Genomic DNA, 113,279 nt, shown 5'->3' on the forward strand with positions numbered 1-113,279 from the left:
GGCGCCGGCAATTTGCTGAGCGTGCGCCGCGCATTCGAAAAGGTAGGCGCCACCGTCGCGCTGGCCTCGCGATTTGGCGATATTATGGATGCCGACTATCTGGTTCTGCCCGGCGTTGGAGCGTTCCGTGACGGCATGGCCGGCCTACGACAAAACGGCCTCGACGAAGCAGTCCTGCGTTTCGCGGATGCCGGCAAACCGCTGCTCGGCATCTGCCTCGGCATGCAGATGCTGGCAAGCGAGAGCGAGGAATTCGGCAGCCACAATGGCCTCGACCTGATCCCCGGCAAGGTCCGCGCTATCCCCGCGGCCGGACGAGATGGACCGCTGCACAAGATACCCTTCATCGGCTGGGCTCGCCTCAATGCGTCGTATCCCGGTGCGTTCGAAGGCTCGCCGCTTGCTGGCCTTGGCGAGGATAGTTTCGTATATCTTGTCCACAGTTTCCATGTCGAACCCGAAGATGCAAGAAACGCAAGCGCAACCTATGATTATGACGGGATTAAGGTGACGGCCGCCATCCAGAAAGCCAATATCTTTGGGTGTCAGTTTCACCCGGAAAAGAGCGGGCCGGTGGGGCTGCACATCCTCCGGTCTTTCCTGGAAAGCTGACAACGATGCCCCGCATCGACCGCCGGGTTGCCGTATGGGATTAAACAAATTCCTCGGTCAGGGCACCATCTATCTTTTCGGGTCCATGCTGAGCGCCGCGGTGCCATTTCTGCTGCTGCCCTTTCTCGCGCGCTGGTTGGGGCCCGCCGATTTCGGTGTCGTCGGCAATTTTGTCTCGCTCGTTGGGGTGTTGGGCGCCGCGATCGGCCTCAGTACGCACGGCTACATCCCCGTCGCCTATTATCGCGACGGGCCACAGAGTCTGGGGCAGGTCGTTGGCGGCGTCACTGGCATAAGCTTGATGGGGCTTGGGGGCGCGCTGTTCCTCGTCACGCTGTTCGGCGGGCCGATCGAGGCATTCAGCCTCATTCCCGCCGAATGGCTGTGGCTCGTTGCACTCGCGGCGGCCGGGCAGTTCCTGATCGCGGCCGCGCTTGCGGTATTCCAGACGCTGCAAAGGCCTTGGGCCTATATCACGCTGCAAATCAGCTATGCCGCGCTGCTCAGCGCGTTATCGGTGGCCCTGATCCTGTTCACCAAGTTCGGCTGGGAAGGGCGCGCGATGGGACAGGTTATCGCGGTTTCGCTCGTCGTCGCTGTCGCCTTTCTTTACCTCAGCGTCCGTATTCCGATCGATTGGCGCCCGTCCTACTGGCCGCTGCGTAAGCTGCTGCGTTTCGGCGCCCCGCTGCTGCCGCACGCAATGGCCGCGATCGCGATGGCGAGCATGGACCGCTTCATACTGACCTCAGTCGAGGGGGCGCGGCAACTCGGTTTCTATGTCGCGGCGGCTCAGATCGCATCCCTGGTCATTATGGCCGCGACCGCGGGCAACCAGGCATGGCTGCCTTGGCTCTATGGCAGACTGGCGGCGAACAGCGACACAGCCGACCGCGAGTTGGTGCGCATGACCTATCTCGTATTTGCCTGTCTGCTCGCTACCGCGCTGGGGCTGATCCTGATCACGCCCTGGCTGATGCCGTTCGTCGCGGGGTCGCAGTTTGTCGGCGCAGTGCCGCTGCTACGCTTACTCGCGCTCGCGACTGCAATGAACGCAGCCTATCTCTTCGTCGCGGCGCACCTTTTCTACCATGAGCGGACTGGTCTGCTGTCGGTTGTATCGCTGACGGCGGCAGTCTTTCAATTCGCCGTCACCTATGTGCTAGGCAAATGCCTCGGGGTAGAAGGCGTCGCTGGGGGAACAGCAATCGGAGCACTCTTTTATTGGTTGCTGACTTGGACGGTTGCGGCAAGGCAGCGTCCTTTACCGTGGTTCCGGGCGCTCCGCTCTTTTCGACATTAACCTTTGTAGACAGGCCATATGGGCAACATCCCATCCGAAAAACAGGAGCTTCAATGCCTTTACGCCAAATCTCATCGCCGAGCCAATGATGCCTAAAGCGGAAAAATCTACGGTCCAGGCTCGTTCAGAGCCAGAATGCGACGGCGGCGGCGAGGCTTACGGCTGATAGGAAGTTTCTGGCGAGTTTGTCGTATCGTGTTGCGACACGGCGGAAGTCCTTGAGGCGGCAGAACATGGTCTCCACGCGCCAGCGGTCCTTGTAGCGGCGTTCGTCATACTGAACCGGGCGCTTGCGGTCGTTCGGCCCCCGGCGAGCTCCTAATGGCATTGGCCCGCGCCCACCTTTCGCGCCACCGGCAAAACGGGGGGCCTCGACGTAGCTGCTGTCGATCTGCCCGGTTTCGGCAAGCCAGCCTTCCTCGGTCAGAGCCACAAGGATACCAGTCCAGATGCCCCGTCGGCTCCAACGGTTCCAGCCATTATAGACCGTCTTCGAAGGACCGTATTCCGAGGGGCAATCGGCCCAGCGGCCACCGCACTTGAGCATGTGAATGATGCCAGAGATCACCCGCTGGTCATCAACCCGTCGCGCTCCAGGCTGGTTCTTCGGCAAGTGCGGCTCGATCGCAGCCGGCGCAAGCGATTTAAGGGCTCCTGAGCCTAGCGGTGCCGTATCAATACTCTCATGAAAAAATGCTGAGCCGCTGAGCGAGCGGCTGAGCAGCACTTCGCAAGGACCAATGGGCAATGAATGCTTCCGATCGACCGCTGTCGTCTGATCTTATGAGCGCACTCGCCGCTATCGAGTCCGAGTTTCCAGTCCTCGAATGGTCCTGCGAGGGGATCGCGATATGGCCGTTACTGCGAGTACGGTGGGCGTTTTCAGAATGGGCAAGGCATTACACGGCACCGCTGGGCGCAACCAATATGAACCCAGCGCTAAAACTGCTCCGAACTGTCGTGCTCGGACCAATTGAAGCGGCGAGGGCAAACAGCAAAGACCTAAAATGGACTGGGTCCGCCTCGGATAGGCGGGATATATTATTCCTTTCAAGTGGCGTTTCATTTACGAAAATCGATACAAGTTGGGTGGAGCGCTTTTGCGACCCCATGATCTCGAACGCAAGAGATTTGGGTTTAACAAGCGCTATGCTTACTCCCGGTAACTTGTATCATCGACCACGCTATTCACCATCTTATTTCATCCAGCCTGCACTCGACCGCGCCAATTTATTTGGCGGAGTACGGTCAATATTTCGCTCTGTTCGTGCCCATTTACCTCAGCATTCGGAGGTCCTTAGGTGCTTGGAGGAACGAGGCTTAGGCACCGCTAGTATGAGCATAAGGAAGATACATTCTGATACCCAACGCTTGAAATCTTTGTGTGTGTATTACGAGCGGCACGTGCATCGGATCAGGCCTCGCATCGCAGTTATGGTCAGTTATTATGGGTTGGAAGGGATGGCTTTCGTTCTTGCTTGTCGAAAAAACGCTGTGCCGGTTATTGAAGTCCAGCACGGCGTTCAAGGCGAGATGCACCCTGCATATGCTGCCTGGCCCAGCCCACAAGACGGAAACGCTCATATGCTGTTGCCCGATTTTTTTTGGGTTTGGTCCGAATGGGAAGCCTCTGTCATTGGACGATGGGCAAGTGGAACATCTCACCACACAATCATTGGCGGCAATCCATGGAATGAAATTTGGAGCGATGGATCACGTTGGGGCGGTGTTGGCGAGGCGCTTTTGTCGGCTCGCACACTAAAGGACCGCTCCAAGGGTAAGCCGATCGTGCTTGTGACGCTGCAGTATGGGTTCGCACCTGAGCAACAGCTGCTACCCTTGGCCCAACTCATGCGGCTCGCTTCTAGTGAGATGGCATTTTGGGTTCGATTGCATCCCAGCATGCATATGCGGCGAGCAGAGATCCGCGAATTGCTGGCATCGTCAGGCGAGTTCGAATTAGACTACGCAACAGACATCCCGCTACCTGCGCTACTACAATACGCAGATGTACATCTGACACACAGTTCAAGCTCAGTAATAGAAGCTGCGCAAGCTGGTGTTCCATCGGTCCTGACAGCAACTTACGGAGCAGAAATATTTTATCCACTCCTCGAGTCCGGTGTGGCACGGCTGGAGACTGGGAATGCACAAGCCGTTGCTTCAGCACTGATAAATATGGCTGCTCAAAGGCATTCTCGGCGAAGTAACGTGTATGGTTCAAACGAACAATTAAAAAAATGTTTTCAATTTATTTATAGTACAAATCAATCAAATAATTGAAAGATTTTTATAAAAATCCGATAGCATTGCCATATTTTCTATGATGTGTAGGCGCGTGCGAGGTTGTGATCTGATTGGCTTCGCACGACTGTGTCTCACGGCCGCCGTGTCGAGTGACGGTGATGATGGCGTGTCAGCGCAGCTTTTCCGATTTATCGTGTCGTTATGGGGCGCTAATTGCAGCGGGCGATCCGTTGGAGTGGCTTGTTGGCTGTGGCGGTTTCCGAGGCGGTCTGCGGCCTGATGGTGTCAGTGTCGCGGCGAAGCGATAGCGGCAAGAGGAATCGGCCACCATTCGCCTCAGTGATGATTTTCAGGTTCAGGGGCTGCGGCCACGGTGTGGCTGTTCCGACAGGAACTCCTAAAGGCCGAGACAATCGGCAAGCTCTTCGCCCGCTTCGATACAGCATTGACGGACCGCCTTTTTGTGGTGATGGGCCGCCATCTCATCAATAAGACTGAGATGTCTGGTGCAAAGCGGCACATTATCGAGGACGAGAATGCCGAACTCAAACAGGGCAATGTCCGTGAACGCTGGAAGGAGATGTATGCCAAGGTCCGCCAGAAGGACCGCGAGGCGCGGAGGACGGTCAAATGCGCCGAAGGCAAGGTGAAGGAGGGGGCCGATTTCAAAGCGTTCAAGCCAGCGGATCTTTCCTTCGAGATGATTGGCTGCAAAACCACATCGACAGCGATGCCTTCGTGAGTTAATTCACATGCGGGACGCCCATGCTGCCAATGCATTATGACGAGGCGCGGCTCCTTGGTCTCATCAGCAATCGGGGCGCCGAGGAGCGTGTTGGCCGACACTGCATACCAATCAAAGAAGAACGAGGCCTTCATCGGGCGCGGCATGTTCGAGAGCCATATCCATCATACGCTAATGAGCCGCTTACAACTGCTGAAGCGTACCGCCCGAGGCACTGCAAAACATTCCGCGGCGCGCTTGGCGGCCGGGCAGAAAGCACCGCGCGGGCCCTTTCATCAGCACCATCGGTATCGCCTACTAGCTATTGACATCAAGGCGGTCAGCATGGCCTATAACTTTCAACCTCACGCATGAGGCGATGGCGAGGCGTGCGCGAGCATAAGCCGAAAACGGCGTGCAGGCCGGCGCTACTACGAAGAAACTCAAGGCAAGCGGGCCCAAAAGGCCAATTCCACACTCAAAGACTGTTATCCGATCCCTCGCGACGCCTTCATGTCGAGAATAGCCGGATCTTTGAGGTATCGAACTAATGCTCTGCCGCCAGCCAAATTTCATCAACCCTTTCCTTGATACTGGCAACGATCGAACTACCGATCCCATGTGCAGAAGCCTTCGAGAAATTTTGGAAGGGGATCAATATTTGACAAAGCGGAATTCCAGATTCAAAATATTAGGCTGAACAGGATTATAAAATGGGACAAAAATTCATTCAGCGTGATCTAAAAACCAATCAATTCATCATGCCAATTGTATTGGGCGCCATTCTTTTCTTTATGGGATCCATTTTTTTAAAAACAGTCGGATATGATGCAATTTTTAATAATAGTTTCTTTCAATTTTTTGCAGATTCAAATACCTATCACGAACTATATGAAACAAAGTCATATGACGTCGCATCTCTTATAGGCGTGCAAAATAACCTTGTCGGGCCCTTATTAATTTTATCAATAGCGCAAGGAAATTTATACGCGGTTCTTTTTCAAAATATAATTATTTTTATTGCATCTATTATTCTTATTTGTAAATCATATTCCATCAACACTTCAAAAACTGCAATATTGATATTATTGCTTTCTCCAATGATGGTTTCATCATTATTGTCTGTAAACAAAGAAATTATTTCTTTTCTTGTGATATCAATAATAATTTACTCATTGAGGTTCCAAAAAGTACAATATTTTGCCATAGCCTTAATTATTTCATTGATGGTACGGTGGCAAATGAGTGCTTTTTGTATATTACTGGCCATTGCAGTATTGTTAAAAAATTATAGACGCGTTTATTTCACATTACTTATGTTAATTTTGTTATCATTAATATTTTATTATTCCCAGAGTTTTTTGTCTCCGGTGCTGGATAGAGTCGATTTTTACAATCTCCAATACACCGATGGTAGTGGGGTTTTTGAGGCGCTCGGAGAATTACAGAAGAATGGATTTTATTTTATTGTTTCAGCACTAAAGGCCGCCCACCTATTATTTTCAATGGGTACAAAGTTATCACAAATTATTAATCCATATAACTTTTACAACGACACAATTCAAGGACTCCACAGCCTCTCGAACATATTTTTATTTTTTTTACTCTTGGTAAGACGTAAAATAGATATAAATAACGATCTCATTTTTATATCTATTATATACTGTGCAGTGTTCTGTCTTACTCCAGTGTATGCTCCAAGGTATTTATTTCCGGTAACAATTTTGTGGATCCTTGCGCTTATTGTCGACAAGTCCAAGGCTGACATCCTATTCAATGGGCAGAGTGTGGTCACAGGACGCTGTCGCCTTCCTGCGTCCGCTCAGTAGTTTGCGCCGCTTGGCCCCGTCAGAAAAAGATTTGGTGATGCTCCGACCCTGTGCCCCTATCCCTGAGTGCCAACCAAACTTGCGTGTTCTAATCATAGATGGTGTCGGTCTGTTCGGCGGTGCCTCGCGAAGCTTGTTCGAATCGATGCGCGGCTTTCGCGAGCCGGTTGAGCGCCTCTTCTTCGTTCAGAAGGGGACTGCGAACGCCTATTACCGTCCCTATGGCCGTGACATGATCGCGGTGCGCGGCATCACCCGTTTCGACAATTCGCGCGCGTCGCACTATCGCGGTGTGCGATGGCTCGTTCTCGGACGAGAGCTCGCATATCTGCCCTCGACGATCCTAGGCCTTCTGAAGGCGAAGCTCCGCTGGCGATCGGTCGACCTAATCCACGTCAATGAAGTGACGGAGATTTTTCCGGGCCTACTAGCGAAATTCTTATTTCGCGCGCCGATGATCGTCCATGTCCGCTCGCTCATCTGGAACGACCGATCGAAGCTGCGGGTCAGGATTCTCGACCGGCTGCTGCACCGCTATGCCGATGCGGTCGTTGCGATCGACGAGGACAATCGCGTCCGGTTCGATCCGGCGTTGAATGTTGAGGTCATTCACAACAGTCTCGATTACAAGAATATGCCGCCGGGCAGCGACGTTCCTACCGATGCACTTGCGCAAATTCCTGCTAAGGCTTTCGTCGTCGGCTTCATTGGCAATCTGCACGCGGGCAAGGGCGTGTTCGAGCTGCTCGAAGCAGCCGATCTTGTCCGCAAGGCGGGGGCGAATATCCATTTCTTGATCGTCGGCAGCTCAGAACGTTCGGACAGGGGGCTGGTTTGGTCGGTGTTGAACCTGCTTGGGCTAGCTCAGGAGCAGCAATCGGCCTTCGTCGCGAAGCTCGAGGAAAAGAATTTGACCTCCTGTTTCCATTTCGCCGGCCACACCGCCAATATCGCCCCTTGGATCGAGGCAATGGATGTCGTGGCCTTTCCGTCGCATTTCGATGCGTGCGGGCGCCCAGTGTTTGAGGCAGCCTTCTTCGGCCGGCCCAGCATCGTCGCGCTATCTTCGCCGAAGGACGATACGCTGCAAGACGGGGTCACGGGGATTGCGATCGAACGCCCCGATCCGCGGCTACTTGCCGATGCCATCCTCACGATGGCGGCAGATCCCGAGCGGACCCGTAAGCTGGGTGAGGCGGCGCGCAAACTTGCCCATGCAAACTTCACGCCGGAGGTCAATTCGCAGAAACTGCTCGATCTCTACAAGCGCGTCGCCGCCGGGCAAACCCAGCCAGATCGCGAACCATCCGATCGTTCGTCATTGTGACCTCACTAAGCCCCAGCTAAGGGCAGTGTTTGCAAGTTTTGGAGTTGATTTGTGCCTTTAATACCTTACCAAATTTGCCAGAATTGTATAATGGACACGAGTGACTCCCTGATCGCGTTCGACGAGCGGGGGTGGTGCGATTATTGCAATAATTATCACGAAAACATAGTGCCTTACTGGCATACCGACGAACGCGGCGAACGCGAGGTCATGGCCCAAATCGACAAGATCAAGGCCGACGGCAGAGGGCGTGATTTCGATTGTCTGATCGGCCTGTCAGGCGGTATCGACAGTAGCTATCTGACCTACATCGCAAAGGAGAAGTTCGGCCTACGCCCTCTACTTTATCACGTCGACGCCGGCTGGAATTCCCAAGAGGCAGTCAATAATATCGAAAAGTTGGTCGATGGACTGGAGCTTGACCTTTACACTGAAGTCGTGAACTGGCCAGAAATGCGAGACCTGCAGCTTGCATTCTTTAAGGCAGGAGTGCCACACCTCGACACACCTCAGGATCATGCCTTCTTTGCTGGGCTATATAATTTTGCTGCAAAAAATAAGGTGAAGTATATCCTCACGGGGGCAAACTACTCGACAGAGTGCGTGCGTGAGCCGCTCGAATGGCATTATCACGCTTCCGATCTGAGGCAATTGCACGACATCCACCGCCGTTTTGGAACGCGTCCCTTGAAATCGTTCCCGCTAGCCGGGATCCTAAAATTTAAAGTCTTCTATCGGTTCGCAAAAGGCGTGCGGGTGATTAAGCCTCTCAACTACATTCCTTATTACAAGGAAGCGGCAATGCAGGAACTCGTGCAACGTTTTGGATGGCAGCGTTATCCGCACAAGCACTATGAGTCCCGCTTCACTCGATTCTACGAAGGGTTCTGGTTGCGGAAGAAATTCGGTTACGACAAGCGTCGCGCCCATTTTTCCAGCCTGATCCTGACCGGACAACTAAGTCGGGCAGAAGCGCTCGAGCGGATCGCTCAGGACCCTTATTCTCCTGAGCAGGTAAAGCAGGACTTCGAGTACATTGCGGCCAAGCTTGGCATAACCGAAGCTGAACTGCAGGCCATGTTCGATGCACCAAACAAAACCTATCGCGACTATGCGAACATGATGCCGGTGATGGACCTCGGCGCCAAGGTGTTCCGTGTTCTTGGTCTCCAGCGAGCGGTGATGCGTTGATCCACGTCGTCGATTATGGGCTCGGGAATGTTGGCGCATTCCTCACGCTCTACAAAAGATTGGAGATACCCGCGATCGCGGCGACCACATCGACGGAGTTGGTAGGCGCTGATCACATCCTTTTACCGGGGGTAGGATCCTTCGATCATGCGATGCGGTCGTTGAATGCGTCTGGCATGCGTGAAACGCTAGATCGTCTCGTGGTCGAACAGAAGGTTCCAGTCTTGGGCGTTTGCGTGGGGATGCAGATTCTCGGTGATAGCAGCGATGAGGGGCGCGACGCCGGTCTTGGTTGGATTTCTGGAAGCATTCGGGATCTGGCCGGGCGAGGGGCGGCTCATAATGGACTCCCGCTCCCACATATGGGGTGGAACGATGTTCAACCTCAAGGGAATGTGCCATTGCTCGCGGGGATCCCCGACCCACGTTTCTATTTTCTGCACAGCTTCTACTTCGAAAATCGTGATGCGGCGGACGCAACCGCGACTGTGGAGTATGGTGCTCAGTTCACCTGTATGGTGAACCGAGGCAATGTATGGGGGGTGCAGTTCCATCCAGAAAAGAGCCACCGGTATGGAATGGCACTCCTGAAAAACTTCGCGGAGCTCTGAGCATGCTTCGTCCGCGCATCGTACCCTGCTTGCTGGTTCACGAGGGAGGGCTTGTGAAAACCGTGCGCTTCAATGATCCCACCTACGTCGGTGATCCCATCAACGCAGTGCGGATATTTAACGAGAAAGAAGTCGATGAACTGGTCGTTCTTGATATTGATGCGACAGCAAAGAGCGTTGAACCCGACTTCAATCTGATCGGAAACCTCGCTGCAGAATGCCGGATGCCTCTTTGTTATGGTGGCGGCATCACATCTGTTGCTCAAGCCAAAAGAATTATCAGCTTAGGTGTCGAAAAAGTGGCGCTCAGCGCATCCGCTGTCGCAAATCCGGCGTTGGTATCTGAAATTTCTGCTGAGATCGGACGTCAATCGACGGTTGTGGTTCTTGACGTCCGCAAGCGGACGTTTGGAGGCCGATATGATGTTTATACGCACAATGGTACCATCAAGACCGGCTTATCGGCCTTGGATTTCGCTAAAGAATTGGAAGTGCGCGGCGCCGGCGAGATTGTTTTCAATTCGATCGATCGGGACGGAACGACCAAAGGATACGATCTGGATCTAGCGCGCCAGCTGCGCGCGGCGGTTAATGTGCCCATTAGCATGGTTGGCGGCGCGGGCAGCCTCGAAGACATTGAAGAATTAATTTGTGAAGTTGGCGTGCTCGGCGCTATTGCTGGCAGTCTCTTTGTTTTCAAAGGAAAGTACCGGGCGGTGCTTATCAACTACCCTCAGCCAGATCTAAAAGAACAATTGGTTCTTCGTTCACTTAAGAAGTAGGCGCTTAGGCGTTTTCTGCCTGTCGTTATGGATAAAATATGACTGACAAAATTTTCTCCGACCGCACTCTGCTGATCACCGGCGGAACGGGATCATTCGGCAATGCGGTTCTGCGGCGGCTTCTGGACTCCAGCCTGAAGGAGATCAGAATCTTCAGCCGGGATGAAAAAAAACAGGATGACATGCGCAAGCACTTCAACAATCCAAAGCTGAAGTTTTATATCGGCGATGTGCGAGATTACGCATCTGTCGTGAATGTCGTGCGTGGGGTTGACTTTATTTTTCACGCTGCGGCACTCAAGCAGGTCCCTTCATGTGAGTTTTATCCACTAGAAGCCGTAAAGACAAACGTTCTGGGCACCGAAAACGTGCTTGAGGCTGCGATTAATTGTGGAGTTAAGCGCGTTATCTGCCTCAGTACGGACAAAGCCGTCTACCCCATCAATGCCATGGGTATCTCTAAGGCTATGATGGAGAAAGTGGCCGTCGCTAAATCCCGCAGCAGCGAAAACACCGTCATCTGTGCTACCAGATATGGCAATGTCATGGCCTCGCGCGGCTCGGTCATTCCTCTCTTTGCCAACCAGCTGCGAGCCGATAAGCCGATCACCATCACAGATCCAGAAATGACCCGGTTTATGATGACCTTGGACGATGCGGTCGAATTGGTTCTTTATGCTTTCAGGCATGGCAAGCCCGGTGAAATATTCGTTCAAAAGGCTCCTGCAGCGACCATCTCGACCTTGGCCAAGGCAATGTGCCAGATGTTGGGTAAAACAGCCCATCCGATCAATGAAATCGGCACAAGGCATGGCGAAAAATTGTTCGAAGTTTTGCTAAGCCGCGAGGAAATGGCAGCGGCCGAAGACCTCGGTGAATATTTTTGCGTCTCCCCGGATCTGCGAGATTTGAACTACGAAAAATTCGTGGATCAAGGGGAGCGAAGCATCTCGCTGGCGGAGGATTACAATTCGCATAATACGACTCGACTCGATCTGAAGGGCATGGAGTCGTTGCTGCTGAAGCTACCGTTCATGCGTGCCATGGTGGCAGGCCAATACATCTCACCGGAGGACTGAGTTGAAGGTCCTGATCACTGGCGCCGACGGCTTCATAGGAAAAACTTTGCGTGTCCGCCTCGAGGAGGACCCCGGGTTTGAGGTGAGCACGTTCGTACGCGGCGGATCGATTGCCCTGCTCCACGAACGAGTTCGTGCCTCCGACGCGGTCGTCCATTTGGCGGGCGAAAATCGGCCCGTCGATCCAACTCAGTTCATGGCTGTAAACGGAGGGCTCACCGAGGAGCTATGCTCCGCGATCAAGGCGGCAGGGCGGCCGATCCCGCTTATCTACGCATCCTCCATCCAGGTGGAACAAAGCAACCTCTATGGCGCCAGCAAACGTGCGGGAGAGGAGGCGGCTATTGCTTTGTCTGCGATGCCTGGTCAGGCCTGCGCCATCTTCCGCCTGCCCAATGTGTTCGGGAAATGGTGTAGGCCCAACTATAACTCGGCGGTGGCAACTTTCTGCCATAACATTGCCAGGGGTTTGCCGATCCAGATCAACGAGCACGGGGCGCCGCTCACTCTGGCGTACGTCGATGATGTAGTTGATGCGATGATCCGCGCAATTCAATTGCCCCAGAGCGGTATTAGTTGGCCTGATATCGATCCAACCCATGAGACGACGGTCGGCGCTGTGGCGGATTTGATCCGTTCATTTCGGGACAGTAGGGATACCTTGATAACTGAGCAGGTAGGGACGGGACTAACCCGCGCACTTTATTCGACCTATGTGAGCTATCTTCCTCCAGAAGAGTTTAGCTACGGCGTTCCAGTTCATAGTGACGCGCGCGGAATTTTCGTGGAAATGCTCAAAACGAAGGACAGCGGCCAGATTTCTTTCTTCACAGCGCATCCTGGCGTCACGCGAGGCGGACATTATCATCACAGCAAGACGGAGAAATTTCTCGTCCTCCGAGGGAAGGCGCGCTTCGGTTTTAGGAACATCATCACCGACGAGTTTCACATGCTGGAAACGAGCGGAGACGCCCCGAGGATCGTTGAGACTATCCCTGGTTGGAGCCACGACATCACGAATGTCGGCGATGAGGAAATGTTAGTGATGCTCTGGGCCAATGAGATTTTTGACCGCGAGCGCCCTGATACCATTGCGAGGAGCGTCTGACTTATGACTGAGCTCAGGGTTATGACAGTGGTTGGCACAAGGCCCGAAATCATCAGACTGGCGCGCGTCCTTTCGAAACTTGATCATTATTGTGACCACATTTTGGTCCATACAGGTCAAAATTACGACTATGAGCTGAACGGAATATTTTTTGATCAACTCGGCCTTAGGAAGCCGGACCATTTTTTAGAGGCAGCAAGCGCGAGCGGTGCTCAAACCATTGGGCAGGTCATTATTGGTGTGGACCGGTTGCTCGAGGAATTGAAGCCCGATGCCCTGTTGGTACTTGGTGACACGAACAGCTGCACTGCAGTGATCCCTGCAAAGCGACGCAAAATCCCTACGTTTCACATGGAAGCTGGGAATCGCTGTTTTGATCAACGCGTACCTGAAGAGATTAACCGGCGCATCGTCGACCACACTGCCGATATCAACCTCACCTACAGCGATATAGCTCGTGAATACCTGTTGCGCGAAGGACTTCCGCCCGATCTCGTTATCAAGACCGGTAGCCCGATGTTTGAAGTTCTCTCGCACTACCGGTCCGGCATCGAGGAATCGGCTGTGCTCAACCGCTTGGGACTGGCGGAGGGGGAGTATTTCCTGGTAAGCGCTCATCGCGAAGAAAACATTGAACCGGAAGGTAGCTTCCGGAAGCTTGTCGATATGCTCAATGCGCTTGTCACGGCGTTCGACATCCCGGTCATTGTCTCAACTCATCCGAGGACGCAAAAGCGAATTGATGCTGCGGGCATCAAATTTTCCCGACAGGTAAGCCTTCTCAAGCCGCTAGGCTTTCTCGATTACAACCGCCTCCAGATGTCGGCGAGAGCGGTGCTTTCGGATAGCGGGACGATCAATGAGGAAGCCTCAATCCTCAATTTCCCCGCTCTTAACATCCGTGAGGCGCACGAACGGCCCGAGGGGATGGAGGAGGCGGCGGTCATGATGGTTGGGCTGTCGACAGAGAGAATTTTGCAGAGCTTGGCGCTGCTCGCGGACCAGCCCCGCGCCTCTGACAGGCTTGTGCGCCTCGTTGCGGATTACTCTATGCCGAACGTATCGGACAAAGTCGTGCGTATTATTCACAGTTACGTTGATTATGTGAACCGCGTCGTTTGGAAGAAATATTAGGATAACGTCGTGAGGCTAGTTCTAGTCGCCGATACCTTCCCGCCCCTGCGGACATCGGGTGCTGTCCAGTTGCGTGATCTGGCGCGTGAATTCGCGCATCAGGGGCACGAACTGACGGTGTTGCTCCCCTCCTACGATACGCTGAATTACTGGGAACTTGAGGATCGCGATGGCGTACGGATCCTCCGGTTAAGCGCGCCGAAGACCAAGGACGTTGGTTATGTCCGCCGTACTATCGGCGAGTGGTTGATGCCATATTGGATGGCGCGTAATCTGAGGAAGAGTCCATTGGCCCAGTCGAAATGGGACGGTGTCATATGGTACTCACCCTCGATTTTCCACGGGCCTCTTGTGAGGCGACTCAAGCGTGAGAGCGGTTGCAAGAGTTATCTGATCATTAGGGATATTTTTCCCGAATGGGCGCTCGATTTGGGCCTAATGCGGAAAGGTCCGGCCTATCATTTCTTCAAGGTTATCGCGCGCGGACAATACGATGCCGCGGACGTTATCGGTGTCCAGTCTGAAGGGAATTTGAGTTATTTCGAATACTGGACAAGAGGTGCCATGGGGCGTCAACTTGAAATATTACAAAATTGGCTATCGCCCCCCGCGAACGCTAAATGCTCGCTTGATATCTCGTCCACATCCTTAGCCGGACGCAAAATACTCGTTTACGCTGGCAACATGGGGGTGGCCCAAGGATTGGACGTCATTGTCGCGCTTGCGGATCGCATGCGCAATAGGCGGGATGTCGGCTTCCTCTTTGTCGGGCGTGGTAGCGAAACCGCGCGCTTAGAACAAATGAGCCGAGATCTGGCATTGGACAACATCCTCTTCCAACCCGAAATTGATCCGGATGAGATCCCGTCTCTTTACGAGCAGTGCGCCATAGGCATCGTCGCTCTCGATGCGCGCCACAAGTCTCACAATATACCCGGGAAGTTCCTCACCTATATGCAAAATGGTTTGCCCGCCCTTGCAGTAGTAAATGCGGGCAACGATTTGGCTTCGCTTATTAGTAAGGAAGGGGTTGGAAGGGCTTGCGAGACCAGAGATCTTGATCAGCTAGAATGTCTTTGCTCAGATTTGATCGCTGAGATGAATGGAGATCTGGCAATGAGAGGGCGATGCAAATCGCTTTTTTTAAACCGGTTCTCCGCGGAACATGCTGTCCGCCAAATCACATCCGCGCTTGCCACATAAAAGATGCGAAACTTCAATCTGGAAGAGGCCGCGCGAACCGCAGTGCGAGAGGGGCGCCCAGTTTGCATACTGGACGAACTCATACCGACTGGCGTGATATCGATAAAGATGGTGCCGCCAGAAGTCGTGCAAGATGTTCCTGAGCGCGTCGACGAAATAGCCAATAAAAACTGGGAAAAAATATGGGCAGATGGGCTATTTAACGGGATCATCTGTGCCGCCAAATCGATACATACATCAGGTGAATATATAGAGATTGATCTTGTCGAGATCGATTACAAAACCTTCCGTGCGACCGATCTCATAATCGAAGGCGTCGAAGGATATTTTCCACCATTGGCGGTTGGCGTTCATGCCCTGCTTTTGGGGAGCCAATCCATTCTGGCGCTAAGGCTCGCAGACGGGACGCTTGGTACGCCTGGTGGGGCTGTTGACGTTGATGATTTTGCAGCGGGAGAAGTCCCTTTCGTCAACGCACTTCTGAGAGAAATCGCTGAAGAAGCCGGGATCCAAACTGAACAGGACGCGGTTAAAATCTGCGGGGCTTATATTGTCCACAACCCACTTCACTTAGTATTTGTCTACGTCGCCATTCTTGAAGACAAAATTATAGCGAGCGTTGATGTCGATAGGACCTTAGAGGAAGAAAAAATTGTCGGCATTCAACCCGTCAAAATAAACGAGATATCTTCGCTTCCTAATTCGATTCACGACGCTCTCGGGCTGTGTATTTCGTCAGCAAGTCGCCTAGGATATCTTTAAGCCGGTTCATCCCAAACATTCTGCTCAGCATTCTCCAGGTACCGCGCGAGCACATTCACCGACTTCCAGCCGCCAGCGCGCATGATTGCCGCGGTATCAAACCCCCGCTTCAACAAATCATGTGCAGCACCCACGCGCATCGAGTGGCCGCTGAACGAGGCCACTTCGTCAGGTCTTAATTCGCAGCGCTTTGCTGCTTCCTTCACAACCCGCTTTACAGTCGTTGTCTCGAGGCAGCGGTCGATGACCTTGCCCTGGTAGATCGGGCAGAACAGCCACTCGATGTCTGGCCCACGGCAGTCGAGCCACTGCTTAAGAAGCTTGGCCGTCCGTGCGGATGTAAATGCCACCCGCCCAGCGCCAAAGGGGTCGGCTTTGCTCCTGCGGATAAGCACGCGCAATGTGCCATCGTCGCGTAGGGTAATATCTGAGTTGCGCAGCGCGATGAGCTCGGATCGGCGCGTCAGTAATTCGTAGCCAAGCGATAGCATGGCGCGATTGCGCAGGCCCCAAGGGCTGTCGGGCTCACTCTCCAAAAATTGGTCAAGATATTGACGCGTGAGGCCCTTGGCCTGGCGCGGCCTCACTGCGTTTGCGCGCCGCACGCGGCGGAAGGTCAGATTGATGTCCTCATCATAAGTCGGGTCTGGCAGGCGCAAAAGCCGGTGCACCTTGCGAATGGCGTAAAGGCGACGCTGGACAGTTGAGGGTGCCTTGCATGCGCCCTCGTCTTCGAGAAAGCGGCACACGGTTTCAACGCTGGCGGGGAAGGGCCGATCGATGCCTTGCGCAACACACCAATTCTCAAAAGCCTCGACATCTGCGCGGTAACTGCGCATTGTTGCAGGAGCATAGGCGCCCTCAAGGCGCTTGAATTCGGAGCGCCAGTCCAAGTGCCAAAAATGCCTTTTTCGGATCATAAAGGGCCTTATAAGGGCCATATTGGGTCAAGTCAATGATTGACGGACGCCAAATCCGAATGGCGCGCGCCGCATTGCGCTGGACAATTGGTGATCTCGCCAAGCGTGCAGGTGTCGGCGAGCGCACAATAAAGAGACTCGAGTCAGTGGATCAGGTTCAAGCTGCGAACCTAGCGACGATACAAAAACTGAGGTCGTGCATTGCAGCCGCGGGCATCGAGTTTATCGGCACGCCAGACGACGCGCCTGGCATCCGCATCCATCAGCCTGCGCCAGAACGCGCGCGAGATCTCTGACGCAGCCTGCGTATCGCGTTATCGCGCTCGGCTCTGAACCTGGCCCCGTAGTATGAGAGCTTTGCCGCTTGCCTGGTGATCGCCAATCGTTCCTTATCGTCGGCTCGATAGACTGACGCCGACATCTCCATGTCCAGGGAAGCCTGCGCCAGGCTCGCGCGCCAAGCGGCAATAAGCGCCTTCCTGAGCAGATGGCCGTCCGTCGGGTCACTCTCATCAGCCATTGTGCGCAGCTGATCTGCAAGGGCGAAGAGCCAATCGGGCAAATCAAGGCCCTTATCAAAGCGGCGCTCAATATCCTTGGACATAAGGCCATGCTTTCGCGAATTTCGAGACGAAATTCTCTTACCCGCCTCGGTCTTGGGCCCGCCCGTCAGTCTGGACGCCTCGACCTCCTCGATAAAGATCACGGCCTCAGCGAGAAGCTCCTCCTCGCTCGGATTGTCATTCTTCGGCATTGTCGTCGCCACATTGTGCGTCGATGATTGTCACTGCAGCGCGCATTTCTTCTTGGCGCTTCCTGCCGATCTGGGCGATGATCCTGTCACGCTCGCGCAGGGCCGCGAACTCGAGGCCCATAAAGTCCTCCTCCTTGCTAAGCGAGTTCAGTGAACTTGCCCCTAGCAGCCTGACGATCGGCAAATTCTCCTCACTGTCATAGACGCCTGGCTTTTTCTTGAGGTCATATGTGTCTGTAAGAATTTCGATGGCCGCAGGCTCTGTTTCCTCGCTGCTGATATCCCTCGTAAAATGCGCGTTTGAGCGCACTGCGCGCCTTAAAGACACTAATGTCGCTGCCCTGTGGCACTTGCGAAGAAACTCTATCTTGGCCGTGACCACGGCCACATCATTGACCCACATCGCCTCGATGGGGTCGCGCGGCTCGAAGTGGCGGCACAGCTCTGCATAGAGCTGCTCGCAGCGATTGGGGTCCTCTCCAGGCATGGCCAGCCTTTGCTTGCGCGTAAATAGGCGCGCGGGGCTTGGCTCTTCTTTGCCTTGTGCTTCATCAAAATTCTTACTCATCGTCACGGCTTTCTGTGTGCGTTAATCCAGATTGCGCCGCCTGTGAGTGCCCACCGGCCTGCCGATTGGGGCAAAGCCAGGCTCCCGCAAGGCGCGGCGCTCTGGGCTAGGTCGTGACGATTTTTTGCGCGCCAAGGTAAGGCGTGCGCCCTATCCACACCTATCGAAGAGTTTTCCCCGGCGACGCTTTGATGGGGAGGGGGTTGGGCAAGGCCGCGGCATTTTGCAAAACGAACTGCTGGGCTTTTTGCATCGGCATTGGGGCTGCCTGAAGGGGCGACATGCCAAGAGTATTTGACGCGCGTGCGCTAAACTCAGTGCGCCATACCCTTACCGTAACCTTCCCGTTTTCAAACGCCTGATAATGCGCATGATCGACCTTGGAATTCCAGCCGAGGCAATCCTTTCACATATGAAAATTTTTAGCTGGTAATTCTCGGCGGCTTGCAGATGACAGACACTAGAATGCCAAAAATTGGCTCAATGAGATCCTCTAAATCAGCCGTTCAACGATTTGCGGGATAGCGCCCTGCCGGAGGAAGTTCATCGCCTTGCGCCCCAGACGTAGAGGACTGAGGGCTTGGCGCTTCGTTTGCAACCGCCGCATTCTGGATCCGCCTAAAAGCAAATTCATACATTTGCCTGTCATTGACGATCAGTTCGGCTGTTGAAGAGCCAAAAGCACCTCTGCGAATAACCTGAACAATTTTAATCCCTAGCTCGCTACCATCTCTTCTGGGCACCACTAAAGCATAAAATTTTAGGTCTTTATCGGTGGTCGATCCTTTGTCACCGCTGGATCCTCGCCTACCACTAATTTGCCCTGTTGCTCTGTCAATTACGTCAAGTTTATAGCCCGCGTCTCTGAAGACAGAAACCGCTTGTTCGAATGTGGTTTCAATGGGCAGATCGTAAAACTGGCGCTGATAGTTGTTATCGAGACTGAATATTGAGCGGTCTGGCTGAAGGGCTGATCCGCTCGCGCAGGCAGCAAGTGTAAGGGATAAACAGGCACCCAGCAGTAAGTTTTTGCACTTGCTCATGGTCAGGAATCCTACAGTATCTCTCTACAGTCTGAGATTGGAGCACTCAATACATCAGGCCCAACATTCCACTGCTCAGCTAGAGAAAAATCTAGTCTAACGCAATATCAGGCGCATCTTCCTGCTTCATGCCGACGACATGATAGCCGGCATCGACATGATGCGTCTCGCCGGTCACACCGGAGGACAGGTTAGACAGGAAGTAAAGCCCTGCCCCACCCACATCATCGATCGTGACATTGCGCCTTAGCGGCGAATTCAGCTCGTTCCATTTGAGGATATAGCGGAAGTCGCCGATCCCGCTGGCAGCCAGAGTCTTGATTGGCCCCGCGCTGATCGCGTTGACGCGGATGTTCTTTGGCCCAAGATCATTGGCTAGATATTTGACGCTGGTTTCCAGTGCTGCCTTCGCAACGCCCATAACATTATAATGCGGCATGACCTTTTCGGCCCCGTAATAGGTCAGCGTTACAATCGATCCGCCTCCATTGCCCTCTTCATCGACCGGCGGCATCATTTCGGATGCACGCTGGGCAACTGCAACCAGCGAATAGGCCGAGATATTCATCGTCAAAAGGAAGTTGTCGAGCGAAGTGTCGAGATATTTCCCGCGCAGCTCGTTCTTGTCGGAATATCCGATGGCATGAACGACAAAGTCGATCGTATCCCAGCGGCTTTTCAGCGTATCAAACGCCGCATCCAGCGCCGCCATATCGGACACATCGCAATCGATCAGAAAATCGCTGCCAAGCTCATCAGCCAGTGGCGCCACGCGCTTCTTCAGCGCGTCGCCTTGGTAGGAGAACGCCAGTTCCGCGCCATGTTCGTGCAGCTTCTTGGCGATGCCCCATGCAAGCGATTTATTGTTCGCAAGCCCCATGATGAGACCGCGTTTACCCTGCATCAATCCGTCCATGACTGGTCCCTTCCGTCAGTCTTCCTGCGCTTCGTCTGCCGCCTCTTCCTCTTCAGGTGTCACGGCGAGCGCAGCATTCAACTCTGCGCCGATAACCATTCCCAGCCCGATGAGCCAGAAAAAGAACAGGGCAACCATGATCTTGGCAAGACTGCCATAAGTCAGGTTATAAGTGAAAACGCTGCTCAGGACGTGCAGCAAAACTCTCGTTATAATTAGCCACCGCCCCGTAACAAAGGCAACGTCCGGCCATTTGGGATAGCGGCGGCTGCGATGGACCATCGGTATAAGAGTTTAGAACAGCAGATAGAGCGAACTGAACAGGCCTAGCGTGGTGACCGTGCGTGACAGACGCAATTCGGCCATTGATCAGGCCAGTTCGGGAAAGCGAACTTCAATGATGTGCTCTGCTGTACCGATGTCCACTTGCGCAAACAACTATAGGACCAGCAACACGACCGCACCAAGCGTAAATCCGGCAGAGATCAGGCGGTATTTCCAGAAGGTGCGCGTAGCTTGTGTCCCAGCCGCTCCATCACTGGTCCTCTCAGGGTCTGTGCTTCGCGTCGTCGGGTCTCCGGCGAAAACGAGTGGATTTCGCGCTCTTTGGGATCGGGTAGATGACCCAGGCTCACCTGTTAAATACCTAGTTTGGTGCGTGGATTGCTATCGTCTTTCCAGCCTTCGAGCCTCTTGGAAAGTTCGTCTGCATCGTCTGGCATTTGAATCTCCAGTGTGACCAGCTGATCTCCGCGCCCGCCGCTCTTGGTTGACCAGCCCTTGCCTTTCAGGCGCATTACCGTGCCGCCATTGGTGCGCGGTTTGATCGTCAGCATCACAGGGCCGTCTGCCGTAGGGCATTTGATCTTTGCGCCGTTCAGCGCCTCATCAAGCGTGATCGGTAAATCCATCCGGATGTGGTCGCCATCGCGGTGATAGAATGGATGCGAGCCGATTTCGACAATAACCAGCCCGTCTCCATTGCCGCCCGGACCGGGCTTGCCTTTGCCTTTCAGGCGCATCTGCGTGCCATCATCGACACCCGCTGGCAATTTCACACTAATTGTCTTGCCGTCTGCCAGAGTGATCCGTTGATCTTCAAGCGACGCGGCGCTGACGAACGGCACAGTCAGGCGATAATGCGCGTCCGGGCCCTTTTGCGGAGGCGGTCGCTGCTGGCTGCCGAATCCGCCGCCCAGTCCCGAACTGCGGCGCTGGCCCCCACCACCGAACAGTCCGTCAAACAGATCGCTCAGATCCACTCCTTCGGTGCCGAACCCTTCGAAATCCTTAGGCCGGAAGCCCTGTGCGCCACCGCCACCGCCACCGGGCCGTCCGCCGAATCCGCCTGCAAAAGGGTTTGTGGGATTGCCTTCTGCATCGATCTCACCGCGATCGAACCGCGCCCGCTTTTCCTTGTCGGACAACAGATCGTAAGCCTTTGTAACGTCCGAGAAGCGCTCGGATGCATCGGGCTTGCCCTTGTTGCGATCAGGGTGCAGTTCCTTGGCGAGCTTGCGGTACGCGCTCTTGATATCTGCTTCAGAGGCAGAGCGCGCCACGCCGAGGGTGGAGTAAGGATCAGACATAGCCATGGCGTGTTAGCTAGGTGCAACAGTGCTTGCGTGCAAGCGCGAAGCTTTCCTACCCAATCGCAATTTCCCAAACGGGCCAGGCCATGACTTCCGACAATCCATTGCGCGCCTTTCTTGATATGATGCGATCTCAAGGGGTGAACAGCCCGATTTTTCGGCTATAGGACTGCGTTCCAAGTGTTCCATGCTGTAGGAAATCATCGTGCCACAACCGACTGAAGAACAAATAGCGCGGCTTGCCTTGAGCGAGATCGCTGACAAGGATCCGATGGGTCTGTTCCAGGCCTGGTTCGAGGACGCGAAGGGGTCGGAACCTAACGATCCCAATGCGATGGCGCTGGCTACCGCCACGCCTGACGGTGCGCCTTCGGTGCGTATGGTGCTGTTGAAAGGACATGGCCCGGATGGTTTTACCTTCTACACTAATGCACACAGCCGCAAGGGCGGCGAAATCCGCTCCAACATGCAGGCCTCCCTGCTGTTTCACTGGAAAAGCCTGCGTCGCCAAATTCGCATCGAAGGCCCGTTGACCGAGGTCTCGCCCGAAATGGCGGACGCCTATTTCCACTCGCGCCCTTTCGTGAGCCAGGTTGGCTCTGCCGCCAGTGATCAATCGCGTCCGCTTGAAAGCCGAGCCACATATATCCGCCGGATCGAACAGCTCGAAGAGGCATGCAAGGAGGCCGACGAAGTTCCGCGCCCACCGCATTGGACCGGCTTTACGCTCGCGCCGCAGCGGATCGAATTCTGGCGCGATCGGGCGAATCGCTTGCATGATCGCCGCCAATTTGACCGTACAGTCGATGGCGGCTGGACCAACACGTTGCTGTATCCATGAGCCGTTCCTCGCTGACCCGCAGTGCGGCTTTCGCTTCGATCGGGACAGCTCTGTTTCTGGTCGGGTTGAAGCTTTGGGCGGCATGGAAAACCGATTCCACGGCAATGCTGGGCAGCCTCGCTGATACGGCGCTGGATCTTATTGCCAGCATTGCGACGCTTGTCGGTGTGTGGATTGCTTCCCAGCCCGCTGACCGGAACCACCGTTTTGGGCATGGCAAGGCAGAGGCGCTGGCTGCTGTCTTCCAAGTGATGCTGATCACTCTGTCTGCTGGCGGGATCGCCTTGCGTGCGATCACACGCTTGATCGAGGGCGGAGAGACCGCTGCGGCGGAGGAAGGGATTGCGGTATCTGTTATCGCAATCCTTGCGACCTTTGCCCTGCTGGCTTGGCAGCGGCATGTAATCCGCAAGACAGAATCGATCGCGATCCGGACGGACCATCTGCATTATCAGAGTGATCTGTTCCTCAACATGGCGGTTATCGTGGCGCTGGTGCTTGACCAATACCTCGGCCTAAGTCTGGCGGATCCGTTATTCGGGCTGGCTATAGCTGCATGGCTTGCTTGGGGGGCTTTTCGCGCAGGTGGCGAAGCAATTGACCATTTGATGGACCATGAATGGCCTGAAGAACGGCGCGACGAGTTTCTCGCGGTGCTTGCGCGGCATCCTGACATCCGCGGCGTGCATGACTTGCGCACGCGGACCAGCGGCGCAGATGACTTTGTCCAGTTTCACATGGCCGTGGATCCGCATCTCTCGATCGTTGAAGTGCATGACATGATGGATGAGGTCGAAGCGCGGATCGAAAAGGAATTTCCCGGTGTTGAAGTGTTGATTCACCCCGATCCGAACGGGCTGGTCAACGAACAGGGGCCCGCCGCAGAAGAGCTATTGCCCGAACGCAACTGACCATGCACCAAACGATTGTTTTCATCGATGCCTTCGCAGGCGAGGATGCGCGCGGAAATCTCGCCGCTGTCATAGAGCTGGACAGTTATCCCGACGACGCGGTGTTACAGGCCCAGGCGACTGAGATCGGCGCCCCTGCAACCGTATTTCTGCGCCCGCGGGATTCGCAAGACGCATTTGATGTGCGCTGGTTCAGTCCGGAACAGGAGATCGTTCTGTGCGGCCATGGTGCATTGGCCGCAGGGCATGCGGCGCTTTCGCAAACGCAGACCCACAGCGTGAACCTGCATACGGCAACCGGCAAAGTGCTGGGCATTACGAGCAATGGGCCTGACGCGTCTTATGAGCTGTCATTGCCTGCTCTGCCGACAATGCCGCACGAATGGCACCAACTGGTTGCGGCGTTGGGGGCAGAGCCGCGCGAGCTGCGCTGGAATCCCGCTGGCTATGCATTGGCGATTTACGACCGGCCTGAACAGGTTGCGGGGTTGAAGCCGGGCATGAGCGGCCTGGAAACACGCGGCAAAGTGCAGATTACGGCCAGCGCCGCGGGATCTCTTCCGGGCAGGAAATCCGACATTACCAGTCGCGTTTTTTCAAATGCCGGGCGCGAGGACGCGGCAACCGGGTCTGCCCATGCGGTGTTGACCCCATATTGGACTGAAAGATTTGGCAAGTCGCAACTGCATGCCTTTCAGGCGAGCGCGCGTGGCGGTGTGTTTGTTTGCCGGATGGATGCCGACCATGTGGTGCTGAGCGGCCGATGTATAGAGGTGCCTGACGCTATCTGACGGGGTAGAGCTTCATCACGTCAGCCACTTCCTGCAGCATGGCGATGCGTTCTTCGCGATTGGAGTGGCCCAATCTCACGACTGTCAGGTGCTGCTCGGGTGAGACAATCACATATTGGCCCATGTGGCCAATCAGTGAGAACATGGAGTGCGGAGCACGATCTGGGAATAGCGGGTGCTCCGCCTCCGGATCATCGAGAGGATGATTGAGCCAGGTCTGAAAGCCATAATGCGGGCTGCGCGGGCTTGATGTGATCATGGCATGCACCCAGCGGCTTGGGACCAATTGCTCTCCGCCGGGTGACGAGCCCTTGCGCCGCAGGAATTCGCCCAGCTTCGCCCAATCACGCGCATTGCCATGGATCAGCGATCCACCAATCAATGTGCCTGAGGCGTCAAATTCCGGCACCATGCTATCCATGCCCAGCGGGCCAAACAGCCGGGCTTCCAGGAAATCCGCAACAGCCTGCCGCCGCGCATCGGGATGCTCACTGGTCGTAAGTGCACGGGCAGCAATATCGGCCAGGATGACGCTGGTGTTGGACGAATATTCAAACTTTGCTCCGGGCTCTTCTTCAAGCGGTTGCTCCTTGGCCCAACGCGCCATGTCGTCCCGGCCATCCAGAAACAACATGCGCACCTCGCTCGACTGGTACGGGGGATCGCCCGCCTCGGTGTGGCGCAAGCCGCTGCGCATTTGCAGCAGCTGACGCAATGTGATCTCTCCGCGCGGATCGCCGGGTCGCTGCCACATCGCCACCCGCGCGCTTTCATCCAAGCTCAGACGGCCGTCTGCCACCAGCATGCCGATCATGATTGCAGAGACAGTCTTGGCCATCGACCAGCTGATCATGCGGGTGTCTGGGCCGTACCCCTCACCATATCGCTCAGCCGCGATCTCACCGTTTTGCATGACAATAAGAGCGCGGGTTTCGCCAAGCCCATCTCGAGAGAACAGATCGTCGACTTCGCGCGCAAGCTCTTGAGTGGGCGCGCCAGCGTTTTGCGTAACCGCTGCAAGCGCGGCTTCGTCGAGCGGGGCGGGTTTTTGTGGCACATCCGCGCACGAAGTGAGGGCTGGCAGCAAAGCGAGAGTGGCGATAGGGAGAAGCGACCGCTTGATATTCATCGCGCCTAATTCGCGCACCGCAATAGGATTGGCAATGGCAAAATCTTCCGCACGAACTGCCTCACGATCATCTGGCCGTGGTTGGATCGTATTGCTTCTGCTTGCGGCGGTATTAGCAGCCGCCGGATGGTATTTCCGCGAACCAGCGCAGGGTTATGCGCAAACAGCGACCGCCTATTCCGCGCGTGTGGCATGCTCGTGCAGATTTGTGGCCGGGCGCGATCTGGAAGATTGCGAGAAAGACAAGCTGGCCGGTATGGAGCTTGTTACGCTGACCGAAGATGTCGCTGCGCAATCGGTTACCGCGCGTTTCCCGCTGATTTCCCATGACACAGCCTCGTTCCGCGAAGGATATGGCTGTGTGCTGGAGAAATGGGAGAGCTAAGCGCGCCTACGCCGCGCTAGTTGTGCTTTCGATCCAGCCGCCGCCGACCACGCGCTCTCCGGCGTAGATCACCGCAGCTTGACCAGGCGCAACACCAAATTCGGGATTGGCAAAGCGGATCGTCGTGGTGGCGCCGTCTCCCAGTGGCCCGTCCAGAGTAATCGGCACAGGTTTGGCCAGACTGCGCACTTTAGCCGTCAGCGGCGCATCTGGCAGCGGCCCGATGCGATTTGTCTCGATCACTGTCGCCGAAGATACCGCCAGCATGATCTTAGGGCCGACTTTGACGGCACGATTGGCCGCATCAAGCCCTACCACATAAAGCGGTTCGGGCTGTCCGCCAATGTCCAGACCGCGGCGCTGGCCAACTGTGTAATGAACAATGCCCTTGTGTTCGCCCAGCGTCTCGCCGGTTTGCGCGTGGACGATCGGACCGGAAGCGCCGCCCTCTGGCCGCATCTTCTTCACGATCTTGGCATAGTCACCGTCCGGCACAAAACAGATGTCCTGGCTGTCTGGCTTGTTGGCATTGCGCAGCCCAGCCTGTTCAGCCAGTTCGCGGACCTGCGATTTAGGCAAGCCGCCCAATGGGAAGCGCAGATAGTCGAGCTGGTCTTCGGTCGTTGCGAACAAGAAGTATGACTGATCGCGCGCCGGATCGAGTGCGCGATGCAATTCCGGCCCTGCTGCACCGATATGTCGCCGCACGTAGTGGCCGGTGGCGAGGCAATCGGCCCCCAGCTCACGTGCCATCTTGAAAAGATCGGTGAACTTGGGCCCCATATTACAGCGTATGCACGGCACAGGGGTGCGCCCGGCAAGATATTCATCGGCAAACTGTTCGACCACGTCTTCGCGAAATGCGCTTTCGTGATCGAATACATAATGCGCAATGCCCAGACGATCAGCGACATTGCGCGCGTCGGAAATGTCATCGCCAGCACAGCAAGCGCCCTTGCGCCCGGTTGCCGCGCCATAATCATACAACTGCAATGTGATGCCGATGACTTCTGCACCGCTCGCAGCGCCAAGCGCGGCCACAACAGACGAATCAACACCGCCCGACATAGCAACAACTATGCGGCTTTCGCTCGCCGGTTTTGGCAAGTCGAACAAAGCTTCGGGCGTCAACCCTGCTGAAAGATCCATAGTGATGGTCATGATTGGCAGCGCCCCTACACGTGTTGGTGGCTCAATTCCAGTGATCTGACATTACACTGCCGGGCGCGGCCTAATCCTAAACACAGGGTAAACCGCGGCTTTACCTAATCTTGAGAAGCTTGGGTTTAAAGCGCTGATCATGATGTTCGATTCTCGAATCACACCCATTGCCACCAAAGGCGCATCGCAGAGCACAGCCCTGCGCGCATTCGGCTGGCACGAGCTGACTGCTCGGATCAATGCCGCGCGTGATCTGCGCCATGAACTGTCTGGCGAAGCAACCTTGATGACTTCCAGCTTTGCAGATGCCGCCGCCGGCTATTTTGCTTTCGGCAAGCAAGGCAAACGGGACGTTAGCGCTAATGCTTTAGAGGCGGGAAAAGCTTGTCATGGCAAAGACATCGTTGACGGTTGTGATGCGAGAACAAGCGAAGCAAGAGAGATAAATGATTGAGAACCAAGAAATTCGCCCGGTTCAGGTGATTGGCCCCCTCGGGGAGCCGCTGACCACAGATGATCTGCCGTCGCCGGAGACCAAGCGATGGGTCGCTCGCCGCAAGGCGGAAGTGGTCGCGGCCGTCAACGGTGGCCTTCTGACAATCGATGAAGTTCTTGATCGCTATGATCTGACGCTGGAAGAGTTTGCTTCATGGCAACGTGCCGTAGACCGCTCTGGCATGCAGGGCCTCCGGGTGACTCGTGTCCAGCACTACCGCGCTCTGTACGAGCGTCAGCTCAAATACTGACTACGCAAATCACTGGAAATACGCACACGGCCTAATAGGCACAGCCTTCTCGCGCTGTTTGTGATTCTGTCGCTGATCAGCGAACCCGCATAGCTCGCCTTGCTTGGACGAGCCTCTCCGGTCCATTGCTCGACATCTCCGAGAGCGTGCTGGAATTCTCGATTACTGGCCTTGTTGCGGCCCTAGCAGGCGCCGTCGTGCCAATGGGCATCATGAATCTGATTCAGTGTGCACGCCTGCGCTAAGCCGCATTCTAGCACTAAATTGTTGATTTTAATGAACGTGGCCGTTCAATTAGCCTAGCATTTTTCGTGTGCGCGGGAACGAATCTAGAAGCCCCTCGTCGTAACACTATGTCGCTTGTCGAGTGGCACATTGCGACACAGGATAGACACGTTTATTGGAAATTGCGCAGGGTGAGTTATACGTATAATACACTTTGCGCAAGGGAAGTGCCATGAATTATGAATCCAATTTCAAGTCTGAGACGATCGATTCTATCCAGTCAGACTATGATCTCTCTGGTCAAACCGAGCATCCCTCGCGTTTGAAGTGGATCATTGCGGCTACCGTATTGATCGTTGCGCTCTTGGCCGCGCTGTATGTTTTCCTGACAAGCGGAGATGCGGCTCGCGAAGGGGCGGGCGATGACAGATCGCAGGCCCCTAGTGTGACTGTAATCGCGCCGGGCCGCACAGAAATGACCGGCTCGCTTGTGGCAACGGGAACTCTGGCTGCACGCCGGGAAATGCCGGTTGGTGTGGTTGGCGAAGGCGGTCGCGTTGTCTCAGTTCCTGTCGAACAGGGCCAGTGGGTGAAGGCCGGTCAGGTGCTTGCTTCGATTGACCGTTCGGTTCAGTCTCAACAAGCGCGCAGCGCGGAGGCGCAAATCGAAGTTGCCACAGCTGATGCCGATCTGGCGCAGGCAAATCTCGATCGTTCGCTACAACTGGTCGAGCGCGGGTTTGTTTCGAAAGCTCAGGTAGACCAGCTGACCGCGACACGTGATGCAGCGCGGGCCCGCGTTGCGGTGACGCGCGCGCAGTACAATGAATTGCTTGCCCGAAATGCGCGGCTGAACATCATTGCGCCAGCCGCGGGCCTCTTGCTTGAGCGTAATGTCGAGCCTGGCCAGACTGTTAGTGCCGGTTCGGGCACACTGTTTCGTATCGCCAAGGGCGGCGAGCTGGAACTCAATGCCCAGGTTGGCGACAGCGAACTTGTGCGTCTCTCGGTTGGGCGCCCGGCTAAGGTTCAGCCCGTCGGTTCGGACGATGTATTCGAGGGCCAGATCTGGCAGATTGAGCCATTCATCGATGAACGCACGCGCCAGGGGACCGTTCGTATCGCGCTGCCCTATTCGCCAGAATTGCGTCCGGGTGGTTTCGCGACAGCTGAAATCAGCAGCGGTGTCGTAAATGCGCCGATGCTGCCGGAATCCGCAATACTCTCCGATCAGGAAGGCAGCTTTGTCTATATAGTGGACAAAGACAACAAGGCGCGTCGCCGCCGTGTCGAAACCGGTCTTGTAACAGACATTGGTATTGCGATAGCATCCGGGCTCGACGGCACCGAGCAGGTCGTTTTGCGGGCTGGCGGTTTCTTATCCGATGGTGAATCGGTCTCACCGCAATTGCAACAAAAATAAAGCGAAAGGCTCCTCGTGAATTTTCGCAACATCTCAGCATGGTCAATCCGTAACCCGACCATTCCTCTCGTCCTGTTTGCATCATTGCTACTGGCAGGAATGCTTAGCTTCTACCGCCTGGATATTGTGAACAATCCTGACGTCGAATTTCCCGGCGTCCGTGTAAACATCTCGCAGCCTGGTGCTGCGCCCACCGAAATTGAGAACCAGATTACCCAGCAGGTCGAATCAGCAGTTCGTTCGCTCAACGGCGTCCGCAATATCAGTTCGACGGCCAGCGAAGGAAACTCGAGCACATTTGTCGAGTTCGAAATCGGCGTAGACCCAAATGTCGCTGTGGCGGATGTGAAGAACGCGCTCGACACAATACGCGGCAGTTTGCCAGACGGCATTCTTGAACCGCGCGTCAGCCGCGTTGATATCGCTGGCGGCTTCTTGGGCATTTTTGCTGTTGAAGCCAATGACATGACGATCGAGCAGCTAAGCTGGTTTATCGATGATACTGTCGCCAAGCGTTTGCTCGCCATACCGGGCATGGCAGAGGTGGGCCGGTTTGGCGGCGTGAACCGCGAAATTGAAGTCACGCTCGACCTCCAAAAGATGCAATCCCTGGGCGTCACCGCAAGCCAGATCAACCAGGTACTTCGCGTTGACAATATCGACGCAGCGGGCGGCATGGCAGAGGTTGGCGGAACGCGGCAATCGGTTCGCGTCTTAGGCAATGACGCAACCGCATTCGAACTTTCGCAACGCCAGATCCGCCTAACAAGCGGTGTCACAGTCAAGCTATCTGAGGTAGCGCGTGTGCGCGACGGCTTCTCCGAGCGCACTTCGATCAGCAAGGTGCGCGGTAAGGAAGTGGTGAATTTTTTCATGTCCCGCGCAAAGGGTGCTTCAGACGTCACCGTTTTCGATCAGGCCAAAGTTGTGATCGAGGAGGTTCAGGCCGAAAATCCGAATGTGAAGTTCATTCCGCTTTTCAACACGGTCAAATACACTGAAAGCCAATACGAGAGCTCGATTGCAGCGATGGTCGAAGGCGCGATCCTGGCCGTAATCGTAGTGTTCTTCTTCCTGCGCGATTGGCGCGCGACGATGATTTCCGCGGTTGCTATCCCGCTTTCGGCCATCCCGACATTCTGGTTCATGGATTTGATTGGGTTCAACCTCAATTTCCTCTCGCTGTTGGCGCTCGGCCTGGTCGCCGGCGTGCTGGTTGATGATGCGATTGTGGAGATTGAGAATATCGTGCGGCATATGCGGATGGGCAAGTCTGCTTATCAGGCTTCGATTGATGCGGCGGATGAAATCGGGCTGCCGGTTGTGGCCACCAGTTTCTGTATCGTGGCGGTGTTCCTGCCGGTTGGCCTTATGCCGGGCGTGACCGGACAGTTCTTCAAAAACTTCGGCCTGACGGTTGTGATCGCGGTGCTGATGAGCCTGGCCGTTGCGCGTATGATCACGCCGATGCTGGCGGCCTATTTCCTGGAGGCAAAGGGCCATGCCGCGCATGGTGAAGGCAAGTGGATGGACCGCTATATGCAGGTCCTGCGCTGGTCGCTGAACCGTGGTACGATGCATGCGCGGCGTGAGGGATTGCCAGGACCAAAGCGTCGTTGGCTCTATGTAATCGCGTTTCTTTTGCTGATTCCAGTTCTCTTGGTGACGTCGGGCATAGCGGTCTTTGCCTCGTTTGGTGCGATGGATGGTTTGCAAGTCGCCTCGACAATTGCCGGTGGACTTACCGGAGGCGAACATTCATTCTTCTACGGCTGGATCCAGCGACCAATTCTCATCCTACAACTTGCTATCGCGACCGCCGTTGGCTTCGTTGCGTTGCTCCTTATATTTGGTTTGCTTGGTGTTGCGACGCGCCTGTTCGGAACTCGCTTAGCTAAGACATGGCAATATCTTTACGCCCGCTTCTTCGATCACCGCGTCTGGATGTTGGGCCTCGGCTACTTCTCTTTCTTGCTTACCGTTTTGCTGTTTGGGCAGACACCTTTCCAACTTGAACCGGAAATTGATGACGAGAATGCGCAGATCGAAATCGAAATGGTGCCAGGCACCACTCTAGAGACCACCGAGCAAGTAGCCGAGCAAGTTGCTGATCTGCTTTACGAACAACAGGAAGTGCTTCGCGCTTTGGAGCGTGTGCAACAAGGCCAGGCGACGATCTACATCACTTTGAAGGATGACCGTGAGCGCAGCTCGATCGAGTTTGAGCGCGAAATGTCACCTATTTTAGCGCGCATTCCCGATGCGCGCGTTCGCTTCCAGAACCAGAATGGCCCCGGCCGCGGCAACGACAGCGGCCGTGCCTTGACCATCATGCTGGCCGGTTCGGATCCGGTCTTGCTGAGCGAAACAGCTGCACGCTTGGTCGAGGAGATGAAGGGCCTTGACGAGATTGTTGCACCCCGGATCAGCGCGGATATTCCGCGCCCTGAAATAATCATTCGGCCACGAACCGAATTGCTATCCGAGCTCGGCATTTCGACAGTTGCTTTGAGCCAGACGATCCGGATCGCGACAATGGGAGAAATCGAGCAAAATTCTGCCAAATTTTCGCTATCTGATCGCCAGATTCCGATTCGCGTGCGTTTGCCCGAGGGGGACCGCCGTGACCTTACCACGCTGCAGAACATGCCAGTGCCCACCAATGCAGGTACGTCTGTACCGCTTGGGACAGTGGCCGACATCACTTTCGGCGCAGGACCAACCCGTATTCAACGTTACAACCAGAATCGCCGTGTTTTCGTTGGCGCCGATTTGGCGAGCGGCGTCCTGCGGGGCGATGCGATGCAACTGGTCAACGCGCTGCCAACATTGCAGGATTTGCCGCAAGGGGTGATCCGCGATGCTGTTGGCCAGGATGAGCTTCAAGCTGAGCTGCTCGAAAATTTCGCAGCTGCGCTTGTCGCAGGGATATTGCTGGTCTTCGGCGTCTTGGTGCTGCTTTATAAACGTTTGATGAGCCCGCTCGTCAACATGACCTCGCTGGCGCTGGCGCCGTTGGGCGGCATCTTCCTGGTGTGGCTGGTGGGACAACCGCTCTCCATGCCGGTGTTGATCGGCACCTTGCTGTTGCTCGGCATCGTCTCGAAGAACTCGATCCTGCTGATCGATTTCGCGATCGAAGAGATGGCGAATGGTACGCGTAAACTCGATGCAATCATGGAGGCCGGGCACAAGCGTGCGCAGCCGATTGTGATGACGACCGTCGCCATGACCGCTGGTATGGTGCCGACTGCCATCTCGCTTACAGGTGACGGCGCGTGGCGCGCACCGATGGGCACCGTGGTGATCGGCGGCCTGATCCTGTCGACGCTGCTGACCCTGCTGATTGTGCCTGCGGGTTTCAGTCTGGCGGATGGTTTGGAAAAACGGATCGGCCCGTGGATGCGCCAGCGGTTCCTGACCTATCGTCCGGACGAGCATGGCGAGGGTACCGGCGGCGACGCTGTTCCAGGGGTGCAACCTGCAGAGTAATTTGCGAATAGTTGTGCTAGGCGGCTGATCATGGCGACCAGCGCTCTACCTCACGCATACAAGTTCGGCGGCGAACCGCTGACGGCGGATCGCGCACGGCGCATGCGCTGGACGGCCACAGGCCTGCTCGGCGTTATGGCGGTGCTGTTCTTCACCACGCATGGTCTGGTGGGCGATCACTGGGCCTGGGGCTATGTCAATGCCTTTGCGGAAGCGGCCATGGTCGGCGGACTGGCAGACTGGTTCGCGGTGACCGCACTGTTCCGCCATCCGCTGGGCATTTCTATTCCGCACACTGCGATTATTCCGGAAAACAAAGACCGGATCGCGGACACCATGGCACAATTCCTGCGCGAGAACTTCCTCACGCCCGCCGTTGTTGCGCGGCGCATGGCGGGCATGAATATGGCCAAGGCGGTTGGCGAATACCTCACCAATCCCCGGTCAAGTCTTGAAGAGGGCGATGGCCCCTCACGACTGACGGGCGGCGTGTCTGAACTTCTCGCCGAAGTACTTGAATCGCTCGATCCGGATCGCTTGGGCAATCAGGTTCGCGCGGGGCTTGGCAATCAATTTGCCAAGATCGATGTATCACCGCTCGTCGGGCGCATGCTCGAGGGCGCGATTGCCGATGGGCGCCATATGCCGCTGATGGATGGTTTTATCCGCTGGGCAGGGCTGACGCTTGAAGACAATGAAGGCACGGTCCGTGATATCATCGAATTGCGCGCGAATGCCGTGATGCGCTGGACTGGGCTGGATGAGCGGATTTCCATCTCTGTTCTCGATGGGCTTTACAAACTGCTGGCCGAAGTTCTGGTCGATCCCGAGCATCCAATTCGCAGCAAGATTGAAGAGGGCTTGGAAAAACTCGCAAACGATCTTCAGCATGATCCCAAAACGCGCGAGCGGGTGGAATCGATGAAGCGTGACCTGATCGAGAATCCCGCGCTGGCCGATTGGTGGATGGGTGTTTGGGAGCGTATCCGGCAATCGCTGATCCGCGGCGCGCGTGATCCAAAAAATGTTTTGGGCGAGGAGATGCGCAAGCTGCTCGGCGAGATGGGCAGCGCGATGCAGCAGGACCTTCGTTTGCAGCTTCAGATCAACAGGCTTGCGCGCCGTACAATGGTCGGCGTTGCTACCCGATATGGCGGGCAAATCGTGCAGCTGGTGTCAGAAACGGTCAAGCGTTGGGACGCTGTTACCATTACCGGCCGTATCGAAAGCGCGGTCGGTCGCGATCTGCAGTTCATCCGCATAAACGGCACGATCGTGGGTGGCCTCGTGGGGATGACGCTGCACTTTATTATTGGGTGGATGTGAGCGGAGCTGCGCTTTAGCTAACGCGATAGATGATATTGGTCTGATAGAAAGATCGCATCGGATTGCCCCCCTTGTCCAAAGCTGGTTCAAACTCGGCGCGTCGCATTTCTCTACAAGCAGGGGGGTCAAGCGATTCCGCGATAGTTGCCTTGTCCAAGATACAATCCGAGATGGAGCCGTCTTCTTCCACTGTCACCCGGAGACGGATGATGCCGCTCTCACCGCGCCGTAGCGCTTGCAACGGGTAGGTTGCTTTAATGCGCCGCACAACGGCCTGCTCATTCGTCCATCTGGGCAATCGACTCATGGTTTCATGCGCCGCACGGTCAAGACCCCAAGCTTCGACGAAATTGAGTGCACATTCGTTCATAACCGTGACTGCTTCACCGAGGTCGCCGGTATTGAATACGACATTTCGCTTGCCATAGCTCACCGAAATCGAGTCGATCTGATTGGCTGCTTCGACATCAAGTCGGGGCAAGGGTGCCTTGCGCCGTTCTTCTTCCGCGTCGCCTTCGGTTTCGGGCCTGACCCTAAAGTTCATGTTGGAAAAGATCAGAGATGCACCCACACCCTCAGTGTTCCCAAGCATCGGCATTTGATCGGTCATTGGTTCGAATCCACCAAACTGGATTTCTATGCGATCCGGCCGCCTGAATCGTTCGAATGCCGGTCCAATCGCCATGAATCCAAAGCTCGATTTTGGGCCACCCTGTTCAATGAAAAGCAGATGTCTGTCTTCACCTTCGCCAAATGCCCTTGCCAGGCGACACTTCTCTTCGCCGAAATCCACACTCCAATAGCTGCTTGGTTCAAGGATCACCGTGTCGTCATCAGCCGTCGCAGGCGCGGCGATGCCGATTGATCCTGCTACCAAGACAAGTCCCAAAGCGCGCATAAAACAAAACCTCCGACGTGCTTCCTAGCCCGCCGAAGGTTCCATTCAACCCTAAGGTTTTCTGTAGTTCTAAAGTTTTTCAGTCAGTTCCGGCACAGCCTTGAACAGGTCAGCGACAAGGCCGATGTCCGCCACCTGAAAGATCGGGGCGTCTTCATCTTTGTTGATGGCGATGATGGTCTTTGAATCCTTCATGCCAGCGAGGTGCTGAATCGCGCCGGAGATACCGATCGCGACGTAGACCTCCGGTGCCACGATCTTGCCGGTCTGGCCGACCTGGTAATCATTCGGGACATAACCTGCGTCCACCGCAGCGCGCGACGCGCCGATGCCAGCGCCCAGCTTGTCAGCAAGCGGCGTGATCGTTGCTTCGAAGGTTTCCGAGTCCTTGAGTGCGCGGCCGCCCGATACGATCACCTTTGCGCTGGTCAGTTCAGGACGCTCGCTCTTGGCGATCTCGGAGCTGACGAAGCTGGATGTGCCTGCATCGCCTGTGCTTCCAACCGCTTCGACATTGGCTGAGCCGCCTTCAGGCGCGGCCTTGTCAAACGCTGTGCCGCGAACCGTGATGACGAGCTTTGGATCGCTCGATTCCACAGTGGCAATCGCATTACCTGCGTAGATCGGACGGGTGAATGTCTTCTCGCCCTCGACTGACAGAATGTCCGAGATTTGCATCACGTCGAGCAATGCGGCGACCCGCGGCGCGATGTTCTTACCCGTCGTAGTTGCGGGCGCGAGGAACGCGTCATGGCTATCCATCAGGCCAGCGACCAATGGCGCAACATTCTCTGCCAGCGCGTGCTCGTAAGCTGCGTCGTCTGCCAGATGCACCGTGCCAACGCCTGCGATCTTGGCGGCTTCGTCTGCCACGCTTGCGCAGCCTGAACCCGCGACCAGCAGATGCACGTCGCCCAGCTTTGCCGCAGCGGTGACCACCGCCAGCGTTGCGTCCTTAACGCTTGAATTGTCGTGTTCGACCCAAACGAGAGTTTTCATGGTTCTTTCTACCTTTCCTGTCCGGGTTTCTTACGCGATGCCGAGCGCTTTGATTTTGGCGACCAGAGCATCAACATCTTCGACCTTTTCACCGGCCTGGCGAACCGGCGGCTCGGAGACATTGGTGGTGGTGAGGCGCGGGGTGATGTCCACGCCGTAGTCAGCCGGGCTCTTCGTATCGAGCGGCTTCTTCTTCGCCTTCATGATGTTCGGCAGCGAAGCATAGCGCGGCTCGTTGAGGCGCAAGTCAGTGGTAACAATCGCTGGCAGCGAGAGCTTTACGGTTTCCAGACCGCCGTCGATCTCGCGCTTCACAATCACGCTGTCGCCATCCACCTCAACGGTATTGGCGAAGGTGCCTTGCGGGCGGCCCATCAGGGCGGCGAGCATCTGACCGGTCTGGTTGCTGTCGTCAGAGATTGACTGCTTGCCGAGCATCACGATGCCTGGGCCTACTTCCTCAGCAATGGCTTTGAGGATTTTCGCAACCGCGAGCGGCTCTACATCAACGCCGTCTTCCACCTCGACCAGAATCGCGCGGTCTGCACCCATGGCGAGCGCGGTACGCAGCGTTTCCTGCGCCTTGGCCGGGCCGACAGAGACTGCAATGATCTCTTCTGCCTTGCCAGCTTCCTTGATACGAATCGCCTCTTCAACGGCGATTTCATCGAAGGGGTTCATGCTCATCTTGACGTTGGCCAGGTCTACGCCTGAACCATCCGCCTTGACGCGCGGCTTCACGTTGTAGTCGATCACCCGCTTGACGGGGACGAGGATTTTCATGGGATTTCCTTCCTCTTGAATAGCGCGGTGCTCACCTAGCTTGCGTTTACGTAAACGTCAAGTCAGGCAAGGCCTCGAGAATCTCTAAAAATGCGCGACTGTCACTCGCCGTCTCAGCGCTTCAGGTCAAGGATTCGTTCCGCCGAGCTGGACTAGCCATTTGGTCAGGGATAGCCTGCGGAATGATCGGGAGAAGGCGATGAAACTGAGCAAGCGTATGATGCTGGTTATGGCTGCGGCGCTTTCGGCCGCACCTGTAGCGAGCGAAGAACCGCAGATGGAAACGCGAATAGGCGAGAAGGATTTCGTTTCACCGCCTGCCACAATCGGCCAGCTGGACTGGCTCGTGGGTCAATGGGCAGGCGAAGGCATTCAAGGCGCGCCCGCTATGGAAAGCTGGCTATCGCCGATTGGCGGCACGATGGTGGGCGCCTTTGTGCAGGAGACAACCGAAGGCGCGATCATGTTCTCTGAGCACATGTACATTCTGCCTCAGGACGGCAGCCTTGCGCTCAAGCTAAAGCACTTCAATGCCGACTTGACGGGCTGGGAAGAGAAGGATGATATGCTCACCTTTCGCCTCGTCGCTATCGAGCCTTGTGCAGCCTATTTCAACGCGCTGACACTGCGCTGTGCCGATCCGGATAATCCGGGCGAAGGGCTGGTGGCTGCTGTACGGATGCAATCCGGTGGGGAGCTGAGTTTTCGGTTTGACCGAATGGCGGGGCCGGGTGCGTCGTCCATTGAGCGCTGTCTCGATGCTGTTTCCACCGTAGAAATAAACGAATGCCTTGCGGCGACTCTAACGCGTGCAGACGGCCATCTCGCTCGTTACCTCGCCGCGGCGATTGAGCGGGCAAAAGACGAATCGGTTCTCGTGGCTAAGATCAAGGCAGGCGACGACACCTTTGTCGCGTATCGTGAAAGTGAATGCGATGCAGTTTATGAGAATTGGAAAGGTGGAACAATAAGGGGCGCGATGGCTCTTGATTGTAAGATCGCTATGACCGACCGGCGCACGTACACAATCTGGCAAAACTGGCTGACATACATGGACGGAGCTCCACCAATTTTGCCTGAACCCGGGCCGACGCGGTAGCGCCGCCCAAAAGAAAGGCCCCGCCAGCGAATGCCGGCAGGGCCTTTCAAATACTTCGCGAATTTGACGCTTAAGCCGCTTGCTTCACCTCAGCCACGATCTTCTTCGCGGCATCGCCCAGATCATCGGCCGGAACGATCGGCAGGCCGGAATTGGCGAGGATCTCCTTGCCTTGCTCGACATTGGTGCCCTCGAGGCGAACAACCAGAGGTACACTTAGGTCGACTTCCTTGGCCGCAATCACGATACCTTCCGCAATCGTGTCGCAGCGCATGATCCCGCCGAAGATATTGACCAGGATGCCTTCGACTGCCGGGTCTTTCAGGATGATCTTGAACGCCGCAGTGACCTTTTCGGTTGTCGCACCGCCGCCCACGTCAAGGAAGTTCGCCGGGAAGGCGCCGTTCAACTTGATGATGTCCATCGTCGCCATGGCAAGTCCTGCGCCATTGACCATGCAGCCGATGTTGCCGTCCAGCTTGATGTAAGCGAGGTCATACTCGCTCGCTTCGACTTCAGCGGGATCTTCCTCGGTTACGTCGCGCAGTTCTTCGACATCCTTGTGACGGAACAGCGCATTGCCATCGAAGCTCATCTTGGTGTCGAGCACCAGCAGCTGGCCATCCTCGGTCTCGACCAGCGGGTTGATCTCCAGCATTTCCATGTCGAGATCCATAAAGGCTGTGTAGAGCTGCTTGGTCAGCTTCTGGCACTGCTTGTTGAGATCGCCGGTCAGTTTGAGTGCGAAGGCAGCCGCGCGGCCATGATGCGGCATGAAGCCTTGGGCCGGGTCGATAGTGATCGTGGTGATCTTTTCCGGCGTATTGTGCGCTACATCTTCAATGTCCATCCCGCCTTCGGTCGAGACAATCATCGCAACGCGACCCGATGCTCGGTCGACCAGCATCGACAGGTAGTATTCCTTAGCAATATCAACACCATCGGTAACGTACAGGCGGTTGACCTGCTTGCCGGCGTCGCCCGTCTGGATGGTCACCAGCGTGTTGCCGAGCATTTCCTTGGCATGCGATTCGACTTCTTCAATGCTTTTTGCCAGACGAACACCGCCGCCTGCGTCCGGGCCCAACTCCGAAAACTTGCCCTTGCCGCGGCCACCCGCGTGGATTTGCGCCTTCACGACATAAAGCGGTCCGGGCAGTTTCTTTGCGCCTTCAACAGCTTCTTCAACTGTGAGCGCAGCGTGGCCGGCAGGGATGCCAATGCCATATTTCGCGAGAAGTTCTTTTGCCTGGTATTCGTGGATATTCATAGGGAGGCCGTTTCCTTTGCTTGAGGCTTTCCGCTGGAATGTTTCGCAAAGCGCCTAAGCATGGTTTCGCCGCCTTGAAAAGCAGACTTTGGACGTGCAGTGCCAAGACTGACAATTTAAGGGGTAATTCATAGTCTTGATCGATAGCGACCGCCTCGAAACCATTGTCCGTGAAGCTGGCCGGATCGCTTGTGATCTGTGGCCGGGTAATGGACATGCGCTGGACAGTTGGGAGAAGGAACCCGGATCGCCCGTTTGCGAGGCGGATCTGGCGGTTGATGCATTCCTGAAGCGCGAACTGGGCGCGTTGCTGCCTTCCGCCGGTTGGCTGTCGGAGGAGACCGGAGATGCGCCCGAGCGCCTGAATCGTGGCTTGATCTGGTTGGTTGATCCGATCGACGGCACGCGTGATTTTGTGCGCGGGCGCACCGGCTGGTGTGTGTCGGTAGCGTTGGTCAGCTCAGGCAAACCGCTTATCGGCATGTTGTGCGCACCTGCCCGCAAAGAAGAGTGGCTAAGCGTCGCAGGCAAAGGCGCGTGGTGCAACGGAGCGGCACTGCGCGCATCGCGGCGCGCCATTTTTTCGGGTGCGCGCGTTCCAATTGACCAATTGCCGCAAGCAGACAGCGATCTTGTTATGGTCGACAAGCCAAACTCGATTGCCTTGCGGATTGCGATGGTTGCGGCGGACGAGGCGGATCTGGTCGCAACGCTGCGCTGGGGCTATGAGTGGGACATTGCCGCGGCAACCTTGATCGCGCGTGAGGCCGGTGCAGAAGTCACAGACGCTTTCGGCGGGCCGCTCGCCTACAACAAACGCGATCCGCGCGCCTTTGGCGTTCTGGTTTGTGCCCCTGAGATTCATGGCGATGCAGTCGCGCGACTAGCGGATCGCGCAGCGGAACTGGCCCCAACAACAAAGGGCCAGCGCTAAGGCCGGCCCTTCGCTTGTTTCAAAAGCTGTAGGCTTAGTAACTCTGCTGGGGTTGCGCCTCCCGCACATCCTGTTCGTCGAACGGAATGATCTTGATCTCGACCCGGCGATTGCGCGCGCGGCCTTCTGCAGTGTCATTCGATGCGACCGGCAAAGTCTCGCCAAAGCCCTGCCAGCGGATTCGCGCTTGCGAGACGCCGCGCGACTGAAGGTAGTTGGCAACGGTTTGCGCGCGGCGCTCTGACAATGTCTGGTTGAATGCATCCGAACCGGTCGAGTCGGTGTGGCCATACACATCGATCAGACTGTTGGGATACTGCACCAGATTTTCCGCTACGCCGTCTAGCGTGCTACGGAAGCCGGGGTTCAGCGTCGCGCTGCCAACATCGAATGTCACATTGTCAGGCAGGTTGAGCAAGATCGCCTCGCCATTGTCGACTTCAGTGACTTCAACGCCAGAGCCTTCGGTCTCTTCTTTCAGCTCCTTGATCTGCTGATCCATTGTGTAGCCGGCGTAACCGCCCGCTGCGCCGCCAGCCACCGCGCCGACAATACGTCCGGTCTTGCCGCCAATTGCGCCGCCAAGCAGCCCGCCCAGAACTGCACCCCCGACACCGCCAATGGCTGTGCGTGAGACTTTGCGCTCGCCGGTGTTGGGGTCCGTGACACAGGCACTGGTGCCCAACAGCGATGCCGCCGCCAGGCTCGAAAGCATAATTCGTGATGTTTTCATCAAGATTCTCCTCTGCATCAAATCGGCGGATTGCCGAATCGGCCCCCAGCGACCGAACTTCCCCCAAAGCAGAGATCGCTAATGCCACAGTTTCTAGGCGCTTAAGGCTTGCTGCGCAATGAAGCTGGCAAGCGCGCTGATTTGTGCTAGCGGTTTATGCGTGACACCGTTTCCTTGGCCTGAAGCCCTCATTATTGCTTGCCTGATCGTGCTCAATGGCGTGTTTGCCATGTCCGAGCTGGCGATTGTATCGGCTAAGCCTGCGCGCCTGAAGGGCAAGCGAGACAAAGGCTCGGCCGGTGCGAAGGTTGCGCTGCAGTTGGCGGCTGATCCCGGCAAGTTTCTCTCGACCGTGCAGATCGGGATCACACTGGTGGGCATTATCGCCGGTGCCTATTCTGGGGCGAGTCTGGGCGGGCCAGTGGGCGAGCGGATGTTGGCCTTGGGCGTCCCGCCTGAATGGGCCGGTGATGCCGGGTTTGCGCTTGTGATCGCGCTGACGACATATTTCAGCCTCGTGGTAGGCGAGCTTGTGCCCAAGCAGCTGGCCTTGCGGCATGCCGTACCGATCGCGGTAGCAATGTCGCGCCCTATGGCGCTTGTGGCCAGAATTGCCGCGCCGCTCGTCTGGGTGTTGGATACATCGTCTGGTTTGCTGATTCGTTTGCTGGGCGTGCGTCCGGGTGGGCAGTCGTCTGTGACCGCTGAAGAACTGCATATGATCTTCGCTGATGCAACGCGTTCAGGCACGATCGAGGAAGATCAGCATCAGATCCTGACCGGTGTTGTGCGTTTGGCAGAACGGCCAGTACGCGAATTGATGACGCCGCGTACTGAGCTCGACTGGATCGATGTCAGCGCGGACGAAGCAGCGATCCGCCAGGCAATCGAAGACAGCCCGCATTCTTTGCTGCCAATCGCGGACGGATCGCCCGACAATGTTCTGGGCGTTGTGAAAGTGCGCGAAGTTCTTGGCGCGCTGGTGGCGGGAGAGAAGGTGTCCTTGAAGCGGCTGATGCGCAAAGCGGAAGTCGTCCCCGATCAGCTTGATGCCATGGACGCGCTGCGCGTGCTCCAACAATCTGAAGTCGCAATGGCGATGGTTCATGATGAATATGGCCATCTGGATGGTATCATCACACCGGTCGATCTGCTCACCGCAATGGCCGGCGAATTTGCCAGCGATCAGGATGAAGGTGATACGCCGCTGCTGGTCGAGCGCGAGGATGGATCGCTATTGGTGTCGGGATCGCTATCGGCCGATGCGCTCGCGGACCGTTTGGGCATCGAATATGACGTGAACCGGGAGTTCGGCACTGCGGCCGGTTACGTATTGTCAGTCCTGAAACAGCTACCTGTCGCAGGAGATCATTTCCACGATCAGGGCTGGCGCTTTGAGGTTGTCGATATGGACGGTCGCCGGATCGACAAACTCTTGATTAGCCAGGAATAACGGCAGTCGCTGATGCGCCTGCACCTGAAGGTGCAGCGATGATGTCGCGCGTAACAGAGCCCTTGGCGACCGTATTGGTCTGCGGGTCACCCACTGAAGAGCGGATGCCGGGCGCCGCTGTGCCCGCGCGGTCCAGCGCGCTGGTTTCTACCTGACTGCGCGGGGCAGGGCCACCAAACAGGGCTTCCAACGCCTGTTCTTGCGTCGAGCCATCGCCAGGGCGCGGTGCACCCGGAGCTGGCGGAACAAGATTGAAGTCTGGCGGAACCACCAAAGGTGCCTGACGTTGCACAGCAAACTCGTCTGGTCGTTCGCGGTTCAAAAAGCCGCCACCGCCGCATCCGGCCAGCATGGCGCTGGTCGCGATCAGGAGAATTGGTGTCTTTAGGCTAGGCATTGTGTTCACTCCACGGGCCGCGCACGCGGCCCTTCTTCAGCAATTTGTTCAGCTTGACGTTCCTTGTCGCTTACGAAGAAGCTTCGCACAAGGATTATCACTACGCCGATGGTGATAGCGGCATCAGCGACATTGAAAATGAGGAATGGGCGGAAATCCCCGATATGAAAATCGGCATAGTCGAGCACATAGCCGAACCGCGTGCGGTCCACGATATTGCCCAGCGCGCCGCCCAGGATCATGCCTAGGCCGATAATGTCACCCAGCAATCGTTCGCGGAACATCCATACAGCAACGACGATGGCGATCAGCGCAGTCACGCCCACAAGGATCCAGCGCATTTCTTCGCTGGTTGCTTCGAACAGGCCCAGCGAAACGCCGCGGTTATGAACCCGTGTGAGGTCAAAGAACGGCAGCAAATCCATCTTGTCGAGTTCGCGCGATAGGCCAAGCGGGCCATCTACCAGCCATTTGATGAACTGGTCGCTGACAAAGATCAGCGCGGCAATGCCAAGCCCGATCATGCGGTTGCGGGTGAGGAATTCGTTCATTCCGCTGCGTCCATTTGGCTGACAGCATCGTCGCACCGCCCGCATAGCTCGCCATCTTCCGAAACTTCGGGAAGCAAGCGCCAGCAACGGCCGCATTTGTGATGATTGGTCTTGGTGACAGTCACACTGTCGCTATCGCTGCACGTGACTGACGCTGTGATGAACAATTCGGCCAAATCTGCATCGCTGAAGCCTTCTGGCACCGCATTGGCAGGCACCCTCACTTCGGCCTCCAGACTGGAACGGATCACTTTCTCGCGGCGCAGTGGCTCGATCGCTTCGTTCACGCGCTCACGCAGATCGCGAAGCTTCTCCCAACGCTCACCATCAGCGGTCACGCCCGGCACCGCTGGCCATTCGAGCAAATGCACGCTGCCGCCATCGGGATAGCGCGTGCTCCAGACTTCCTCTGTGGTGTAAACCAGCACCGGCGCTGCATAGCGCACCAGCGCATGGAACAGCAGGTCCAGCACGGTGCGATAGGCATTGCGCGTCGTCGAGTCAGGCCCGTCGCAATAGAGCGTGTCTTTGCGGATATCGAAGAAGAACGCGCTCAAGTCTTCATTGCAGAAATCGACCAGCAGCCGCGTGTAGGCGTTGAAGTCGTAATCATCGACCGCCTTGCGCAGCTTGCCGTCGAGATCCGCCAGCAGCGCCAGCACATAGAGCTCCAGCTCCGGCACTTCTCCGGCATCGCACATATCGCCAACAAAGCCGTCAAGCGCGCCGAGCAGATAGCGGAACGTATTGCGCAGCTTGCGGTACTGGTCGCCCACACCTTTCAGGATTTCATCGCCGATGCGGTGATCCTCGGTGAAATCGACCGACAGCGCCCACAGGCGAATGATATCCGCGCCATATTGCTCCATCACCTTTAGCGGGTCGATGGTGTTGCCGAGCGACTTCGACATCTTCTTGCCCTTGGCATCCATGGTGAAGCCGTGGGTAAGGATTTGGTCGTAAGGTGCACGGCCGCGGGTCGCGCAGCTTTCGAGTAGCGAAGACTGGAACCAGCCGCGGTGTTGGTCACTGCCTTCGAGATAGAGATTGGCGGGCCACTGCAGGTCGGGCCATTTGCCACTTTCCAGCACAAAGCTGTGCGTGCAGCCCGAGTCAAACCACACGTCCAAGATGTCGGTGACCATCTCGAAGTCGTCGGCGTTGTAATCGGCTCCGAGGAATTCCTGCGCGCGCGCCTCTTCCCACGCGTCGACGCCTTCCTTGTGCACGGCGGCGACGATGCGTGCATTCACGGCTTCATCGCGCAGGTAATCGCCGCTCTCGCGATTGACGAACAGCGTGATCGGGACACCCCAGGCACGCTGGCGAGACAGCACCCAGTCAGGGCGGCCCTCCACCATGCTGCCGATGCGGTTGCGGCCTTTCTCTGGAACGAAGCGGACGCGGGCGATTTCCTCCATCGCGCGTTCGCGCAATGTGGGGGCAGCACAGATTGTCTCTTCAGACGGATCGATGGCGCCGCCTTCGCCTTCCCAGCTCTTGTCTTCGGCGCTCTTGGGCTCGAGCCAAGGCAAGTCCTTGTCCATCGGCACGAACCACTGAGGCGTGCAGCGATAGATGACCTTGGCCTTGGAGCGCCAGGAATGCGGATAGCTGTGCGCGTAATCGGCGGAGGCGGAAAGCAGCGCGCCCACTTCGCGCAAATCGCTGCAGATCGGGCCTTCGGGCGAATTGAACGGCTTGTTGATCACGCTGCGGCGGCGATCATCATTGCCGCCCAGCCACAGCCAGTCATCGCGATAACGCCCGTCATTCATCACCGCGAACACGGGCTCGATGCCGTGCGCTTTGCACAGCGCGAAATCGTCCTCGCCATGGTCGGGCGACATATGGACAAGGCCTGTGCCGCTATCGGTGGTGACGAAATCTCCGGGCAGGAACGGGCGCGGCGTCGCGTAAAATCCGCCGAGTTTGTGCATCGGGTGGCGGGCTTTGGTTCCGGCTAGTTCTGAGCCTTTGATCCCGATTTCCTGATCAATATCGTAGCAGGATGTCGCGCCTGTATCATTCTGGAGACGACGAATTTCTTCGAGCTTTCGGTCCAAGAACTGCTGCTTTAGCGCACGAGCAACAAGGTAGAAGCGATAGCCGGAATCTTCATCATCTCGAGCCTGCTCTTCTGGCATAAAGCAGGCATTCAAGAGAACATACTCAACATCCGGCCCATAGGCCAAAGCCTGGTTGACCGGGATCGTCCAGGGCGTGGTCGTCCAGATCACCGCATGCGCGCCGATCAGTTCCTTGATCGGGCTCTCGATAATCTCGAACGCCACATCGATCTGCGGGCTGTCGGTCAGATCTTCATATTCAACTTCGGCTTCGGCCAACGCGGTCTCTTCCACCGGGCTCCACATCACCGGCTTTGACCCGCGATAGAGATTGCCGCTCTCCGCAAATTTCAGCAGCTCGGACACAATCGTGCCTTCGGCCGCGAAATCCATGGTGAGGTAGGGATTGTCCCAATCGCCCATGATACCCAGCCGCTTCAGCTGCTCACGCTGCGTATCGACCCAATGCTGCGCATAGGCGCGGCATTCCGCGCGGAATTCCTTGGGATCGACCGCGTTCTTGTCGAGCTTCTTCTTGCGGTATTGCTCTTCGATCTTCCATTCGATCGGCAAGCCGTGGCAATCCCAGCCCGGCACATAGGGCGCATCCTTGCCCGCCAAGTTCTGCGTGCGGCAGACCATGTCTTTGAGGATATGATTGAGCGCGTGGCCGATATGCATATCGCCGTTCGCGTAAGGCGGGCCATCGTGCAGGATGAACTTCTCACGACCCGCGCGGCTCTCGCGCATCTGATTGTACAGATCCTCTGAATGCCAGCGCGCCTGAATGCCCGGCTCCTTTTGAGGTAAGCCGGCTTTCATCGGGAAATCAGTCTTCGGCAGGAAGACAGTGTCTTTATAGTCGCGCTTTTCAGTCATCGTTGCGCGCGCTTAGAAGCCTCTTCGCCTCGGCGCAATCCTTCTCCATCTGCGCGGTCAATTCATCAAGGCTGTCGAACTTGGCCTCACCGCGCAGGAAGTGGTGAAATGCCACTTCGATCTCTTGCCCGTAGAGGTCTCCCGAGAAGTCAAAGAAATAGGGCTCGAGCAGCTCCTTGGGCGGCTCAAACTGCGGGCGAATGCCCACGCTTGCCGCGCCTTCGAGCATCTCCCCGGTGCTCAAAATACGACCGGTCACCGCATAGATGCCGTATTTTGGGCGCAGGTAATTGTCGATCACCAGATTGGCGGTCGGATAGCCCAGTTCGCGCCCGCGCTTGTCCCCGTGTTCCACGATGCCCCTGATTGCGAACGGGCGGGTGAGCAATTTGGCCGCCAGTTGCGGGTCACCATCGCGCAAAGCTTCGCGGATGCGGCTGGAAGAAACAGTTTCGCTGTCGTCCTCAACCACATCGACGACGCGGCTTTGCAGGCCGTTGGCGCCGCCAAAGCTGCGCAATAGCTCTACATTGCCCTTCGCACCCTGACCGAAAGTGAAATCACCCCCGGTCACTACGCCATGCGCGCCGAACCGATCTATCAGGATCTCTGTTATGAAGTCTTCCGCGCTGGTGCCAGCCAGCTCGCTATCGAAATGGAACACCAGCATCGCGGTTGCGCCTGCGGCCAGATACAGTTCCTGCCTTTGTTCCAGCGTGGTTAGCCGGAAGGGCGGAACATCGGGCTTGAAGAAACGCACCGGGTGCGGGTCAAAGGTCGCGATGATCGAAGGACGGCCCTCTGCATGCGCCCAGCTGATCGCCTCTCCGGCAACAGCTTGGTGCCCCTTGTGAAAACCATCGAAATTGCCCAGCGCGATGATAGCGCCGCGCAGCGCATCCGGCACAGTCTCGCGGTGATCGAGCCAGCGCATCAACCCTCCTCCTCGCGGCGGTGGTAGGTCACGAATGAATAGGCTGGCAAATCGCCGTCAGCTGGAAAGTCTTCGCGTGCGACGACTTCCCATTCTGAGCCGATTGGTTTCATGAAGGTATCGCCTTGGAATTCGGCGTGAATCTGCGTCAGTTCGATCCGTTCGGCGATCGGACGGAACACGTCGTAGATCGCTGCGCCACCGACGACAGCAATCTCCCCGGTTTCGTTGTTCTCGCGCGCCATCGCCAACGCCTGCTCGACATTGCGCGCCACCTCAGCACTTTCGCTGCCCCACCGTTCGCGACGAGTCAGCACAATATGCCGGCGACCGGGAAGCAAGCCCGGCAAGCTTTCGAAGGTCTTGCGCCCCATGATCATCGGCTTGTTCATCGTGCGCGCTTTGAACCGTTTGAGGTCAGCTGGCAGGTGCCATGGCAGTGTATTGTCCTTGCCAATCGTGCCGTTTGCGGCGCGCGCATAGATCAGGAACAGCCCTTCTTCCACGGATCAGCCTCGCGAACCGCTCACGCGAGTCACATGGCCCATCTTGCGCCCTTCGCGTGCTTCGGCCTTGCCATAGAGATGCAGATGCGCCTCGGTATCCTCGCCAAGGATGTCGTAGGCGGTGAGCGCATCCTCGCCTACGATATTGCGCATCTCGATATTCGCGAAGCGTGTTTCGGTTGATCCCAAGGGCAAACCGCAAACCGCGCGGATATGGTTTTCAAACTGGCTGGTGGCCGCACCTTCGATCGTCCAATGGCCGGAATTGTGCACACGCGGGGCCATCTCGTTGAACACAGGGCCTGATTTCGTGGCGAAGAATTCCAGCGTCAATACGCCGACATAGTTCAACGCTTCGGCGGTCTGCCGGGCGATCTCGCGGGCTTGCTGGACCTGTGCTTCGACAGCTTCCCCTGCTGGCAGTGTCGAAGTTTCCAGCATGCCGCCAGAATGCACATTCGCGGTCGAATCCCAAAAGCGCACTTCGCCGTCAGCATCACGCACGAGAATCACGGAAAATTCCGCGTCGAACTCGACCATGCCTTCGTAAACGTATGGCTTGCCGGGAAAGCGGAAACTTTCCGCATCGCGCGCGGAGGCGATGCGCCACTGCCCTTTGCCATCATAGCCGTCACGTGCTGTCTTAAGGATCCCGGGCGCACCAATCCGCTCCACTGCCGCCGCCAGATCGCTTTCGGAATCGACCGGCGCATATGGTGCAGGCTTGCCGCCCAGCCCTTCGACAAAGCGTTTTTCCTTCAAGCGGTCTTGCGCGGTCTCTAGCGCGCGCGGATGCGGGACAAGCAGGTTATCCGGGATCGCGGCCACCGCGCTCAACGGCACATTCTCGAACTCCCAGGTCACGACATCGCATTTGGACGCAAATGCCGCGAGTGCTGCCTTGTCGCCCCACCCGTTCTCGAAGAAGTCATGGCACACCTCAGCGGCGACATTGTCCCCTGGTGGGGAATAGCCGATTACACGGCAGCCCAATTGTGCGGCTGACATGGCCATCATGCGGCCCAGCTGTCCGCCGCCCAAGATACCGATAGTGCCGCCGGGCCTGATCATTGTCGCACTTGGCATCAGTTCGTCGGACGTTCCGCCACCGCCGCGCCGCGCGCCGCGCGCCAATCCTGCAGGCGTTCGGACAAATCTTCATCCTGTAGTGCGAGGATCGCCGCCGCCATCAGCCCGGCATTGGTTGCGCCCGCTTCGCCAATCGCGAGCGTGCCGACGGGTATGCCGGCCGGCATTTGTACGATCGAAAGCAAGCTGTCTTGCCCGCTCAAAGCTTTGGATTGCACCGGCACACCCAACACCGGCAGATGCGTCATCGCCGCTACCATGCCAGGCAGATGTGCAGCGCCGCCTGCGCCCGCGATGATGACATCGAACCCTTCGCCCTCTGCGCCCTTGGCAAAGGCGCTCATCCGGTCGGGCGTGCGGTGTGCGGAAACAATGCGCGCCTCGTGCTCGACTTCAAGCTCTTCCAGTACCTCTGCAGCACGCTTCATCGTCGGCCAGTCTGACTGGCTGCCCATAATGATTGCGACCTTGCCCCCCATCATATGTCTCGCTTTTCTCAGCTGTCTTTCAGATAGTACCGCTCGCTCGGCACCATGTTGTCGTCAAAGTCATAGATGATCGGCTGGCCGGTGGGAATCTCCAGCCCGGTGATGTCCTCATCCGAGATTTGCGAGAGATGCTTTACCAATGCGCGCAAGCTGTTGCCATGTGCGGAAATGATCACAGTTTCACCACTCGCCAGCACCGGCAGAATATCGCTTTCCCAATAAGGCAATACACGTTCGATGGTGTGCTTCAGGCTTTCGGTGTAAGGTACATCGATGCCTTCGTAGCGCGGATCGGCACCGGGATCATACTTGCTGCCCGGCTCCATTGGCGGTGGCGGCACATCAAAGCTGCGGCGCCAGATATGCACTTGCTCATCGCCATGCTTCTCGCGCGTTTCCTGCTTGTTGAGACCTGTCAGCCCGCCATAGTGGCGCTCGTTCAGGCGCCAGTCCTTGGTCTCAGGGATCCATAACCGGTTGCACACGCCCAGCGCCAGATGCAGCGTCTTGATCGCGCGGGTCTGTAACGAGGTGAAGGCGCGTGTGGGCAATACGCCCTTGTCCTGCATCAACGCACCTGCCGCCATCGCCTCTTCAACGCCTTTGTCGGTCAGGTCGACGTCCCACCAACCGGTGAAACGATTTTCGAGGTTCCACTGGCTTTGGCCATGGCGAACAAGGATCAATTTTAGCATGATTGCTCCGCAAGGTCTCAGGAGCACGCCTCGTTAGCTTCCCTGTTCGCCTTTGGGAAGCGTTTCCCCGCGTGATTCGGTCATTTTGCGGGCCTGAGATTTCCTGCGGCGCAGGTTCTCGCGCAATTTTTCCGCCAATCGCTCCTCACGCGACATATTCTTGTCTGCATCTTCACTCATACGAAACGCATTGCATCTAAGTGATGCCCACATCAAGCATGGCTTGACAATGGGCGCGCACGAGACAATAGGCGCGCGTCTTGAACAGGCGCCGCGGTAGCTCAGTGGTAGAGCGCACCCTTGGTAAGGGTGAGGTCGAGAGTTCAATTCTCTCTCGTGGCACCATTCACCCCCCAATCACAGACATCGACCTAGGAAGCGAGTGCTATATGCCGCTTCATGTGATGGTCGATATTCCCGAATTCGGAATCGAAAATCGTAAGGCGCTTGAAATAGTGACCTATGGCGTATTCATCGGTCATACCATTACCACCGTGAATCTGGATCGCTTCCTGCCCGATATGATGCGCGGCCTGTCCGACGCGCACCTTGGCGGCGGATACAGTCCGTTTGCGTTCTTTTTCGGGCGCGTCGAGTTTGAGTGTTGCCAGATAGCTCATCGAAACTGACTGCTCATACTCCGTAAACATGTCCGCCATGCGGTGCTGAAGCACCTGGAACTTGCCGATGGGCACGCCGAATTGCTTGCGCTGCTTCGAATATTCCAGCGTCATGGCATTTGCGACTTTCATTGCGCCGCATGCCTCCGCGCATTGCGCGGCGATGGCTTCATCCGTGATCCGTTCAATCAGTGGCAAAGCGCCGCCCTCTTCGCCAATCAGCGCGTCAGCGGGCACGCTTGCATTTTCGAAATATACTTCCGACGCGCGGCGACCGTCGACAGTTTCGTAATCGCGAGTGACCACGCCATCGGTTGACTTGTCGAGCACGAATACAGAGATGCCGTCCTTGTCGCGGCGTTCCCCGCTGGTGCGCGCAGTGACAATCAGATGGCTCGCCCAAGGTGCCGCTATCACGACTGCTTTGTGCCCATTGAGGACATAGCCGTCGCTGTCTTTCTTCGCAGTCGTCTGCAGATCCGCCAGATCATAGCGCCCGCGCGGTTCAGCATAGGCGAAGGCGTAAATCCGTTCGCCAGAGACGATGGCACCGATATGTTCTTCCTTCTGCGCCGCTGTACCCGCATGTTTGAAGAATCCGCCAGCACACACAACAGTGGGCACGAATGGCTCGACCACCAGGCCTTTGCCGAACTCTTCCATCACGATCATCGAATCGATCGCGCCGCCGCCGAAGCCGCCATCTTCCTCTGAAAACGGCATGCCTAGGATACCCAACTCAGCAAGCTGCGCCCAGATTTCGGGGCGCCAGCCGGTTTCGCTTGCGATCACTTCGCGGCGCGTCTCTGCGCCATATTGTTCGCGCATCAGTCGCGACAATCCGTCGCGCACCATTTCCTGTTCTTCGGTGAAATTGAAATCCACGTGTTTCTCTCCGCGTATCGCTATGGTATTAAAGGCCGAGGATCATTTTCGTGATGATGTTGCGCTGAATCTCGTTTGATCCGCCGTAGATCGATGTCTTGCGCATGTTGAAATAGGTCGCGGCTGAATGCTGCGCATAGTCGGGCCCGATCGGATATTCATTCGATCCGGTATCGGCAATGCTGCCATACATCGGCGTGCCATAGCTGCCGACGGCTTCCAATGTCAGCTCGGTCAGGCGCTGCTGGATTTCTGTCCCCTTGATCTTGAGGATCGAGCTTTCCGGGCCAGGGCCCTTGCCCGCTTGTTCGCCGGCCAGCGTGCGCAGCTCTGTGATTTCCAGTGCGGCCAGATCGATCTCCAACTGGCTTACCTTGCGTGCAAAATTGAAATCGCTGATCAGCGGTTCGCCATCGATTGTTTCATTCGCTGCGATTTCGCGCAGCTTCTCAACCCCGCGCTTCGAACGCGCAACACCGGCGATACCGCTGCGTTCGTGCGCAAGCAGGAATTTGGCATAGGTCCAGCCCTTGTTCTCTACACCGACCAGATTCTCGACCGGCACACGCACATCGGTCAGCCAGGTTTCATTGACCTCATAGCCGCCATCGATCAGTTTGATCGGCTTCACTTCAACGCCCGGTGTTTTCATGTCGATCAGGATGAAGCTGATGCCTTCCTGCGGCTTGGCGGCATCCGGATCAGTGCGGCAAAGGAAAAAGCCCCAATCGGCATATTGCGCCAGCGTGGTCCACGTCTTCTGCCCGTTGATCACATAGTGATCGCCATCGCGCACCGCGGTTGTCTTGAGTGAAGCCAAGTCCGAACCAGCACCTGGCTCTGAATAGCCCTGGCACCACCATACATCGCCGCTGCGAATGCCGGGCAGATGACGCGCCTTCTGCTCTTCATTGCCAAAGGTGTAGATCACCGGACCGACCATTGAGACACCGAATGGCAGCGGCATCAAGGCGTTGACGCGCGCGTTCTCTTCTGACCAGATGTAGCGCTGCGTCGGGGTCCAGCCGGTGCCGCCATATTCCACCGGCCACGCTGGGACGGACCAGCCCTTTTCACCCAGAACCTTGTGCCAGGCGACGAAGTCTTCCGGCGCGAGATCTTCGCGCAATCCGGTATCACCCAGATGCTTGGGATAGTTCTCCGCGATAAAGCTACGCACTTCTTCGCGGAATGCGATTTCTTCTGCTGTGAATTCCAGATTCATCAGAACCCTCTCTCAAAACGAGTCGTTGTTGCACCTCAATTGTGGCACGTGAATGTGCATGCTTAAAGGCCAAATGGCAGTTATTTGATCCTGAGCACGCGCGATCTAGGATGCCCTAGCGGCAATTGTTGCGACATTGCGGCCCCGCCCCCAACACTTTTGACGATTACTGCGCTTGGCGGCCTTCGCTATCGCATTCTCAACAATCAATCAGTTGGGAGAATTAAGCGATGGATCTCGGACTAAAGGGCAAGAAAGTCATCATGAATGGCGGTGCACATGGGCTGGGCCTCGCATCGCTCAAATTGTTTGCTGCTGAAGGCGCGGACGTTGCTTTCATGAGCCGCAAGGAAGACAAGATTGAAGCTGCGACGAAAGAGATTGATGCGGCTGGCTCCGGCAAAGTGCATGGTTCAGTTGTCGATATGGCTGACGGCGCGGACAATTATAAGAAATGGGTTGCCGACGCGGCAGAGGCGCTGGGCGGCTGCGATATCTTCGTGCACATGGCCAGTTCTTCCGGAACAGGCGGCACCGGAGATTGGCAGAACGGCCTTGATATGGACATTCTGGGCGCGGTCCACGCCATCGAAGTGCTGACCCCACATCTGGCTGAATCAGACAGCGGCTCGATTGTTCTGATGTCATCGACCGCCGCGCTAGAGACTTTTGTCGCGCCGCAAGCGTTCAACGCGCTGAAGGCCGCGCTGATCACACATGGATCTCAACTGTCACAAGCTCTCGCGCCGCAGGGCATCAGAGTAAACTGCGTCAGCCCGGGTGCGATATATTACCCCGGCGGCAATTGGGAAGTGATCGAAGGCGTGATGCCAGAGCTGTTCAATGCGACACTCGCCAAAATGCCAATGGGTCGGTTCGGCAATGACGAAGAAGTGGCCAAAGCGGTCGTCTTCGTTGCCAGCCCGGCGGTGCCGTACATGACCGGGGCAAACATCGTCGTCGATGGCGGCTTTACGCAGCGCGTCCAGTTTTAATCCAATCACCGCACAGGAAGGGCCAAATTATGGCTGAGATAGACCGCGACAAGCTGCTCGATGTTTACACCCGCACCATGAAGGTGAACCGCACGGATGAAAAATTCCGCCAGCTGCTGATGCAAGGCAAGGTTGCCGTGATGTATTACTGTGTGCGCGGGCAGGAACTTGTGTCCGCCGCCGCCATGGCTGCGCTGGAGAAAGACGATTACGTCGTCTGCACCTATCGCGGACAGGGCGAGCAGACCGCCAAAGGCATCCCGATCGAGAAATGGTGGGGAGAATGCCTTGGCAAGGCAACGGGCACTTGCAAAGGCAAGGGCGGCACCATGCATATCACCGATCCCGACACCGGGATCATGGTGACGACCGGTGTTGTCGGCTCCGGCCTGCCGATTGCCAATGGCCTTGCAATGGCGAGCCAGAATAATGGTGACGGGCGTGTAACTCTGGTCAGCTTCGGTGATGGCGCCGCCAATATCGGCGGCTTTCACGAGGCTATGAACATGGCGCAGCTCTACAAGCTGCCTGTCATCTTCCTGTGCCAGAACAACCGGTATGGCGAGCATACTGCCTATGCCGATCACACCGACAGCCCCGACATTTCCAGCCGCGCCGCCGGCTATGGCATGAAAGGGATCAAGGTTGACGGCAATGATGTGAACCAGATCTACCCTGCGATGGAAGAGGCGGTTGCGCATGCCCGCTCGGGCAAGGGGCCAGTGCTGGTGGAGGCCATGTGTTACCGCATGATGGGTCACTTCTTCGGCTCGGATTTTTCTTACATGCCGCCAGAGCATATCGAGGAAATGAAGCGCGAAGATCCGTTGCCCAAACTGCGTGCAGTCATGCTTGAGCGGCAGTTCACCGAGGAAGAGCTCGACAAGATCGTGGCTGATATCGATGCGGAAATTGACGCAGCGGTCCAGCACGCGCTTGATGCGCCGCTGCCGGACACTGATGAAATCTACAAAGACGTGCTTGAGGAGACGGCGTAATGGCTGAGATTACCATGACGCAGGCTCTGAACCTCGCGATTGACGAGGCGATGGCCGAAGATGACGGCGTGTTCTGCCTGGGTGAAGATGTGGCCGCCAAGCAAGGAGGCGGTGTGTTCAAGATCACCTCTGGCCTGACCGAAAAATACGGCGAGCACCGCATCCGTGCGACGCCGATTTCCGAAACCGCGATTATTGGCGCCGCGGTGGGTGCCGCTCTCGCCGGGCAACGCCCGATCGCAGAGATCATGCTGATGAACTTTGTCGGCGTGTGCATGGACCAGATCGTCAATCACGCCGCGAAATTGCGCTTCATGTCAGGCGGCCAGACGCCATGTCCGATTGTGATTCGCACTACCACTGGCGTGGGTGTGGGCTTTGGCGGACAGCACTCGGACATGCTTGAGGCATGGTTCGCCCATGTCGCCGGTATGCATGTGGTCACCCCGTCGAACGCAGCCGATGCACGCGGTCTGATGCGTTCGGCCATCGACGCCAATGACCCTGTGGTCTTTATCGAGAATATCCTTTGCTATGGCCTGACTTCGGAAGACCCTGGCCCCGGCTACCGTGTGCCTTTGGGCAAGGCGGCTGTGGCTAAGGAAGGCAGCGATATCAGCCTCATCACCTATGGCCGTACCGTGTTGGATGCGCTGGAAGTGGCTGGCGAGCTCGACAAAGAAGGCATCAGCGTAGAGGTCATCGATCTGCGCACTATCGCGCCCTATGATGAGGCCACGGTGCTTGCATCGGTTAACAAAACCGGCCGCGCGCTGATCCTGCACGAAGCGGTTCGCCCCTTCGGAACCGGCGCGGAAATCGCTGCGAACATCCAGGAAAAATGCTGGGACAAGCTAAAAGGTCCGGTGCGCCGGATCGGCGGGACGTTCTCTGCCGTGCCATTCGCATCGCATCTGGAGCAGGCCTGGATCCCGCAAAAGAGCGATATCGTGAACCAGATCAAAGCGAGCGTAGGGAAGGCGTAAATGGCTGAAGAAATTCGCATTCCCAAGCTAGGCATGAGCGCGACAGAAGTAATTCTGGCCGAATGGATGTTCGGTGATGGCGAAGCTGTGACCAAGGGGGACATCATCTACACTGCTGAAACCGACAAGACGACGGTCGAGATTGAAGCGCAAGCTACTGGCATTATCAGGCCAACCGGCGAAGAGGGTGTCAAATACAAGGTCGGCGAAGTTATTGGCACCATTGAGTAGCGCTGATGGCTAGTCCTCGCGAGATACAGGCCGCTGTTTACGCCGCTGCTGGCGCGCGTGACTGGGACAAGGTGGAGTCGCTGCTGCATCCCGACTTCGTGCTTTACGAGGCTGATTGCCTGCCCTTTGCCGGCGAATGGCGGGGGAAAGACGCGCTGCAACGCTGCGCGGCGGCCATGTATGGCACATGGGCAGAGGCCAAGGTCGACATTCACGACATCACCGGCGGCGATACTCATGCGGTAACGGTGCTGACCCTGACCATGACGCCCAAGGGCGGCGGCGAAACGTTTAGCCAGACCGTGTGCGAAATGGGTGAGTTTGAAGACGGGCTGATGAAGTCGCTACGCATCCATTATTTCGACGCAGACGAAGTCGCGCGGAAAGCTGCAAGCTGATGACAATTACAAGAGTGTGCGTGCTCGGCGCGCCGGCCGATCAGGGGCAGCCACTTGTCGCGGAACTGCTGGGCGCTGGGTTCGAAGTGACGGCGGGCGTTCGGCGTGCGGATGCGATGAAAGACACGCCATGGCCTGACTTGCCGACGGTACACGCCGACATCACTGATGCGGATGCGATGGCTAAGGCATTTGAAGGCCAGGATGCCGCCGCGTTCCACCTACCTTTCGAGTTTGACCGGGCCAAAGCTGCGCATTTCGGGAAATGCATTGCCGAAGGGGCAAAGCGCGCAGGGCTGAAGAAGATCGTCTTCAACACCGCCTGCTATGTTGCGGATCACGATCTTGACCTGTCGGCGCATGATGGCAGGCGCGATATAGAGCGCGCGCTGGAAGAAACCGGCATCACGTGTGTGTTCATTGAGCCGACCGTGTTCATGGACAATCAGTACCGCATCTGGACGCGGCCCTTGATCATGCGCGACGGGATCTTTGCCTATCCTGCCAAGCCTGACTTGCTGATCAACTGGGTGTGCCTGGAGGACGTGGCGCAGGCGATGCGCCGTGCGCTGCAAACCGATGCGGCGGACGGCCTGCATGTGCCGCTGGGCGGGCCGGAGGCGCTGACGGGCGACCAGGTTGCGGCCAATTTGACCGAGGCGATCGGGCGACCGGTGCGGTTTCAGAGCCTCGCGCCGGAAGAATTCGCCGCCCGTATGAGCGAGCTTGTCACCGGCTCGCGCGAAGTGCAGCCGCTATCGATCTATGACGGGATGGCGAAGTTCTATTCATTCTATAACACGCAGCCCACGTCGCCTCTGCTGGTCGATCCGCAAGGTGCGCGCGACTTGCTGGGAATGGAGCACACCTCGCATCTGGACTGGGCGAAGTCGAAGGACTGGACGGCCGGGCTGGGTTAGAACCCGTCTATCACCACCACTCAGTCTTTTTCTTTGAGCGTTTCGAGATAGGCGAGCAAATTGGCGATATCGCCGTCTTCGAATACGAAGGCTGGCATTTCCATCGAATGCCCGATTTGAACTCCACGCTCGAACGATGCCTCTATTGCCCAATCCGGCAATCTTTTGGCCGCTCGGCGAAGGCTGGGCGCATTCGGGTTTGGCGAAACTCCGTCTTCCAGCGCATGGCAGCTGGCGCAATTCGCCTGAGCAAAAGCCCGGCCATCAGCCGCACTTTCCGAAAGAGCGTTCGCATCGCGATCGGTCACGCACGACGCGATGAGCAGCATATGGCCCCCTTACCCGCAGGTTATCGCAGTGTTGCAACCAAACACAAGCGTCTCCTACCTTGGGCTTTATGACGATCGCGGGATTCCCAAGGCCTGAAGCCCTTTAGAGCGTTTGTCCGTCGTCAAGCACAAAATCTGTGCCGGTGATGTATTCGGCGGCGTCAGAGCACAGCATCAACAGAGCCGCGTCGAGCCCCTCTTCGCCCATCAAACGCTTGCGCGGGAAACGTGCCATCTGGCGTTTGCCCGGCTCAGTATCAAACCAATCAGCATTGATATCAGTCCGGATATAGCCCGGCGAAATCGTGTTTACAGAAATGCCTGTGCGCGCCCATTCGCGCGCCATGCTGCGCGCCGCCTGTATCACCCCGGCCTTGCTGGCGGAGTAAGCGACCAGGCCGGGCGAGGGCTCAAAAGCTGTGATCGAGGCGATCATCACAATCCGTCCGTTCGGCACCTTGTTTGCGATCATCCGCTTCGCGCCTTCGCGCGCAGTCAGGATCGCACCCTTCAGGTTCACGCTGAGAGTGCGCTCGATCTCTTCCTCAGGCATTGATGTTGCCATGCCCGCACCGTCAATCCCGGCGTTGGCGACCACGGTATCGACCACGCCGCCGAAGGCTTCTTCTGCGGCATCGAAACCAGCTATAATGTCGGCCTCGCGCATGACATCCATCTGCACCGCGCGCGCGCGATCCCCGATTTCGTCGGCCAGTGATTGCAAACGATCTGCGCGCCTTGCTCCCAAAGCGACCTGCGCACCGGCCTCAGCGAGCAAGCGCCCGAAGCGCGCACCAAGGCCGGATGATGCGCCGGTGATCAGCGCGTTGCGCCGGCTCAGATCGAACGAGAAACCGCCCACTTAAGCAGGCAGTTCGCCGTTGATATACTTCATCAGCGTGGTCTGGAAATGGCGCACGCGGCTGTCCTGATAATGGCCCAACTCCATCATGCCGTCCTTCATCGCCTTCATCCCGGTCTGGACATGTGGCAGGTTCGCCATGTCCTGATCGAACACGCCGGCTAATGCTTCACCCATCGTGTCTTTCGCCCAGGCAAAGGGTTCGTCATCAGGGATGTAAAGACGCTCGACCGATTTAGGCCGTTTCTCGCCTTTGGGTGTCGGGAACAACAGCCGGATCTCCATGATGCACCAATCGGGTGTGTCGCCTGGCAGCCAGCGATAGCACAGCGTCGGCAAATAACCGATCCAGGGGCTGAAATTGGGGAAGATATTATACGTGAAATTGTCCAGAATCTCCGCGTCAGAAGCATCGGAATAGTCATAACCATACTGCTCGGCAAAGCCCTTACGCCCCGCATCGGCGAGCACTTTGCGCGCCATCAACGGATCGTTCTCGTCAAAATCACCGCCTTCCTCACTGGCTGCGAAACGGCGATTGGTATCGGCATCCGATCCGCCGGAGAACTGGTTCATCTTGTCGAGCACATAGCGCTGATCCTTGCCCGCGAGGTGCGGTGACAGAACCCCCGATGGCGTGATCGCGCGGTTGAAGTGATCGCCGATGTGGTCATAGCGGCTGTTCGCATCGCCGAGGAACGGCAGCAGCTGCGGGTGCGTGGTGACCGAATGCCAGGCTTCCATGAAAGCCTCGGCAGTCGCTTTCCAATTGGCGGGGATCTTCTTCGCCACCCACATTCCGGTGTAGCGGTTTTCCATGTCATAGCGATCATAATGCGCTGCCGCCGGGCCGAGCCAGGTCTTGAAGTCTGGCAGATCGTAATTCTCTGTGATCATCACAAAGCCTTGCCACAGTTCAACCCGGGCTTCAGGCAGGCTCATGTCCTTGTTCTTGAGGTGCTCGAAATCCCATTCACACGGGATTTCCTTCAAGCTGCCGTCGGTCTTCCATGTAAAGCCGTGGAACGGGCAGCGGAATTGTGTTGTTGTTCCGCTTTCGGTGCGCAGCTTGCGGCCGCGGTGCAGGCAAACGTTATACAGCGCTTTTACGCTGCCATCGCGTTGACGCGTGATCAGGAAGCTCTTCTGATTGATCTCGAAAACAACTGTATCGCCGGGTTCGGGCAATTCGTCTTCCCGCGCCGCAAACAGCCAGACGTTGGGCCATAGTTTCTCACGCTCAAGCCTGGCGAACTCCTCGCTGATATAGGGATCGACCGAAATCGGATCGTCCCCCATATCTGCCACGGTTTCCTCGAACAGATAGTCTGGCGGAGTGCGGGTATCCGCTTCGAGCATATTGGTATAGCTCATGCCCGGGCAGCGCGGTTCGTTAGCGATGTTCTTGATCTCGTTCATGGCGTTTTGACCCTCCTGCAGGCCATCTCCCTCGCAATTTACGCAGTGTTAGTTGGCATTTTTATCGCACAACCTGTGCTCAACGCATCCTATCGGATTGAAGAGGAGTACCAAGCCATGGCGCGCAGCGAAACGATTTCAGCCTTGGGCGATGTGATGCAGCTGGCCTTTGTGCCGGATGATTTCGACGCAGCGATAAAGCATTGGACCGAAACCATGGGGGTGGGGCCGTTCTACCTTATAGAAAACATCCATCTTGACGGGATGAAGTACAAGGGCGAGCCAACCGATGCGGTATTCACTTTGGCGCTTGCTTATTGGGGCGACATCCAGATCGAGTTGATCAAGCCGGAGAATGACGCGCCTTCAATCTATTCGGGTGAATATGCCGCAACCGAAGGGCTGCACCACGTTTGCATGCTGGTTGATGACATTGCCGAAGCGCGCCGCGTTTGCGCCCGGCAAGGCGCCGAAGTCGTGATCGAAGGCAAGTTTGGCACAAGCGAAGTGATCTATGTCGATCCCGGCAAAGGCACCGGCCATCTGGTCGAGATATTGCAGCAGGCGACCGACGGGCCCGATCTCTTTGGCATCATCAAGGCCGCCAGCGTCGACTGGGATGGCGGCGAGCCGGTGCGACGGTTCGGGTAACGTAGGCTATTCCGGCTTGCAACCAACCGGCGCGTAGCGCCGCAAGAGCGGAAGCGAAGTCGAAGACGCAGCTGACCGAAAGTCACCTGCAAGCCCGCCCGCAGCGACGGGGCCTCTAGGCCGTGTGAGCGAGGATGCCGCACGCCGGATGGCGTGCGGAATTCAAGATGAAGCGCCGAGATACCCCAGTTGGCCCGCCTTGAATATGGTCTGCGCGCGATTGACGCTGTCCAGTTTCTCGCCGGCGCGGTGGATGTGATAGCGGATCGTTGCGTGAGACCGCTCAAGGATCATGCTGATTTCCTTGTCAGTCTTGCCAATCGCTGCCCAGCGCAGGCATTCCACCTCGCGTTTCGACAGAACGCAGTCCGACGGGATCCGGCGTTTAGTTCGATGAGCTTGAACATAGCCGGCGATAAAGCGGCGCGTGATCTGTGAAAATAAAGAGCCGTGCAGCGCAAACTCTTCCGACAAATCGGTTTTCTCGCGATCAAGACTGATGAAGCTGTTCGCGGAGATTTGCCCAAAGGGGAGGTGGACCGGAATAACGATCGCAGCCTTGCACATGGAGCGCTTCTCAAAGTCCGAAAGGTCGATCTCTTCGAGGTAGGAATTCTTCCAGCGTGTGTGGAATCCTTGCTCGTTGACCCAGAAAGGCTCGCTTTCGTAGCGGCAGGCGCGGGGTAGCGGCGAGCTCAAAGCCAGACGGTGATCTTCCCACCATCGTTCCCCATTATCGACCCATCCGAACACGTCCGCATTCAGGATGGTGCCATCGGTATCAAGCATCGTCTCTTTCGATGAAATGTCATCGCACATGGAAACCTGCATGCCGTATTCTTCGGCAATCCTCGCAATGGCCAGCGCAGCGTCATGAATGTCTTCATCACAACGGATCGTAACCAGTTCGAGCAATTGATTGAGGCTTTCACGCCCTTGGGGCGTGCGCAATTCGACGATTTCTGCAGCCATGAGACTTGAGTCCTTTCATCTCCACGTCAGCCAACGCACCTTGGTGGTGCAGGTTGGCTTTATCCTCTTTTTGGGCAGGCACTCTTTGCGGTGCCACTTGTTAGGTAGGGGACGCTATCAAAGAGTCGGAGTAATGGCGAGTCATGGTTTGGCAGGGTGATAATTTTGGCATTGCTTTGAAAGCGTTAGCCCGGGCCATTGAACCGGATCGGCCAGCTTTGGTGCAGGGGGGGCGGATCGTTGGCTGGTCGCAGCTCGATTCGCTGACTGACCGGATCGCGGCTGGGCTAACTGCGCGCGGCTTGAAGCCGGGCGATGTGGCCGGGCAAATGCTGCGCAATACGCCCGATTACATCCTGGCCTATTTCGGATGCATCAAAGCCGGTGTCACTCCGGTCAATGTGAATTACCATTACAAGGACCGCGAACTGGCGGATATTTTCAGTCGTTTTGGATTGAAAGCCCTGTTTGTAGAGAGCGATTTTGCGAACAGCGCGGGCGCGGCCATGCCTGATGGTGCTTTGACTATTGATGTCGGAAGCACGGGTTGGGCGGACTTGCAGTCCAGCGTCGCTCCCCCCGATTTCGCGCTACACGATCACAAGCAAGCGCTGTTCTTCACCGCAACTGGCGGCACAACCGGCATGCCCAAAGCCGTGATGTGGCCATTCGAAGCGGCGTGGCAGGCCTTCGGCATTTCAGTGTGGCAGCGCGGAATGGGGGAGCCGCCTCTCGTGGCGACATCACTGGAAGAACAAGCCGCCGAAGCAGCAAAGATCGGCCCCGATCATCCCGCATCCACCTCGCCGCTCTTGCTGCTTAGCCCGCTAATGCACGGGGCGGGGCAGTTCTCGGCTGTGATCCATTTGCTGAAAGGTGGAACGCTGGCGATGCTGCCATCGGAGAAATTCGATGCCGATCTGACGATTGACGAGGTTAAACGTTTGGGCGCGCGAAACCTGTTCATGGTTGGCGATGCCTTCGCTCTGCCGCTGGCCGATGCGCTTGACGCGCGCGACGATGCTGTCGATGCGATGAAGAGCCTGCGTATGGTAACCTCGTCTGGCGCGGTGTTCTCCGAGAGCAATAAGATGCGGCTGATCAAACACAATCCGCAGCTGATGGTGTTTGATGCCTTGGGCTCTTCCGAAAGTTCGGGAACGGCGATTGTCATTACCACTGCCGCTGGTTCGAGCGGGGGCGGCAAGTTTCAGGCGCTGCCTGGCCGCTCAACCAAGCTTTTCGATGCGGATCTCAATGAAATCAAACCGGGCGAAGATGGCATTGGCATTGTCGCGCGCTCTGGCCCCTTGCCGCTCGGCTATCTCGGCGAAGACGAGAAAAACGCGAAGACTTTCCCGGAAATCGATGGCCAGCGCTATTTGATGACGGGCGATCAGGCGCGCTGGGGCGCGGACGGCACGATGGAATTCATCGGGCGGGACAATATGTGCATCAACACCGGCGGGGAGAAGGTCTTTCCGGAGGAAGTCGAGGCAGTGCTGCAAGAGCACGCCGGTGTGAAGGATGTGCGCATCGTGAGCCTGCCAGACCCGCGCTTTGGCCGGAAAGTTGTGGCGGTGGTGCAGCCAGACGGCGATGCGGATGGGCTGCAAGAGGCACTGGACACTGCCGCGCGTGAAGGGCTCGCCGGCTACAAAATACCGCGCACCTATTTCTTCACGGACACATCGCTGCGATTGAACAATGGCAAGCCTGATTACAAGGCCGCACAAGCCATCGCGAATGAGGGGTAAAACTTACCCCGTCGCCCGATCCGCTTTGTCCGCCGCGTTGGTGCCTTTGATCATCGCGCGCAGCTGTTCCCACTCGGCATCACCAAGCCCTTGCAGCGTGGACCAGAACGTGCCGCCGGTCGCCTGATAACCAGCCCCATCGATCGCGATGGTCTGCCCGTTCACATATTCCGCGCCCGGTCCCATCAGGAACACCGCGAGATTGGCCAGCTCGTGCATTTCGCCGTGGCGGCCCATCGGGTTGATCTCATTATTTGAATTGCCGCCGCGCCCGCCGGGGGAGAGCCGCGCGCTCATCCCCTTGGTCGGGAAGAGGCCCGGCGCGATGGCGTTAAAGCGCATGTTGTGACGGCCCCATTCGACTGCCAGACTTTGCGTCATGGTGTTGATCGCGCTTTTCGACATGGCAGACGGCACGACAAAGGCCGATCCGTTCCATACCCAAGTGGTCAGGATCGAAAGGACATTGCAGCGCCCCTTCTCGGCAATGATCCGCTTGCCGACATTGTGCGTGACATAGAACGTGCCGCGGAAAACGATGTCGGCAATAGCGTTGAAGCCATTGACTGACAGGTCTTCGGTGCGGCTGATGAAATTGCCTGCTGCATTGTTGACGAGGCCGGTCAGCGGCCCGTCCGCCCAGATCTGGTCGATCATCGCGTTGATCGCATCGGCATCGCGGATATCGCAAGCAATGCCCACGACTTTGCCGCCGTGTTCGGCCATCAATTCCTGCGCAGTCTCATCAAGCTTGTTCTGCCGCCGCCCGCAAATATAGACGGTCGCGCCCAACTTCAGGAACGCCTCGGTCATCTCGCGGCCCAATCCAGTACCGCCTCCGGTCACGAGAATTCGCTCGCTCTCCATCAGGCCGGGGCGAAACATCAACTGCGATACATCCATGAATGGGTCTTTCTATTGAGAAGGGGGCTCAGAGACCGAGAACGGTCTTTGCGATGATGTTCTTCTGCACTTCGTCCGATCCGCCAAAAATCGTAGATGCACGATTGTTCAGATACTTGCCCATCGCAATCTGCGCGACTTGGCTGCCAACCGGCTCCGGCACTTCATTGCCATAGAGCGGCCGATCAACCGGCAGTTGCAGCGCATCATAACCGAGCAGTTCCAGACGCATTGTGTCCACGGCCTGGCCGATGTTGGAGCCAAGTAATTTGACGAGCGAGGTTTGCGGCCCTGGCGCGCGGCCCTTGGCAAGGTCTGCCAGAATACGCAGCTCGGTGACTTCAAGCGCTTCGGCATCCAGCCTTGTCCGCGCGAGCTTGTCACGGAAGCGCGGATCATGCGCAACTGCGCCATTGACACCCGACGGCTGCGTCTTCGCCAATTCTTGCAAGCGATCAATGCTTTGCAGTAAGCGCGGGGCGTAGCACGATCCGCCGCGCTCGTTCTCCAGCAGGAATTTGGCAATTGTCCAGCCTGCGCCTTCTTCGCCGATGCGGTTCTCGACTGAAGTCACGGCATCGGTGAAAAAGACCTGATTGACTTCATGATCACCCGACATCGAATGGATCGGCGTCACTTCAACGCCCGGCTGATCCATCGGGATTAGCAAGAAAGTGATACCTTGCTGCTTCTTGCCGCTGTTGTCTGTCCTAACCAGCGCGAAAATCCAGTCCGCGTGATGGGCATGCGTCGTCCAGATTTTTGATCCGTTGACGACATATTGGTCACCCTCCAGCCGTGCTGCGGTTTTGAGCGAAGCCAGATCCGAGCCGGAGCCCGGTTCCGAGTACCCCTGGCACCAGTAATGCTCGCCTTTAAGCAGAGGCGGCAGGAACCGGTCCTTCTGTTCCTGTGTGCCGAATTCGCAAATCACCGGACCTACCAGGCGCAGACCCAGAATCGAGATCGCAGGTGCGCCGGCCAGCGCGCATTCCTTTTCAAAGATGAAGCGCTGCGTCGGGGTCCAACCGGTGCCGCCATCTGCCTCAGGCCAGTGATAGGCAAGCCACCCTTTCTCATTCAGGATGCGGTGCCATTCCATCCCGATGTCCGGCTCCACAAACACGCCTGGTGTGCGGCGCGCACCATCTTTGAGATGTTCGGGCAGGCTTTCCTTCAGGAACGCGCGCACTTCGTCGCGAAATGCCAGGTCTTCGGGTGAGAAATCCATGTCCATGGCTTATTCCCCTTCTCTCATGGCCCATGCGATTCCCCGTCGCAGCAGGTCATAATAAACGTCGTAGTTCCAGGCGCACATTTCCTTGTGCGGGTAAAAATCCGCCATTCCGGGCAGGTCATAATGCCCGCGGCAATGGCCCAGCGCATTGTAGACGATGCGTCCCTTGCCGATGTCGCGCGTGTACAGGATCGGAACGGTCGTCTTGTCCCAATGTTCCTTGGTGAAGCCGGTCGCTTCGCCTTCGAACGTGGTCTGCATCAGCGTGTCGATCGGCGCGGTGGTTTCTGACAGGTAAAGTTCGTCGACAATCTCGAAATCGTCGATCCCGCGGGTCAATTCATGGTCCTTGTTGACCACCTCCACGGGGAATGGGCCAATCGGCGGGTGCGCCTTGAACTGCGTGCCGAGCATTTCCATCAAGCCGGTTGTATCGTCGGGCGCATCGACCAGCCCGCTCTCGGTAAAGACCAGAATCGAATTGGTCCCATGCAGCGCCAGCCATTTGCCGCCCGCCTCCAACCAGCTACGCAATTGCTGCGCCTGTTCCTTGGTCGGGAGCAGGTCGCAAGTATAGGTGACGAGGAAACGGCATTGGTCGAGCCGCTCGAGTCCGGAATAGTCCGCCGCCACGGTGGTGCGGATATGCGGGTGCTCCATTAGCAGTTTGAGCACCTCCAGCCGCGCATAATCGATATCGTGATACTTGCCCGCGGCAATGAAATGCGCGTCGATCCGGGTTGCTGGTTTTTCTGCCATACTAGCTCCTGATGCTGCCTCCGCCATCGACCGTAATGTCGCAGCCGGTGGTGAAGCTGGCTTCGTCGCTGGCGAGCCAGACAACCGCGCGTGCGACTTCCTCGGGCTCGCCGATACGGTTCATGGGATGGGTCGCGGCGAAATCGCGTTCGATGTTTTCCGGCTCATCTGCGCCTGAATATTTGTAGCGATTGTACATCGGCGTGCGGATTGCACCGGGGTGTACCATGTTTGCACGGATCGGCACCCCGCGTTCAGCGCAATCAAGCGCGACCGAACGGGTCAGGCCAAGCAGGCCTGCTTTGGATGCGCTGTAGGCGGCGACAAAGGCGGCGGCACGAATTGCGATCATCGATCCGATATTCACGATAGCGCCCGGCTCGCCGCTTGCTTCCATCGCGGGCAGTGCCGCGCGCATGCCGTAATATGGTCCGTTGAGATTGATGTCGATTGTGCGTTCCCACGTGTCGAGCGTGCCGTCGACCACGTTCCCGGGTTCGGAGATTCCGGCGATATTGCACAGCACCGTCAGCTTGCCGAAGCGTTCTTGCGTCGCCTTTACTGCTTCATGCCACTGATCGAGATTTCGTACATCGAGTTCGAAGGCCTCGGTATTCTCGCCCAGTTCCTCGGCCAGCTCGCGCGCCTTGTCGATCTGGACATCGCACAGCATCACGCTGCCGCCTTCTTCCACGATCATCCGGCCAACCGTGGCGCCGATCCCTTCCGCGCCGCCGGTGACCAGCGCAACCTTTCCGCTCATGCGTCCCAAATGCGTGTCTCCCCTCAGCTTTGCAGAATTGCCACGGCGCTAAGCCCCGGCGCGCCATAAACATGGCTGTATCCGGTCTTCGCGCCTTCAACCTGTCGCTCGCCTGCGCGCCCACGCAATTGCTGGACGTTTTCATAGACTTGACGAAGGCCAGACGCGCCGATCGGCTCGCCGCAGGCCAGGCATCCACCATCGGTGTTCACCGGCAGCTTGCCGCCAATCTCGGACCAGCCATTGGCAAGCCATTCTTCCTGCTCGCCATCCTTGCAAAATCCGTTTTCGGCCATGTGCATGATTTCCGCGCCGCTTTCGGTGTCTTGCAATTGAGCAACGTCGATGTCTTCCGGGCCGATCCCTGCGCCTTCAAACGCAGCCTGACTGGCAAGCACTGTGGGCTTGCCGCCTTCCTTGATGCTGACGCCGGCCTGGAACACTTCGAAACTGTCCGGCGGGCGGGTCTTCACCGCGACCTTGGCTATTTTCACCCCGTGTGCGCCCAGTTCCTTCATCTTCTTTTCAGATGCCAGGATCAGCGCGACACCGCCTTCTGCCGGGGCGCAGAACATGTATTTGGTCAGCGGATCATTGATCATCGGCGCGTTCATGATCGTGTCGAGATCGATCGGGCTGCGCCGCCACGCATGCGGCGTGATGGTGCCGTTCTTGAACGCCTTTTCCGCCACCCGGCCCAGTGTCGTGCGGCTGATCCCGTGCAACTGCATATAACGCTGGATCTTCAATGCGAAGAATTGCGTGGTCAGCATCATGCCCGTTTGGCCGTACCATTCGGGCAGGCCATAATCGGATGGCTTAGCATTGAACGCACCGCGCGGGTGCTTATCGAAACCGACCGCCAGCGCGAGATCGTAAAACCCGCTGGCGATTGCCATTTGCGCTGAAACCAGCGCGCTGCCGCCGGTCGCGCAACCATTCGCGACATTGGTGAAGGGCAGGCTGGTCAGCCCCAGCTCGTTGACCATGATATCGGCGCTGCCTGCGGCGGCTGATCCGCCATAGGCGCATTCGATATCGGTCCACTCAAGGCCGGCATCTGCCATTGCTTCACGTACTGCAAAGACACCCTGTTCGCGGCCTGATCGACCGTCTGTGCGCCCGAAGGGATGGATGCCTGCGCCGATGATATATACGTCTTCACTCACGAGCTTTTCTCCGGCCGATAGGCAAAGGTGCAATGCGTGTCGCTGAACGGCGCGAGGCAGAATTCCATCGGCATGCCCAGCTCCAGCTTTTCAAGCGTGGCATCGACAATGCGGCTTTCGACGATCACTTCGCCCGGCAGTTCGATATAACCCAGGAGGAACGGCTTGAAGTCCGGCGGCCCCTCATTCTCACCGCTACCCCAGCCTTCGTATGGTTCCTTGGGCAGGAAGCCCTGACTGGTCCAGCTCCACAGCTTGCCATGGCGCGATAGCTTGACCGGTTCGACATCTTTCGCAGCGTCGCCTTGCGGCATGGGAAACACAATCTCGCCAGATGGCAAGCGGCCACCCATCAGGTGGGGTTCGCCATCATTGCTCCACAGATCGGGATCAACCGGTGCGAGCGCGCCCATCACGCGGCCTCCGCGTAGTGAACAAGATTGGTGTCCACATCGCCAAACAGTTTGGACAACAGCAGCACGCGTTTCATCGCGTGGCCGATCGCCAGTTCATCGGTAATGCCCATGCCGCCGTGCATCTGCACCGCTTCGCGCGCGATGTGATCGACGTTCTCTGTGATGTAAGCTTTTGCGCCCGCAGCCTGATGTTGCCAGGCTGCACTGTCGGACGTGTCCGTCAGCGCCGCGCGGTATAGCATTGATCGAGCTTGCTCGATCCGCGCATAGCAATCCACCAGGCGGTGCTGCAGCGCCTGGAAACTGCCGATTGGTACGCCGAATTGCTCGCGCTCCTTGACGTAAACGAGCGTATCCTCAAGCAATCTCTGGCCCAGACCGACCATTTCGGCGGCGGCCAGCAACCGTACTTCGGCGATCGCCTGATCAAGCAAGCCCGGGGCCAGATCAAGCTTCTCTCCCGTCACACGTGTAAAGCGTAATTCGCCAGCCATGCTGCCATCAGCCATGCGATATGCGCGGGTTTCGAGTCCCGGCGCATTGGCAGCCACGATAAAGAACTCAGTCGCGCCACCGTCTTGCGCAGACACGATAAACTGGTCTGCCAATGCAGCGCCTAAAACAAAGGTTTTCTCACCGGTAATTGTGCCGCTATCACTCTTGGTCTGTTTCGCTTCCAGACTGTAACGCTGATTGCGTTCAGCCCATGCAAGAGCGGTGAAGCTTTCGCCGGACAGCACGCCATCCAGGGCTGTCTCCGCACTTGCCGCTGCGAGCAGTTTTGCCGGAAGAACCCCGTTCTCCAGCCATGGGTCAGGGGAATTGGCCCTCCCGATCGCTTCACCGACCAGAGCCAGGTCAAGGATCGAACCTCCCATACCGCCCGCCTCTTCGCTTGCAGCCAGCGCTATCAGTCCCAACTCTGCCAACTCCTGCCAACGCGCAGGATCATACCCGCCATCATTCATGCGCAGCTTGCGCCGCGCCTCGACATCGATGGGGGCGGTGAAGCGCTCTACAGTCGCGCGAAACAGCTCCTGCTCTTCGGACAGATCGAAGTTCATTTGGCCACCTCATATGTGATCGGCAGCTTGGTTACCCCGCGCAGCATGATGTTGGGCAGGACTGTGATCCCGCCTTCATCTGCTAGCTGGAAATTGTCGAGCCGCTCCAGAAGCTCGTCAAAGGCGACGAACATTTCCTTGCGGCTCAGCATATTGCCCACACACATATGTGGGCCTTTCCCAAATGCCAGATGCGCGCGCGCGTTCTTGCGATCAATCAGGAATGCGTCCGGGTCTTCGAACTTGGCAGGATCGCGGTTTGCAGCGGCGTAGCGCACTTGCAGCATCGACCCGGCTGCGATCTTCTCGCCGCCCAGTTCAACGTCTTTCTTGACCACGCGCCAGATGCCCGCGCTGGGCGATTCATATCGCAGCATTTCTTCGACCATATTCTGGATCAGTTTGGGATCGCGCCCCCCGGCCGCAGCTTTTGCTTTGGCCATCTGGTCTGGATTGCGGATCAGCTGAAGCAATCCGCCCGCGATGGTAGATGTGGTGGTCTCGTTTCCGGCGACCATGAATTGCTGCATGATCGACATGATTTCCTCGTCGGTCAGCGGGGTCTCGCCTTCGACCCGTGCTTCAACGAGGTCGGTCAAAAGGTCATCACCGCCATTGGCACGGCGATCATCGATCAGCCCTTTCATGTAACGCTGGTAATCGACGAAGCTGCGCGCGCATTCCAACTCGCGCTCGCGGCTGATCAGTTGGCTGAAGCGGTCGACCGCTGCATCGGACCAGTCCTTCACTTGCTTGGGGTCGTTATCCAGCCCGATTTGCTGTGCGATCATGGCGACGGGCAAGGGAATCGCGAAGTCCTCCACAAAGTCACCGCTGCCCTTTTCCGCCATCTTGGCGATCAGTTCGATCGACTTCTTGCGCATGTCGGCTTCGATCGCGTTCACGCGCGGGGCAGAGAATGCGAGGTTCACCAGCTTGCGGTTGCGGGTATGGATCGGGTGATCGGCGGTCAGCAGCGTAGGCGGGTTGTCCCACCCTTCCGCAAGAATTGCATCAATCTCATCATCGGCGGCGCCCATCAACGACGCAAAATCATTGGAGTAGATTTCCGGTTTGGCGGTTACTTCCGACACCAGTTCATAGGAATAGACCACCCAGGCATTGGCTTCAGCCACAAACTCGAGCTTGACCCCGGCTTCGTGTGCCTCACGATAATAGTCGAACGGATCGACCAGTGTTTCCGGTGCGAACAGATTGCCGGCAGGCTTGTTCATTGTTGCTGCTCCATTGGTCCCAAACTCAGCTAAGCAAACTAGCCCTGCAGGCCGTATGGGCGCACTGCGTGAAAGTGTTAGGAACGGCGCGCTTCCAGGGTCGGGACCCTATCCAAATGAGCAGCTTTTCGGGTGTTTAACCGCCGCCAAACTCGCGCTGAAATGTTGCCATGTCGAAATAGTCGCGCCACTCGGCTATCTTGCCATCGCCATTGATCTCGAACGTGCCCATCACAGGCAGCGCGGCACGGCGTCCATCGCTCAGGATAAATGCGTCGGTACGCTCGGTAAGGACCGAGTTGCCGTTTGTGGCGATCGTATGGATTTCCCACTCGCAGCGATCAACCGGCCCCATAAAGCCGCTCACGGCATCGCGCACTGCGGAAACACCGGTTACCGGTTCCATCGGCATGTTGTGCCAGGTGATGTCATCTGCGCACATGTCATACATTGCTTCCATGTCACCGCTGTTCCAATGGTCGACAAAGGTTTGAACGGTCTCGCTTGGGGTCATAGTGTATCTCCTCCAGTAAAACGCAGCGCATTCACCAAGATACGCTGAACATGCGGATCGGCGTAAGTCTCAGGCCCGTCACCGAATTGGCAATAAACCAGCGGGGCATTGCCGATTTGCCGCCACCACGCGACAAGATCACTGCCATTGGGATGTTCCCAACCTTCATTGCTGAACATCTCGCCTTTGACCGCCAGCGCCGCGGAATAGAAGTTCTCGCGGGTGAAATCATGACGCGCGCGGATCAAGGGATGCACCGCGCTTTCGTCGATTTGGCAAAGATATAGTTCGTCGGTGAAAGGGAATGTGTCAGGCAGTGCGGCGGTCACCGCATGCTGGGCCACTACCTGGGCATCGTAAGCGACATCGTGGCGATAGCCAGAGTCGGGCACTGACTGCCCCTGCCATTGCCCCGGCTGGTACAGGAAACGCCCACCCAGCATTTCCGCCCATTCCGGCCAGTCAGCCCAGCCTGCCAGTGCATGGTGCATCGCGACTGCGCCTTTGCCGGATGCAAATCGGCGGGCGATTGCTTGCCTGAAGCCTTCGGACGGTGGGCGGCTCGTTACAACTCCGTCGCCAAATGTGTATCCGCCCATGTCGTAGAAAAGCAGCGCATCGGCCTCGTCCGCCGCGCCTTCAGCGACAGCTTGCTCCGCGTCCGGATGAACGAGGTGGGATACATCCCATTCGCCCAGTTCGCGGCCCAGTAGCTGGATCAGCGCGTCAAACGGCGCTTCCTCGTAAGGGTGCCCGCCAGACAGGACGAGCAACTTTCCCATCAGGCGATCTTCAGGATCATCTTGCCCTGGTTCGTCCCCGCGAACAGGCGCATGAAACTGTCGAATGTGTTTTCCAGCCCTTCGTCGATGTGCTCTTCAATGGCCAGCTTTCCCTCGGCCGCCCATTGACCCATTTGCGCTGCACCCTCGCCAAAGCGTTCGACATAGTCCGCCACCAGCAGGCCGCGGATTTGTGCACGCTTGACGATGAGCTGCCACAGATTGCGAATGCCACGGGGCTCGGTGTTGTATTCGCTGATGAGGCCGCACAGACCCACGCGAGCATAGAGGTTGAGGTTCATGAGCCCGGCATCAAGGATAATCCCGCCGACATTCTCGAAGATCACATCGACGCCATCGGGCGCGGCTTCGGCGATCGCTTTCGTCAGCGCAGCTTCGTCTTTGCCCTTGTAATCGATTGCAGCATCGAAGCCGTATTTTTCTGTCAGCTTGGCGCATTTCTCAGGCCCGCCCGCGATACCAATCGCTCGGCAGCCTTTGATCTTGGCAAGTTGTCCGACAAGCGAGCCGACGGCGCCAGCTGCGCCTGTTATCAGAACCGTTTCGCCTTCCTTCGGCTCGCAAACCTCCAGAAAACCGAAATAGGCGGTCATGCCCACTGCGCCGAAGATCGAGAGATAGTTCGTGACGCTAGGTACGAGTGTCGGGTCAATCGGCTGGGTAAAACCACCGACTTCGCCGACTGAATAATCTTCCAGCGCATTCAATCCCATCACCCATTGGCCGGGTGCAAACCCTTCCGCGCGGCTTTCCTCGACCACACCGATTGTGCTGGCGCGCATGGCCGTGCCCAGCGGAACCGGCGGCATGTAATTGCCGCCAGCGTCCATCCAGCCGCGCATGGCCGGATCGAGCGAGGCATAGTGATTGCGGATCAGGAACTGGCCTTCTGCCAATTCCGGCGTGGGCTCGGTGACAAGCTCGAAGTCTTCGCGCACCGGCTCGCCATCTGGCCGCCGCTGGAGGAGAAAGCGCCGGTTTTCAGGCATAGGTTTCCTTTTTCGTTTGCTCGGTCAGGCGGCTGCGATCCGCACGGGGATCGCGCTTTGCAGCGCTTGTCCGGTGATCGGATCATAGTCGACTTCATCACTGGTCAAGCGGTTGGTTGATCCGCCCATTTCGCGCACATTGTGCTTGCCCGCTTCGCTGTCGCCAAAAGCATGCGCCATCGAAATTAGCCCGCGCCGCACCCGATCACTGCTTTTAACAATGCCATGGATCGAAGCGTGCGGTGAACTGATTTCGATGACATCGCCATCTTTCAATCCGCGCTCTGCCAGATCATCCGGGTGTATATAGGCCGGGTTCGTGGTGATCTTGCGGCCAAGATTCTTAAGCGGCTGCCCAATCGAATTGAATCGCGCTTTCGAACGGCGTGAAATCAAGCGGAAATCGAAGCCCGCGGCGCGCGCATCCTCTGCGCCATATTTCTCCAGTTGTTTGGGCATATCGCCCGCCGCTAATTGGAAGCGGTGATGCTGGTCAGGATCAGCTGGTTCGATAACCGGATGGAGATCATCATATATCACCGCCGCACCGCCAGCCTTGCGCGCATCTTCGCGCACCTTGCTCGGCGGAACCAGGCATCCCGCCGCCATCAAATCCAGAAATTCCTGTTTGGTCGGGCATTCATCCATCGGCACATCGCCGCCTGGAAGCTTCATTTGCACGCCAAGGTTCTTTCCGATGGTCCAGAGCATTTCATACTCGTCAATCGTGTCTCCCGGCGCGTCAGCCAGCGCTTCGGTGTAGCGCGCATAGGCATTCTCGTGCCACCATTCAGACAGATTGGTTATGTCCTCGCGCTCAAGACATTGCTTGGGTGCAAGCACGACATCCGCACGCTTGGCGCTGGCGCTCATCCATGGGTCAATCTGAACGAACAGTTCCAGATCATCCAGTGCGCGGCGCATCTTGAGCTGGTTGGGGAAACCGACTTCGGGGTTGCCACCAACCGATACAAGCGCCCGGATCTGGCCTTCGCCCGGTGTCAGGATTTCATCCGCCATCACATTGCACGGCATTTCGAACAGCAATTGGCCAAGCCCGCGGAAGCGCGATTTGGCCATCCCTTCGACGCCGAACATCGGGGCTGGCGGCGCGACTTGAGCGCGCTTCTCACCCATCTGGATGGTAAAGACGCCGGGAACGCTGCACTTTTCGCCTTCTTGCTTGAAGCGCGCGCAAACGGTGTTGAGGCATGTCACCAGATACTCTGTCAGCGTGCCATTGCCCGCCATCTCAGGGCCGGTGCCAGTGACAGCGCAGCCTTTGGAGCCGTTTGCAAACATGCGAGCTGCGGCGACCAATTGATCGGTCTCAACCCCGGCCCGCTCTGCCGCCACTTCCGGCGTGAAGGCGGCAACTGCGTCTTTTAGTTCATCCAGTCCGTCGACATGCGCGGAGACGAAGTTGCGATCGTAAAGCTCTTCAGTGAAAATCACATTCAGCATGCCTGCCAGCAGTGCCGGGTCTTCGCCCGGCTTTACCGGCAGATAGATATCTGCCAGCTGGCCGACCTCGGCCAGACGCGGGTCCGCCACGATCAGCTTCATACCTTCTTTCTGGCGATCACGAATGCGTTTGGAAGGGCTGAACGGCGGCACCCCGCCAACAGGCGAGTAATGCGACACAATCGGATTATTTCCGATGAAGAACGCAACGTCAGCTTGAGAGAAGTTGTTCGCGCCGCCCATCCATTTGCCATAGCGTTCGGTCGTGAAGACCTTGGCTGGCTGGTCCAGAGTGACCGACGTAAAGAAGTGTTTAGTGCCGATGGCCTGCGCCAGGCTCATCGTAGCCATCATCGCAGAGCTGTTCTGGTAGCCGCCCGAACCCATGAAGAGTGCGATCGAGTGGGGGCCGTATTTGTCGATTATCCGGCGGAATTCATCGCTGACATGGGCCAGCGCATCCTGCATCGGGGTTTCCTGAAACTCGCCATTTTCATCGCGCACCAGCGAATGGTGCAGACGATCTTCCGAATTGTGCGAATCCGGCAGTTCGCGGCCTTTCTTGCAGGTATAGCCGCCATATTCGGGATCATCCGGATCGCCGCGGACGGCCTTAACTTTTCCATCTTCCACATCGACCAACATCGCGCAATTTGCGTGGCAAAAGCGGCAGAATGTCTTGTGCGTTTGAACGCCCATCACTCTCTCCTTTGACACGCAACATAACAGATGCCGTAGGGGCAGCGACTGACACTTTTGCGCGTGGTGAGTTGCGGCGTGGGCCACCATTAGGCTGAATCGACAGAAACAGCAGGAGAAACATCATGCCCACCACCGCTCGCCAATGGCTTTTGAACGGACATCCGCGTGGACGGGGGATCGAGGATGGTGATTTCAAGCTGTCCGAAACACAGCTGCCTGATCCAGCCGAAGGTGAGATGCTGCTCGCAACGCGCTATCTTGGCTTCGATCCGGCGCAAAAAGGCTGGATGGAGAATATTGCGGACTATGTCGCGCCCATGGCGATCGGCGATGTCATGCGCGGCAGCGGCATTTGCGAAGTGATCGAAAGCAATGGCGGGCGCTTCCAGAAGGGCGACTGGGTGTTCGGCACAATCGGCTGGACCGATCACCTTGTCACCGACGGCAAGGATCTGACCAAAGTAGAGACAGGGCTTTCACCAACCGCTGTTCTGTCAGTGCTCGGCACGACCGGGGTTACTGCCTATTGCGGGCTGTTCAAAGTGGGCAAGCCTGTGGCTGGCGACACGGTGCTGGTGTCGGGTGCAGCAGGCGCAACCGGATCTGTCGTTGGGCAATTAGCGAAGATTGCCGGATGCCGCGCAGTTGGAATTGCTGGCGGTCCGGAGAAATGCAAATGGCTGGTCGAAGAAGCCGGCTACGATGCGGCGATTGATTACAAGGCGGGCGATGTAAAGCGCCAGATCAGGGAACTTTGCCCTGGCGGTGTCGATGTGATCTTTGACAATGTCGGCGGCGCAATCCTTGATGACATGCTTGCCAATATCGCCACCGGAGCGCGTGTGGTGGTTTGTGGAGGTATCAGCCGGTATGAGTCTGGCGGAACACCCACTGGCCCGGGCAATTATTTCAATCTGATTTTCCGCCGCGCCAGTATGGCGGGCTTCATCGTGCTGGATTGGGCAGCGGAATTCCCCGGCATCCGCAAGCGTTTGGAAGGCTTCGTCAATGATGGCAGATTGCGCTATCAGGAAGACATCCAGGAAGGGTTTGAAAACGCGCCTGAAACGCTGAAGCGGCTGTTTGTGGGCAAGAACCGCGGCAAGCAGATGCTCAAGCTCTAGCTTTCAAGATCGCTTGGCCGGTTCACATTCATCAGCGGCGGATCGATAGCAATCTGCCGCGCGTTGACGCTCTCGGTAAAGCCATAAAGTGCGCGCCCCCCGTCGCGTATGAAGATATCAAGTCGCGGCGCTAGCGATGCAGGCCACAGCCCCACTATTGGCTGGTCTTGCACGATCGCGGGGCCTTCGCCGGCAAGCGCCTGAGCAAGATTGTCGGGCAGGTTGGGAGTGTCACAGCCGGAACTGAGAACCCGGTCAAAGCCATTGATTCGAGCAAAATGCAGAGCCGCGTTCAGCCCCCCGAGCGGACCAAGCCCGTCTTCCGGCAGGTCCGCAATGCAATCGAAGCCTTCCTCCGCCCGCCCGCATACAACCAACCCGCTGCATTGCGCGGCCAGCGCCGCCCCGACATGATCGATAAGGCGCCTTCCCTTGTGACGCGCATAGGCCTTGTCGCTGCCAAATCGCGTGGCTTTTCCACCCGCGACAATGGCGCCGAGCAGCTTCAGCCGAACTTCTCTGTCGGTACGCCTTCCTCGTTGTAAACCGGGCCTTCGGCGTCGACGCGGTACTTCCGGCTCACGGCGTTCTCGATCCCGAATGAACCCAGATGGCCCAGCATTCCGGCATAGTGTTTGTTCGCGAAATGGCTCGCGAGGGCTTCTTCGCTGGTCCATTCTTCGAAGACATTGATGCGGGTCGGATTATTCAGGTCCGCGCTCCAGTCATAATGCAGGCACCCCTCTTGAGAGAGTGCGCCATCGATAAACGGCTGTGCGGTTTTCAATGCTTCTTCGCGTTTGTCTGCCGGCAGGTCGATCTGTGCCGAGATAACGATTTTCGCCATGTCTTATCCTTCTTGCGGATTGTATTCTGCAACGATGCCGAACTTGCGATGGGTAAAGACCCATGCGCCGTCGATCTTCGCCAATTCGTCTTCGTAGAGCCCACCAACAACGCGGGTCTTGCCATCTTTCATATGCAGGATTTCTTGCGTCTGGACCCGGCTGGTGGCCGTATCTCTGGTGACATCGACCATGCAGGGGACACAGTGGAAGCTGACCGCTTCGATCCCGCTAATCGCCTGGCTCCAGAATCCGACGATGGCCTCTTTGCCTTCGAACAGATTGCCGAAGAAATCCCACGTGGCATTCTCGGCCCAAACGCTACCCCAAGTCGCGGGATCTTTGCGCACGACTCCATCGGCATAGGTGCCATTGAGTTCGGCAATCATCTGGCGATCTTCTGCGGGTCCTCGGAACACGGCGCTCTCCTTATCTCTCGGTGTGGCTATCGGCGTGCGCAGCCGATCCTTCAATGAGCACTTTTGGGAAGGGCGCTCAGCCGCTGGACCGCTTAGAGACGCGGGTGAGAACACATTTGGTTGGGAGCGAGACATGGGCCTTTTGGAAGGAAAGAAAGCCGTCATTCTGGGTGCGGCGAGCAAGGACAATATGGGCCAGGTGACTGCCCGGCTGTGCGCTGCCGAAGGGGCAGAGGTTCTGGTGGCTGGCCGCAAGGAAGGCCCGTTGTCGGAGCTCGCAAGCGAAATCGGCGGGCACTATGCCTTGTGCGACATTACAGACCACGCGCAAGTGCACGGCTTGGCCGCGACCGCGGCTGAAAAGATGGGCCGGGTCGACGCGGCAATTAATTGCACAGGCTGGGGGCTGCTCGCAAATATCCTAGAGACGACCGAGGAACAGCTCGACCAGATTTGCGCGCTGCAATTCAAGGGTGTGCATCATTTCCTGCAGGCCTTTGTTCAGCAGATGAAGGATCAGGACCCGCAAGGCGGATCGCTGATTTCTCTATCTTCTGCGACCACGAAGGCCCTGATCAACAATCACGCGGCCTACATCGGTACGAAGACTGCAGGTGAAGCGATGATCCGCTGCGTCGCCAATGACTTCGGGCAATACGGGATCAAGGCCAACACGGTCTCACCCGCGTTCACGGAAAGCCCGATGACTTCAGACAGTTTTCAAGTGCCGGGACTGGTGGATGCATTCATGCCCAAATATCCGCTGGGCCGCTTGAACACGAGCGAGGATGTGGCCGAGGCGTGCGCTTGGCTGTGCAGTGATCGTGCCTTTGTGACCGGCCAGAATATCCAGCCCAACGGCGGGCTGACCTTGCGCGGCAATCCGCAGGCGGTCGATATCGAAGCGGCTGTTGGCGCGGCGATGGCGAAGATGCAGCAGGACGGTTAGCCTGGCGCCGCGCTAGTATTGCGCGGTCCCGCCATCGACGCTGATCGCTGCGCCTGTAATCCCGCCGCCTTCCTTGCTGGCGAGCAGCAGGGCGACCGCTGCAATTTCCTCGACTGTGTTGGGGCGTTTGATCGCGGCTTCGCTGGCGAACATGTTGATCATCTCGTCAAATTCCATGCCCATCGCTTTCGCAGTCGCGGGGCCATTGTTCTTGATGATGTCGGTCACAACCAGGCCGGGGCAGATGCAATTCGCGGTAATGCCCAGCTCGCCCACTTCGCGCGCAAGGCTCTTGGTCATGCCGGTTACCGCGTGCTTGGCCGCAGTGTAGGCGGTAAACACCGGCTTGCCGTGCTTGCCCTCCATTGAAGACATATTGATGATGCGCCCGGTCTTGTTCGGGATCATGGTCTTCAGCGCGCGGCGGCTGGCCCAAAAGGTGGAATAGACGTTCCATTTCATCGCCTCGTCAAAGGCTTCATCTGACAGATCAACCATCGGCTGCAGATCGCCCGCGCCGCCGGCATTGTTGACCAGAATGTCGATCGTGCCGAAGTTGGCGGCTGTGTGGTCGATGAAGCCTTCAACGTCGGACTGCTTCATTACATCGCCAGCGACAAAGATCGCCCTGTCACCGACGTTGAGTTCTTCCAGCACCTTCGCGCCCTTTTCCGGATTGCGCGCGAACAGCGCGACCTTCGCGCCCTCGGCCAGAAACGCTTCGGCAATCCCGCGCCCCAAACCCGCGGTTCCGCCTGTGATTGCTGCGACTTTGCCTTCCAGTTTCATGCGTTTCTCCTTGTCCCAAGCCATGCGACATTTGTGAGGGTTCCAACATTGGCATTTTCGCTGGGGTTTCCGCGCCGCCCGCACCCTCCACCCTACCACCCGGATAGTTTCCGGTAGGCTCCGGGTGGTAGGGTGGAGGGTGCGGGCTGGCTTGGCTCACAGATGCCTAAACCCACACCTTGCTAAAATGAGGAATTGCCGCGCGTGGCCCGAACGCGTCTTGTCGAGCCATGGAAAAAACAGATGTGATCATCCTGGGGTGCGGCGCGGCCGGAATGGCTGCGGCGCTGGCTGCCTACGAAGCGGGCGCGAAAGTTGCCCTGATTGAGCGGTTTGACCGGATCGGCGGGACAGCGGCGATTTCGGGCGGCGTCATCTGGGTGGCGGACAATCCGCGCCAGCGCGCCGCAGGTATGAGCGACAGCCGCGAAGAAGCGCTCGCCTATTTCAAGGCGCTCGACCACGGCGACCTGGTGGATGACACGCTTGAAGCGTTTGTGGATCGCGGGCCGGAAGCGCTGGAGTTCTTGGAAAACATTGGCGCGCTCAGCGTGTCGCTGCTTGATGGCTATCCGGACTATTATCTTGATCGTCCGGGAGCGAAGCCTGAAGGCGGCCGTGCACTGGATCATGATTTGTTTGCACTGGGTGAACTGGGCGAATGGGCAAGCCGTATCACTGCGATTGAAGAGATGAAGCCGATGATGCTGCGCGAAACGCCCTTGGGCGGCGGCACAGGAGTGGTCGAGCCTGAAGAAATGCAGCGCCGCGTCGGCAATAATGAGCGCGGCTTTGGACAGGCCATGGTCGGGCGGTTGCTCAAGGCGTGTTTGGAGCGCGGGATCGAGCCAATGCTGGGCGTGGAGACGCGCGAGCTTATCCGCGACGGCGATCGCATCACCGGAATCAAGGCGACGCGGGACGGAGCTGATTTCGAATTGCACACGAACCAAGGCGTAATCATCGCCACCGGCGGATTTGAGTGGGATGAAGACAAGCGTCAGGCCTTTCTGCGCGGTCCAATGGATGCGCCCGCCAGCCCTCCAACGGCACGCGGCGATGGCCTAAGTCTGGCGATGGCAAATGGTGCAAAGCTCGGCAATATGACGCAGGCGTGGTGGGCGCCAACGTTGGTCACGCCCGATATACCGTGGCCGGGCGGTGAGCAGCGCGCGCAGCCTGTGCTGATCGAACGGACTGTTCCGCATTCGATCATGGTCAATCGCAAGGGTGAACGTTTCTGCAATGAAGCGGCGAATTATTCCGCGCTGGCGGGCGCGTTCCACGCCTTCGACCCGCAGAGCTATGACTATCTCAACCTACCGGCCTGGCTGATCTTTGATGAGGATTATGTCGAGCGTTACCCGATTGGCCCGCGCTTGCCGGGGCAGCCGGTGCCCGAGTGGGTGATCCGTGCAGAATCACTGGAAGAACTGGCCTGCAAGATCGGGATCGAAGGGTCTGTGCTCGACGCCACGGTTGCTCGGTTCAACGGCTTTGCACGCGCCGGACACGATCCCGATTTTCAGCGCGGCACCTCTGCCTATGACCACTTCTATGGCGACCGCAGCCGCGAAGGAACCGCGGTGACGCTGGGCCCGATTGCCCGTGCACCCTTTTATGCGGTCGAGATTCGCATGGGCCTGCTCGGAACCAATGGCGGGCCGCGAACCGATGGTGCGGCGCGGATGTTGGGCCATGATGGTACGCCAATCGCCGGGCTGTATGGTGCTGGCAATGCCATCGCTTGCCCCACCGGCGGGATATATGCTGGTGCGGGCGGAACGCTCGGTCCGGCGCTGACCTTTGGCTATATTGCAGGGCGGAGTGCGGCCCAAGCCAACACTTAAGGCCGGACGCCTAGGCTTTCTTCGGTTCGAACTCGATGTGTAGCTCTTTCAAGCTGCGCAGCAGGAAGTGCGGGTGATAGGCGAAGTCGTTCTTGCCTTCTGCAAACCACATGTCTTCAAACCGGTCGACCACTGCTGTGAAACCCCACGTCAGCTCACGCCGGGCCAATGGCGCGCCAAGGCAATGATGCGTCCCTGAGCCAAAGCCCATGTGGCTGCCCGCCTTGGGCCGCTCCAAGTCAAGCTTTTCAGGGCATTCGAACGCCCGCTCGTCGCGATTGGCCGCGGCGAAGCGCACGTTGATCATTGCGCCGCCGGGAATGGTAACGCCTTCCAGCTCGGTATCATCGGCGACAAAGCGCATCAGGCTTTGCACCGGGCTTTCCAGCCGCACCACTTCCTCGACAAAGGTGCGCATGTATTTGTCGGGATCAGACTTCAGCTGATGCCATACATCCTTGTTTTCGATCAGCAGCTTCATACCGGCTGCCAGCGCATTGGTGGTGGTTTCGCTGCCGCCCACAAATGTATCCGCCATCATCTCGGCATGCAGCTCATTGTCGGTCAGGGTCCGACCCCAGTCTTCGATCACAGTGTTGACGAGCACGCTGATCAAGCTGTCATCAGGGTTTTCGCGCAGCCGTTCGAAAATCGGCTGGAAATAGTGCTGCGCTTCGATTTCCTTGTCGACCATCTCCATGTGGCGATCTTCAGGCAGCATGAAGGAAATGCGATGGAAGAATGCCTCGGTCCAGCTCTTGATGCGCCAGATGTCTTTCTTCTTCGCGCCCATCTGCTCGCCGATGATGTAGAGTGGCAACGGCACACAGAACTGACTGACCCACTCGCATTTGCCCTCTTCCAGAAAGCCGTCGATCAGCTCGTAGGCCAGCGTTTCGACCTTGCCATCGATTTCCTTGATACGGCTGGGCTTGAACGCTTCGTTGAACATCGCGCGCATCTGCTTGTGATTGGGATCATCGCGCCCGTTAAGTGTTGCGGCCGGAACCCAGCCCTTTTCCTCAAACCGTTTGGCGACCATTGCGCCACGTTCCATATCGGCCGCCGATGCGCGAAAGCGGCCTTGCGGTGCAGAGCTGGGAAAACGTTGCGGGTCCATCAGCACTTCGCGAACAGTGTCGTACCGTGTCACGACCCACATATCGGTGCCTGCAATATTGTAGACGGGCGCTTCGTCACGAAGCTGCTTATAGGCCGGATAGGGACACTTCTGTGTCTCCAGATCGAACAGATTGACTTGTGGTTCGCTTCCCAATGCGGCCTCCCGAAAATGCGGATGGAATTTTCGCCACAGTGAGCGGATAGTGCGGGCGCGGCAACTCGCGGAAATGGGGAGAGTGGCAATGGATCGCGCGCTACAGGAACTGATCGACAGGCAGGCGATTTGCGATGTGATCCAGCGATATTCTCGCACCCTCGACTGGCTTGATGATGCGGGGCAAGCGAGCTGTTACTGGCCCGATGCCGAGATCGACTATGGCTTCTTCAAGGGCTGCGCCGAAGAGTTCCTACCGATCGTTATGGATATCGAGCGTGGCTCTGACCGGCGCTGGCACATGCTGTCACAGCCTCTGATTGATTTCCACTCATCTTCCAATGCCAGCAGCGAGTGCTACGGCGTTTTCGCCGGTGCAAGCCGCCAGGATGACGGAACGCTGGCAGGCAATCTCTATGGCGGACGCTATCTTGATGAGTGGGAGAAACGAGAGGCAGGATCAGGGCAGGAATGGCGCATCTCCCAACGTCTCTACATTGTCGATTGGCAGAGCGACCTCGTGAACCAGCCAAGGTTTACGCCCAACCCTGACTTTCCGCTTCCTACGGCTCGGATCGATAAGAGCAATCACCCGCTTTATCGGGAACTGTAATCACCCCTCGGCCGGCGGGTCCATATAGTCGCGGTAATAGGTCAACTGCCCATTGGCGACTTTGTATATGCCCACGCCGCCGCGGGATCCCTCTGGTGAATGCATGGTCCAACGTGCCCAGACCGCGTGATCATCGCCGCAGATTTCATCCACTGTGAAGTTGATTTGGCGTGTCCCCATTTCCTTCACCATAGTGGTCATGAAACCAAGGATCGCGTCGCGTCCCTTGTGCGTGCCCCAAACCGGATCTTCCAGCAGAGCATCTTCCGAAAACAGCGGTGCAAGCTTGGTGTAGTCACCTTCATCCTGGATGCGCCAGAACTCCTCGATTAGGCGTTGGGCTTCGCCGGGCATTGCCATTTCTCCTCAGTTCAATTTGCGGATCGGATCGCTGCCGTCCCAATCTTTGGCGGCATTGCGCACCATGTCGTAGAATCCGGTCAGCTGTTCGCTGGGCTCGTAGAGCTCAAGCATATGGCCGAGCGAAGCGGTCGCATCGACGAAGGCATAGCGCGTGCCGCTGGTTACCTCGGACAGCTGCGCGAGCGGCATGTCTTGCGCGCCGAAATCAGCAATCGCTGTGTCCAGATCGTCAACCCAGATTGCCATATGGTGCAGCCCTTGCGCGCTGCTGCCCGCAGGAAACATGTCATGAAACGCACTGGGGTTATCACCGTGCTGGGCGACGAATTCCACCATCACATCGCCCCATTGGCCATAAACGCTGGAATGATCGTGGGTCACGCGCTGGCCGCGGTGCTCGCTCCAATTGAGCGGCACGTGATGAAAGGTGAAGAAAGGGCCAGACCCAAAACTTGCACTATGCGCGCGCGCCGAGCTTTCAATGTCAGGCACGAACCAGGCGATCTGCCGAACGGGAAGGTCGCCAAAGCGCCTAGTTGACGGCACGATCCTTGCCTTCCCAATAGGGCGCGCGCAGATCCTTGCGCAGGATCTTGCCAGAGGGATTGCGTGGCAAGGCGTCGATGAAGTCGACCGACTTGGGGCATTTGTAGCCAGCGATATGTTCGCGGGCATGCGCGATGACTTCGGCTTCGGACAATTCCTCGCCATCCTTCACCACGACACAGGCTTTCACCGCTTCGCCCCACTTAGTGTCAGGCACGCCGATCACTGCCACGTCCGCAACTTTGGAGTGTGCGTAGATCGCATTTTCAACTTCCGCCGGATAGACATTCTCGCCGCCGGAAATAATCATGTCTTTCACCCGGTCCTGAATATAGAGATAGCCATCCTCATCGAGGTATCCGGCGTCACCTGTGCGCAGCCAGCCATCGGCATCAATCGTCTCTGCGGTGGCTTCGGGCCGGTTCCAGTAACCTTTCATGTTCTTCGGGCTGCGCGTTGCGATCTCGCCGATTGTATCGGCTGGCACCTCTGCTCCGTCATTGTCGATAATCTTGATTTCGACATCTTGTAGCGGTGTTCCGACGCTGCGCATGCGCGGGCTGCCTTCGGGCACATGATCTTCGGGGTTGAGCGTCACTATAGTGCCTGACGTTTCCGTCATGCCGTACATCTGCACAAAGCCGCACCCCATCACATCCATCGCCTGTTTCATCAATTCGAGCGGAATGGGCGAAGCGCCATAGGTGATGTACTTGAGATTGGAGAAGTCCACCTCGCTGATACGCGGATGGTTCAGCAGGATCTGGATCGCGGCGGGCACCATGAACATCTTGGAGATGTTGTAATTCTCGATCAGGTCGAGCGCCTGCGTCGGGTCATATTCAGGCAGCACGATCGCTTTGGAACCGTTGAACATTGTGCCAAGCCCGGTGCCGGTTCCGCTGATGTGGAAGCATGGCATGGCGAGCAGCGTGATCTCGCCCGGGACGGTTTTCTGCCAGTCCATTTTTTCGCTCTCGTCGACATCGTTCATGCGCGAGGAAAAGATCGAGCCGTGCGTCAAAATCGCACCCTTGGGATGACCGGTTGTGCCCGAAGTGTACAGCTGGATCGCGTCATCTTCTACGGTGCATTCGGTCATCGGGTCGATTTGGGGGAATGTCCCGCGCCATTCGGGATATCCGGGGTAAGGGCCTTCTGTGCCTTCGGAGCCGTAGATGCGCGTGACGTGTTCGAGCTGGCCTTCGATGTCGCGGACGAAGTCTGCAAATCCGGGCCCGACAAACAGGACCTTGGCCTGACAATCATTGACCACATAGGTGACTTCAGGGCGGGCCAACCGCCAATTGACCGGAGTCATCACCGCGCCCAGCTTGGCCGCGCCTGCCAATATCTCGAAATAGATATGCGAATTCTTGCCAAGGTAAGCGATGCGGTCACCCTTACCGACACCCAGCGAGGCCAGCGCATTGGCACAGCGATTACTGCGCCGGTCGAGCCGGCCGAATGTCATCTGATCGCCTGCGAATTCAAAAGCGACATCCTGTTCGTGCTCGCGGCCGTGATGCCGGATGATGTCACCAATCACTTGCGGGTTGTCGATGCTCGACATGATTTTCCCTTTCGCTCTCCGTGGTCCGGTCTAGTCGGAGCGCGCGCGCGGGCCATTGGCACAATTCATAGCGGCGCTGGCGCACGCATAGGCTAGGGTCGACAGAATGAATGATGCCAACCCGCCCGACGGCTTTGAACCTGCCAATTTCTCGCCCGGATTTCTTGATCATGGCGGGCCTTACTTCCTGCGCGCCAATGCGGACGGCCCCCGCATAGTCGGCCTGCGGATCATGCCGCATCACATCAATTATCAGGACGCTGCGCATGGCGGTGTGCTGACGACCCTAGCCGATGTGGCGCTGAGCCACGCGGTCTACGACAGCGAGCGACCGCATCCAGGCGTTGCGACGGTCTCGTTGACGACAAACTTTCTTAGCGGTGCAAAGCTGGGAGATTGGCTGGAGTGCGCTGTCAACATAGATCGGATGGGCGGCCGCACAGCCTATACCAGCGGTTATATCATGCGCGATGGACAGCCGATTGTATCGATGAGCGGTGTGTTCTCGGTAAAGCGTGCGCGCTAACCGCGCCAGCGCGCAACCGCCGGTGTCGACGGGTCACGGTCATCGTGAAAGCCAGCCATGCCTTCTGGCAGCTCGGAAAGGCCCACGCCTTCGACTTCGCGAAATTCGCGCCAGTCATAAAGGCCGGTGCGCTGTGCAATGCGCCATTGCCCCGAACGCTGCTCGAAACGATCGACATAGCGCCCTGCAATCACCGCTGAATACACTTTGCCCTTATCCGGAAATACATCCGGCACCGGATAGCCCGCTGGGATAGTGTGCATCGCGGTGAAGTAGGTTTCGGTGTGGCAGGTGTCGTCTTCAAAGCCGAATTGTATCTGGCCTAACTGGTGCTGAGTGGCGAGGCAGGGATCGATGATGGCTTGGGCTTGCCCGACAAATTCTTCCCAATTGCCTTGCACCGGGCCGAAACCGAATGTCGCATCTGCATGGAACAGTTGCGGCATCATGTCCCAGCGCCGTCGGTCAATCGCATGGGCATAGGCCCCGATCACATCGCGAATGGCTTCGCGGTCTTCCAGCCTGATACTCATGCATCCAACTCCACAATGACCTTGCCGATGTTGCCGCCTGTAAAGAGCTTCTGGTAGGCGGTTAGGGTATTCTCAAGTCCCTTTGTGACATCATAGGGCATTGTCAGTTCGCCCGTATCGACCCATTGTTTGAGCCGCGCCGTCAGACGTTCGCCCTGGTCCATGAAGTCAGGTGAAAAGAAGCCTTCGATTCGCAATCGCCGCATCAGGACTTGATCGAATTCCTGCGGGCTTGTGCGGGTGCCGGAAGAATAATCGGACACCAGCCCGCACACTGCGATCCGGCCATAATGGTTCATACGCGTCAGAACATGATCCAGTATAGGCCCGCCGACATTGTCAAAATAGACATCTACTCCGCCAATCGCGTCAAGCTGCGTGCCCAGGCCATCAGCCTTATAGTCTACCGCACCGTCGATCCCGATCGCGTCAGTCAGGAAGCGACATTTGTCAGCTCCCCCGGCGATACCCCAGGCTGTGCAGCCCAGCAGCTTGGCCATCTGGACAGCCAGAATGCCCGTCGCACCTGCTGCTGCTGATACCAGCACCTTCTCGCCAGCCTTCGCGGCGCCAGTCTGCTCAATCCCCCACAGTGCAGTCCACCCGTTCATGCCCAGCGGGCCGAACCATGCGCGCTTGTCTTTGACCGCTGGATCAAGCTTCACCGCGCCAGCCATGATGGGATCGACTACGCTGTAATCTGCCCATTGACCGAACGCGCGCACTAGTGTCCCTTCAGGGAACTCCGGCTGGCGCGAAGCGGTGATTTCACCGATCACCAGACCCGTCATCGGCGTGCCAGTTTCCAGCGGCGGTTGATATCCATCCGTGCGATCGGTCAGCCACATCCGCGTGCCCGCATCCATCGACAGCACGGCATTACGGATAACGATCTCGCCTTCGCTGGGTTCAGGCTCGGGCGCCTCCATCAGCCGCAAGGATTCGCTAAAATCCGTGCCCTGAGGCCGTACGTCGATGCGCCAAAAACGGTTTGTCATACCTGCCTTGTCCGCGCAGTCCAAAGCTACGGCAACGGATGCTTTTGCTAGTCAATTTAGGAGGGCTATCAAATTGGCGCGGTGCGCCGGTGCGGCGCAAATCCTAGTCTGCCTACATCAGATTGGGAGAGTGGAAATGGCATTGATCACGGTTATCGGCGCGTCAGGCCGGCAGGGAATGGCACAGGTCAAACAGGCATTGGCCGCTGGCTATGACGTCCGCGCAATTTCGCGCCAGCCAGAACCCTTTGCAGGCGCAAAGATCGAAGGGATCGAACATATCGAGGTCCGCCCGATGGACTTGTATGATACTGCAACTTTCAAGCCTGCGCTCGAAGGCTCGGACTACATCTTTTACACCCACCCGCTTCAAGCGCGCGCAGACCGTGCTGTTTTGATCGGGGATCTGGGCAAGGTGGCGGCTGAGCTTGATGTAAAGCGGGTGGTCTGGAACACCTCCAGCTGGATACCGGACAAGCCGGGCGATCCATTTACTTATGGTGAGAACACAAAGGGTATCAATGCGTTGTGGCGCTCTGGCGCACCGGGCACTGTATTCGGCTCGGTATTGTTCATGGACAATCTGCTGACCAATTGGGCGCGGCCATTTATCGTCAATGAAGGACGCTATGTGTATCCGCACGCGCCGCATCTGGAGGCGAATTGGATCAGCTTGGACGATGTGGCGAAGTTCATGCTCGCTAGCCTTGAGCGGCCTGACATGGAAGGCGCTTGGCTCAATATCGGCGGGCCCAAGAGAATGCGCGGACCCGAAGTCGCTGAAGTGCTTACCGACACTCTAGGCAAGCCGATAACATATGATCCATGTACCCCGCAGGAATTTGGCGATTATCTCGTACGTGCCGCCGGTGACAGCATGCCGGAGGAAATGCGCACCGAATTCGCCGCCGGTATCGCGGCATTCTATGAATACAACAACACCGCGCCTACAACGCCGTTTGCTGTCGATATGGACCATGTTTACGAGCGCTTCCCGGAGCTGGACGGAAAGCTGGAAGATATGGCAGAGTGGGCGCCGAAACAGGATTGGGGCGATTCCAATTTCCGGCCTGCGTTTGGCTGATATGTCTGAAAGACGCGTTGCAAACATTGCGCTGGCCGAAACATATTATCGTGCGCTCGAAGCTGGAGATTTCGAGGCGCTGGCTGATCTTCACGCGGACGATGTGATATTCAATCTGGTCGGTTCGACTCCGGTATCGGGGCGGTGGATCGGCAAAGCAGAGTGCTTCGGCCCCCTTGTTGAAGAGGGGGTGGTAGGACAGCTGGTTCCGGAAACAGTTCAGTTCTCACGCAAGTGGCGTATTATGTGTGCCGATGACGACCGTGTTGTTGGGCTAATGTACGGCGGAGGGGATACGAAGAACGGCGAGCAGTATCTTCAAACCTACTGCCAGATAATGACCATTCGCGATGGCAAGATCAGCGAACTGCACGAATTCTTCGACACTGCCCTTGTGGAATTAGCTCTCAATGACAATCCGACCCGCAAGGGCCCGACTGACATCGCGCGGCCTTTCGAGTTTTAGCCTACTCTGCTGCTTCGCGTTGCTCAGCGGCAAATATCTCCAGCAGCTCCGCATCGCTCGCATTAGTGAGCTTCTCCACCCATTGGTGGAAGACTTGTCCGCCGCGCTCGTTCTTGCCGAATAGCACTTCTTTCAAGAGCCCTGATTGCAGTGCTTCGTGCTGGCGCTTGCCAGTCTTGTAGTCTTCATCGCGCACCACGACCTCAAGGAAATCGAACTGCTCATGCGCTGACTTCACGTCGGCATCCGTCTCCGGCTTGTTCTCCATCACGTAGAACTGCGTTGTGTAGCTTTCACCTACGCCATTACCGGGGAATAGCTGGCTGATCATCGCGCCGCGCTGCCCGCCTCCATAAAAGCTGGCGATCGAGATATGTGGGAAGATCGTCCACACGCCTTGGACCAGCACTTCCTGCGGGATTTCGTCATCTGAGAGATGTTCCAGATCCAGTTTCTGATCGTCGTCACCTGACACTTTGATCGCGAATTTCGAGGGGGTCGACAGCCGCTGGTGTGGGCCGAAGGCGAAGTAGTTCGCGCGGTTGTAGAAATCTGCGCCGAACGTGTCTTTGTGCAGTACAGGCAAGTGGTAGAAATCGAGATAGCCGTCATAGGCCGTCTTCCAGTTAGGCCCCGGCAAGGTGCGCTGCGCGAACAAGGTCCAGCCATCGAATTCAAACGCCTTCAGCAGATCATCATAGCCGTTCAGATAATCTGCAATATCGAGCTTCGAAGCGGGGTCTAGCGTTGCCCAGATCAAACCGGCGTTTTCGTAGACCGGGAAGCGTGTGAGGCAGAATTCCGACTTGTCGATGGCGCCGAAATCCTGCGGACTGGCCACGCCCACCAAATCACCGTCGTTCTTGTATGTCCAGCCATGATAGCCGCACACCAAGCGCGTCGCGTTCCCGGTACCTTCCGCCAGGGGATTGCCGCGGTGTTTGCACATGTTGAGGAATGCACCAACGGTGCCGTCCTTCTTGCGCGTCAGCAACAGAGGTACACCGCAAATGTCCATTGCTTTGTAATCACCCGCATTCGGGATCTCACAGCTAGGCGCGACCATTAGTGGAAGACGGCGGAAGATGTGCCGCTTCTCGCGATCGAACAACGCTTCATCGGTATAGGCCGATGCGGGCACACGCACGACATCGTCGGCGTATTCCATAGTGTCTGCCGCGCCATGCGCGATGAGATTGCGGGTCATTTCTATCAATTGCTCGCGCGACACTGCGTAATCCCTCCAGCTATATATGCATTTGATTGGCATTGTGTCGGGCGTAGCGCATTCAGGCAATTCGCGTTTTTGGATAGGGGTGGCACCTTGCGGTACTTGCAAATGGAAAGGGCGGACCAATCGGCCCGCCCCTCAATTTAAGACTATGGTACTTATTTAGAAGCGAATGCTGCCTTCGACAAAGATCTGGCGACCGCGGTTTTGCGTGAGAACAAGATCGTCACCAACACCCGGCTCCAGGAATGGGCGCCCGCCGGATGTATTGACCCAGATCTCGTCGGCTAGGTTTGTGCCGATTAGCGACAGTTTCCATTTGCCATCCGCATCGCCGATCGAAATTTGCGCGTCGAAAGTGACATAGCTATCCTGACGCAAATCGGTCAGCGTGTCTTCATTGGTAAAATAGCTACCTGAATATATGGCATTACCCGACACGTTAAGCTCAAGCGAATTGCTAACCGGCGTTGACCAATCTACGGCAAAATTCCCTGACACTTCGGGCGCTCGAGCAACTTCACGGCCATCCAGATCTTGGCCTAAGCCAGCCACGAATGTGTCTGAGAATGCAGCGTCGAGATACGCAAGGTTAGAAGATATCGAAAGGCCCTCTACTGGTGTATTCCAGCGCAATTCGAGATCGAGACCTTTAGATGTCACTTCGCCCGCATTCAGAGTTTGGAACTGGATGTTAACGGCGTCGAAGTTTTGGACCTGAAGGTCATCGAAGACATAATAAAATGCGGTGGCGTTAAGTGTGACGCTACGATCGTTGAATTGCGATTTTACGCCAATTTCGCCGCCGATTGCTGTTTCTGAGTCATAGATTAAGGCGCTGAAATCTCCGCTCAGCGCTGCTTGGCTCAAACTAGCCGAAGGCAGAGCTGAGTTGTCGATTCCGCCAGACTTGAAGCCAGTCTTGAACGAGGCAAAAACATTTACATCCTCAGACGCTCTATATTTAATCGTTGCCTCGGGAGACCAGTTGCTGTCCGAAAATTCGATGGGTCCCGAATTAAAGCCAGGACTTACAAAACCCGGCCCTTGCAAAAATGTGTGCAGGTAGGGAACGGTAATTGTCTGAGTTTTGCTTTCGTCCGTGTAACGGATACCGCCAGCAAGCTCTAAGTCATCGGTAAGATCAAAGATGGCGCTACCAAAGAATGACCAGGCTTCTGTCTTCGTTACGTGCCTTTTGTCCCAGTCGTAAGTAAACCCGGTAACTGGATCTGGTGCAACGAATGAGATGTTGACGGCTTGTTGAGCAGTGTCGAATACGAAAGTTCGGTCTTCATAGAAGGCGCCGAACATGAAATTCGCTCCACCATCAAAATCGGTTGTGACCCGAAGCTCTTGTGTGAACTGCTCCAGCTCATTGATCGGATCTGAAGCACCTGCACCGCCGGGGACCCCTGGTCCGAGAAGACCGACGTACGAATAGCTGTCAAAGTCGACAGAGGACATATCCACATAGCCGGTTGTGGAGGTCAGGGTTAGAGTATCGGACAATCGCAAATTGGATATTAACCGCGTAAACCAGATATCAGTTTCACTAAAAGGGACGCCATTTCGACCAGCAGCTTTCGATGGTGTTGGAACACCTCCTGCTAGAGGCGGGGCCGCGTCCGGTAGATAATATTTGCTATCGCTATCGTTGCAATCATTGCCTGCCGGAATGATTAAACCACCTGCAAGCAGGTAGACGCCGTCGGCTACGCCATTTGGACCGCAGTTTATGTCCGAATGCTGTACTGCGCCATCCCCTTCATTCTTGACATATTGAACCTTCAGATTGGCGTCAAAGGTATCGTCTGGTTCCCATGCAAGAGTAGCACGCCCAACAAAGTTTGTTTGCCCGCGAAATTGATTGACCGCGGGGGTCCCGGGCTGCAATTCTACATACTCGTCGATATCGTTGTATTGTGCAGCCAAACGAATACCAAGAGTATCACTTACAGGCCCTGATATGTAGCCGCCGATCACGTAGCCTTTTTCTTCGAATTCATACGACGCTTTGGCGCCTATTTCCCAAGTTGAAGTCGGTTGAGCTGACCTAATTGAAAATACGCCGGCTGACGCTGATTTCCCGAAGAAAAGTGATTGCGGACCCTTAAGGACGTCAATCTGAGCTGTGTCGAAGAAACCCGCCTGTACAAGACGCATCGTCGAGACCTGTACACCATCGAAGTCAAACGCCACGGCCGAATCGAATGCGGCTGAAATGTTGGATGATCCAACGCCGCGCAAACTGATTTGACCGCCTGAACCCGAGCCGCCGACCTGAACGTTCAGCGTTGGCACTCGCCCTACAACGTCCGCGATTTGATCGACCCCGTACTTTTCCAATACTTCTCCGCTAATAACCGAAACGGTAACCGGCACTTCTTGCAATGTTTCCGCCTGGCGACGTGCTCGCACGATGATAACATTGTCTTCCAAATCAGCTTCTTCGGCCGAAGTATCCGCCTCTTGAGCATGCGCAGCCGCAGGTAGTCCGGCAACTGCAAACACCGCCACTCCGCCCAGCAACGCCGCACGCATTGCTGACGGATTCCGATTCATAAGCTTGGTCATAATCGCTCTCTCCCATAATGGCCCGGCTCGATCTGCCGTTACCAATTGTCCCTGAATTCGAGGCTTTTCACCTTCGTATCCGATCAAGAACTCTATGGCGCACCCCCCAGCGAAACACTTGGCAAAAGGAATAGGCGGAAATTGCTAGTGCGTCCTTTGCGTCACATTACAATTCCGTAACGTCACACGGATGTTGGGGTGCCCTCCGCTGCGTCGGCATCCAACTGCGCTCGACGTGGATCATTGGGCCAAATCCATTCTTCACCTATGACCTGTTCGACCCGCAAATCCTGCGGCACATTGTCGATCCCTATCATCCGGTCACAGGATTGGTGGAAGCTGTAAATTCGCGCCTCTTGATAAGACAGCGGGATACTTCGGAATGCGGCGCTCTGCATCGACTTTTGGATCGCTTCGCCGAACTGCGTGTCTTCGAGGATAATCGGCGACATATCGCGGCCATTGGGTTTGGTATCGTCCGGGACTGTCCAAAGATCGGGGGCGGGCTCATCACCCCAATCGAGCGCCATTGTGACCAGCTCCAGCCGGGTGGTGTTCAGCCCGGTGGGCCAGAATACGAGCGGCGGCACGAAATAGTTCGACAGCGGCGAAACCCAGTTGGGGAACAGAGTGTAGCTCTGCGTACATGTCCGCCCCAATTCGCCCACGCTTTCGATCTGTTTCCACCCCGGTGGGCTGTCGATTGCGCGCACATGCTCGCGGTCGGTTTGCTCAGGGGCAGGGGCCAGCATGCGTGCGTGACCGTTGGGGTAAATCGTGTTGTAATTGCGCTTGCTGTCGACCAGCGGAGCTACGGTTGTGGGGTGGATAAAGGGTACATGGTAAACTTCCATGTTGGCTTCCATCGCCACCTTCCAATTGCAATTAAGCTCGAAGCTGTGCCGCGCCGCCAATCTGATGCGGTCGAAAGCGAACTCGTCCCATTCGTTCATCAGTGGGCCAAGCCATTCGGTCAGCGGCATGGCGTTTTGATCGAAATTCACGAAGATCGCATTGCCCAGCATTTCGCAGCGAACCGGGATCAATCCGCGGCAGCTCATATCGAAATCGGCCGGAAAATCCTGTCTCTCAGGCACGCCCACCAGCGTGCCATCAGTCTTGTAGGTCCAATTGTGATAGCCGCACATGAGGCGCGATGATTTGCCGCGTTCTTCGGTTACGACCGGTGCGCCCCTGTGCCGGCACGTGTTGTAGAACGCGCGGACCACGCCATCCATGCCGTGCACGATCACAATCGGATCGCCCGCATTGTGCCAACGCATGTAACAACCGGGCTCCGGAATCTCGTCAATATGCCCGGCGAACAGCCAGCTCTTGCGGAAGATATGCTCTTGCTCGAGCGCGAAATACTCTGGCGAAGTGTAGCGAGCCGCCGGCATATCAGGCAGCCTGGGAAAACCGTCTGGCGGCGCGCTGCGCTGGCCTTCCCACTCCATCAACGCTTTCAGGCGCCGTACTTCCGCGTCGCTGATCATTCACGCTCTCCCTGAGAGGCAACTTAGCGTGTAGCGTCGGCCGGGCGACTGGCACTTTGATCGAAAACTAAGCGCTTCTGACAGTGGTGTGCGCAATCGCTGCCGATAGTTTGGCGTGCAGAAAACAGTGTTGGGAGAGCAGGATGGCAGGCAGAGTCGCAGGGAAGGTGGCGCTGGTAACCGGAGGCGCGATGGGGCTGGGCAAGGCTGATTGCATGCGGCTGGCCGAGGAAGGCGCGCATGTAATTGTGACTGATCGGGAGATCGATCTCGCGCACGAAGTGGCGCATGAAATCCATGGCGATGCCTATGAGTTAGACGTTACCGATCCTGATCAGTGGCAGCATATGATGGATGCAGTGGAACAACGTCACGGCGGGCTCGATATCCTGGTCAACAATGCCGGTAACGTGATCTTTGAGAGCATCGAGGAATGCTCGCTCGAACATTTCCGGCTGCATATGGCGATCCATGTTGAGGGTACATTTCTGGGCTGCAAGACCGCACTACCATTGATGAAGAACCGGCATGAAAAGAACGGCGGAGCCGGCGCTTCGATCATCAATATGGCGTCGACTGCTGCCTTGATGGGCTACGGCAATATTCCGGCTTACACCGCTGCGAAGGGGGCAATCCGCGCGATGACGCGGTCTATCGCGATGGATTGTCAGGACAAGGGGTATGGCATCCGCTGCAATGCGATCGCGCCTGGTGGGATCGAAACCCCGATGGTGCGCGATATTTCCGGCCGCGCAGGCGAGGAATTGATGCAGATCCCGGACGGGCCGCTGCCAGTTGATGGCTTGGGTGCGCCAAAGGATGTCGCGAATGCTGTGCTTTACCTTGCCAGTGACGATTCGCGCTTCGTAAACGGGATCGTACTTCCGGTGGACAATGGCCTCGACGCCCGACCCCATCACTGAGGATTCAAACCCGCAAGCTGAGCAAGACGCACCTGGCAAATATCGCTGGTACGTATTGTTCTTGCTGATCCTCACGCTGTTGTTCAGCGTGGCGGACCGGCTGGTGTTCTCGATCCTGCTGGAAGACATTAAAGCGGAGTTCGACTTCAGCGATACGCAGCTCGGCCTTCTGGGCGGCTTCGCTTTCACCGCGACCTATGTCATCATCGGGTTTCCGGCAGCGCGGCTGGCCGATCGTTCTGTGCGCAAGAACATCGTGGCTGGCGCGATCAGCTTCTGGAGCCTCATGACCGCGCTGTGCGGCATAGCGATCGGGTTCTGGTCACTGTTTTTCGCACGCACCGGAGTTGGCGTTGGCGAAGGATGTTCTGGCCCAGCCTCGCAATCGATGCTGGCAGACTATTTCCCGCGAAAAGAGCTGGCCCGAGCCATGGGTTTCCTGACGCTCGGCTCGACGCTGGGAACTGTAACCGGGCTGATGGCGGGCGGGTTGCTGGCGGAAGCGTTCGGTTGGCGCAACGCCTTCATCCTGATGGCAATCCCGGGCTTTGTCATCGGCGGATTCTTGTACTTTACCGTGCGCGAGCCGCAACGCGGGCGCTATGCGCCCAAGGGTGCGCGGATTGAGCAGCGGCCACTGGGCGAAACCATTCGCAGTTTGCTTGCCAACAAGGTTTTTCTGGGCCTCGCTTTAGGCTGGGCGGTCCAGATCATGATCGGATACGGCATGGCCTTCTGGCTTGCTCCGGCAATGATCCGCCTGTTCGAAGTGTCAGTGGGCGATGTCGCTATATATCTTGGCCTTGCCTTTCTGATCGGCGGCGTTCCCGGCCCGATAGTGGGGGGTTTTCTCACTGACTGGTTGGCGAAGCATGACGAGCGCTGGCGCGCCTGGCTGCCCGGGATTGTCAGCCTTGGAGCAGTTCTTCCCCTCTGGATTGCGTTTGAAAGCGGCAGTTTTGCTCTGTTTTTGGGCATCTTTGCACTGGCATACGGAATCTACGTTGCGAGCCAGGCGCCCATCATGTCCGGCATTCAATCGGCGGTGGAGCCATCGCAGCGCGGCTTCGCCGTTGCCATCGCACTCTTCTTCAACAATCTGATCGGGCAGGCATTCGGGTTAGGCGTGATCGGCTGGTTGAGCGATACGCTGGAGCCCACGCGCGGCAACGCGGCCTTGAGCGATGCGGTGCTCTTTGTGAGTTTTGCGGCGGGGTTAGTGGCGCTGGCGATCTTTGCCTGGACCGCGCGCCAGATGCGCGTGACCGGTTATCTTGAGCACGTAGCTAACACTTAGAATCCGGGGTGTATGCTCAGCGCGCCGCCATCAACCAGCATGTCTGCACCGGTCATAAAGGGGCATTCGTCACTGGCGAGAAAGGCAATCGCAGCCGCGGTTTCCGCCGGATAGGCCAGGCGGTTCATGGGCGATGTGGCGGCGACAGCTGCCTTCAGGCCCGGCGTTACTTCTTCAGCTGCATTGAGAATGCCAGTCTCGGTCGCGCCGGGGATCACTGCGTTACACCTGATCGCAAGCCCTTGCTTTGCACACCACGTTGCCACCGATTTTGTCAGCGCGCGGACACCGGCTTTGCTGGCAGAATAGCCGACGTCTGTTGGCAGCGGAGTGATCGCCGTCGTGGACGCAATATTGATGATCGAGCCGGTTGCGCCGGGATTGTTCTTCATCGCCGCAACTGCCGCTCGGCAACCCATCATGGTGCCTGTCAGATTTACCGCGATCACTTGATCCCATGCGGCGAACAGCTCTTCATCTGACCCATCGCCAATGCTTGCGCCGGACACATTGCCGGCATTGTTCACAAGGATATCTAGCCGCCCGAATTTTGTGACAGCAGCAACAATCACTTCGCTCCAGCGCGCGCGGTCAGATACATCCTGCGGCAGGAATGTCGCGCCAAGTTCGTCGCATAATGCCTGTCCGGCATCCGCATTGATATCAGTGCCCAGCACTTGCGCGCCATCAGATAAAAAGCGCCGGACAGTTGCTGCACCGATGCCGCTCGCGCAACCCGTGACGATTGCGATTTTGCCGGAAAGGTCGGGCACTATTCCGCCTGTTGCCAGATGGCGGCGCACTCACGTTGGTTGTGGGTCTCAACGAAGCGCGCGAGGTTGTCTGTTCCCTCGGGCAGCTTCCAACCGATGGTGAAGCCGAAATTGGCAAAGGAAAACATCAGTAGGTCAGCGAAGGTGAAGCGGCCCAACGCCAGATTGTTGCTGTTGCCCAACTTCGCATCGAACCAGCGCCATTTGGCATCGGACATTGCGGCGAGCTCGGCCCCGGCTTCAGGCGAGACAACCGGCATACGCGGTTCGAACATTGGTCTGCCGCCAGTCGCGCGGAAACCCATTGTCATCGGGACAACAACTTCCTGATCGAACAGTCGCGCCCATTTGCGCACCTCGGCGCGCTCAAGCGAAGTCTCGCCGAACAGATTAGGGGTTGGATGCTCCTCCTCGATGAATTCGCAGATAGGCCAGCTTTCGGTCAAGCATGTGCCATCGTCCAGTTCGAGCACAGGCAACGTTTGCAATTCGTTTTTGTCAGTCAGGCTGCCGCTTTGGCGGTTTTCGCCAGCGATTATGTCATAGTGAATTCGCTCGAAGTCCTCCCCCTCTTTCAGGCCCTTCTCGACCAGAAACATGCGCACCAGGCGGGGGTTAGGGCCGAGACTGGAATGAAGCTTGGTCATGGGAGTTCTCCTTCGCGAATGTCTGATTGAACTAACCCTATGCGAGCGGGCGAATTCTGCCACCCTCACAAATGCGCTAGGCAAACAGCCCTCAAGATGCGCTAGGGGTAGCGCGACAATCAAACGACAGGATCAGCACCAATGGATTTCCGCCTAACCGACGAACAGCGCGAATTGCAGGATGCGGCGCGAAAATTCGCTCGCGCCGAATTGCCAGACCTGGCGCGCGATATGGAAGAGAAAGACTATTCCGTCCCGCGCGACATGATGCGCAAATATGGCGAGTTGGGTTTTCTCGGCGTCAATCTGCCAACCGAATATGGCGGTCTTGGGCTGGGTCATGTCGAAGCGCTTCTGGTGCTCGAAGAATTTGCGCAAATTTCCAACGCAGTTGCTTTTCCCGTGTTCGAAGCTCTGGTCGGCCCGGTGCGCACGATCGAGCGTTTCGGATCGGACGAGATGAAAGCGCGCATCCTGCCGGAAGTGATCCAGGGTGAAAAAGTTGTCGCGGTTTCGATGTCAGAGCCCGATGCAGGTACGGCTTTGACGGACCTCAAAACCCGCGCAGTGGCTGAGGGTGATGATTATGTGGTCAATGGTTACAAGCGCTGGACATCGGGCGGCGGGCACTCGGACTATTATGTCACCTATTGCCGATACAATGATGAGCCGGGCGCCAAGGGCATCGGCGCCATCCTGCTTGAGAAAGATGCGCCCGGAATGCAATTCGGAAAGCGTGAACAGCTGATGGGTTTTCGCGGGATCGACACGGCAGACTATGCGATTGAAGATGTACGCGTGCCGAAAGAGAATGTGATCGTGGGCGCAGGCGGTTTCGGAAAACTGATGAGCGCGTTCGGATTGGAGCGCTGCGGAAACGCCACGCAATCGCTGGGTCTTGCCGCCGCTGCGCTGGAGCAGGCAACCGCATATGTGCAGGAGCGGGAAGCCTTCGGCAAACCCATCGTCGAATTTCAGGCGGTGCAGCTGAAGCTTGCCGAGATGGCAATGAAGGTAGAGGCGTCGCGCTTATTGATCCATCGCGCGGCCGCCAACGCCGCACATCAGGCGGATGGCCTGCCGACGGTCTACGAAAGCTCGGTCGCTAAATGCTATGCCAACGAAATCGTGCGCGAAGTCACCGCGATGGGGCTGCAAGTGATGGGCGGATATGGCTATCACAAGGACTACGGTATGGAGCAGCGCGTTCGCGACGGCTTTGCCTGGGGGATCGCGGGCGGCACAACTGATGTTCAGAAGACCAATATCGCCGCAGCACTGATCGGGCGCAGGTTCAACCAGCGGCGCTAAAAGATTGACGCTGAACGCCGTATTGCCCATCTAAAGCACTATGGATCAAAACACTGACGCGGCGCCTCCTGTGGTCGCTCCTGAAACTGATCAGACACCCGTGGTCGAAGGCCATGGCGACGATCAGGCGCTAACCGAGCTTCACCCGAATTATAAATCGGCTTTGCGGGTTCAAGCCACCTTGACTTCAATCCCGTTCATAGTTGCTGCCTTCGTTCTGGAGGGCCAAGCCATCTTGCCGACCGCATCAATCATGATCCCCGTTGTGCTGATCGCATTAGCATTCATTATCCGCCTTCCGTCGCGGCGGTTTTACGCGCGCGGCTATGCGATGAGCACAGACCGCCTGCGGGTCGTGCGCGGGATTCTGTTCCGCCATGACACCGTGGTGCCATTCGGCCGGGTTCAGCATATCGATGTCAATCAAGGACCAATCGACCGCTTTTTCGGGATTGCGACGCTAACGCTTCACACTGCGGGCTCGCACAATGCCTCGGTGCTTTTGCCAGGTCTGGGCGAGCCTTTGGCACGCGATATGCGCGAGGAAATCCGTAGCCATATCAAGCGTGAGGCGCTTTGACGCAGATGTCTGACGAAGTTGCTAACCATTCCGCTGAGGAGGCGCAGCCGCAACGCACGGCCCCCATCGGCCTGCTGGTCAGCGCAATCACAACCATCCGCCAACTTGTCGTGCCGCTTGTCGTTGCCGGCGTTGCCTTGCGCGACAATCCGTTCGGCGTAGGCGGCCTGGCCGTAGCTATACTGGCGATATTAGTGGCCAATGTCGGTGCGGCATATCTGCGCTGGCTTCGCTTGACCTACACCACGGGGGCTGAAGACATCCGCGTTGAAAGCGGGATTATCAGCCGTGCGGCGCGCTCTGTTCCCTACGAACGCATTCAGGACGTAAGCCTGGAACAGAAACTGCTACCAAGGCTGTTCGGGCTGGTCGAAGCCAAGTTTGAAACCGGCGCCGGCGGGGGTGACGATCTCAAGCTTGCCTATCTGACTGAAGATCAGGGCGAGGCATTGCGCCGGTTGATCCGTGAACGCCGCGAGGAAGTAGCGGCGAGCATAGCCCAGGCAGATGGGGAAGCAGCAGCGCACGAAGCCGTGGACGATGATGCGCAGACCATCTTTGCGATGGACACCAAACGCCTGACCACATTCGGCCTCTTCGAATTTTCGCTGGCGGTCTTCGCTGTGCTTGGCGGCCTCATGCAATATGCCGATACCTTTATCGGGATCGAGCTCTGGGATGTGTATCTGTGGCAAGGCTGGATCGAAAGCCAGAGTGGGCTACTGTCTAGCTTTGGCTTCATGGCGCAGATTGCGGGTTTTATTGCAGGGTTGATCGCCTTGATCGTGATTGGTTCAGCAACGGGCCTGGTTCGCACTTTTCTGCGTGATTGGGGCTTTGTGCTTGAGAAAACAGCACGCGGGTTCCGCCGCCGCCGCGGGCTGTTCACCAAGACCGATGTGGTCATGCCGGTTCACCGCGTGCAAGCGCTGGTTTTGGGCACTGGCTGGCTACGCTATCGCTTCGGCTGGCATGATCTTAAGTTTGTCAGCCTGGCGCAAGATGCAGGTTCATCCAGCCATGTGGTTGCACCCTTCGCGCAGATGGAAGAGCTTGAACCGATCATTCGCGCAGCCAAGTTTGAGCCGCCATCCGAGGATCTCGATTGGTATCATGCGAGCCGCAAGTACCGCGTTGACAGTGCCGCGATCGAAGGAGGGGTATTCGCGCTCATCGCAGTGATTTTGGCGGTTCTGATCGGCACGGGAGCGATTGGAACAGGGTTTGTTTACGCTGCTTTTGTGCCGCTTGTGCCGTTGGCGTTGTCCATCTTTTTCGTCGCTGCGAACCTCTATGCTTGGCAGTTCCATCGTCACGCCTTGAGTGCATCGCAAATCTTTGGGCGCAAGGGGCTGCTTTCGCCTGCTACGCGGATTGCATCGCGGGTGAAGCTGCATTCAGTGGAGATCGTGCAAGGCCCAATTGCGCAGCGGCGGGGCTATGCGACTTTGCATCTGGGCCTGGCCGGCGGAACGTTTTCGATTCCGGGCTTGCCGATCAAGCGATCTCGCGAGCTGAAGTCTGCAATATTGCACAGCATCGCGTCGCGCGATTTCTCCGCATTGGCTTGATCTCGCCGCCAGCCGCTTTACAGGCGATGGCGATGAGCACACGCAAACCCTTCCTGTCTGATAATGCAGCAACAGTGCATCCCAAGCTGTGGGAAGCGATGCGCGCAGCAGATGCACCCGACAATCCCTATGACAACGATGCACTAAGTCAGGCGCTTGATGATCGCTTCTCGGAAGTGTTCGGGCGCGAGTGCGCGGCGAGCTGGATTGCGACCGGGACGGCAGCGAATTGCCTTGCGCTAGCCACGCTGGTGCGACCACATGGCGGAGTTATTTGCCACGAGGAAGCGCATATCGAAGTCGATGAAGGCGGCGCACCGGGGTTCTACCTGCATGGTGCAAAGCTGATGCTGGCGCAGGGCGCAAGTGCCAAACTGACGCCGGCGGATATCGCTGCGGTGCTCGATCCGATCCGCGATGATGTGCATCAGGTCCAAGCGCATGCGATTTCGATCACGCAGGCGAGCGAATATGGCTGTTCCTATCAGCCCGATGAGTTGGCGGCGCTGGGCGAGTTTGCGCAGGCGCGCAAACTGGGCCTGCATATGGACGGTGCGCGCTTTGCCAATGCCGTGGCGTATCTGGGGAGATCGCCGGCCGATGCGGTCGGCCCGTGCGACACCTTGGCCTTCGGCTGCATCAAGAATGGCGGGATGAGCGCAGAAGCGCTGGTAATGTTTGACCCGGCACAAGCTGACTTGGTGAAATTTCGCCGCAAGCGCGCCGGACATTTGCAATGCAAGGGCCGTTATCAGGCGGCGCAGATCCTCGCGATGCTCGATGGCGATCTGTGGCTTGAAAATGCAAGAGCAGCGAATGCGGCGGCAGCCGAAATTGCCGGCGCTTGCAGCGATCGCTTGCTGCATCCGGTTGAAGCCAATGAGCTGTTCGTGCGCCTTTCTGCGGTCGAGCGCGAGGCGCTGCGCAAACAGGGATTCGACTTCTATGACTGGGGTCAAAATTTGGCCCGTTTCGTGACCGCTTGGAACACACCGCAAGAAGACGCGATGGCTCTGGCAAAAGCGATCGCATCTTTATGAGCGGGACTGAAGCGCAGAGCATGCTGCGCCCTGGTGTCATACTGCCATTCCTGATCACCGGCACTATCTGGGGCTCAACCTGGTTTGTGATCACGGGGCAGATCGACGGCGTGCCAGCGGCGTGGTCGGTTTTCTATCGCTTTGCGCTGGCGACACCGGCCCTGTTCCTGGTCGCGTTCCTGATGAAGCGCCGCCTCAAGCTGACGCGGCCTGAACATCTGCTTGCCGCGGCTGTCGGTATATTCCAGTTCAGCGGTAATTTTCTGTTCGTCTACCATTCAGAGCTTTACGTGACGTCCGGAATTGTGGCGATGATGTTCGCGCTGCTGATGGTGCCGAATGCGATGTTTGCGCGGATCTTTCTGGGGGAGCGCGTGCAAGGCGGGTTCATGCTGGGCAGCGCGGTCGCGATTATTGGCGTGTCGTTCTTGCTGGCACACGAATGGCTCGCGAATCCCGATGCGGGGGTTGTTGGCGGCAATGTGGGGCTCGGGATTGTGCTAGCGATGCTTGGCATTCTATCAGCCTCCGTCGCCAATGTCATTCAGGCGAACCCGACTGGCCGTGCAGTTCCAATGGTCAGCCTGCTGGCATGGGCCATGTTCTATGGCACAGTGTTCGACGGAATCTTTGCTCTGCTGACTGCTGGTGCGCCGCCGTTTCCGACCAGTATGGAATACTGGTCAGGCATCATCTATCTTGCGCTGATCGGCTCCGTCATAACATTTCCGCTACATTATAATCTGGTGCGAGAGATTGGCGCAGGGCGCACTGCCTATAATTCGATCGTTACAATCTGCGTTGCGATGCTGATTTCGACGCTGCTTGAGGGCTATCGCTGGACACCGCTGACAGCAGGCGGGATGGCGCTGGCAATACTGGGCATGGTGCTCGCGCTGAAGGCGCGCAAGCAGAATACCATCAAGGTGGGGCAGGCTACAGCCTTCCGGCATGATGTCGATTAGAGCAGGCCAAGCAGCCCTTCCTTGTAAGTCGGATACTGGGGCTCCCAACCGAGAACACGCTTGGCTTTGCCGTTCGCGACGCGGCGGTTCTCTGCGTAAAAACCGCGCGCCATTTCACTGAGGTTCGCTTCCTCCAGCGTCTGCAGCGGAGGCGGAGTGATACCCAGCAATCGGCAGGCTTCCTCGGTCACGGCGTTGCCGCTGGCCGGCAGATCGTCACCCAGATTGTACGCGCCTGCTGCGGCGCCGGTTTCAATGGCTGCGACCACGCCGGACACGATATCAACGACATGCACGCGGCTGAACACTTGCCCTGGAATGTCGATCCGGCGTGCCTTGCCCTCTCTTACGCGATCAAGCGCGCTGCGGTCCGGCCCATAAATACCGGGCAAGCGAAACACACGCGCGCTCAGCTGCATCCACGCCGCATCTGCTTCGGCGCGGGCATTGCGCCTTCCCGCGCCGGTCTCAGCCACTGTTGGCGTGCTTTCATCGACCCATGCACCTTGCTGGTCGCCGTAGACACCCGTTGAGGAGAGATAGCCGATCCAATGGTTCGACAATGCTTGGCCGTAGCGGGCCAGAACGGGGTCTTCACCAGATTGTCGATCCGGCGGGACAGATGACAGAACATGACTGGCATCGTGCAAGGCGGCCCGTACTGCATTCTCGTTTTTGAAGTCGATATTGCCTGCGCTGCCGGTCGCATCGACGGCCCAGCCTTGCACTTTCAACGCATCAGCCAGTCGGCTTGCCGTGTATCCCAGGCCAAAGATCAGAATATGTTTGGTCATTGTCATATCTAAGCGTTGGACACCGGCGCAAAGCAACCTAAATCGGGCTGCGATGGATATCCAAAGTAACCCAGAGATGGCGGACGCCGCCCCGACACCACACGATCCCCCCGTTATCCGGCGAGAGGATTACAAGCCGTTTCCCTGGCTTGTTCCCGAAATCGAGATGCATTTCGATTTGGGGCTGGAGGCAACGCGCGTCACATCGAAACTGACCGTCGCGCGCAATGCAAAGGCTGATCCTGCGGATTCGATCCGGCTGGATGGTGATCACCTTGAACTGCTCAGCGTCAAAGTTGATGGCGAAGTGCGTAATGACTTTTCGTGCGATGGCGGCGATCTGATCATCCCATTGAGCAGTGATGCGCATGAGATAGAGATTGCGACATCGATTGCACCGGCGGCTAACACACGGCTTGAAGGGCTCTATGCCTCCAACGGCATGCTGTGCACGCAATGCGAAGCCGAGGGGTTCCGCAGCATCACCTTCTTCCCGGATCGCCCGGATGTGCTGAGCACATACCGCGTCAAAATGAGCGGCTCGAAGGAACAATTCCCGATCCTGCTGTGCAACGGTAATGTGGAAGCAGCGGGCGAAGGAGAAGACGGTACACATTGGGCCGAGTGGTTTGATCCGTGGCCCAAGCCGAGTTACCTATTTGCGCTGGTAGCAGGCGATCTGGTCGCCAATTCCAGTACCTTCACCACCATCAACGGCCGCGAAGTCGAACTGAATGTGTGGGTGCGCGAAGAGGATTTACCGCGCACAGACCATGCGGTGGAATCGCTCAAGAAATCGATGAAATGGGACGAGGAGACTTTCGGGCGCGAATATGATCTCGACCTCTACAACATTGTGGCGGTCAGCGATTTCAACATGGGAGCGATGGAGAACAAGGGGCTCAACGTTTTCAACACCAAGTATGTGCTGGCAGACACTGACACAGCGACTGATGCGGATTTTGACGGCGTGGAGGGGGTGATCGCGCATGAATATTTCCACAATTGGTCTGGCAATCGGATCACTTGCCGTGACTGGTTCCAGCTGTCGTTGAAGGAAGGCTTTACTGTCCTGCGCGATCAGCTGTTCAGCCAGGATATGCAGGGCGAAGCGGTCAAACGGATCGAAGATGTGCGCATCTTACGCGCTGCGCAGTTCCCGGAAGATTCAGGCCCCCTGGCGCATCCGATCCGGCCTGACAGCTATCGCGAAATCAGCAATTTCTACACCGCGACTGTCTACAACAAAGGCGCTGAAGTCATCCGCATGATGCGCACAATAGCCGGCCCCGAGCGGTTCCGCAAAGGTACAGATCTCTACTTTGATCGTCACGATGGCGAAGCCGCGACGTGCGAAGATTTCATTCGTGCGATCGAAGAGGGCGCTGAGCTGGACCTCGACCAGTTCCGCCTGTGGTATCGTCAGGCTGGCACGCCGCGGGTGAAGGTTGCCGTCAATCACGAGGGAGACATTGTGACGCTTTCGCTGGCGCAAACTGTGCCCGCAACGCCTGGCCAGCCGGATAAGCAGCCGATGGTGATACCCCTGCGCATTGCCATGCTTGATGCAGAGACGGGCCTGCACAAAGGCGAACAGCTGATCATCCTGGACGCAGCGGAAAAGAGCTTCACTTTCCAAGGCTTCGTAGTGCGACCTGCGCTGTCGATCAACCGTGGCTACACAGCGCCGGTGAAGATCGAACGCGAAGCTTCACTGCAGGAATTGATGCTGCTGGCGGCGCATGATGATGACAGCTTCGCACGCTATGAGGCGATGCAGGAATTGATGGTTGGCCATCTGGTCGCAGCCGCAAATGGCAATTTGTCCGAAGATGCGCGGGCAGCGGGCGCGAACGCCATTGCAACCGCGATGCGGGCAATCGTGACCGATGATCAGCTTGATGACTCAATGCGCGGCGAATTGATGGTTTTGCCAACGACAACCTATCTGTTCGAGCAATTCGACAAGGCTGATCCGGATGCAATCCATCGCGAGCGCGAAGGCTTGAAGGCGATGCTGGCGCGCACATTGGCGGGCGAACTTGCGGCGCTTTACGATCGCGCCGAGAAAGTACCGTTCGATGGGGACGACGCCCGCGGCGCGCGGAAGGTCAAGTCGCTTGCGCTTGGCTTTATAGCGGCCAGCAATCCTTCCAGGGCAGCCGAACTCGCCGCCGCGCAATATGATGCTGCGGACAATATGACTGATCGACAGGGGGCTCTCGGAGTGCTCGCAGGGCTGGAGAACCCCTTGCGCGAAGCGAAGCTGGCTGACTTCTACGAGCGCTACAAAGGCAACGCGCTGGTGATCGACAAATGGTTCACGCTGCAGGCATGGTCGTTGCACCCGCAAGTGCTTGAGCACGTGGAAGCATTGGCAGAGCATCCGGACTTCACGCTGCACAATCCGAATCGTGTGCGTTCGCTCTATATGGCTCTTGCGGGCAATCCTCCTGCGTTTCACGCGGCAAGTGGAAAGGGCTATCGGATGATTGCGGATCTTATCCTCGCGCTTGATCCGATCAATCCGCAAACTGCGGCACGATTTGTGCCAGCGCTTGGGCGATGGAGGCGGCTGGAAGATGGCCGTGCGGCGTTGATGCGGGCCGAGCTGGAGCGGATAAAAGCGGCGGCAAACCTCTCTCGCGATACTTTCGAACAGGTCACGCGCAGTCTGGATGGCTAACGCAGCCAACTTCGACATAGTCCGTTCGGAAGCGCTGGAAGGCGTTGCGCACGGCTTCTTTGGCCATAGCGGCTGCTTGCACCAGTTTGGCTATGGCGGCGAGGGTGATGAGCAAGTCATCCGCGATGCGCGCGCCTCGGCCGCTGATTCGGTGCTGCCAGGCGGAGTGCTGGTATCGCCACATCAGGTCCATTCGCCTGACGTGATTATGGTGACTGAAGCGTGGAACGATTCCGCAACCGGACGACCGGAAGGCGATGCGCTGGTCACAGCGGCCTCAGGCTTGGTGTTGGGCATCGTCACAGCGGACTGCGCGCCAGTGCTGTTTGCTGACGTAGAGGCGGGAGTCATCGGTGCAGCACATGCCGGATGGCGCGGGGCGCGTGGAAATGAGCAGGGCGGTGTTTTGGAGAATACTCTTGAAGCCATGGTTTCGCTGGGCGCTTCGCTCGATCGGATTGCAGCGGCTATCGGGCCGACTATCGCGCAAGCCAGCTACGAAGTGGACGATCCTTTTCGGCAGCAATTCGGTGCTGACGATGCGCCCTTCTTTGCATACGGTGAAGTGGGAAAATGGCAATTCGATCTACCCGCCTATATTTCCAAGCGTCTGATGCGGCATGGGGTCAGGCATGTCGAAGATCTGGTGTTCGACACTTATGCATCTGAAAAGTCGTATTATTCCTATCGCCGAGCGACACATAGGGGCGAGCCCAACTATGGCCGCCAGATAAGCATGATTGCTCTTTCCTAGCTGGCATCACGCTTGCTTGCACGAAACCGAACATTTGATGCCCAAAACACGGTTGGCATAGCCCGCCTTTGCGTCTATCAGCGCCGCCAAATAGGTGTATCCCGTCAACAGCGGGAATTCGCCAGGGGTTTTACGCGCACATCATGTGCGCTCGAGATAACAAGAGCAGGGTTAAGGCTAATGGCTGATACGACTGGCACCGCGACACCTGATGCCGCCACCATGGCGGGCGAAGACGGGGTTCGTCGGCGCGACTTTATTAACATCGCAGCGGTAAGCTTCGCCGGGGTTGGCGGCGCGTCTGTGCTGTATCCGCTGGTTAGCCAAATGGCTCCTTCTGCCGATGTTCTTGCTGCCAGCAGCACCGAGATTGATGTTTCGGCGATTGAGCCTGGCCAGGCGATCAAGGGCGAGTTTCGCAAGCAGCCGCTGTTCGTGCGCCGCTTGACGCAAGCCGAGATTGACGAAGCGAACGCTGTAGATGTGGCTTCTCTGCGCGATGCCGAAACGCTTGCGGATCGCACCAAGGCAGGCCGTGAAGACATGCTGGTCACCATGGGTCTTTGCACGCACTTGGGCTGCGTTCCCTTGGGTGCTGCCGAAGGCGAAAACAAGGGTGAGTATGGCGGCTATTTCTGCCCGTGCCACGGTTCGCACTACGATACGGCCGGCCGTATCCGCAAAGGTCCGGCGCCGACGAACCTTGCCGTTCCCGATTATGAATTCACGTCCGACACTGTCATCCGCGTCGGTTAATTGTTGAGAGATTTGCGATGAGCTTTGCCTGGGCACGCCAGTACGAACCCAAGACGGGACTGACTAAATGGCTGGATGAGCGGCTACCGCTGCCACGCCTGGTCTACAATGCAGTCGGCGCCGGATATCCGGTTCCGCGGAACCTCAACTACATGTGGAATTTCGGCGTTCTGGCCGGTTTTTTCCTCGTGTTCCAGATTGTCACCGGTGTTGTGCTCGCGATGCACTACGCCGCGAACCAGCTGGTCGCGTTCGAGACGGTTGAGCACATTATGCGCAACGTCAACTGGGGCTGGCTGATGCGATACGCGCATGCCAACGGCGCCAGCTTCTTCTTTCTGGTGATCTATCTGCACATCTTCCGCGGCTTCTTCTACAGCTCGTATAAGGCTCCGCGAGAGATGATCTGGTTGCTTGGCGTGGTCATCTTCCTGCTGATGATGGCGACCGCGTTCATGGGCTATGTCCTGCCTTGGGGCCAAATGAGCTTCTGGGGCGCACAGGTAATTACCGGCCTGTTCGGAGCAATCCCGCTTGTGGGCGAATCAATCCAGGTGTGGATCTTGGGTGGTTACGCGCCGGATAACTCCGCGCTTAACCGCTTCTTTTCGCTCCACTTCCTGCTGCCGTTCGTGATTGCAGGCGTTGTGATCCTGCACATCTGGGCGCTGCACATTCCGGGTTCTTCGAACCCGACCGGGGTTGAAGTGAAAAGCGAAAGCGACACCGTGCCATTCCACCCGTACTATACGGCGAAGGACGGTTTCGGATTGGGCGCTATTCTGATCCTGTTCGCCATCGTGGTGTTCTACTTCCCGACCACGCTTGGTCACGCGGAAAACTACATCGAAGCGAACCCGCTTTCGACCCCGGCGCTGATCGTTCCGGAATGGTATTTCTATCCGTTCTACGCGATCTTGCGCGCCTTTACCTTTGACCTGACCATTCCGTTTACCGGAGTGGTTCTGATCCCGGCAAAGCTGCTGGGTGTGATGGCGATGTTCGGCTCGATCCTGATCTGGTTCTTCCTGCCTTGGCTGGACAAAGGACCGGTACGTTCAGGCCACTATCGCCCGACATTCCGCAAGTTCTTCTGGTTCGGCCTGATCCCTGCGATGGCACTGTTGTTCTATCTCGGTGGTCGCCCGGCTGAAGAACCCTACGTGATGCTAAGCCAGCTCGCGACGGCATATTACTTCCTGCACTTCCTGGTGATCCTGCCGCTGCTCAGTTCGATCGAGAAGACCGAGCCGCTGCCTTATTCGATCACGGAAGCGGTGCTGAGTGACAACAAACCTGCTGCAGCCACTGCAGCTGAGCCGGCCGAATAAGCCGCGACGACTGGATAGAGAGAGACACGAACCATGATCCGCATCGGCGCAATCCTGATCGGCCTGTTTTTCGCAGGGATCGCACTCTGGTCATTCGGCAAAGGGGCCTACAACCAAATCACCGAACCTGGCGAAAAGCCAGCCTACTATGCGTTCAAAGAGAAGCCGCATGGCCCGGACGGCGGTTTCAGCTTCGAAGGCCCGCTTGGCGCCTGGGACTATGCGCAGCTGCAGCGCGGCTACCAGGTTTACAAGGAAGTGTGCGCAGCTTGCCACTCGATCCAGTATGTCGCGTTCCGCAATCTGGCAGAGCTGGGTTACAACGAAGCCGAGGTGAAGCAGGAAGCATCGACCTATAACATCCCGGTCTATGATGCTTCTTTGGCTGAAGTGGAAACCCGCCCGGGTCTGCCAACCGATCACTTCCCGGCTGTACCTTACTTCGGTGCTGGCGAACCGCCTGATCTTTCGCTGATGACCAAGGCACGCGCCAATGGTGTGGACTATGTCTATTCGCTGCTGACCGGCTATGGCGAACCAGATCCGGAATTGCTTGCGGCAAATCCTGATTTCGAGGTGCCTGCGGGCCTCTATTTCAACCCCTATTTTGCCAATGTTAATCTGTCGATGGCACCGCCGCTGATGGCTGATGGGCAAGTAACATATAGTGACGGGACCGAAGCGACAGTTAGCCAGATGGCAAGGGACGTCACAGCGTTTCTGACTTGGACCGCTGAGCCGCGCCTGATTGATCGCAAGCAAACCGGTTTGCCGGTTCTGATCTTCCTGCTGATCGCAACCATTCTGGCATATCTTTCCAAGAAGCAGATCTGGGCTTCCGTGAAGCCGCGCAAAGACTGAATTTTGCGAGACACCGCATTTCAAGGCGCCCTGCCATCCTCGTGATGGCGGGGCGTTTTCATTTGAGGACCCCGAATGACACCTAACGAGCTCAAATCTCTGATCCGCACTGTGCCGGATTTCCCCGAAGCCGGGATCCAGTTCCGTGATATCACCACGCTGATCGGTCATCCCTTGGGTTTGGCGGCAACTGTCCGCCACTTGGCTGAACGGGCTAAGGCGTGCGGTGCAGAAGCGATTGCAGGAATGGAGGCACGCGGGTTTATCTTTGGCGCGGCGGTAGCTGTCGAGCTTGAGCTGGGTTTCATTCCGGTTCGCAAGCCGGGAAAGCTGCCGATTGAAATTATCGGGATCGATTACGCGCTTGAATACGGTACTGACCGGTTGGAGATTGACCCTGGCGCCATTCAGCATGGCCAGACTGTTGTTATCGTAGATGATCTGATCGCCACAGGCGGCACCGCTCTGGCAGCGGCGCAATTGCTGCGTCAGGCAGGGGCGACAATCGATGATGCGCTGTTTGTCATAGATCTGCCGGATCTTGGCGGGGCACAGAGGCTGCGCGATGCCAGCGTGGAAGTCAGCACCTTGATGGAATTTGAAGGCGACTGAACAGCTTTAGCTGAGCCTCGCGACTTCATTAAGTACCCGTTCCGCCCATTCGGGGCGGCAAATCAGCAAATCCGGCAGGTAAGTGTCCTCGCAGTTGTAGATCAGCGGTGTTCCATCGATCCGGCTGCAATGCAGCCCATGCGCTTTCGCCACGGCCACGGGCGCGCAGCTGTCCCATTCAAACTGTCCGCCGGAATGCAGGTAAATTTCGGCTTCTCCGCGCACCACAGCCATCGCCTTTGCCCCGGCGCTGCCCATGGGGACGAGTTGCCCGCCGATTGCCTTGCAGACCTCGACCGCTTCTTTTGCGGGGCGCGTGCGGCTGACCACCAGGCGGGGCACAGGCGCTGCTTCCGGCAAAGGCACGGGATGATCGGTTCGCAGCACGATGCCGCCATCGAGCCCCGGCAACGCAACCGCGCCAGTGTGGGCTTCACCATCGATCGACAGGCCGACGTGGACCGCCCAGTCGCTCCTCTGCTCACCATACTCGCGCGTTCCATCAACCGGATCGATGATCCACACGCGGCGCTTGCTGCACCGCGCCGTGTCGTCCTTTTCCTCTTCGGAGAGCAGGCCGTCGTCTGGTCGGGCCGCGCGCAGTGTGTGACACAAAAACTGATTGGCTGTGGCGTCTCCGGCATCGCCAAGAGCCTTGCCTTCCAGCATTCGCGTGTCACGAACTTCCAGCAGAATCTTCCCGGCCTCAATCGCCAGTTCCGCAGCGAGCTCTGCGTCGGTCATTCGCGCAATCTCACTCATTTCAACGGCATGATCTGTTCAATGATGTAATCAGCGGCTTCAGCAGGCGTGATGTCGACTGTGTTGACGCGGATTTCGGCATTCTCGGGCGCTTCATAGGGGCTGTCGATACCGGTAAAGTTCTTGAGCTGACCTTCGCGTGCCTTTTTGTAGAGACCCTTCACATCGCGCTGCTCTGCCACTTCCAACGGGGTGTCGACGAAGATCTCGATAAATTCACCTTCGGGCAGCATTTCGCGCACCATCCGCCGCTCGGCCCTGAAGGGGCTGATAAAGGCCGTCAGCACGATCAGACCGGCATCGGTCATCAACTTCGCGACTTCGCCAATACGGCGGATATTCTCGATCCGGTCGGTTTCGGTAAAGCCCAGATCCTTGTTCAGGCCGTGCCGCACATTGTCGCCATCAAGCAGGAAGGTGTGGCGGTTCATCAAATTGAGCCGCTTCTCGACCTCATTGGCAATGGTCGATTTGCCTGAACCGGAAAGCCCGGTGAACCAGAGCACGCGCGGCTTCTGATTCTTCAGCGCGGCGTGATGATCGCGGCCAATCTCCGTCGCTTGCCAGTGCACATTCTGTGCGCGGCGCAGGCTGAAATGAATCATCCCGGCGGCAACCGTCGCATTGGTGTATTTGTCGATCAGGATGAACCCGCCAAGCTGGCGGCTGTTGGCATAGGGTTCGAACGTGATCGGGCGATCGGTGCGCAGCTCGGCCACGCCAATCCCGTTCAACTTCAGCGTCTTGGCCGCCAGATGTTCGAATGTGTTGACGCAAATCTCGTATTTGGGTGCTTGCACATTAGCGGTAACTGTCTGGCTGCCAAGCTTCAGCCAATAACCGCGCCCGGGCTTCATCGCTTGCTCATCCATCCACACAATGGTGGCTTCGAATTGGTCAGATGCCTCGGGCGGATCATCTGCGGCCGCGATCACATCGCCACGGCTGCAATCAACTTCGTCCTTCAGCGTCAGCGTGACTGATTGTCCGGCGACGGCTTCGTCCTGATCGCCATCGAAACTGACAATGCGCTTTACCTTGCTGGTCTTGCCTGACGGGACGATTCGCACCGGATCGCCGGGCTTTACGCTTCCGCCGGATATCAGGCCGGCAAAGCCGCGAAAGTCGAGATTGGGCCGGTTGACCCATTGCACCGGCATACGAAAAGCGCGCTCTTGCG

The 113,279-nt window shown here is 57.3% G+C and carries 115 protein-coding genes and 1 tRNA gene (2 of these 116 only partly in view); 56 read left to right on the plus strand and 60 right to left on the minus strand.

What is annotated here, in order from left to right:
* Window positions 1-612 carry the 3' portion of an imidazole glycerol phosphate synthase subunit HisH gene (gene hisH / locus QQX03_RS02195; RefSeq protein ID WP_285976252.1) on the plus strand. It extends 33 nt beyond the left edge of the window, so only the last 612 of its 645 coding nucleotides appear in the window; its start codon lies off the left edge, out of view; its stop codon occupies window positions 610-612.
* A gap of 34 nt (window positions 613-646) precedes the next feature.
* A complete protein-coding gene (locus QQX03_RS02200; protein ID WP_285976253.1) occupies window positions 647-1,915 on the plus strand; it encodes an oligosaccharide flippase family protein in 1,269 nt (422 codons plus the stop codon).
* Window positions 1,916-2,039: 124 nt separating this feature from the next.
* Here the strand turns inward: QQX03_RS02200 and QQX03_RS02205 are convergent, their stop codons facing one another.
* Entirely contained in the window at window positions 2,040-2,594 is a 555-nt protein-coding gene (locus QQX03_RS02205) for a transposase (protein ID WP_432762840.1), read from the minus strand.
* A gap of 782 nt (window positions 2,595-3,376) precedes the next feature.
* Here QQX03_RS02205 and QQX03_RS02210 point away from each other — a divergent pair.
* The 13 genes from QQX03_RS02210 to QQX03_RS02270 all read left to right on the plus strand — a co-directional run bounded on the left by QQX03_RS02210 (window position 3,377) and on the right by QQX03_RS02270 (window position 15,912).
* Complete coding sequence (locus tag QQX03_RS02210; RefSeq protein ID WP_285976254.1) at window positions 3,377-4,198, plus strand: glycosyltransferase family protein; 822 nt, start codon at window positions 3,377-3,379, stop codon at window positions 4,196-4,198.
* A gap of 337 nt (window positions 4,199-4,535) precedes the next feature.
* Window positions 4,536-4,904 (plus strand): hypothetical protein, encoded by a 369-nt coding sequence (locus QQX03_RS02215; RefSeq protein ID WP_285976255.1) that lies wholly within the window; start codon window positions 4,536-4,538, stop codon window positions 4,902-4,904.
* A gap of 93 nt (window positions 4,905-4,997) precedes the next feature.
* A complete protein-coding gene (locus QQX03_RS02220; protein ID WP_285976256.1) occupies window positions 4,998-5,261 on the plus strand; it encodes a hypothetical protein in 264 nt (87 codons plus the stop codon).
* A gap of 338 nt (window positions 5,262-5,599) precedes the next feature.
* Window positions 5,600-6,715, plus strand: a complete 1,116-nt coding sequence (locus tag QQX03_RS02225; protein ID WP_285976257.1) for a hypothetical protein — start codon at window positions 5,600-5,602, stop codon at window positions 6,713-6,715.
* A 79-nt stretch (window positions 6,716-6,794) separates the two neighbouring features.
* Entirely contained in the window at window positions 6,795-8,042 is a 1,248-nt protein-coding gene (locus QQX03_RS02230) for a glycosyltransferase family 4 protein (protein ID WP_285976258.1), read from the plus strand.
* Window positions 8,043-8,093: 51 nt separating this feature from the next.
* Window positions 8,094-9,233 carry an N-acetyl sugar amidotransferase gene (locus QQX03_RS02235; RefSeq protein ID WP_285976259.1) on the plus strand — a complete coding sequence of 380 codons (1,140 nt, stop codon included), beginning with the start codon at window positions 8,094-8,096 and terminating at the stop codon, window positions 9,231-9,233.
* Window positions 9,230-9,844, plus strand: coding sequence for an imidazole glycerol phosphate synthase subunit HisH (gene hisH, locus QQX03_RS02240; protein WP_285976260.1), 615 nt, complete (start codon window positions 9,230-9,232; stop codon window positions 9,842-9,844). The genes QQX03_RS02235 and hisH (QQX03_RS02240) overlap by 4 nt, the downstream gene beginning before the upstream one ends.
* Before the next feature lie 2 nt (window positions 9,845-9,846).
* Entirely contained in the window at window positions 9,847-10,626 is a 780-nt protein-coding gene (locus QQX03_RS02245; RefSeq protein WP_285976261.1) for an AglZ/HisF2 family acetamidino modification protein, read from the plus strand.
* Window positions 10,627-10,664: 38 nt separating this feature from the next.
* A complete protein-coding gene (locus QQX03_RS02250) occupies window positions 10,665-11,705 on the plus strand; it encodes a polysaccharide biosynthesis protein (RefSeq protein ID WP_285976262.1) in 1,041 nt (346 codons plus the stop codon).
* Window position 11,706: 1 nt separating this feature from the next.
* Window positions 11,707-12,813: a UDP-2-acetamido-2,6-beta-L-arabino-hexul-4-ose reductase gene (wbjC, locus tag QQX03_RS02255; protein WP_285976263.1), complete on the plus strand. Its 1,107-nt coding sequence runs from the start codon at window positions 11,707-11,709 to the stop codon at window positions 12,811-12,813.
* A gap of 3 nt (window positions 12,814-12,816) precedes the next feature.
* Complete coding sequence (wecB, locus tag QQX03_RS02260; RefSeq protein ID WP_285976264.1) at window positions 12,817-13,947, plus strand: non-hydrolyzing UDP-N-acetylglucosamine 2-epimerase; 1,131 nt, start codon at window positions 12,817-12,819, stop codon at window positions 13,945-13,947.
* Window positions 13,948-14,016: 69 nt separating this feature from the next.
* The gene (locus QQX03_RS02265; protein WP_285976265.1) at window positions 14,017-15,150 is read left to right on the plus strand and encodes a glycosyltransferase family 4 protein; all 1,134 of its coding nucleotides are present in this window, start codon (window positions 14,017-14,019) and stop codon (window positions 15,148-15,150) included.
* Window positions 15,151-15,153: 3 nt separating this feature from the next.
* Window positions 15,154-15,912, plus strand: coding sequence for an NUDIX hydrolase (locus QQX03_RS02270; RefSeq protein ID WP_285976266.1), 759 nt, complete (start codon window positions 15,154-15,156; stop codon window positions 15,910-15,912).
* On the opposite strand, the gene QQX03_RS02275 is transcribed toward QQX03_RS02270, so the two are convergent.
* The 7 genes from QQX03_RS02275 to QQX03_RS02305 form a co-directional block, all read right to left on the minus strand.
* Window positions 15,909-16,832 (minus strand): tyrosine-type recombinase/integrase, encoded by a 924-nt coding sequence (locus QQX03_RS02275; RefSeq protein WP_285976267.1) that lies wholly within the window; start codon window positions 16,830-16,832, stop codon window positions 15,909-15,911. The two genes, QQX03_RS02270 and QQX03_RS02275, sit on opposite strands and share 4 nt — an antisense overlap.
* Window positions 16,833-17,094: 262 nt before the next feature.
* Window positions 17,095-17,586 carry a hypothetical protein gene (locus QQX03_RS02280; protein ID WP_285976268.1) on the minus strand — a complete coding sequence of 164 codons (492 nt, stop codon included), beginning with the start codon at window positions 17,584-17,586 and terminating at the stop codon, window positions 17,095-17,097.
* On the minus strand, window positions 17,573-18,154 hold the full coding sequence (locus QQX03_RS02285; protein WP_285976269.1) for a hypothetical protein: 582 nt from the start codon (window positions 18,152-18,154) through the stop codon (window positions 17,573-17,575). The genes QQX03_RS02280 and QQX03_RS02285 overlap by 14 nt, the downstream gene beginning before the upstream one ends.
* Window positions 18,155-18,660: 506 nt before the next feature.
* Complete coding sequence (locus QQX03_RS02290) at window positions 18,661-19,197, minus strand: hypothetical protein (RefSeq protein WP_285976270.1); 537 nt, start codon at window positions 19,195-19,197, stop codon at window positions 18,661-18,663.
* Between the two features lie 91 nt (window positions 19,198-19,288).
* Window positions 19,289-20,113: an enoyl-ACP reductase FabI gene (fabI, locus tag QQX03_RS02295; protein ID WP_285976271.1), complete on the minus strand. Its 825-nt coding sequence runs from the start codon at window positions 20,111-20,113 to the stop codon at window positions 19,289-19,291.
* 15 nt (window positions 20,114-20,128) lie between these two features.
* On the minus strand, window positions 20,129-20,395 hold the full coding sequence (locus tag QQX03_RS02300; protein WP_490401893.1) for a YhjD/YihY/BrkB family envelope integrity protein: 267 nt from the start codon (window positions 20,393-20,395) through the stop codon (window positions 20,129-20,131).
* 356 nt (window positions 20,396-20,751) lie between these two features.
* Window positions 20,752-21,702, minus strand: a complete 951-nt coding sequence (locus tag QQX03_RS02305; protein WP_285976938.1) for a DnaJ C-terminal domain-containing protein — start codon at window positions 21,700-21,702, stop codon at window positions 20,752-20,754.
* Window positions 21,703-21,976: 274 nt separating this feature from the next.
* Here QQX03_RS02305 and pdxH point away from each other — a divergent pair, with 274 nt between their 5' ends.
* From pdxH to QQX03_RS02320, 3 genes are read left to right on the plus strand one after another with little or no spacing between them, the layout of a single operon-like run.
* Complete coding sequence (gene pdxH, locus QQX03_RS02310) at window positions 21,977-22,546, plus strand: pyridoxamine 5'-phosphate oxidase (RefSeq protein WP_285976939.1); 570 nt, start codon at window positions 21,977-21,979, stop codon at window positions 22,544-22,546.
* A complete protein-coding gene (locus tag QQX03_RS02315) occupies window positions 22,543-23,457 on the plus strand; it encodes a cation diffusion facilitator family transporter (RefSeq protein WP_285976273.1) in 915 nt (304 codons plus the stop codon). Before pdxH ends, QQX03_RS02315 begins: the two co-directional genes overlap by 4 nt.
* Window positions 23,458-23,459: 2 nt before the next feature.
* Window positions 23,460-24,248 carry a PhzF family phenazine biosynthesis protein gene (locus QQX03_RS02320; protein WP_285976274.1) on the plus strand — a complete coding sequence of 263 codons (789 nt, stop codon included), beginning with the start codon at window positions 23,460-23,462 and terminating at the stop codon, window positions 24,246-24,248.
* On the opposite strand, the gene QQX03_RS02325 is transcribed toward QQX03_RS02320, so the two are convergent.
* Complete coding sequence (locus tag QQX03_RS02325) at window positions 24,241-25,377, minus strand: serine hydrolase domain-containing protein (protein ID WP_285976275.1); 1,137 nt, start codon at window positions 25,375-25,377, stop codon at window positions 24,241-24,243. The two genes, QQX03_RS02320 and QQX03_RS02325, sit on opposite strands and share 8 nt — an antisense overlap.
* Window positions 25,378-25,411: 34 nt before the next feature.
* Here QQX03_RS02325 and QQX03_RS02330 point away from each other — a divergent pair, with 34 nt between their 5' ends.
* The gene (locus QQX03_RS02330) at window positions 25,412-25,762 is read left to right on the plus strand and encodes a hypothetical protein (protein WP_285976276.1); all 351 of its coding nucleotides are present in this window, start codon (window positions 25,412-25,414) and stop codon (window positions 25,760-25,762) included.
* Between the two features lie 6 nt (window positions 25,763-25,768).
* On the opposite strand, the gene mnmA is transcribed toward QQX03_RS02330, so the two are convergent.
* Window positions 25,769-26,923 carry a tRNA 2-thiouridine(34) synthase MnmA gene (mnmA, locus tag QQX03_RS02335; RefSeq protein ID WP_285976277.1) on the minus strand — a complete coding sequence of 385 codons (1,155 nt, stop codon included), beginning with the start codon at window positions 26,921-26,923 and terminating at the stop codon, window positions 25,769-25,771.
* Window positions 26,924-27,062: 139 nt separating this feature from the next.
* Between mnmA and QQX03_RS02340 the strand changes: the two genes are divergently transcribed.
* The 5 genes from QQX03_RS02340 (at window position 27,063) to QQX03_RS02360 (ending at window position 34,135) form a co-directional block, all read left to right on the plus strand.
* Window positions 27,063-27,377, plus strand: a complete 315-nt coding sequence (locus QQX03_RS02340; RefSeq protein ID WP_285976278.1) for a hypothetical protein — start codon at window positions 27,063-27,065, stop codon at window positions 27,375-27,377.
* Window positions 27,370-27,669, plus strand: a complete 300-nt coding sequence (gene sciP / locus QQX03_RS02345; RefSeq protein ID WP_285976279.1) for a CtrA inhibitor SciP — start codon at window positions 27,370-27,372, stop codon at window positions 27,667-27,669. Before QQX03_RS02340 ends, sciP begins: the two co-directional genes overlap by 8 nt.
* Window positions 27,670-28,126: 457 nt before the next feature.
* The gene (locus QQX03_RS02350; protein ID WP_285976280.1) at window positions 28,127-29,317 is read left to right on the plus strand and encodes an efflux RND transporter periplasmic adaptor subunit; all 1,191 of its coding nucleotides are present in this window, start codon (window positions 28,127-28,129) and stop codon (window positions 29,315-29,317) included.
* A gap of 15 nt (window positions 29,318-29,332) precedes the next feature.
* Entirely contained in the window at window positions 29,333-32,809 is a 3,477-nt protein-coding gene (locus QQX03_RS02355; RefSeq protein ID WP_285976281.1) for an efflux RND transporter permease subunit, read from the plus strand.
* Between the two features lie 30 nt (window positions 32,810-32,839).
* Window positions 32,840-34,135, plus strand: a complete 1,296-nt coding sequence (locus QQX03_RS02360; protein ID WP_285976282.1) for a DUF445 domain-containing protein — start codon at window positions 32,840-32,842, stop codon at window positions 34,133-34,135.
* A gap of 13 nt (window positions 34,136-34,148) precedes the next feature.
* On the opposite strand, the gene QQX03_RS02365 is transcribed toward QQX03_RS02360, so the two are convergent.
* From QQX03_RS02365 to QQX03_RS02375, 3 genes are all read right to left on the minus strand, one after another.
* Complete coding sequence (locus QQX03_RS02365; protein WP_285976283.1) at window positions 34,149-35,033, minus strand: energy transducer TonB; 885 nt, start codon at window positions 35,031-35,033, stop codon at window positions 34,149-34,151.
* Window positions 35,034-35,102: 69 nt separating this feature from the next.
* Window positions 35,103-36,032 carry an electron transfer flavoprotein subunit alpha/FixB family protein gene (locus tag QQX03_RS02370; protein WP_285976284.1) on the minus strand — a complete coding sequence of 310 codons (930 nt, stop codon included), beginning with the start codon at window positions 36,030-36,032 and terminating at the stop codon, window positions 35,103-35,105.
* Window positions 36,033-36,062: 30 nt separating this feature from the next.
* The gene (locus QQX03_RS02375) at window positions 36,063-36,815 is read right to left on the minus strand and encodes an electron transfer flavoprotein subunit beta/FixA family protein (RefSeq protein WP_285976285.1); all 753 of its coding nucleotides are present in this window, start codon (window positions 36,813-36,815) and stop codon (window positions 36,063-36,065) included.
* Between the two features lie 199 nt (window positions 36,816-37,014).
* On the opposite strand from QQX03_RS02375, the gene QQX03_RS02380 reads away from it, so the two are divergent.
* Window positions 37,015-37,914, plus strand: a complete 900-nt coding sequence (locus QQX03_RS02380; RefSeq protein ID WP_285976286.1) for a DUF6265 family protein — start codon at window positions 37,015-37,017, stop codon at window positions 37,912-37,914.
* A gap of 70 nt (window positions 37,915-37,984) precedes the next feature.
* Here QQX03_RS02380 and sucC read toward each other — a convergent pair whose 3' ends face one another.
* Entirely contained in the window at window positions 37,985-39,184 is a 1,200-nt protein-coding gene (gene sucC / locus QQX03_RS02385; protein ID WP_285976287.1) for an ADP-forming succinate--CoA ligase subunit beta, read from the minus strand.
* 136 nt (window positions 39,185-39,320) lie between these two features.
* Between sucC and QQX03_RS02390 the strand changes: the two genes are divergently transcribed.
* Window positions 39,321-40,118: a 3'(2'),5'-bisphosphate nucleotidase CysQ gene (locus QQX03_RS02390; RefSeq protein ID WP_285976288.1), complete on the plus strand. Its 798-nt coding sequence runs from the start codon at window positions 39,321-39,323 to the stop codon at window positions 40,116-40,118.
* A gap of 34 nt (window positions 40,119-40,152) precedes the next feature.
* Here QQX03_RS02390 and QQX03_RS02395 read toward each other — a convergent pair whose 3' ends face one another.
* Entirely contained in the window at window positions 40,153-40,851 is a 699-nt protein-coding gene (locus QQX03_RS02395) for a YiaD family glycine zipper/OmpA-like lipoprotein (protein ID WP_285976289.1), read from the minus strand.
* A 160-nt stretch (window positions 40,852-41,011) separates the two neighbouring features.
* Between QQX03_RS02395 and QQX03_RS02400 the strand changes: the two genes are divergently transcribed.
* Window positions 41,012-42,304 (plus strand): hemolysin family protein, encoded by a 1,293-nt coding sequence (locus QQX03_RS02400; RefSeq protein WP_285976290.1) that lies wholly within the window; start codon window positions 41,012-41,014, stop codon window positions 42,302-42,304.
* On the opposite strand, the gene QQX03_RS02405 is transcribed toward QQX03_RS02400, so the two are convergent.
* The 9 genes from QQX03_RS02405 to QQX03_RS02445 are packed head-to-tail and all read right to left on the minus strand — an operon-like array spanning window position 42,291 to window position 50,092.
* Window positions 42,291-42,701, minus strand: coding sequence for a DUF3035 domain-containing protein (locus tag QQX03_RS02405; RefSeq protein WP_285976291.1), 411 nt, complete (start codon window positions 42,699-42,701; stop codon window positions 42,291-42,293). The two genes, QQX03_RS02400 and QQX03_RS02405, sit on opposite strands and share 14 nt — an antisense overlap.
* Before the next feature lie 5 nt (window positions 42,702-42,706).
* On the minus strand, window positions 42,707-43,252 hold the full coding sequence (gene lspA / locus QQX03_RS02410; protein ID WP_285976292.1) for a signal peptidase II: 546 nt from the start codon (window positions 43,250-43,252) through the stop codon (window positions 42,707-42,709).
* Window positions 43,249-46,200 carry an isoleucine--tRNA ligase gene (gene ileS / locus QQX03_RS02415; protein WP_285976293.1) on the minus strand — a complete coding sequence of 984 codons (2,952 nt, stop codon included), beginning with the start codon at window positions 46,198-46,200 and terminating at the stop codon, window positions 43,249-43,251. The genes lspA and ileS overlap by 4 nt, the downstream gene beginning before the upstream one ends.
* Window positions 46,193-47,134 (minus strand): bifunctional riboflavin kinase/FAD synthetase, encoded by a 942-nt coding sequence (locus QQX03_RS02420; RefSeq protein ID WP_285976294.1) that lies wholly within the window; start codon window positions 47,132-47,134, stop codon window positions 46,193-46,195. The genes ileS and QQX03_RS02420 overlap by 8 nt, the downstream gene beginning before the upstream one ends.
* A complete protein-coding gene (locus QQX03_RS02425) occupies window positions 47,134-47,640 on the minus strand; it encodes a dihydrofolate reductase (protein WP_285976295.1) in 507 nt (168 codons plus the stop codon). Before QQX03_RS02425 ends, QQX03_RS02420 begins: the two co-directional genes overlap by 1 nt.
* Window positions 47,641-47,643: 3 nt before the next feature.
* Window positions 47,644-48,711 (minus strand): 5-(carboxyamino)imidazole ribonucleotide synthase, encoded by a 1,068-nt coding sequence (locus QQX03_RS02430; protein ID WP_285976296.1) that lies wholly within the window; start codon window positions 48,709-48,711, stop codon window positions 47,644-47,646.
* A 14-nt stretch (window positions 48,712-48,725) separates the two neighbouring features.
* Window positions 48,726-49,208: a 5-(carboxyamino)imidazole ribonucleotide mutase gene (gene purE, locus QQX03_RS02435; RefSeq protein WP_285976940.1), complete on the minus strand. Its 483-nt coding sequence runs from the start codon at window positions 49,206-49,208 to the stop codon at window positions 48,726-48,728.
* Between the two features lie 17 nt (window positions 49,209-49,225).
* Entirely contained in the window at window positions 49,226-49,912 is a 687-nt protein-coding gene (gene gpmA, locus QQX03_RS02440) for a 2,3-diphosphoglycerate-dependent phosphoglycerate mutase (protein WP_285976297.1), read from the minus strand.
* A 33-nt stretch (window positions 49,913-49,945) separates the two neighbouring features.
* Entirely contained in the window at window positions 49,946-50,092 is a 147-nt protein-coding gene (locus tag QQX03_RS02445) for a hypothetical protein (protein WP_285976298.1), read from the minus strand.
* Window positions 50,093-50,182: 90 nt separating this feature from the next.
* On the opposite strand from QQX03_RS02445, the gene QQX03_RS02450 reads away from it, so the two are divergent.
* Window positions 50,183-50,257, plus strand: a tRNA-Thr gene (locus tag QQX03_RS02450).
* Between the two features lie 26 nt (window positions 50,258-50,283).
* Here QQX03_RS02450 and QQX03_RS02455 read toward each other — a convergent pair.
* Complete coding sequence (locus QQX03_RS02455; protein WP_285976299.1) at window positions 50,284-51,417, minus strand: acyl-CoA dehydrogenase family protein; 1,134 nt, start codon at window positions 51,415-51,417, stop codon at window positions 50,284-50,286.
* A 28-nt stretch (window positions 51,418-51,445) separates the two neighbouring features.
* A complete protein-coding gene (locus tag QQX03_RS02460) occupies window positions 51,446-52,642 on the minus strand; it encodes an acyl-CoA dehydrogenase family protein (RefSeq protein WP_285976300.1) in 1,197 nt (398 codons plus the stop codon).
* A gap of 230 nt (window positions 52,643-52,872) precedes the next feature.
* Here QQX03_RS02460 and QQX03_RS02465 point away from each other — a divergent pair, with 230 nt between their 5' ends.
* Genes QQX03_RS02465 through QQX03_RS02490 form a run of 6 tightly spaced genes read left to right on the plus strand, consistent with a single transcriptional unit; the run spans window position 52,873 to window position 57,170 of the window.
* Complete coding sequence (locus QQX03_RS02465) at window positions 52,873-53,637, plus strand: SDR family NAD(P)-dependent oxidoreductase (protein ID WP_285976301.1); 765 nt, start codon at window positions 52,873-52,875, stop codon at window positions 53,635-53,637.
* A 29-nt stretch (window positions 53,638-53,666) separates the two neighbouring features.
* Window positions 53,667-54,635, plus strand: coding sequence for a thiamine pyrophosphate-dependent dehydrogenase E1 component subunit alpha (locus QQX03_RS02470; RefSeq protein WP_285976302.1), 969 nt, complete (start codon window positions 53,667-53,669; stop codon window positions 54,633-54,635).
* Window positions 54,635-55,621 carry an alpha-ketoacid dehydrogenase subunit beta gene (locus QQX03_RS02475; RefSeq protein WP_285976303.1) on the plus strand — a complete coding sequence of 329 codons (987 nt, stop codon included), beginning with the start codon at window positions 54,635-54,637 and terminating at the stop codon, window positions 55,619-55,621. The genes QQX03_RS02470 and QQX03_RS02475 overlap by 1 nt, the downstream gene beginning before the upstream one ends.
* The gene (locus tag QQX03_RS02480) at window positions 55,622-55,852 is read left to right on the plus strand and encodes a lipoyl domain-containing protein (RefSeq protein ID WP_285976304.1); all 231 of its coding nucleotides are present in this window, start codon (window positions 55,622-55,624) and stop codon (window positions 55,850-55,852) included.
* A gap of 5 nt (window positions 55,853-55,857) precedes the next feature.
* Entirely contained in the window at window positions 55,858-56,250 is a 393-nt protein-coding gene (locus QQX03_RS02485) for a nuclear transport factor 2 family protein (protein WP_285976305.1), read from the plus strand.
* The gene (locus QQX03_RS02490; RefSeq protein ID WP_285976306.1) at window positions 56,250-57,170 is read left to right on the plus strand and encodes an SDR family oxidoreductase; all 921 of its coding nucleotides are present in this window, start codon (window positions 56,250-56,252) and stop codon (window positions 57,168-57,170) included. The genes QQX03_RS02485 and QQX03_RS02490 overlap by 1 nt, the downstream gene beginning before the upstream one ends.
* A gap of 20 nt (window positions 57,171-57,190) precedes the next feature.
* Here the strand turns inward: QQX03_RS02490 and QQX03_RS02495 are convergent, their stop codons facing one another.
* The 3 genes from QQX03_RS02495 to QQX03_RS02505 form a co-directional block, all read right to left on the minus strand.
* Entirely contained in the window at window positions 57,191-57,499 is a 309-nt protein-coding gene (locus QQX03_RS02495) for a c-type cytochrome (protein WP_285976307.1), read from the minus strand.
* A gap of 103 nt (window positions 57,500-57,602) precedes the next feature.
* The gene (locus QQX03_RS02500) at window positions 57,603-58,361 is read right to left on the minus strand and encodes an SDR family NAD(P)-dependent oxidoreductase (protein WP_285976308.1); all 759 of its coding nucleotides are present in this window, start codon (window positions 58,359-58,361) and stop codon (window positions 57,603-57,605) included.
* Complete coding sequence (locus QQX03_RS02505; RefSeq protein ID WP_285976309.1) at window positions 58,362-59,780, minus strand: aromatic ring-hydroxylating oxygenase subunit alpha; 1,419 nt, start codon at window positions 59,778-59,780, stop codon at window positions 58,362-58,364.
* A 117-nt stretch (window positions 59,781-59,897) separates the two neighbouring features.
* On the opposite strand from QQX03_RS02505, the gene QQX03_RS02510 reads away from it, so the two are divergent.
* Window positions 59,898-60,431 carry a VOC family protein gene (locus QQX03_RS02510; protein ID WP_285976310.1) on the plus strand — a complete coding sequence of 178 codons (534 nt, stop codon included), beginning with the start codon at window positions 59,898-59,900 and terminating at the stop codon, window positions 60,429-60,431.
* 162 nt (window positions 60,432-60,593) lie between these two features.
* On the opposite strand, the gene QQX03_RS02515 is transcribed toward QQX03_RS02510, so the two are convergent.
* The gene (locus QQX03_RS02515) at window positions 60,594-61,403 is read right to left on the minus strand and encodes a LuxR C-terminal-related transcriptional regulator (RefSeq protein ID WP_285976311.1); all 810 of its coding nucleotides are present in this window, start codon (window positions 61,401-61,403) and stop codon (window positions 60,594-60,596) included.
* Window positions 61,404-61,546: 143 nt separating this feature from the next.
* On the opposite strand from QQX03_RS02515, the gene QQX03_RS02520 reads away from it, so the two are divergent.
* Window positions 61,547-63,160, plus strand: coding sequence for an AMP-binding protein (locus QQX03_RS02520; RefSeq protein ID WP_285976312.1), 1,614 nt, complete (start codon window positions 61,547-61,549; stop codon window positions 63,158-63,160).
* Between the two features lie 3 nt (window positions 63,161-63,163).
* On the opposite strand, the gene QQX03_RS02525 is transcribed toward QQX03_RS02520, so the two are convergent.
* The 12 genes from QQX03_RS02525 to QQX03_RS02580 form a co-directional block, all read right to left on the minus strand.
* The gene (locus QQX03_RS02525; protein WP_285976313.1) at window positions 63,164-64,063 is read right to left on the minus strand and encodes an SDR family oxidoreductase; all 900 of its coding nucleotides are present in this window, start codon (window positions 64,061-64,063) and stop codon (window positions 63,164-63,166) included.
* 28 nt (window positions 64,064-64,091) lie between these two features.
* The gene (locus QQX03_RS02530; protein WP_285976314.1) at window positions 64,092-65,300 is read right to left on the minus strand and encodes an acyl-CoA dehydrogenase family protein; all 1,209 of its coding nucleotides are present in this window, start codon (window positions 65,298-65,300) and stop codon (window positions 64,092-64,094) included.
* A 3-nt stretch (window positions 65,301-65,303) separates the two neighbouring features.
* Window positions 65,304-66,059: a ThuA domain-containing protein gene (locus QQX03_RS02535; RefSeq protein WP_285976315.1), complete on the minus strand. Its 756-nt coding sequence runs from the start codon at window positions 66,057-66,059 to the stop codon at window positions 65,304-65,306.
* Window position 66,060: 1 nt separating this feature from the next.
* Window positions 66,061-66,822: an SDR family NAD(P)-dependent oxidoreductase gene (locus QQX03_RS02540; RefSeq protein ID WP_285976316.1), complete on the minus strand. Its 762-nt coding sequence runs from the start codon at window positions 66,820-66,822 to the stop codon at window positions 66,061-66,063.
* Window positions 66,823-66,845: 23 nt separating this feature from the next.
* Entirely contained in the window at window positions 66,846-67,991 is a 1,146-nt protein-coding gene (locus QQX03_RS02545; RefSeq protein ID WP_285976317.1) for a thiolase family protein, read from the minus strand.
* Window positions 67,988-68,404, minus strand: a complete 417-nt coding sequence (locus QQX03_RS02550) for a Zn-ribbon domain-containing OB-fold protein (RefSeq protein ID WP_285976318.1) — start codon at window positions 68,402-68,404, stop codon at window positions 67,988-67,990. The genes QQX03_RS02545 and QQX03_RS02550 overlap by 4 nt, the downstream gene beginning before the upstream one ends.
* The gene (locus QQX03_RS02555) at window positions 68,404-69,471 is read right to left on the minus strand and encodes an acyl-CoA dehydrogenase family protein (RefSeq protein WP_285976319.1); all 1,068 of its coding nucleotides are present in this window, start codon (window positions 69,469-69,471) and stop codon (window positions 68,404-68,406) included. Before QQX03_RS02555 ends, QQX03_RS02550 begins: the two co-directional genes overlap by 1 nt.
* Window positions 69,468-70,706: a cytochrome P450 gene (locus tag QQX03_RS02560; protein ID WP_285976320.1), complete on the minus strand. Its 1,239-nt coding sequence runs from the start codon at window positions 70,704-70,706 to the stop codon at window positions 69,468-69,470. Before QQX03_RS02560 ends, QQX03_RS02555 begins: the two co-directional genes overlap by 4 nt.
* A 136-nt stretch (window positions 70,707-70,842) precedes the next feature.
* A complete protein-coding gene (locus QQX03_RS02565) occupies window positions 70,843-71,220 on the minus strand; it encodes a limonene-1,2-epoxide hydrolase family protein (protein ID WP_285976321.1) in 378 nt (125 codons plus the stop codon).
* Window positions 71,217-72,002, minus strand: coding sequence for a ThuA domain-containing protein (locus tag QQX03_RS02570; protein WP_285976322.1), 786 nt, complete (start codon window positions 72,000-72,002; stop codon window positions 71,217-71,219). The genes QQX03_RS02565 and QQX03_RS02570 overlap by 4 nt, the downstream gene beginning before the upstream one ends.
* Entirely contained in the window at window positions 72,002-73,012 is a 1,011-nt protein-coding gene (locus QQX03_RS02575) for an NADP-dependent oxidoreductase (protein ID WP_285976323.1), read from the minus strand. The genes QQX03_RS02570 and QQX03_RS02575 overlap by 1 nt, the downstream gene beginning before the upstream one ends.
* A 24-nt stretch (window positions 73,013-73,036) precedes the next feature.
* On the minus strand, window positions 73,037-75,175 hold the full coding sequence (locus QQX03_RS02580) for a molybdopterin-containing oxidoreductase family protein (RefSeq protein ID WP_285976324.1): 2,139 nt from the start codon (window positions 75,173-75,175) through the stop codon (window positions 73,037-73,039).
* Window positions 75,176-75,300: 125 nt separating this feature from the next.
* Between QQX03_RS02580 and QQX03_RS02585 the strand changes: the two genes are divergently transcribed.
* Window positions 75,301-76,302, plus strand: coding sequence for an NADP-dependent oxidoreductase (locus tag QQX03_RS02585; RefSeq protein ID WP_285976325.1), 1,002 nt, complete (start codon window positions 75,301-75,303; stop codon window positions 76,300-76,302).
* Here QQX03_RS02585 and QQX03_RS02590 read toward each other — a convergent pair.
* Genes QQX03_RS02590 through QQX03_RS02600 form a run of 3 tightly spaced genes read right to left on the minus strand, consistent with a single transcriptional unit; the run spans window position 76,299 to window position 77,566 of the window.
* The gene (locus QQX03_RS02590; RefSeq protein ID WP_349665858.1) at window positions 76,299-76,904 is read right to left on the minus strand and encodes a molybdenum cofactor guanylyltransferase; all 606 of its coding nucleotides are present in this window, start codon (window positions 76,902-76,904) and stop codon (window positions 76,299-76,301) included. The genes QQX03_RS02585 and QQX03_RS02590 overlap by 4 nt on opposite strands.
* Window positions 76,808-77,149 carry a putative quinol monooxygenase gene (locus QQX03_RS02595; RefSeq protein ID WP_067597086.1) on the minus strand — a complete coding sequence of 114 codons (342 nt, stop codon included), beginning with the start codon at window positions 77,147-77,149 and terminating at the stop codon, window positions 76,808-76,810. Before QQX03_RS02595 ends, QQX03_RS02590 begins: the two co-directional genes overlap by 97 nt.
* A gap of 3 nt (window positions 77,150-77,152) precedes the next feature.
* A complete protein-coding gene (locus QQX03_RS02600; protein WP_285976326.1) occupies window positions 77,153-77,566 on the minus strand; it encodes a nuclear transport factor 2 family protein in 414 nt (137 codons plus the stop codon).
* A gap of 133 nt (window positions 77,567-77,699) precedes the next feature.
* Between QQX03_RS02600 and QQX03_RS02605 the strand changes: the two genes are divergently transcribed.
* Complete coding sequence (locus tag QQX03_RS02605) at window positions 77,700-78,515, plus strand: SDR family NAD(P)-dependent oxidoreductase (protein ID WP_285976327.1); 816 nt, start codon at window positions 77,700-77,702, stop codon at window positions 78,513-78,515.
* A 12-nt stretch (window positions 78,516-78,527) separates the two neighbouring features.
* Here QQX03_RS02605 and QQX03_RS02610 read toward each other — a convergent pair whose 3' ends face one another.
* On the minus strand, window positions 78,528-79,304 hold the full coding sequence (locus QQX03_RS02610; RefSeq protein WP_285976328.1) for an SDR family NAD(P)-dependent oxidoreductase: 777 nt from the start codon (window positions 79,302-79,304) through the stop codon (window positions 78,528-78,530).
* Between the two features lie 230 nt (window positions 79,305-79,534).
* Here QQX03_RS02610 and QQX03_RS02615 point away from each other — a divergent pair, with 230 nt between their 5' ends.
* On the plus strand, window positions 79,535-81,154 hold the full coding sequence (locus QQX03_RS02615; RefSeq protein WP_285976329.1) for an FAD-dependent oxidoreductase: 1,620 nt from the start codon (window positions 79,535-79,537) through the stop codon (window positions 81,152-81,154).
* A 10-nt stretch (window positions 81,155-81,164) separates the two neighbouring features.
* Here QQX03_RS02615 and QQX03_RS02620 read toward each other — a convergent pair whose 3' ends face one another.
* Window positions 81,165-82,430 carry a cytochrome P450 gene (locus QQX03_RS02620; RefSeq protein ID WP_285976330.1) on the minus strand — a complete coding sequence of 422 codons (1,266 nt, stop codon included), beginning with the start codon at window positions 82,428-82,430 and terminating at the stop codon, window positions 81,165-81,167.
* A gap of 88 nt (window positions 82,431-82,518) precedes the next feature.
* Between QQX03_RS02620 and QQX03_RS02625 the strand changes: the two genes are divergently transcribed.
* Window positions 82,519-83,043 carry a nuclear transport factor 2 family protein gene (locus tag QQX03_RS02625; RefSeq protein WP_285976331.1) on the plus strand — a complete coding sequence of 175 codons (525 nt, stop codon included), beginning with the start codon at window positions 82,519-82,521 and terminating at the stop codon, window positions 83,041-83,043.
* Here the strand turns inward: QQX03_RS02625 and QQX03_RS02630 are convergent, their stop codons facing one another.
* The 3 genes from QQX03_RS02630 to QQX03_RS02640 are packed head-to-tail and all read right to left on the minus strand — an operon-like array spanning window position 83,044 to window position 85,525.
* Entirely contained in the window at window positions 83,044-83,397 is a 354-nt protein-coding gene (locus tag QQX03_RS02630) for a nuclear transport factor 2 family protein (protein WP_285976332.1), read from the minus strand.
* A 12-nt stretch (window positions 83,398-83,409) separates the two neighbouring features.
* Complete coding sequence (locus QQX03_RS02635) at window positions 83,410-83,952, minus strand: VOC family protein (RefSeq protein ID WP_285976333.1); 543 nt, start codon at window positions 83,950-83,952, stop codon at window positions 83,410-83,412.
* Window positions 83,939-85,525 carry a fatty acid--CoA ligase gene (locus QQX03_RS02640; protein WP_285976334.1) on the minus strand — a complete coding sequence of 529 codons (1,587 nt, stop codon included), beginning with the start codon at window positions 85,523-85,525 and terminating at the stop codon, window positions 83,939-83,941. Before QQX03_RS02640 ends, QQX03_RS02635 begins: the two co-directional genes overlap by 14 nt.
* 106 nt (window positions 85,526-85,631) lie before the next feature.
* Here QQX03_RS02640 and QQX03_RS02645 point away from each other — a divergent pair, with 106 nt between their 5' ends.
* Entirely contained in the window at window positions 85,632-86,051 is a 420-nt protein-coding gene (locus QQX03_RS02645) for a PaaI family thioesterase (protein ID WP_285976335.1), read from the plus strand.
* Here QQX03_RS02645 and QQX03_RS02650 read toward each other — a convergent pair.
* A complete protein-coding gene (locus QQX03_RS02650; RefSeq protein ID WP_285976336.1) occupies window positions 86,048-86,584 on the minus strand; it encodes a nuclear transport factor 2 family protein in 537 nt (178 codons plus the stop codon). The genes QQX03_RS02645 and QQX03_RS02650 overlap by 4 nt on opposite strands.
* Entirely contained in the window at window positions 86,581-87,582 is a 1,002-nt protein-coding gene (locus tag QQX03_RS02655) for an NADP-dependent oxidoreductase (RefSeq protein WP_285976337.1), read from the minus strand. Before QQX03_RS02655 ends, QQX03_RS02650 begins: the two co-directional genes overlap by 4 nt.
* A 136-nt stretch (window positions 87,583-87,718) precedes the next feature.
* Here QQX03_RS02655 and QQX03_RS02660 point away from each other — a divergent pair, with 136 nt between their 5' ends.
* Window positions 87,719-88,666 (plus strand): SDR family oxidoreductase, encoded by a 948-nt coding sequence (locus tag QQX03_RS02660; protein ID WP_285976338.1) that lies wholly within the window; start codon window positions 87,719-87,721, stop codon window positions 88,664-88,666.
* A 1-nt stretch (window position 88,667) separates the two neighbouring features.
* On the plus strand, window positions 88,668-89,132 hold the full coding sequence (locus tag QQX03_RS02665; protein ID WP_285976339.1) for a nuclear transport factor 2 family protein: 465 nt from the start codon (window positions 88,668-88,670) through the stop codon (window positions 89,130-89,132).
* A 1-nt stretch (window position 89,133) separates the two neighbouring features.
* On the opposite strand, the gene QQX03_RS02670 is transcribed toward QQX03_RS02665, so the two are convergent.
* The 3 genes from QQX03_RS02670 to QQX03_RS02680 all read right to left on the minus strand — a co-directional run bounded on the left by QQX03_RS02670 (window position 89,134) and on the right by QQX03_RS02680 (window position 94,436).
* Window positions 89,134-90,339, minus strand: coding sequence for an aromatic ring-hydroxylating oxygenase subunit alpha (locus tag QQX03_RS02670; RefSeq protein ID WP_285976340.1), 1,206 nt, complete (start codon window positions 90,337-90,339; stop codon window positions 89,134-89,136).
* A gap of 186 nt (window positions 90,340-90,525) precedes the next feature.
* Window positions 90,526-92,940 (minus strand): TonB-dependent receptor, encoded by a 2,415-nt coding sequence (locus QQX03_RS02675; protein WP_285976341.1) that lies wholly within the window; start codon window positions 92,938-92,940, stop codon window positions 90,526-90,528.
* 182 nt (window positions 92,941-93,122) lie between these two features.
* Window positions 93,123-94,436 carry an aromatic ring-hydroxylating oxygenase subunit alpha gene (locus QQX03_RS02680; RefSeq protein WP_285976342.1) on the minus strand — a complete coding sequence of 438 codons (1,314 nt, stop codon included), beginning with the start codon at window positions 94,434-94,436 and terminating at the stop codon, window positions 93,123-93,125.
* 143 nt (window positions 94,437-94,579) lie between these two features.
* On the opposite strand from QQX03_RS02680, the gene QQX03_RS02685 reads away from it, so the two are divergent.
* Complete coding sequence (locus tag QQX03_RS02685; protein ID WP_285976343.1) at window positions 94,580-95,359, plus strand: SDR family oxidoreductase; 780 nt, start codon at window positions 94,580-94,582, stop codon at window positions 95,357-95,359.
* Entirely contained in the window at window positions 95,331-96,656 is a 1,326-nt protein-coding gene (locus tag QQX03_RS02690) for a spinster family MFS transporter (protein WP_285976344.1), read from the plus strand. Before QQX03_RS02685 ends, QQX03_RS02690 begins: the two co-directional genes overlap by 29 nt.
* Here the strand turns inward: QQX03_RS02690 and QQX03_RS02695 are convergent.
* Complete coding sequence (locus QQX03_RS02695; protein ID WP_285976345.1) at window positions 96,653-97,429, minus strand: SDR family NAD(P)-dependent oxidoreductase; 777 nt, start codon at window positions 97,427-97,429, stop codon at window positions 96,653-96,655. The genes QQX03_RS02690 and QQX03_RS02695 overlap by 4 nt on opposite strands.
* The gene (locus tag QQX03_RS02700; protein ID WP_285976346.1) at window positions 97,429-98,076 is read right to left on the minus strand and encodes a glutathione S-transferase family protein; all 648 of its coding nucleotides are present in this window, start codon (window positions 98,074-98,076) and stop codon (window positions 97,429-97,431) included. Before QQX03_RS02700 ends, QQX03_RS02695 begins: the two co-directional genes overlap by 1 nt.
* A 141-nt stretch (window positions 98,077-98,217) precedes the next feature.
* On the opposite strand from QQX03_RS02700, the gene QQX03_RS02705 reads away from it, so the two are divergent.
* The 5 genes from QQX03_RS02705 to QQX03_RS02725 are packed head-to-tail and all read left to right on the plus strand — an operon-like array spanning window position 98,218 to window position 103,543.
* Complete coding sequence (locus QQX03_RS02705) at window positions 98,218-99,387, plus strand: acyl-CoA dehydrogenase family protein (protein ID WP_285976347.1); 1,170 nt, start codon at window positions 98,218-98,220, stop codon at window positions 99,385-99,387.
* A 40-nt stretch (window positions 99,388-99,427) separates the two neighbouring features.
* Window positions 99,428-99,967 carry a PH domain-containing protein gene (locus tag QQX03_RS02710; protein WP_285976348.1) on the plus strand — a complete coding sequence of 180 codons (540 nt, stop codon included), beginning with the start codon at window positions 99,428-99,430 and terminating at the stop codon, window positions 99,965-99,967.
* Between the two features lie 5 nt (window positions 99,968-99,972).
* Window positions 99,973-101,538, plus strand: coding sequence for a PH domain-containing protein (locus tag QQX03_RS02715; RefSeq protein WP_285976349.1), 1,566 nt, complete (start codon window positions 99,973-99,975; stop codon window positions 101,536-101,538).
* 32 nt (window positions 101,539-101,570) lie between these two features.
* A complete protein-coding gene (locus QQX03_RS02720) occupies window positions 101,571-102,578 on the plus strand; it encodes a threonine aldolase family protein (RefSeq protein ID WP_285976350.1) in 1,008 nt (335 codons plus the stop codon).
* On the plus strand, window positions 102,575-103,543 hold the full coding sequence (locus tag QQX03_RS02725) for a DMT family transporter (RefSeq protein WP_285976351.1): 969 nt from the start codon (window positions 102,575-102,577) through the stop codon (window positions 103,541-103,543). Before QQX03_RS02720 ends, QQX03_RS02725 begins: the two co-directional genes overlap by 4 nt.
* Here the strand turns inward: QQX03_RS02725 and QQX03_RS02730 are convergent.
* Window positions 103,540-104,337, minus strand: a complete 798-nt coding sequence (locus QQX03_RS02730; protein WP_285976352.1) for an SDR family oxidoreductase — start codon at window positions 104,335-104,337, stop codon at window positions 103,540-103,542. The two genes, QQX03_RS02725 and QQX03_RS02730, sit on opposite strands and share 4 nt — an antisense overlap.
* A 52-nt stretch (window positions 104,338-104,389) precedes the next feature.
* Between QQX03_RS02730 and pepN the strand changes: the two genes are divergently transcribed.
* The 6 genes from pepN to QQX03_RS02760 all read left to right on the plus strand — a co-directional run bounded on the left by pepN (window position 104,390) and on the right by QQX03_RS02760 (window position 111,337).
* A complete protein-coding gene (gene pepN / locus QQX03_RS02735; RefSeq protein ID WP_285976353.1) occupies window positions 104,390-107,023 on the plus strand; it encodes an aminopeptidase N in 2,634 nt (877 codons plus the stop codon).
* Window positions 107,016-107,777, plus strand: a complete 762-nt coding sequence (gene pgeF / locus QQX03_RS02740) for a peptidoglycan editing factor PgeF (RefSeq protein WP_285976354.1) — start codon at window positions 107,016-107,018, stop codon at window positions 107,775-107,777. The genes pepN and pgeF overlap by 8 nt, the downstream gene beginning before the upstream one ends.
* A gap of 180 nt (window positions 107,778-107,957) precedes the next feature.
* Window positions 107,958-108,533, plus strand: a complete 576-nt coding sequence (gene petA, locus QQX03_RS02745) for a ubiquinol-cytochrome c reductase iron-sulfur subunit (RefSeq protein WP_285976355.1) — start codon at window positions 107,958-107,960, stop codon at window positions 108,531-108,533.
* A 17-nt stretch (window positions 108,534-108,550) separates the two neighbouring features.
* Window positions 108,551-109,864: a cytochrome b gene (locus QQX03_RS02750; protein WP_285976356.1), complete on the plus strand. Its 1,314-nt coding sequence runs from the start codon at window positions 108,551-108,553 to the stop codon at window positions 109,862-109,864.
* Between the two features lie 33 nt (window positions 109,865-109,897).
* A complete protein-coding gene (locus tag QQX03_RS02755; RefSeq protein ID WP_285976357.1) occupies window positions 109,898-110,725 on the plus strand; it encodes a cytochrome c1 in 828 nt (275 codons plus the stop codon).
* 75 nt (window positions 110,726-110,800) lie between these two features.
* Entirely contained in the window at window positions 110,801-111,337 is a 537-nt protein-coding gene (locus QQX03_RS02760) for an adenine phosphoribosyltransferase (protein ID WP_285976358.1), read from the plus strand.
* A gap of 6 nt (window positions 111,338-111,343) precedes the next feature.
* Here the strand turns inward: QQX03_RS02760 and QQX03_RS02765 are convergent, their stop codons facing one another.
* Window positions 111,344-112,081, minus strand: a complete 738-nt coding sequence (locus tag QQX03_RS02765) for a 3'(2'),5'-bisphosphate nucleotidase CysQ (protein ID WP_285976359.1) — start codon at window positions 112,079-112,081, stop codon at window positions 111,344-111,346.
* A gap of 14 nt (window positions 112,082-112,095) precedes the next feature.
* Window positions 112,096-113,279, minus strand: the 3' portion of a protein-coding gene (gene cysN / locus QQX03_RS02770; protein WP_285976360.1) for a sulfate adenylyltransferase subunit CysN. 739 nt of this gene lie beyond the right edge of the window; 1,184 of the gene's 1,923 nt are visible here — the last part of the coding sequence; its start codon lies off the right edge, out of view; the stop codon is at window positions 112,096-112,098.

Origin of the sequence: Altererythrobacter rubellus (assembly GCF_030284385.1) — a bacterium.
GTDB lineage: Bacteria > Pseudomonadota > Alphaproteobacteria > Sphingomonadales > Sphingomonadaceae > Erythrobacter > Erythrobacter rubellus.

Coding starts and splice junctions, on each gene's coding strand:
- QQX03_RS02595 (WP_067597086.1), bottom strand. CDS start 77,149: ATGGCGAAAATCGTTATCTCGGCACAGATCGACCTGCCGGCAGACAAA.
- QQX03_RS02375 (WP_285976285.1), bottom strand. CDS start 36,815: ATGAAAATCCTCGTCCCCGTCAAGCGGGTGATCGACTACAACGTGAAG.
- QQX03_RS02320 (WP_285976274.1), top strand. CDS start 23,460: ATGCACCAAACGATTGTTTTCATCGATGCCTTCGCAGGCGAGGATGCG.
- QQX03_RS02640 (WP_285976334.1), bottom strand. CDS start 85,525: ATGTCGAGCATCGACAACCCGCAAGTGATTGGTGACATCATCCGGCAT.
- QQX03_RS02325 (WP_285976275.1), bottom strand. CDS start 25,377: ATGAATATCAAGCGGTCGCTTCTCCCTATCGCCACTCTCGCTTTGCTG.
- QQX03_RS02685 (WP_285976343.1), top strand. CDS start 94,580: ATGGCAGGCAGAGTCGCAGGGAAGGTGGCGCTGGTAACCGGAGGCGCG.
- QQX03_RS02645 (WP_285976335.1), top strand. CDS start 85,632: ATGAATGATGCCAACCCGCCCGACGGCTTTGAACCTGCCAATTTCTCG.
- QQX03_RS02575 (WP_285976323.1), bottom strand. CDS start 73,012: ATGCCTGAAAACCGGCGCTTTCTCCTCCAGCGGCGGCCAGATGGCGAG.
- QQX03_RS02585 (WP_285976325.1), top strand. CDS start 75,301: ATGCCCACCACCGCTCGCCAATGGCTTTTGAACGGACATCCGCGTGGA.
- QQX03_RS02555 (WP_285976319.1), bottom strand. CDS start 69,471: ATGAACTTCGATCTGTCCGAAGAGCAGGAGCTGTTTCGCGCGACTGTA.
- QQX03_RS02485 (WP_285976305.1), top strand. CDS start 55,858: ATGGCTAGTCCTCGCGAGATACAGGCCGCTGTTTACGCCGCTGCTGGC.
- sciP (WP_285976279.1), top strand. CDS start 27,370: ATGATTGAGAACCAAGAAATTCGCCCGGTTCAGGTGATTGGCCCCCTC.
- QQX03_RS02560 (WP_285976320.1), bottom strand. CDS start 70,706: ATGAACAAGCCTGCCGGCAATCTGTTCGCACCGGAAACACTGGTCGAT.
- QQX03_RS02495 (WP_285976307.1), bottom strand. CDS start 57,499: ATGCTGCTCATCGCGTCGTGCGTGACCGATCGCGATGCGAACGCTCTT.
- QQX03_RS02330 (WP_285976276.1), top strand. CDS start 25,412: ATGGCAAAATCTTCCGCACGAACTGCCTCACGATCATCTGGCCGTGGT.
- QQX03_RS02710 (WP_285976348.1), top strand. CDS start 99,428: ATGGATCAAAACACTGACGCGGCGCCTCCTGTGGTCGCTCCTGAAACT.
- QQX03_RS02445 (WP_285976298.1), bottom strand. CDS start 50,092: ATGAGTGAAGATGCAGACAAGAATATGTCGCGTGAGGAGCGATTGGCG.
- QQX03_RS02665 (WP_285976339.1), top strand. CDS start 88,668: ATGTCTGAAAGACGCGTTGCAAACATTGCGCTGGCCGAAACATATTAT.
- QQX03_RS02550 (WP_285976318.1), bottom strand. CDS start 68,404: ATGGGCGCGCTCGCACCGGTTGATCCCGATCTGTGGAGCAATGATGGC.
- QQX03_RS02565 (WP_285976321.1), bottom strand. CDS start 71,220: ATGACCCCAAGCGAGACCGTTCAAACCTTTGTCGACCATTGGAACAGC.
- purE (WP_285976940.1), bottom strand. CDS start 49,208: ATGGGGGGCAAGGTCGCAATCATTATGGGCAGCCAGTCAGACTGGCCG.
- QQX03_RS02615 (WP_285976329.1), top strand. CDS start 79,535: ATGGAAAAAACAGATGTGATCATCCTGGGGTGCGGCGCGGCCGGAATG.
- QQX03_RS02470 (WP_285976302.1), top strand. CDS start 53,667: ATGGCTGAGATAGACCGCGACAAGCTGCTCGATGTTTACACCCGCACC.
- QQX03_RS02315 (WP_285976273.1), top strand. CDS start 22,543: ATGAGCCGTTCCTCGCTGACCCGCAGTGCGGCTTTCGCTTCGATCGGG.
- QQX03_RS02505 (WP_285976309.1), bottom strand. CDS start 59,780: ATGAACGAGATCAAGAACATCGCTAACGAACCGCGCTGCCCGGGCATG.
- QQX03_RS02625 (WP_285976331.1), top strand. CDS start 82,519: ATGGATCGCGCGCTACAGGAACTGATCGACAGGCAGGCGATTTGCGAT.
- QQX03_RS02520 (WP_285976312.1), top strand. CDS start 61,547: ATGGTTTGGCAGGGTGATAATTTTGGCATTGCTTTGAAAGCGTTAGCC.
- QQX03_RS02350 (WP_285976280.1), top strand. CDS start 28,127: ATGAATTATGAATCCAATTTCAAGTCTGAGACGATCGATTCTATCCAG.
- ileS (WP_285976293.1), bottom strand. CDS start 46,200: ATGACTGAAAAGCGCGACTATAAAGACACTGTCTTCCTGCCGAAGACT.
- QQX03_RS02570 (WP_285976322.1), bottom strand. CDS start 72,002: ATGGGAAAGTTGCTCGTCCTGTCTGGCGGGCACCCTTACGAGGAAGCG.
- QQX03_RS02670 (WP_285976340.1), bottom strand. CDS start 90,339: ATGACCCGCAATCTCATCGCGCATGGCGCGGCAGACACTATGGAATAC.
- QQX03_RS02705 (WP_285976347.1), top strand. CDS start 98,218: ATGGATTTCCGCCTAACCGACGAACAGCGCGAATTGCAGGATGCGGCG.
- QQX03_RS02245 (WP_285976261.1), top strand. CDS start 9,847: ATGCTTCGTCCGCGCATCGTACCCTGCTTGCTGGTTCACGAGGGAGGG.
- QQX03_RS02730 (WP_285976352.1), bottom strand. CDS start 104,337: ATGACCAAACATATTCTGATCTTTGGCCTGGGATACACGGCAAGCCGA.
- QQX03_RS02405 (WP_285976291.1), bottom strand. CDS start 42,701: ATGCCTAGCCTAAAGACACCAATTCTCCTGATCGCGACCAGCGCCATG.
- mnmA (WP_285976277.1), bottom strand. CDS start 26,923: ATGACCATCACTATGGATCTTTCAGCAGGGTTGACGCCCGAAGCTTTG.
- petA (WP_285976355.1), top strand. CDS start 107,958: ATGGCTGATACGACTGGCACCGCGACACCTGATGCCGCCACCATGGCG.
- QQX03_RS02765 (WP_285976359.1), bottom strand. CDS start 112,081: ATGACCGACGCAGAGCTCGCTGCGGAACTGGCGATTGAGGCCGGGAAG.
- pgeF (WP_285976354.1), top strand. CDS start 107,016: ATGGCTAACGCAGCCAACTTCGACATAGTCCGTTCGGAAGCGCTGGAA.
- QQX03_RS02700 (WP_285976346.1), bottom strand. CDS start 98,076: ATGACCAAGCTTCATTCCAGTCTCGGCCCTAACCCCCGCCTGGTGCGC.
- QQX03_RS02225 (WP_285976257.1), top strand. CDS start 5,600: ATGGGACAAAAATTCATTCAGCGTGATCTAAAAACCAATCAATTCATC.
- QQX03_RS02525 (WP_285976313.1), bottom strand. CDS start 64,063: ATGGATGTATCGCAGTTGATGTTTCGCCCCGGCCTGATGGAGAGCGAG.
- QQX03_RS02690 (WP_285976344.1), top strand. CDS start 95,331: ATGGCCTCGACGCCCGACCCCATCACTGAGGATTCAAACCCGCAAGCT.
- QQX03_RS02480 (WP_285976304.1), top strand. CDS start 55,622: ATGGCTGAAGAAATTCGCATTCCCAAGCTAGGCATGAGCGCGACAGAA.
- QQX03_RS02285 (WP_285976269.1), bottom strand. CDS start 18,154: ATGAGTAAGAATTTTGATGAAGCACAAGGCAAAGAAGAGCCAAGCCCC.
- QQX03_RS02305 (WP_285976938.1), bottom strand. CDS start 21,702: ATGTCTGATCCTTACTCCACCCTCGGCGTGGCGCGCTCTGCCTCTGAA.
- QQX03_RS02460 (WP_285976300.1), bottom strand. CDS start 52,642: ATGAATCTGGAATTCACAGCAGAAGAAATCGCATTCCGCGAAGAAGTG.
- sucC (WP_285976287.1), bottom strand. CDS start 39,184: ATGAATATCCACGAATACCAGGCAAAAGAACTTCTCGCGAAATATGGC.
- pdxH (WP_285976939.1), top strand. CDS start 21,977: ATGGGTCTGTTCCAGGCCTGGTTCGAGGACGCGAAGGGGTCGGAACCT.
- QQX03_RS02430 (WP_285976296.1), bottom strand. CDS start 48,711: ATGATCAGGCCCGGCGGCACTATCGGTATCTTGGGCGGCGGACAGCTG.
- QQX03_RS02725 (WP_285976351.1), top strand. CDS start 102,575: ATGAGCGGGACTGAAGCGCAGAGCATGCTGCGCCCTGGTGTCATACTG.
- QQX03_RS02270 (WP_285976266.1), top strand. CDS start 15,154: ATGCGAAACTTCAATCTGGAAGAGGCCGCGCGAACCGCAGTGCGAGAG.
- QQX03_RS02210 (WP_285976254.1), top strand. CDS start 3,377: ATGGCTTTCGTTCTTGCTTGTCGAAAAAACGCTGTGCCGGTTATTGAA.
- QQX03_RS02280 (WP_285976268.1), bottom strand. CDS start 17,586: ATGCCGAAGAATGACAATCCGAGCGAGGAGGAGCTTCTCGCTGAGGCC.
- QQX03_RS02360 (WP_285976282.1), top strand. CDS start 32,840: ATGGCGACCAGCGCTCTACCTCACGCATACAAGTTCGGCGGCGAACCG.
- QQX03_RS02395 (WP_285976289.1), bottom strand. CDS start 40,851: ATGAAAACATCACGAATTATGCTTTCGAGCCTGGCGGCGGCATCGCTG.
- QQX03_RS02715 (WP_285976349.1), top strand. CDS start 99,973: ATGTCTGACGAAGTTGCTAACCATTCCGCTGAGGAGGCGCAGCCGCAA.
- QQX03_RS02380 (WP_285976286.1), top strand. CDS start 37,015: ATGAAACTGAGCAAGCGTATGATGCTGGTTATGGCTGCGGCGCTTTCG.
- QQX03_RS02580 (WP_285976324.1), bottom strand. CDS start 75,175: ATGGGCGTTCAAACGCACAAGACATTCTGCCGCTTTTGCCACGCAAAT.
- QQX03_RS02490 (WP_285976306.1), top strand. CDS start 56,250: ATGACAATTACAAGAGTGTGCGTGCTCGGCGCGCCGGCCGATCAGGGG.
- QQX03_RS02250 (WP_285976262.1), top strand. CDS start 10,665: ATGACTGACAAAATTTTCTCCGACCGCACTCTGCTGATCACCGGCGGA.
- fabI (WP_285976271.1), bottom strand. CDS start 20,113: ATGGACGGATTGATGCAGGGTAAACGCGGTCTCATCATGGGGCTTGCG.
- QQX03_RS02290 (WP_285976270.1), bottom strand. CDS start 19,197: ATGAGCAAGTGCAAAAACTTACTGCTGGGTGCCTGTTTATCCCTTACA.
- QQX03_RS02515 (WP_285976311.1), bottom strand. CDS start 61,403: ATGGCTGCAGAAATCGTCGAATTGCGCACGCCCCAAGGGCGTGAAAGC.
- QQX03_RS02200 (WP_285976253.1), top strand. CDS start 647: ATGGGATTAAACAAATTCCTCGGTCAGGGCACCATCTATCTTTTCGGG.
- wecB (WP_285976264.1), top strand. CDS start 12,817: ATGACTGAGCTCAGGGTTATGACAGTGGTTGGCACAAGGCCCGAAATC.
- QQX03_RS02535 (WP_285976315.1), bottom strand. CDS start 66,059: ATGGCAGAAAAACCAGCAACCCGGATCGACGCGCATTTCATTGCCGCG.
- QQX03_RS02530 (WP_285976314.1), bottom strand. CDS start 65,300: ATGGACATGGATTTCTCACCCGAAGACCTGGCATTTCGCGACGAAGTG.
- gpmA (WP_285976297.1), bottom strand. CDS start 49,912: ATGCTAAAATTGATCCTTGTTCGCCATGGCCAAAGCCAGTGGAACCTC.
- lspA (WP_285976292.1), bottom strand. CDS start 43,252: ATGAACGAATTCCTCACCCGCAACCGCATGATCGGGCTTGGCATTGCC.
- QQX03_RS02750 (WP_285976356.1), top strand. CDS start 108,551: ATGAGCTTTGCCTGGGCACGCCAGTACGAACCCAAGACGGGACTGACT.
- QQX03_RS02540 (WP_285976316.1), bottom strand. CDS start 66,822: ATGAGCGGAAAGGTTGCGCTGGTCACCGGCGGCGCGGAAGGGATCGGC.
- QQX03_RS02605 (WP_285976327.1), top strand. CDS start 77,700: ATGGGCCTTTTGGAAGGAAAGAAAGCCGTCATTCTGGGTGCGGCGAGC.
- QQX03_RS02340 (WP_285976278.1), top strand. CDS start 27,063: ATGATGTTCGATTCTCGAATCACACCCATTGCCACCAAAGGCGCATCG.
- QQX03_RS02755 (WP_285976357.1), top strand. CDS start 109,898: ATGATCCGCATCGGCGCAATCCTGATCGGCCTGTTTTTCGCAGGGATC.
- QQX03_RS02365 (WP_285976283.1), bottom strand. CDS start 35,033: ATGCGCGCTTTGGGACTTGTCTTGGTAGCAGGATCAATCGGCATCGCC.
- QQX03_RS02680 (WP_285976342.1), bottom strand. CDS start 94,436: ATGATCAGCGACGCGGAAGTACGGCGCCTGAAAGCGTTGATGGAGTGG.
- QQX03_RS02660 (WP_285976338.1), top strand. CDS start 87,719: ATGGCATTGATCACGGTTATCGGCGCGTCAGGCCGGCAGGGAATGGCA.
- QQX03_RS02465 (WP_285976301.1), top strand. CDS start 52,873: ATGGATCTCGGACTAAAGGGCAAGAAAGTCATCATGAATGGCGGTGCA.
- QQX03_RS02650 (WP_285976336.1), bottom strand. CDS start 86,584: ATGAGTATCAGGCTGGAAGACCGCGAAGCCATTCGCGATGTGATCGGG.
- QQX03_RS02510 (WP_285976310.1), top strand. CDS start 59,898: ATGGCGCGCAGCGAAACGATTTCAGCCTTGGGCGATGTGATGCAGCTG.
- QQX03_RS02760 (WP_285976358.1), top strand. CDS start 110,801: ATGACACCTAACGAGCTCAAATCTCTGATCCGCACTGTGCCGGATTTC.
- QQX03_RS02675 (WP_285976341.1), bottom strand. CDS start 92,940: ATGACCAAGCTTATGAATCGGAATCCGTCAGCAATGCGTGCGGCGTTG.
- QQX03_RS02655 (WP_285976337.1), bottom strand. CDS start 87,582: ATGACAAACCGTTTTTGGCGCATCGACGTACGGCCTCAGGGCACGGAT.
- QQX03_RS02720 (WP_285976350.1), top strand. CDS start 101,571: ATGAGCACACGCAAACCCTTCCTGTCTGATAATGCAGCAACAGTGCAT.
- QQX03_RS02275 (WP_285976267.1), bottom strand. CDS start 16,832: ATGATCCGAAAAAGGCATTTTTGGCACTTGGACTGGCGCTCCGAATTC.
- QQX03_RS02300 (WP_490401893.1), bottom strand. CDS start 20,395: ATGGTCCATCGCAGCCGCCGCTATCCCAAATGGCCGGACGTTGCCTTT.
- QQX03_RS02610 (WP_285976328.1), bottom strand. CDS start 79,304: ATGAAACTGGAAGGCAAAGTCGCAGCAATCACAGGCGGAACCGCGGGT.
- pepN (WP_285976353.1), top strand. CDS start 104,390: ATGGATATCCAAAGTAACCCAGAGATGGCGGACGCCGCCCCGACACCA.
- QQX03_RS02370 (WP_285976284.1), bottom strand. CDS start 36,032: ATGAAAACTCTCGTTTGGGTCGAACACGACAATTCAAGCGTTAAGGAC.
- QQX03_RS02475 (WP_285976303.1), top strand. CDS start 54,635: ATGGCTGAGATTACCATGACGCAGGCTCTGAACCTCGCGATTGACGAG.
- QQX03_RS02630 (WP_285976332.1), bottom strand. CDS start 83,397: ATGCCCGGCGAAGCCCAACGCCTAATCGAGGAGTTCTGGCGCATCCAG.
- QQX03_RS02420 (WP_285976294.1), bottom strand. CDS start 47,134: ATGCGCTGGCTCGATCACCGCGAGACTGTGCCGGATGCGCTGCGCGGC.